We start from the raw sequence: 115343 nt of genomic DNA on the forward strand, positions 1-115343 counted from the left end.
CAGTGCGAAAAAGAATCATGGGGATTTGTGGAAAACAATAGAATCGTTTATGGATGAAAGCGTGTTCAACACAAAGGAAAATTTTCTGCAGTTGGTGAAAAACATCATAGACAGTGTACAGATGTTTGGCGTGACCAATCACCTGTGTCAAAAAATTTCACCCGGACAGTTCTCTATGCTTAGAGTCATGTATCAATCCATTGATAAATCGGATTTTAAGGATCAGAGCATAGAAACCTTTGGAATGCTGGTGTCCATGATGTTTTATGAGATGGCAAAGGGGCTGGAGTGGTATTATGCCCATCCGGAGGATAAGGAAAAAATTAAGAAAATTTTTTCCCAAAAATTAGAAATTTTTCAATATGGAATTCGTAAACAAGATGTAAAATCATAAAGAGGCAAAAGGAGTGCATCATGACAAAGAAAAAAATCATAAAGATTGCAGGTTCCGTCATAGTAATCGCTGTAGTGGCAGGACTTGTCGTTCCCAGGATACTTGGAGGGAATAAGGAAGAGATCGTGGCGGAAGTTCCGCCAGCAGTAACCGTTGTAAAACCGGAGAACCGGACCATCGAGTTGAGCAGCGAGCTGATCGGTACCATTGAACCGGACAGTATCGTGTATGTGACCCCGTTGGGATCCGGAGAGATTACAAGTGTTAATGTTCAGACCGGTGATATGGTAACTGCCGGACAGCTGCTTTGCGTCATTGATACCAAACAGGTGGAAAGTTCCAGGATAACAGCGGAAACTGCAAGAATCAGCTACGAGGAGGCGAAAAAGAATTTAGACCGTTATACGGTTCTTTATCAGGCCGGAGATGTTGCTGAGGCGGATTACCAGTCTCTTGTTGACAAAGTACAGCTTGCAAAGCTTCAGTATGATAATGCAAAGATCGCGTACAACATCCAGCTGGAAAGCAGCCAGGTGACAGCACCCATTGCCGGACGGGTGGAAAGCTTTAATGTAAAGGTTCACGATATGGTTTCCCCGCAGACCAACCTTTGTGTTATTTCCGGTGAAGGAGGAAAGGCAGTTACTTTTTATGTTCCGGAACGAATTGTGAACGGCTTAAAGACAGGAGACAGCATCAGAGTCGAGAAAAACGGAACCGACCGTTCAGCAACCATTACAGAAGTCAGTTCCATGATCGATCAGGCAAGCGGTTTATTTAAAGTCAAAGCATCCGTACCTGATGGAAATACACTAGCTACCGGAACCTCCGTAAAACTTTATGTCATCTCCCAGAGGGCAGAGAATGTATTATCTGTGCCGGTTGACAGTGTTTACTACGAAGGCGGTAATCCATTTGTCTATACATATGTTGATGGAAAATTAAAAAAGAATGCAGTCACTGTAGGTCTGGCAGACAATAACTATACAGAAATCAAGGAGGGGATTGGTGCCGATGACCAGGTAGTTGCCACATGGACCAGTGAACTTTACGATGGGTCTGTAGTAACATTAACAGACGAAACAACAGATGAAAAACAGGCGGCAGAAGGAACGACATCAGATGCCGCGGCTGAAACGGAAGGAACCCTTACGGAGACTTCCGGATCAGCCCAGTAAGGGGGCATAGACAGATATGGGAATAACAAAATTTGCCTTAAAGCGCCCGGTTACCACGGTCCTTGTAGTACTTTGCCTGATCGTTTTTGGTTTATCCTCGGTACTTTCTTCAAAGCTGGAATTGATTCCGGAGATGAACTATCCGATTTTGACTATCAGCAGCGTTTATGCAGGCGCCAGCCCGGAAGATATTAACGATCTGGTCAGTAAGCCGATTGAAGATGCGGTCGGAACTCTTTCCGGCATTAAAACCGTTCAGTCTACTTCCAAAGAGAATGTTTCCATTATCATGCTGCAGTATGAATACGGCACGGATATGGATAAGGCTTACAATGATTTAAAGAAGAAGATGGATAACATTGAATTACCGGATGATGTGGAGACACCAAGTATTATGGAGCTTGATATCAGTGCAATGCCGGTAGTCACTCTGGCAGTGAACGATCCGTCTCAGGAAAACCTCTATAATTATGTGCAGGCTGAAATTATACCGGAATTTGAGAAAATCAGTTCCATTGCAAGCGTTGATTCCAGCGGCGGCCGGGAAGGTTATATCAGGGTCCGCATCAATCCTGAAAAACTGAACCAGTACCATTTGAGCATGAACTCCATTACCCAGGCCATTAAATCCTCTGATTTCACATATCCGGCCGGCAGTACGGGAGTGGGCAGCAGGAAACTGGCAGTCAGCACTTCCGTGGAAGTGAATACTATTGACAGCTTAAAGAAGGTTCCTATCGTAGCAGGAAGCGGCAAGACGATCTATCTTGAAGACGTTGCAGATATCGAAAATACGGTGAAAAAGCAGGAAGCCATCGGCCGCTATGATGGGAAAGATACCATTACATTATCTGTGAATAAACAGCAGAAAAGCAGTGCTATTGAAGTGTCAAAGGCAGTAAACAAGACCATTGAAACTTTAAAGCAGGAGCATAAGAACCTTGATGTAGTTGTTATCGAGGATACCAGTGATAATATTAAAGCCTCCTTATACAGCGTAATGGAGACCATGATCCTTGCAGTTGTCATTTCCATGATTATTATTTACCTGTTCTTTGGAGATATCAAAGCCTCCCTGATCGTAGGAAGTTCCATTCCCGTATCGATCCTGGTTGCTCTTATACTGATGTCAGTCATGGGATTTTCCATGAACATGATTACCATGAGTGCGATTGTACTTGGTGTCGGTATGATGGTTGATGACTCGATTGTAGTACTGGAGAGCTGTTTCAGGGCCCAAAAGGGAACCGATTATGAGGCCTCGGCAATTGAAGGGACGAAAACCGTGCTGCAGTCCATCTTTGGCGGAACCATCACCAAGTGTGTTGTTTTCATTCCGCTGGCATTTCTTGCCGGTATGACCGGACAGATCTTTAAACCTCTGGGATACACCATCGTATTCTGTATGATGGCTTCTTTGATCTCGGCAATGACCATTGTTCCGCTCTGCTATACCAAGTACCGTCCGGTAGAGAAGCACAATTCGCCGTTAGGTAAGATTGTAATGGCTCTCCAGCATGGTTACAGAAATATAATCGGCAGACTTTTAAATAAAAAAGCTACGGTCATGATTGTAGCCGTATTGCTTTTGGTAGGTTCCTTTATGCTGGCTGGAAAGCTGGGCTTTGAACTCATGCCGGAAACTGATCAGGGTACCATTACAGTAACAGCCAAGGTGAAGCCAGGACTTAAAATCGAAGAAGTAGATAAGATTTTACAAAAGCTGGAATCCATTATTACAAGTGAAGAAGATTTAAAATCTTATACAGTGACCTACGGCGGCAGCGGAGTGAGTCTTGATAGTTCCTCAGATGCCAAACTGACTGCGTATTTAAAAGATGATAGAAAGCTAAGTACCAGACAGGTCATGAATAAGTGGAAGAAGGAGATGAACCAGCTTCCGGATACGAATATAAGTATAGACTTAGCATCAAGCATGAGCATGTCAAGCGGCGGCAGCAGTGATGTGGAAGTAATTCTAAAGGGACCTCAGCTGGAAAGCCTGAAAACTACGGCGGATCAGATGGTTTCAGAGTTGACTGCCCGTCCGGAGCTGATCAAGGTTCATTCAGACCTTGAGAATGCTGCTCCTGTTGTTAAAATCAAGGTAGATCCGATTAAGGCAGCTGCAGAGGGAATTGCACCGGCAACGGTTGGCGGGCTGTTAAACAGCATGTTAAGCGGTGTGGAAGCAACGACATTTGATAGCGAGGGGCAGGAAATTTCCGTTCATGTGGAATATCCTGATGATTCTTATGATACTCTGGATAAGGTTGAAGGAATCATGATCCCAAATTCGGCCGGCGGCTCTGTAGCACTTACAGATATTGCAGACATTGGCTATGAGGACAGCCCGTCCACAATTACCAGAAAAAACAAGCAGTTCCAGGTTACTATAACCGGTTCTTTTACAGATCTGGTCAAAACAGAAAAAGACAAAAAGGCTGCAATCAAAGATATCGATGAAAAGGTAGTCAATAAATATTTAAACGGTTCCATTACAAGAGGAACCAACAGCGAAGATGAATCCATGAACGAAGAATTTGGTAACTTGTTCCTTGCAATCGCAACAGCGATTTTCCTGGTATTTGTAGTTTTGGCGGCACAGTTTGAGTCTCCCATCTTCTCCTTCATGGTTATGGCAACCATCCCGTTTAGTTTTATTGGTGCCTTTGGGCTGATGCTGATTACCAATGTCAGCATCAGTATGACCTCATTGCTGGGATTCTTGGTATTGATTGGAACGGTTCTTAACTCCGGTATCCTTTACGTAGACTGTGCAAACCAGTACCATGAGACCATGGATACCAGAAATGCAGTCATTGAAGCCGGATTTACCCGTCTTCGTCCTATTCTGATGACTGCACTTACCGCCATTCTTTCCTTGATTCCTCTTGCCAGAGGCGGCGGAGAAAACGGAGAGATGATGCAGGGACTTGCGCTGGTAAATATCGGAGGACTCGCCTCATCTACCGTATTGTCTCTGCTGGTATTGCCTGTACTTTATTCAATTATGAGCCGTAAGAAAAAAGAAAAGGTAACTGCCGGATAATACAAATGTGATTTGCTGTATATGGAAGAAAGTGGCTCGTTGGCGGCGTGTGATTTATGGTATGATAGATATTACCAGAAAAGGAGGATTAAGGATGAAGAAATGGAAACAGATCGGTGCATGTTGTCTGACAGCAGTACTCGCTGTTTCCGGTCCTGCGGCCACTGTGTGGGCCGGCAGTCCGGAATTTGCGAGAACCCCGGAAGAATGGGCAAAGCTTAGAGACAATGTGATGGAATATGATGAACTGGCAGACCTGATTCATGAATACAATGTAACGGTCCAGAAAAACCAGCTTGATATTAATGATAAGAAAAAAGATGGCCGGATCACCAGAGATGATTATGCCCAGTATTACCGGGATGCAGCCAGTGATGCGCGGAGTGCGATTACCGGAGAAAATGCGATTGCCGATGCCAATAGTGCTGTTGCAGCGGCACAGGCAGATGAAAGTGCCGATAAGAATGTGGAAGATTTAATGGTATACCAGCTCACTTACGATCAACAGGAGGCGAATCTGGTGGCAACCGCCCAGTCTTCCATGATATCTTATTTTCAGCAGTTACTGGAATTGCAGTCAGCAAAGGACAGTCTGGAATTTTTAGAAGCCCAGTACCAGTCTGCCCTTGTGAAGCTGAATGCCGGTATGGCTACCCAGTCAGATGTACTGGCAGCAAAAGAAAGCATTCAGACCACTCAGGCCACGATTGAGAAGTTAAATGGTTCTATTGAAGAAACGAGACAGAAGCTATGCATTATGCTTGGCTGGAAGTACAATGACGCTCCGGAGATCCGTGATATCCCGGAGGTGGATATGGAGCGGATCGCAGCCATGAATCCGGAAACAGACAAGGAAGCTGCGCTGTCCAATAATTACACCTTAAAGATCAATAAACGGAAGCTTGAGAATGCAATGGCAGAGATTACGAAAAGTACTCTGACCCGTACGATTAAAAGCAATGAACAGAACATTAATTCAGACCTTGTAAAGAGTTATCAGGCAGTTTTACAAGCGAAGGCTTCGTATGAGCAGGCAGTGGCAGAGTTTGAGCTGGAAAGCAAAAACATGGATACAGCGGAACGGAAACAGTCGGTTGGATCTTTAAGCAGACTGGATTACTTAAAGCAGAAGAATGCTTATAATACAAAGAACATTAATGTAAAAAAAGCACAGCTTACGCTGTTCCAGGCAATCCAGACCTATGACAACGCAGTAAACGGGCTTGCATCGGCAGGAGGCTGATCATATGAGGAATAAAAAAATTTGGCCGGTCTGTCTGGCCGCAGTGCTTACCGCCTCGTCCGTTCTTCCGGTTTATGGAGCCGTTGGACCGGGACAGGCAGAAAAGCCCATACCGGAAGGGATAACAGAGGAGCAATGGAGCAGATTGAAGGATCAGACCATTGAATTTGATGAGCTTTCTGATCTGGTAAGGTATTTTAACCCGGATTTGCAGAATAAGGTGGCTGCTGTCAATGCAAATGTTGAAAATGCAGAGTATATATATAATGAAATGCGGGGCATTGAGACAAAAAATGACATCGAAGCGCTTGAGGAACAGGCAAAGGCGCTTAAGGAGTCCGGTGAGACAAACAAGGACGGAGTTCCTATGTATCTGGTTCTGGAGGGAAGGATTAAGAGTTTAAAGACCAATGCGGATGCCATGCAAAGAACGTTAAAGAAGCTTAAGCAGCCTAATTCAAAGATTAACTTCACCATCACACAGGTCTCAAGGCAGTATGAATATTATGCCAATCAGGTGATGATCGGATATAACAATGCGGTTGCAAACAGGGCGCTGCTTCAAAAGGCAGCGGAACTAAGCAACGCTGCTTATGAGGCCCAGCAATTAGGCCAGAGGATTGGAACAGCAACAGAAAATGATGTGTTGTCTGCCCGGAAGGAAGTTCTTTCCGCACAAGCCTCCCTGATCAGCCTGGATAATACCATTGATAATCTGCGCCGTTCTCTTGGCCTTATGACCGGTTATTCCGCAGATGCGGTGCCTGAGATCGGAAGCCTTCCGCAGCTGGATATGCAGGAGATTGCTTCTCTCAATCTGGAAGCCGATACCGCAAAAGCAATTGCAAACAATTACAATCTGATTAATCTGCGGCGGGCTTCTTCCGACAAGACCACTACCGGTATGAATGCAAAACAGGATAGTGTTTCAGAAGGAGAGCAGAACGTGGCGGTTACCATGCAGGCCTATTATCAGAATGTGAAACAGGCAAAAACAGCTTATGATGCAGCCTGTACGACCTATGACAAGGCGGTTCTTGATCATGGAAAAGCAGAACGCTCCTTCCAGATGGGCATGCTAAGCAAAATCGCATACCTTCAGTCCCAAATGGCATTCTTACAGGCAGAAGGAGGCAAGCAAAGTGCTTACTCAGACCTGTATCAGTCCTATACGACCTATCAGTGGGCCGTAAAAGGCATTATCGTGGATTCTGAGCAATAGGCTTTTTATCCTTTTTATCTTTTTTCAGCAAATCAACTACTTTCAAACGAATATGGATTTTCGGACTTTCTTTATTCAGTTTTTTATAGTCGGAAGCGTCTATGGATTCCCGCAGTATTTCTTTGGAGGTATCGGGAACCACAGCATAAGAGGAATCCACAAAACAGAGCGGAGGATAAAGAACGCACCACCAGTTGCGTCCTTTGCCTTCGCCTATTTTTACCCTGACTGCTTCATAATTGCCGCAGGGGAAGACCATATCGCCATAGGTTTTGGTAGGAAAGTAGGTATTGGTCAGTTCCATATGTGCAGGATAATCATATCCCAGAGTTCTCATGTACATTTCTGCTTTTTCTTCCAGTCTGGCCTTATGGGACCTGACATAAGTTTTTGTTTCTTCTAATGATGCATTTTCTCCCATTTCCTCATATATTGTGTTTAAGAGCATGGTGCGTACTTTTAATTTTAAATTCTGATCGTCTGTGCTGTCACTGTTTGCCAGGACATGGAAGCGCAGGATTTCAGGTGCAATGCGGGCGGCCAGTGCTTCATCAGTACTTCTTCCTTCTGCCATGGAAAATAAAAGTGCAAGCAATAAGCATGTAATACATAAGAATAAATCACGTTTCTGTTTCATAGAGGGGTCTCCTTTTTTCTGGAATCTATTTGTAATTGTAACCATATGTGCTATAATATAAACGCTGTTAAATCAAGAAATTGATAAGGAGAAAGAAATGAGCAAAAAAAATGCGGTTGTACTATTTGGCGGCCAGTCATCAGAGCATGTAGTTTCCTGCATGTCGGTCATCAATGTCATTAACCATATCAATAGAGATAAATATGATTTGCTTATCATTGGAATCACAGAAGAAGGTCATTGGATCAAAACCGATTCCATCAAAGAAATTCAGGACGGAACATGGAAAAACGGCAAAATATCAGCAGTATTATCTCCGGATGCGACCATGAAAAGTGTGATTTTATTAGATGGAGAAAAAGCAGAGTATGTAAAAGCAGATGTGGTATTTCCTGTACTTCACGGATTGTTTGGAGAAGACGGAACCATTCAGGGACTTCTGGAGCTTGCAGGAATTCCTTATGTGGGCTGCGGAGTGCTGGCATCGGCAGTATCCATGGATAAATTATATACAAAGATCATTGTGGATGATTTGGGAGTCAGACAGGCAGATTACATAGCCGTGATGCGTCATCAGCTGAAGGATTTGGAACCAATTGTTAAAAAGGTGGAGGAAAAGTTTTCTTACCCGGTATTTGTAAAGCCCTCCAATGCAGGCTCTTCCAAAGGTGTCAGCCGTGCAGATGATCGGGAAAAGTTAAAGGAAGCTTTGATTTTGGCAGGTCAGCATGACCGTAAGATTCTGGTGGAAGAGATGATCGCAGGCAGGGAGATCGAATGTGCCGTATTGGGCGGAGGGAATACCCCTTTAGAGGCCTCGGGAGTTGGAGAGATTCTTGCGGCAGCAGAATTTTATGATTTTGATGCCAAGTATTATAATTCTGATTCCAAAACAGTGGTAAATCCTGAACTCCCTGACGGGGCAGCAGAAACAGTGAGAAATGCTGCAAAATTAGTATTTCAGGCGGTTGACGGCTTTGGGCTGGCAAGAGTGGACTTTTTTGTAAAAGAAGACGGAAGTGTCATATTCAACGAGATCAATACCATGCCTGGCTTTACCGCCATCAGCATGTATCCCCTGCTTTGGGAAGCAGCGGGAGTGACAAAAGAAGAGCTGGTTGACCGGTTGATGGAGTATGCGATGGACCGGGGCCGGATATAAAGGAGAATTAAAATGGCAGACAGAAATTCACCCATCGGAGTATTTGATTCCGGCGTAGGCGGTCTTACCGTTGCCCGGGAGATCATGAGACAGATTCCGGATGAAAGAATCATTTATTTCGGTGATACAGCCAGACTTCCATACGGCACCAAATCCAGCGATACAATCCTCCGTTATACCAGGCAGAATATCCGTTTTTTAATGGCTCAGGATGTAAAAGCCATTGTAATCGCCTGCAATACGGCCACGGCCTTTGCTCTTGAGACTGTAGAGAAGGAATTGGATATTCCTGTAATCGGCGTAATCCACGCAGGTGCAAAAACTGCAATCGATTCCACCCGGAATGGGAAAATTGGAATCATCGGAACCGAAGGCACCATACGGAGCGGTGTTTATACCAGAGTGATGAAGGCGATGAAAGAAGACATTGAAGTGATTGGAAAAGCTTGCCCCCTCTTGGTTCCGCTGGTAGAAGAAGGTCTGCTCCATGATTCTGTTACGGATGAGATCGCTTCCAGGTATTTAAGCGAATTAAAAGGGAAATTTATAGACACACTGGTACTGGGCTGTACCCATTATCCGCTTTTGCGTTCTACGGTGGGACGCCTTATGGGACCTGAAGTAAATCTGGTCAATCCGGCATATGAAACTGCACTGGAATTAAAGCAGATTCTGGGTGATAACCAGCTTCTGTGTGAAATAAAAGATCCTTCTCAGGAGAAATACAGCTTTTACGTCAGCGATCTGGCAGAGAAATTTACGAACTTTGCAGCTTCCATCCTTCCAGGACAGGTAAAAGAGACAAAACAGATAAATATCGAACAGTTCTAAAGGAGTTTACTATGACAAGAGATGTTCTGATCAGCATCAGTGGGATGCAGATAGCAGAAGAAGATAATCACGGCGTTAAGATGATTACTACCGGAGATTATTTTTTGAAAAACGGCAGCCACTACATTCTGTATGATGAGATCCAGGAAGGGCTTGATGGTGTCATAAAGAATACCGTTAAAATCAGTCCCTCCGGTCTTGACATTATAAAGCGCGGAAGTTCCAGCGTCCATATGACATTTGAAAAAGACAAAAAGAATATTGCCTGCTATGCAACTCCCTACGGTGAACTGATGATAGGGATAAGTACCAATGCCATAGAGGTGATTGAAGAAGAAGACCGCTTAAAAGTTCACGTGTCGTATTCCCTGGATATTAATTACCAGCATGTGTCTGAATGCGATATCGATCTTGATATCCATTCCAAGGCAACTGCGGATATTGATTTGTTAAATTAATGAAAAAACGCATACAGCTATGATCTCCTTTACCGGGAAGTCCATAGCTGTATGCGTTTTTTTTATAAGAGCGAGTCGAAGTATTTCCCCCGTTTCCTCCATTCACTGGGAGTAAAACTGGTTACTTTTTTAAATACACGCCCAAAATGACTTGTGCTGGAAAATCCGGTGCTGATACAGATATCTGTGATGCTGATATCGGTAGAATACAACAGCCTTTGTGCATGGATAATTCTTGTTTTATTAATGTACTGAACAATGGTTGAGTTGGTGTACTGTTTAAATTCACGGCATAAGTGGAAAGGGCTGATATAAAAGTGGCTGGCAATATTTTCTATGGTCAGATTGTTCATATAATTGGCATTAATATAGGAAATAATATCTGTAATCTTGTTTCGCTGTGCCTGCTTTACCTTTTCCCGTTTATTTCTGAATAGTATAATCAGCATGGTATTTAAAAGGCTCTGGCAATATTCCGAGCTGTATTGCTGCGGGTCCTGCTTTTCTACGTTAATCATATTTGCTAATTGGTAAAACTGTTTTGATTCATTCTGCTGGAGCTTATAAGCTCCGGTTGAGCCGAGCAGGGTTTGCCTTAATTCATTGGAAATGATCTCATTTTCCCGAAAGTATATAAGAAGCCGACAAAAGGGAACATTGTCTTCTCCAAAGGAATGGTGAAGTACGTATGGCTCAAAAAGGAGAAACTGGCCGGCATCTATCAGATACAGATTGTCGTTGATCAGATGATAGCGCTGTCCTGATTCCAGATAATATATTTCATAAAATTCATGATAATGGGAGGAATGCATATTATCATTCACTCCGCTGATTCTTTCTGCCGCACACGTGGCTCCGCGGTTCATACATATCTCTGCATGGTCAATCATATAGGTCTCCATTTCTCTGCAAATACAATAAAAGAGTTATAATCCGGTGAAAAATAGTTGTTGAGGTTCTTTACCCATTAATTATAATACATAAAAATAAAATAGCAAGATATGTCGAAAAAAAGCAAAAAAATGTCATTTTTTGAATAGATTCTACAGGAATTGCAGAATATAATAGATTTCAGTAAAGAATTAAGGAGGTGCAAGTTTGAAGATTTGCAACAGAGTGCTGAATATGACTCCGAAAAATAACGGATACTCGATTATAACGGACGGAGTTGAAATAAGAGTCTTATTTATGACGGATGACATTATAAGAATCCGTGCGGGATTTGACGGAACGTTTGCGGAAGAGTCTTACAGTCTGGTTATGACGGCCTGGGAAGACCGTATGGACCCTTTTCTGGGTGAAGATAGAAAACGCATTGAACCGGTCCGTGTAGAGGCAGAGGAAACAAAAGAAAAGTTTATTCTGACGGGCAGCCATTTGATTCTTGAGGTGGAGAAGGAGCCCTTTAAAATCTCTATTTACAATAAAGAAGGTGTGCGCCTTCATGCGGATATTGAGGACCTTGCGTATCTGGAGGATTCCAATCACAGGCGCATTCATACCAGCGAGATCATGGAAGGCGATTGCTTTTACGGATTTGGAGAAAAGACAGGAAAGATTAATAAGCATAAGAAAAGCATGAGTATGAGTCCCAAGGATTCCATGGGCTATGACCCGATTGAAACGGATTCCCTGTATAAGCACATTCCGTTTTATATCAAATGCAACAAAGATACAAAAATTGCTTCGGGATACTTTTACCATACCACCTATGAATGTGATTTTGACATGGGAAAAGAACATAGCAACTACTGGAAAAAGCACAGCCGTTTCCGGGCTGACGGCGGAGATGTGGATTTGTTCTTCATTGCAGGCCCCTCCATTCACAGTGTAATAGAAAGGTACACAGACCTTACAGGGAAATCCTGCATACTTCCCAGATATGCCATGGGATATTTAGGATCCTCCATGTATTACTCTGAACTGGATCACGACTGTGATGATGCGATCCTGCAATTTATTGATACGGTAAAGGAAGAACAGATCCCCATTGATGGATTCCAGCTTTCTTCCGGCTACACCGTGCTTAATGGAAAACGTTATGTATTTACCTGGAACAACAAAAGGTTTAAAGACCCCAAAGATTTCTTCCATAAGATGGAGGAGGCCGGGGTATGCGTCTCTCCCAATGTAAAGCCTGGACTGCTTTTGACCCATCCCTATCTGGAAGAGTTAAAGAAGGAAAAAATATTTGTTACAGACGGAGACGGTAAATCAGAAACCGTTGGAACCTGGTGGGGAGGAAAAGGATTATTTGCTGACTTTACATCAGAGCACACGAGGGAAATCTGGAAGAAGTACTTAAAGAAGCATGTTCTGGATTATGGGGTGACAAGTATCTGGAATGATAACTGCGAATACGACAGCATTATAGACAAGGATGCAGCCTGCAGCTTTGAAGGAGCAGGAGGTACCATCGGACAGTTAAAATCCGTTATGTCCAATATCATGTGTCACATTTCCAGGGAAGCGATCGAGGAAAGTTCTTCTGAGGTAAGGCCGTTTATTGTATGCAGATCAGGACATGCCGGAATTCAGCGGTATGCACAGTCCTGGGCAGGAGATAACTATACCAGTTGGGATTCCCTGAAATATAACATTTCTACAATACTTGGAATGAGCCTTTGCGGTGTGACCAATTATGGCTGTGATATCGGAGGCTTTTACGGTCCGTCTCCTGACGCGGAATTATTTGTCCGGTGGGTTCAAAATGGAATTTTTCAGCCCCGGTTCTCCATTCATTCAACGAATACGGATAATACGGTTACAGAGCCATGGATGTACTCCGATTGTAAACAGTATATCAGAGATGCGATCCAGTTCCGTTATCGTCTGGTACCCTATCTTTATTCTTTGATGGAACGAGCACACGTAAACGGCCTGCCCATACTCCAGCCCATGTTTGCGGCCTTTCAGCATGACGAAGCATGCTATGAAAATGGCGTGGATTTTATGGTAGGAGAGCACCTGCTGGTTGCAAATGTAGTAGAACAGGGACAAAAGCAGCGTGATGTTTACCTGCCGAAAGATGAAGTATTCTACGATTATTATACCAGAGAGAAATATACAGGCGGTCAAACGATACAGCTGCCGGTGACGATGTCCAGCATTCCAATGTTTATCAGGGGCGGAGCGATCATTCCCATTGCAGAAAATCAGATGTTCAACCTGCATAAAGACCAGGTGACCAGCCTGCATTTGATTATGGCTCCTGACAAAGATGGAGAATTTGACTTTTATGAGGATGACGGTATTACCATGAATTATAAGAACGGAGAATTCTTAAAGAGCCATATCACCATGAAGGCCGGAGAGCGGGTCAAAGTTACGGTAAAAAAAGAAGGAACCTACCTTTCTCCAATAAAGAGCATCATCGCAGATATGATCCAAACGGAAAAGGCACCGTTCTGGATCAGACTGAATGGAGAGATGCTGGAGCATTATCAGCATCGTGCAAAATTTGAAGCTGCACCGTCCGGTTGGTATTACAGCCGGAGGCTGCGTTCCGTACTGATGAAATACGATAATCCGCAAGGAGATTATGAGCTGGAAGTTTCGTTTGAACAACTTGATTTTCTTGGAATGTAAGGAGATACAATGCTTGAAAATGTCACTTTGGAAACAACCATCGGTGAATTGACAAAGAATGAAAAGCTGGAGCAGATTTCTGATTATTTGTTTACCCATATGACCGATGATGTGTTGGGGAATACCATTGCACATTATAATAATGAGATGTGTGGGATCATACCTTCGCTGGAGCGGGTCTGTGAAGTTACCGGATCAGGAAGGAACATCGTATATAACGTATATTCCAAAGAGCAGATTGCCGGTTTACCGGAATTAAACGAGGCTAAACTTATTCACCTTCCCGGAGACCCGGATAAGCCGTTTGTACTAGTGTGTCCGGGCGGCGGTTATGCAAGGGAATGGGTTTTGGTGGAAGGTTATCCGGTTGCGGAACAGTTAAACCGTATGGGATATACTGCATTTATCCTGATCTACCGGACCGGTCAGACCGGACTGCTTCCAAAGCCCATGGATGACATGGCGCAGGCACTTAGATTTATTCGGAACAGGAGTTTTGAATTCCAGGTAAAGGCCGATGATTATGCTGTCCTTGGGTTTTCGGCCGGAGGCCATCTGGTCACTCAGTGGGGAACCAGGGAAAACGGATACCGGAAATACGGCCTGAAAAAGCCGGGTGCATTGTTATTAGGTTATCCTGCAATTTCCACCGATGTTTTATATGACAGTCTGCAGGGGAATAGGAATGCGGTATATACAGAAAGTATGAGGAAGTTCCTGGAGCGGACCGGAGGGGCAGGCTTTACGAAAGAATCCCTAAGAATCTACAGTGCAGAGCATTCCATGGATCAGGAGTACCCTGGGGTCTATCTTGTCCATTGCCAGGATGATCCCGTTGTTCCTGTTAAATCCAGTTATGTGATGAAAGAATGCCTGAATAAGTACCAGATACAAAATATTACAAGATTCCCGGAACATGGAGGTCACAGCTTCGGAATCGGCAATGGAACCGGTGCCTCCGGATGGCTTAAGGAAGCAATAGATTTTTGGGAACAGATAAGACAAATGGAAATAAAAAGACAGAAGTAATACATACCAGTCTTATGCGGTGGTATGTATGCAAAATGTACAGAATGGGGAGATATTATTGTGACTAATCAAAATAAAGCGGTAAAAAAGTTTGGTATTACAGATAAGCTGGGTTATATGTTTGGGGATTTGGGAAATGATTTGACATTTGTTTTGGCCGGATTGTTTCTGTTGAAGTTTTATACGGACGTTGTGGGGGTTTCCGCAGTACTGGTCGGTTCCATGATGATGATTGTCAGAATTGTTGATGCATTTGTAGATGTAACGGTTGGGCAGATTATAGACAGAAGTAAGCCGACCGCAAAGGGAAAGTTTACCCCGTGGCTGCGCCGGGTGTGCGGACCGGTAGCTGTTTCTTCCGTACTTATTTACGCAACCTGGTTGGATGGATTTTCCATGAGCTTTAAAGTGTTCTGGATGTTCTTTTCTTATACTTTGTGGAGCATCTGCTATTCCGGAATCAACATTCCGTATGGTTCCATGGCTTCTGCGATCTCCGCGGAGCCAAAGGAACGGGCCTCTCTTTCCAACTGGAGAACCATTGGGTCCACGTTGGGAGTAACCATCATTGGCGCAGTTTTTCCTTTGTTTGTATATTACGCAAATGAAAGCGGGAAATCGGTGCTTTCCGGTAATAAGTTGTTTATTGCTTCCATTGCATGTTCTGTGATTGCCGTATTCTGCTATCTTATTTGCTATGCAATGACAACGGAGCGGGTAAAACTGGAACAGGTAACAGAGAAGTTTTCATTGACTGGTCTGATCTCAGGCCTTGTGCACAACCGTTCACTGATCGGAATCGTAGTAGGTGCACTGTTTTTATTATTAACACAGCTTTCCCTTGGAAATATGGGAGCCTATATCTATCCGAATTATTTTGGCAATGCTGCAGCTCTGTCTGTATCAACCCTGTTGGGAACGATTATTACCTTTGCTCTTTCACCGTTTATTGTAAAGCTTAGTGAAGCAGTCGGTAAAAAAGAAATGGTGGTTATCTCGTCTCTTTTCAGTGCTTGCGCATTAATACTGGCATTCATTTTACACACACGTAATCTTTATGTATGGTTTGTGCTTTATGCATGTTCTTATGTGGGGATTGCCGTATTTGCTCTGGTTTGCTGGGCAATGATTACTGATGTTATTGATGATACGGAGATAAAGACCAGGGAACGGTCTGATGGTACGATTTACTCTATTTATTCCTTTTCAAGAAAATTGGGACAGGCTTGTTCGGCAGGACTGACCGGAGGACTTCTTTCAATTATTGGATATAATGCAGCTACGGCATTTGATCCGGAGATTACAGACGGAATTTATAATATTACCTGTTTGGTTCCGGCAGGCGGCTTTATTCTAATGGCTCTTTCCATAAGCTTTTTATATCCGTTAAATAAAAAAAGAGTACATGAAAATGCAGCTCAAATTAAACTGCTTCACGAAACAAAGTAGACTGAATCAGAGAGGAAGAAAAATGTATGGCAGTAATGACATGTAATTATTTTAGTTTTGTTTTAAAACGAAATACGACAATTAATGTATTTATTCCTACTCCGGAAGGAAACGAACAGATTACAAATGAGAATGTAAAAAATCATTACCGTTACAAAGAAGGCTTACCGGTAGTTTATCTCCTGCATGGCGCCTATGGAAACTACAGCTCCTGGTCCCGTTTCAGCAATATCGAGCGGTATGCCCAAAAGCACTGCTGTGCGCTTGTAATGGCCTCTGCAGACAATAATTTTTATCAGGATATGTATCTCGGTGATGCCTATCATACCTTTTTTACAAAAGAGCTTCCTGAAATGGTGACCAATCTTTTCCCCATTTCCAAAAAACGGGAGGACACCTATGTTGCCGGCTTTTCTATGGGCGGCTATGGTGCATGGTATCTGGCTCTTTCCAATCCCGATAAATACTGTAAGGCTGCAAGTATGTCCGGAGCACTGGATATTGCCACGCTGTATGAGCAAAGTATGGCAAATATGATTCCCGGCCCATTTTCCTGGAACCAGATATTTGAACATCCGGAGAAACTTAAAGGCAGTAAGGCTGACCTGTTTCGTCTCTATGATGACTGCGTAGCGTCAGGAACAGTTCCTGAATTATACCAGGCATGCGGAACCAGTGATTTTCTGTATGAATCCAACTGTTCTGTAAAAGAAAGAATGGAACAACGGAACGCAAACCTGGTGTACCGGGAGGGAGAAGGCGGTCATACATGGGATTTTTGGGATGAGCATATTCAGTATATCCTGGAATGGATGTTTCCGTTAGAGAAGAAGTAAGCATGAGATTGGTAACATAGAAAGAAGGCATGTGCTTTGCACATGCCTTCTTTCTATTATCCATTTATTACCTTATCATAATTCTCAGCCACTGCCTTCCAGTCAATAACACTAAAGAATGCTTTGATATAGTCGGCTCTTAAGTTCTTATATTTAAGATAGTAAGCGTGCTCCCAAACATCGATTCCAAGAATCGGAATAAAGCCGTTGCCCTCCATAAGAGGGTTGTCCTGGTTTGCACTGGAGGAAAGGATTAATTTGCCGTCCCGGTTGGCGGATAACCAGCCCCAGCCGGATCCGAACTGTCCTGCAGCCAAATTGCTTAACCCGGTCTGAAATTCTGAAAAGCTTCCAAACGCTTTTTCTAACTCACTGCCAAAGGCTCCTTGAGGTTGTCCTCCTCCGTTCGGGCTCATGGTGGAGAAATAAAGGTTGTGGTTATAAAATCCTCCGCCATTGTTACGAATGGCTTTCCGCAGGGTTTCATCAGAGATGCTGTCCAGGGAGGAGAGAAGAGAAGTGATTTCCTTATCTTCCATGCCGGCCTTCTGAACCGCGTCGTTTAAATTCTTTGTATAAGCTGCATGGTGCTTGGTGTAGTGAGTCTCCATTGTGAGAGCATCGATATGTGGTTCCAGAGCATCATAGGCATATGGAAGTTTTATTTGATTATACATAATAAGTTCTCCTTTCAATTTATCTATAATAAGAAAATGCTTGTATTTGGAAATAGTTAGTTAAAACTAACTTGTCTGTAGCTTGATTATATCATGTACAACCGAAATGTCAAGTGTATTTTTATATATTATAATAAAAATCTGAATTAATAAATTATTTAATGATATTTTTTGTATATTATTGGATAAAGTAAATATAAGCAGGTAACTATAATCGAGAACCAGGTTCTTTTATTCCAGGTTGATGATTGACAGAAACCGCATCATTATCAGAATTTCGTTTGTAAAATAATCTGGATTGCCGGCGATTATGATCGAATAAGATACTGTTTTATTAATATAGAAGAAACAGCCCGGTTCCATCAAATATGATTCTTTCATTCCATAATTATTTTATGAATGTCAGTGTGATATATAAAAGCAGCCATTCCATTGAAATTTGCCAATCAAAAACAAAAGCGTCTGAAGCCATGAACTTTACAAAATAATTAACGATCAACTTCCCGGAACCAGAAAAGCTGATTTTTATGAACAGATTTTAAGTAAATCATAACAAGAAAGAATCCAGCTTATGGGATTCTCCGCCTGCGCGGGTCGCCTCAGCGACATGAAACCCTACCGCCGCAGTGCGGTCCTCCCGGAGGGCTTTATGGTAAAGGACAAACTTCCTAACCATAAAAAAACACCGGAAGCGCTATGCATATGCAGCATGGCATTCCGGCGTCCACTAAGGAACCTCTTAGCAATATCCTATTTTTCGTTCTTCTTAAACCTGTCCAAAAATTTCTTCTTTTTCGGTGCTGCAGGAACCGCTTTTCCCCGAAGACTCTTTATTTCGGTTATGTAGATTCCGCTAATCACAACCTTAGCCTCTGTTTTAACCGGAAGCACTTCAAATACTTTGGCGTCAGCAATCAGAGTCATAACCTTTGGACCAACCTTGGCCTTTACGATTGGCAGCTTCGTTCTGCGCATGTACTTGGGTGTCTGCTCATACACGATCTTAGGAAGCCCTGCGTCTTTTAGCTTCATCTTCTTCTTATCAATGACCAGCATAGAAACGGTTTGTGCTGCAGCTTCCAATGCCTGCTGCTGTTCCACCTGACGCTTTTCCAGCTTCTTACCGAGAAAATAAAGGACTGCCAGAGCCACAACTACGATAAAAAGAATCACGATTAATACGTTTAAAAATGTGCTCACCGGGAATACCTCCAATAGTTCATTTTGTAAATTGGGCCTATCTGCGATAGTATACCACATTTTGTTGGAAAATACAAGTAAAAAATGCTTGACACCTTGACAACACTATGATATTATGGAATGTGCACTATTGTGGCTATGTGTGCCTTGTAGGGACATTTATGCCCAAAACAGAAACGATTAGAAAGAAAACAGGGGTGAAACGTCAATGGAGAAAAGCAGAATGCGTCCGGTCCCAGCCGGTAAGAGCCTGAGAATGAGTTTCTCAAGACAGAAAGAAGTGCTTGAGATGCCAAACCTGATTGAGATTCAAAAGAACTCCTATCAGTGGTTCCTTGATGAAGGATTGAAGGAAGTCTTTGAAGACATCTCTCCGATTGCAGACTTTGCAGGACACTTAAGTCTTGAGTTTGTTGATTTTACGTTATGTAAAGATGACATCAAGTACACAATAGAAGAATGCAAGGAAAGAGATGCAACCTATGCGGCTCCTTTAAAGGTAAAGGTAAGGCTTTGCAATAAAGATAAAGATGAAATTAATGAACATGAGATCTTCATGGGTGATCTTCCGCTTATGACAGATACCGGTTCCTTCGTGATTAACGGTGCCGAACGAGTTATTGTAAGCCAGTTGGTACGTTCCCCAGGTATATATTATGGTATCGAACACGATAAGGTGGGCAAGGAGCTTTATGCCTGTACGGTAATCCCGAACCGTGGTGCGTGGCTGGAGTATGAAACTGACTCCAATGACATCTTCTACGTACGTGTAGACAGAACCAGAAAGGTTCCTGTAACCGTTCTGATCCGTGCGCTTGGTTATGGTACCAATGCAGAGATCATTGAACTGTTTGGTGAAGAGCCGAAATTATTAGCCAGCTTTGGTAAGGACACTTCAGATAATTACCAGGATGGCTTATTGGAGTTGTATAAAAAGATCCGCCCAGGTGAACCTTTATCTGTTGATAGTGCTGAAAGTTTGTTAAATAGTATGTTCTTCGACCCAAGGAGATATGATCTTGCGAAGGTGGGAAGATATAAATTCAATAAAAAGCTTCATTTTAAAAACCGTATCACAGGCCATGTTCTGGCTGAAGATGTTGTAGATACCACAACCGGCGAAATTATCGCTCAGGCTGGAACTACAGTAGACAAGCAGCTTGCGGTGGATATCCAGAATGCGGCAGTTCCTTTCGTATGGCTGGAAGGTGTAGAGCGCAAACAGAAGGTTCTTTCGAACTTAATGGTTGATTTATCGGCTCATGTAAGTTTTGATCCGAAAGAAGCAGGTATTACAGAATTAGTATTCTATCCTGCCCTTGAAAAAATTCTGGCAGAAGTTGGCAGTGAAGATGAAGAGACCATTAAAAAGGCGATTCACAGAAATATCAACGAGCTGATTCCAAAGCATGTGACGAAGGAAGATATTCTTGCTTCCATCAACTATAACATGCATCTGGAGGAGCAGGTCGGTACGGCTGACGATATTGACCATTTGGGAAACCGTAGAATTCGTGCCGTAGGAGAACTTTTGCAGAACCAGTATCGCATCGGTCTTTCCAGAATGGAGAGAGTGGTCCGGGAAAGAATGACAACACAGGATATGGATGGCATTACTCCCCAGTCCTTGATTAATATTAAGCCGGTAACTGCAGCGGTTAAGGAATTCTTTGGCAGTTCCCAGCTTTCCCAGTTCATGGATCAGAATAACCCTCTTGCAGAGCTGACTCATAAGAGACGTTTATCTGCTCTGGGTCCTGGCGGTCTTTCCAGAGACCGTGCCGGATTCGAGGTCCGTGACGTTCATTATACTCATTATGGCCGTATGTGTCCGATCGAGACTCCAGAAGGTCCTAACATCGGTCTTATCAACTCCCTTGCTACCTATGCAAGAGTGAACCAGTATGGCTTTGTAGAAGCGCCTTACCGTGTTGTGGATAAGACAGATGCCCAGAACCCGGTTGTTACCGATGAAGTTGTTTATCTGACTGCTGACGAAGAAGATAATTTCGTAGTTGCTCAGGCGAACGAACCTCTTGATGAAGAAGGACATTTCATTCATAAGAATATTTCCGGCCGTTTCCGTGAGGAGACTTCTGAGTTCCAGAGAAAGAACATTGATCTGATGGACGTTTCTCCGAAGATGGTGTTCTCTGTTGCTACCGCTATGATTCCTTTCCTTGAGAATGATGATGCAAACCGTGCGCTTATGGGATCTAACATGCAGCGTCAGGCCGTACCGCTTTTAACCACCGATGCGCCTGTTGTAGGAACCGGTATGGAAGCAAAAGCAGCGGTAGACTCCGGTGTCTGCGTGGTTGCAAGAAACTCAGGTGTGGTAGAGCGCTCTGCTTCCAATGAGATCATTATTAAGAGAGACTCTGACGGAGGAAAAGATGTTTACCGTCTCACCAAGTTTAAGAGAAGCAACCAGTCCAACTGCTACAACCAGAAACCAATCGTATATAAGAATGACCACGTAATAAAAGGCGAAGTAATTGCTGACGGACCTTCCACACAGAATGGTGAAATCGCTCTCGGTAAGAATCCGCTGATCGGCTTCATGACCTGGGAAGGCTATAACTACGAGGATGCGGTTCTTTTGAGCGAAAGACTGGTGCAGGAGGATGTTTATACTTCTGTTCATATTGAAGAATACGAGGCGGAAGCCCGTGATACAAAATTAGGACCGGAAGAAATTACCCGTGATGTGCCTGGTGTCGGTGAAGATGCATTAAAGGATCTTGATGAAAGAGGAATCATTCGTATCGGTGCAGAGGTCCGTGCCGGGGATATCCTTGTTGGAAAGGTAACTCCAAAGGGAGAGACGGAGCTGACTGCAGAAGAGAGACTGCTTCGTGCCATCTTCGGTGAGAAGGCGAGAGAAGTCCGTGATACCTCCTTAAAAGTGCCTCATGGTGCGTATGGTATCATTGTTGATGCAAAAGTATTTACAAGAGAAAACGGTGATGAGCTTTCTCCGGGTGTTAATGAGACCGTCCGCATTTACATTGCACAGAAGAGAAAAATCTCTGTCGGCGATAAGATGGCAGGACGTCATGGTAACAAGGGTGTTGTTTCCCGCGTGCTTCCGGTAGAAGATATGCCGTTCCTTCCCAATGGCCGTCCTCTTGACATCGTTTTGAATCCTCTGGGCGTTCCTTCCCGTATGAACATCGGGCAGGTCCTTGAAATCCATTTAAGCCTTGCTGCAAGAGCGTTGGGATTCAATATATCGACTCCGGTATTTGACGGTGCAAACGAGATTGATATTATGGATACCCTGGATGTGGCTAATGATTATGTAAATATGAGCTGGTCTGATTTCCAGGATAAATATAAAGATACATTAAAGCCAGAGGTCATTGAATACCTTGGCGACCACTTAGACCATAGGGAATTATGGAAAGGTGTTCCGATCAACCGTGACGGAAAGGTCCGCCTTCGTGACGGACGTACGGGTGAGTATTTTGACAGTGCAGTTACCATTGGTCACATGCATTATCTGAAGCTCCACCATCTGGTTGACGATAAAATTCATGCCCGTTCCACAGGACCATACTCTCTGGTTACCCAGCAGCCTCTGGGAGGTAAAGCTCAGTTCGGCGGACAGCGTTTTGGAGAGATGGAGGTTTGGGCTCTTGAGGCTTATGGAGCTTCCTATACACTGCAGGAGATCATGACTGTGAAATCCGATGATGTGGTAGGCCGTGTGAAGACATATGAGGCGATTATCAAGGGTGAGAATATTCCTGAGCCGGGAATTCCGGAATCCTTTAAAGTATTGTTAAAGGAACTTCAGTCACTGGCACTGGATGTAAGAGTGCTGCGTGATGATAATACGGAGGTTCAGATTGCGGAAAGTCTGGACTACGAAGAAACAGATTTAAGAGCCATCATTGAAGGCGAAAGACGTTACCGTGATGAAGAATCCTTTAGTGAATTCGGTTATCAAAAGCAGGAATTCAAGGATCAGGAACTGGTAACTGTCAGTGAAGATGAGGCTGAAGACATTATCGACGATTCTTTTGAGGATTTCGATGAGCCGGATATTGACGATTCAGACGAATTGGACGAAGAATAATAGAAGGGAGAACCGCTCATGCCTGAGAATAATGAAACTTACCACCCAATGACGTTCGATGCCATAAAGATTGGTCTGGCATCCCCGGAGAAAATTCTGGATTGGTCTCATGGTGAAGTAAAAAAGCCTGAGACGATTAACTATAGAACTTTAAAGCCGGAAAAAGACGGTCTGTTCTGTGAACGTATTTTTGGACCGAGCAAGGACTGGGAATGTCATTGTGGAAAATATAAGAAGATCCGTTATAAAGGCGTTATCTGTGACCGCTGCGGCGTTGAAGTAACAAAAGCAAGTGTCCGCAGAGAACGTATGGGACATATCCAGCTTGCTGCCCCTGTTTCCCATATATGGTACTTTAAGGGAATTCCAAGCCGTATGGGTCTGATTCTCGACATTTCTCCCAGAACCTTAGAGAAGGTGTTGTATTTTGCGTCTTATGTTGTGCTTGATGCCGGGAATACCGGACTCCAGTATAAGCAGGTTTTATCAGAAAAGGAGTATCGGGAAGAGACAGAGAAGTACGGCCACGGCGCTTTCCGGGTAGGAATGGGTGCAGAAGCTGTTCTGGAGCTTTTACGGGCCATTGACCTTGAAAAGGACTCTGAGGAGTTAAAGAAAGGCTTAAAGGATGCGACCGGACAGAAGCGTGCAAGAATCATCAAGCGGCTGGAAGTGGTAGAAGCATTCCGTAATTCCGGTAACTTACCGGAGTGGATGATCATGACCGTTGTTCCGGTGATTCCTCCGGATATCCGTCCTATGGTACAGTTGGATGGCGGCCGTTTCGCTACTTCTGACTTAAATGATTTATACAGAAGAATCATCAACCGTAACAACCGTCTTGCCCGTCTGTTAGAGCTTGGTGCTCCGGACATCATCGTGCGTAACGAAAAGCGTATGCTTCAGGAAGCCGTTGATGCCTTAATCGACAACGGCAGACGTGGAAGACCTGTAACCGGACCGGGAAACCGTGCGCTGAAATCCCTTTCTGATATGTTAAAGGGTAAACAGGGACGTTTCCGTCAGAACCTTTTAGGAAAGCGTGTAGACTATTCCGGACGTTCTGTTATCGTCGTTGGACCGGAACTTAAGATTTACCAGTGCGGTCTTCCAAAAGAGATGGCTATTGAGCTATTCAAGCCTTTCGTTATGAAGGAGCTGGTTTCTAACGGAACCGCTCATAATATAAAGAATGCCAAAAAGATGGTAGAGCGTCTTCAGACAGAAGTCTGGGATGTACTGGAAGATGTTATTAAAGAGCATCCGGTTATGTTAAACCGTGCGCCTACCCTTCATAGACTGGGAATCCAGGCTTTTGAACCGATTCTTGTAGAAGGTAAGGCGATTAAGCTTCATCCGCTGGTATGTACTGCATTTAATGCCGATTTCGATGGAGATCAGATGGCTGTTCATCTTCCTCTCTCTGTAGAAGCACAGGCAGAATGCCGCTTCCTGCTGTTGTCGCCCAACAACCTTTTGAAACCTTCTGACGGTGGCCCTGTGGCTGTTCCTTCCCAGGATATGGTCCTTGGTATTTACTACCTGACCCAGGAGCGCCCCGGTGCAAAGGGAGAGGGAATGGTATTTAAGAGCGTGAACGAAGCAATTCTCGCTTATGAGAACCAGGCAGTTACCCTTCATTCCAGAATTAAAGCCAGAGTAACCAAGAAAATGGCTGATGGTACTATGAAGAGCGGCGTTGTAGAATCTACAGTAGGACGTTTCATCTTCAATGAGATCGTTCCTCAGGATCTTGGCTTTGTAGACCGTTCCATCGAAGGAAATGAACTTTTGATGGAAGTGGATTTCCATGTAGGCAAAAAGCAGTTGAAGCAGATTCTTGAGAAAGTTATTAATGTTCATGGTGCGGTTCAGACAGCGGAGACTCTGGATGACATTAAAGCCATTGGTTATAAGTATTCTACCAAAGCGGCTATGACTGTTTCCATTTCCGATATGACCGTTCCGGAGAGCAAACCGAAGCTGATTGCAGATGCACAGGCAACGGTTGACCAGATTGCAAAGAACTTCCGCCGTGGTCTTATCACAGAGGAGGAGCGTTATAAAGAAGTTATTGACACATGGAAAGTCACTGATGATCAGCTGACCCACGACCTGTTGACCGGACTTGATAAGTATAACAACATCTATATGATGGCGGATTCCGGAGCCCGTGGTTCTGATAAGCAGATCAAACAGCTTGCTGGTATGCGTGGACTTATGGCCGATACAACCGGTCATACCATCGAACTGCCCATCAAGTCCAACTTCCGTGAAGGGCTCGACGTATTGGAGTACTTTATCTCTGCTCATGGTGCCCGTAAAGGACTTTCCGATACAGCTCTTCGTACTGCTGACTCCGGTTATCTGACCAGACGTCTTGTTGACGTTTCCCAGGATATGATCATTCGTGAGATCGACTGTTGTGAAGGCAAGGATATTCCGTTTATGGAGATCAAGGCATTTACCGACGGACAGGAAACCATTGAAGGCCTTGAGGAGCGTATTACGGGTAGATTTATAGCGGAAACCATTACGGATCCAGACACTGGTGAAGTGATTGTGAAAGCAAATCACATGTGTACCCCGAAGCGTGCGGCTATGGTCATGAAGGTGCTTGAGAAGACCGGCCGTGATTCCATTAAGATCCGTAACGTATTGACCTGCAAATCCCATATGGGTGTTTGTGCAAAATGTTATGGTGCCAACATGGCAACCGGCCAGCCCGTTCAGGTAGGCGAAGCGGTTGGTATTATCGCTGCTCAGTCCATTGGTGAGCCTGGAACCCAGCTGACCATGCGTACCTTCCATACCGGCGGTGTTGCCGGTGGCGATATCACACAGGGTCTTCCCCGTGTCGAGGAGCTTTTTGAGGCACGTAAGCCAAAGGGTCTTGCCATCATCGCTGAATTCGGCGGAGTGGTAACCATCAAAGATACAAAGAAAAAACGTGAAATCATTGTTACCGAGAATGAGACCGGCAATTCCAAGACCTATCTGATTCCTTACGGATCCAGAATCAAGGTTCAGGATGGCCAGGTGCTTGAGGCGGGTGATGAACTGACAGAAGGTAGTGTGAACCCACACGACATCTTAAAGATCAAAGGCGTTCGTGCTGTTCAGGATTATATGATCCAGGAAGTACAGCGTGTATACCGCTTACAGGGTGTAGAAATTAATGATAAGCACGTTGAGATGATTGTAAGACAGATGCTTAAAAAGATTAAAATCGAAGAAAGCGGAGACAGCGAAGTCCTTCCTGGAACCTCCATGGATGTGCTGGATTACAATGATTTAAATGAGGCACTTCTTGCAGAAGGCAAAGAACCGGCAGTAGGAAATCAGGTTATGCTTGGTATTACAAAGGCATCTCTGGCTACTGACTCCTTCTTGTCTGCAGCATCCTTCCAGGAGACCACAAAGGTACTGACCGAAGCCGCTATTAACGGTAAGGTTGACCACTTAATCGGCCTTAAGGAAAATGTTATCATCGGTAAGCCGATTCCGGCTGGTACTGGTATGAAGCGTTATCGTACCATTAACTTGAGCACAGATGCTGCTTGCGAAGAAGATGATGAGATCCTGTTATCTGAAGATGATGAGATTTTATTATCCGATGACCAGTTTGAAGAAGCGGAAGAGATTTTAAGCATTGAAGAAGATATAATAGAAGAATAAGATTAAAAAAGCCCTGACAGGTATTACCTGTCGGGGCTTTTGAGAATGGATATTATTTCCTCATATCCACTGTTGAATATTTTCAATAGAGTATAAATATTTATTTGGTGATATCGTGTTGATCTGTAATATCTTTGCCTTTCTGACCGATTAGGTTCAGATGGTTTAGATTGGTTCTCAATGAATTGATACCATTATAACCTTGCACCGAAAACTATCGATAATATTTTATAATAATTATTTTCTTTAGAGCATTTTATCTTATTATTGAATATAGTCTGAATCAGACCAACTTCACTCTTAAATACATATAGCTTAAAAGAATACTATTTTAGCCTACATAGACCCCAACAATATTAAGCATTCTGCCTTAATATCTCCTAGCCGTAAACCTGTTCTATAACACGTGATAATTGTCCTTTAAATTTATTAAAAACGACTACTTCTCCATTAGTAATATTTAATACTACATTTTCATCGTCAATAACTGACTCGTATCCTAACCTTATACTTTTTATTTCATATTCGTGCTGAATTTCAATAAGTCTATTAACTAGACTTATAACTTTAAATTTTAGAATATTGGTATCTTTAGTGATAAAGTCATGCTCACAAAAGTTAAGTATAATATCGCCTAAATCAGCATCGAAAGACATAACTACCATAACATTAGTTATATTTTCGCCTAGTGTCAGCTTTTTTACAAAAATGTTTGCAGTATTAGGAGTGGAAAAATAGCTTGCTAAGTTAGAAACATCGCCATACTCCTTATCTGTATTTTCAAGTTTATCAAAAAAATGAGAAGAAATAACTGAATCAGTGGTAATTTTTAATTCCTGCCTTAATATTGAATCAATATATTGTTTATTAATATCAGCTAGAACGATTTCTAAATACTCCATTCTTAGTCCCCTACTTAATTTGGTCAATGAACCCTTTAAATTTACTATCTAAATTTAGTCGTAAGCCTCTTCCGTCTGGTAAAAGCTTTTCCCAAAATTGAATGCCTCGGTCGGTAGTAAATATCTTAAATTCTCCAAGACCATTTAATATATCATTAATGTGTTCCACTGCCTGCTGGTTTATTTGTTCAGATCCACCTTTAACGCTCCCCCAAATGTTGGGGTTACGACCTGCGTGCTTTTGTAAGGCATGACCTGCTATAGTTTCGCCACCCTTATGAGCTTGCTGTGCAGTTTCAAGCGCTTTATTAACATTAATACTAATCGCGCCTGCACCAACTGCCGAGCCTGCGCAAAACCAGTTGCTCCGGCTGGCCCCACTGTTGCTGCACCATATCCAAGACCTGACGCAACTGCACCAGTTGATGCAAAAACACTGCCGGTAACACCGTATGCAAGAACTGCTCCTCCTGTTAGACCGATTATTCCACCTACTACCGCGCCTTGGGCAACTGCATTCCATGAAAATTTACCTTCAAGGGCTGACGATATTCCACCTGCAATAGCTCCCGCTATAAGTCCAATGACTCCTGTAATGGCCAAAAATGGAACATGTCCGGTTGGATCATTATATAAGGTCGGATTATTATGACAATAGGTATACTTATTCAGGCTGAGCGGGTCGGTGATCTCAAGCTCATTTGGCATTTTTCGGATTGTATTCTCAACGCTGTCCTCCGATAAAAATCGACCGGTCGCAGCTCTATAATTCCTTGCTCGTAAGTAATAGGTTTCCGTCTCTAAGTCTACATACTCCCCACAGTATCGAAAAGAATTCTCATCGTTCCTATCCCGATTTCTCTCAATTCCAAAAGCATCATATTCATACGAAGATTTGCAAATTCCGCTTTGGCTCCATAGACCAGTTACATCCCCATGTTCATTAAATATATAATAGTATATCATACCATTATTTTCTGTGGCAATTAAATTGATTCCCCTTAAATAGGTTTTAATCTTACTGCCGTCAGTTTGTTCCACTACAATATCATTTCCATCCCAGTAATAAAAAGTTTTTCTACCCTGGCTTTCGGTCAGTTCCCTTACCGTTTTACAGTGGCGGAGGCCATCTCCCCGGTACTGATATGTAATCTCTTTGTCATCTTGATTGATTCGTCTCAGTTGATTGAATCCATTATAATGTCTCCACTCATAAACCGTTGGATATTCCTTCTTATAGGTTCCTGATAATTTAACATTTCCTGGGTAGTCCGGCGTAGGAGAAGTTTTTTCCCAAATCCGGAAGGTTTCATTCCCATTATCATCATAACGGTACCGGTACGTTTCCGTTATTTTTCCCTGCTTTTTTGTCTCTTTTTCCAGCCGGTTCTTTAAACCATATTCATAGCTGGTAACACTGACCAGTTCTTCCTTTGTTCTTCCTTCTACCATCATCTTTATACGATTGGAATAGGCGTCATAGGTATAAAGCGTTCGCTTCCAGCCGGAATAATCTTCTTCTGTCAGACGCCCCAGCCGATCATAACAATAGGAAATTGTAGCTGGGGCAGATTCTGCTTTGTTAATCTTACTTAGAATATTTCCATCTACATCATAGCTGTATTCCCATGAAGAAATTACAGTTCCCTGCCGTTTATTCTCTAAAGAAATTATTTTGTTGCCATCATTATACTTATAGCGGGTTTCCATACCAGACTGTGGATAGAAGAGTGCTTTTCGGTTGCCTTTTTCGTCATATTCGTACTCTGCCAGTATAACTCCTGAAGCGCTGTTTTTTCTTATCTGCTTTAAACGGTATAAATCATCATACGAATAATGCAGACTGACATCCGAGCTTGCATTTCCTTCGCGGGTCAGTTGAAAGGACTGGCGGTTTCCATATATATCATAAGTATAGTCCTTCCACGTATTTCCTGGATCTTCCTGATGGGTCAGCTGTCCTTTATTGTTGTAACGGAATGTCATCTCCAGGAGGACGTTTTGTTTTTCTCCTATAGATTCCTTGCTGGCTACTCGAATCTGCTTACCGTTCTTACTATAGAAATACTCCCGCTCGCTAATCACCAGTCCATCAGGAGTTCTCTTTTGAACAGTTTCTTTTATCAGACGTTCCAGGGCATCATGCTGGTAAACGGTCTGGTCCTTGTTCCTGTCCGTTTTTTTCTGAAGTATTCCGGTTTTATCATATTCATAGAATTCTGTACAACCGCGGGCATCCGTAATTTCCGTTACGTTTCCAAACCGATCATAGGCGTATTTTGTTACCTCCCGTCCTTCGCCGGACGGAGTGTCCCCGGTCCTCCTTAAAATGATTTGATTTATCGCATCATACTGGCAGGTGGTCTTGATCCAGCTGCCTGGACTTAGGTACTGGTAGGTGTCGGTCAATCGGTTCCTTGCGTCATAAACATACTGGATTTCCTGCCAGCCATCTTTTTGTGCCTTCTTTTCCCAAATTATGTTTCCGGCTCCATCGTAGAAATATTTTACGATCTGGCGGCGGTGGTCAAATGGTGCGGTGATTTGGGTCAAGCGACTTGCCTTATCGTATTGAAATTCAGTTCTCTTTCCCGCTTCATCCCAATGAAAGCGTTTATTGCCTAGCGCATCGTATTGAATGCTTGTAAATCGTTCCTGACCGGAGACTGTCTGAACAGATTTTACTACACGGCCTGCATAATCGTACTCCCAGCGTTCTGCGTGGTTTCTGGCATCAACTTTTCGAATATTGTTTCCTGCATTATCATACTCGTAGGTGAACAACCGCTCTCCAGCTAAAATCTCCTTCCGAACCTGCCCTTTTTGATCTTTATAACATTCCGTCACAATATCCGGAGCAGAAGCATCTCCTGTGATTTTTTTCAGCTCTCGACAGTATTTCCTTCCATCAGACGGATCGGTAAATACCTCATTGTATTCATAATTCTCCTCATAGCCTACTTGGGGAATCGTATGAGAAATTACTCTGCCAAAGGAATCGTAAGTATAACGTTCGGTCTTTCTTACATGGTCCGCTGCTGTGCCGTTCCCATTATATGAAATCACTTCGGTCAACTCTCCCCATGAATTATATCGAAAATCTTTTAGTACGATATCACTGGAGTCCGGTTCATTGGATACAGCAAGACAAACCTGTTGAACCTGCCCAAACGGTGTGTAATAAATTCGTCTTTTATGGTGGTTCGCATCAGTTTCCGTAATATAGTTCCGACTATCATGATAATAGGTTTCATTTGCGGCCTGTTGGCCGTCTGCCGGCGGAAACGTCTCTGCTTCAACTCTTCCCAGTTTATCATAACGTATGGTACTGATCTGATTCCTCGAATCCTTTTTGTAAATGAGCCGTCCCCAATTGTCATATTGATATTCTTCCTTTATTGGTTCGCAGGGCCGGCCGTCTGCATCTATGATGCCGGTTTGTTCTTTTGATATAAAGTTATGTGTGTATCTGCTGCCAGTACTGGAAGATGAACTGTATTTATAAATTGTTTCGGCATAATCACCTGACTGTTCCAGATCTCCGCTGTCTGCCAGAAAATACCTTCTTTCGTTGGTCACACAATAGGGATTTTTCGAATCTTTATAATCATATCCTGTTTTTTCCTTTAAGACTCCATTTTGATATATTCGATGATATTTTATTACTCGATTTCCCAACTCCATATGAAGCTCATAGGTTTCTTTGATCTGGTCAGAACCTTTTTTTCTTACTGTTTCAAGAATGGTGCTGTAGTCTCCATAACTTGTACTCACCTCCTGATTGCAGGAAGGATCCTCCGGATACTCTTCAATAAGCTGAATTATGTTTGCTTTTCGATCTGTGGAATATTTCCAGAACGTTTTCTTTTCTATAAATTTTAATTCGTTATTCTTATCAAAACACTGGTCAACGGCTGACACGATTAATTTATTGCTGTATTTATAGATGCTTCTTGAAATAAGCGCCTCTTGTTGTCTGACTTCCTTTTTTAATAGCTGGTCTTCTCGATCAAACTCGTGAATCTCTACAATATCCTGATGTTTTTTTACTTTTGCATATTCAATATATTGACCGTTACTGTATTCATAAGTAGCTCTGGAATCAAGCCTGTAGTTGTATTCAACCAGGTTGTATTCGATTCCATCAGCAATATCCTTTTTTAGCGTCAATGCAAAATGAGTAACCTTTCCACCAGCATCATTTTCAATACTAATTTCCTTTCCGTATGTAAACTGGGTGGAAGCATGATTTGGATATGTTACACTTTTTAGAAGAAGATATTTGCGTGCCATATTACCAGTAGCATTTCCTGCTGCTTTCCTGGAGGCATAAGTCATAATACCCCTGTAATCTTCAGGATTGTAGTAGTCATACTGAGTCCTACGCCCTGCGGGGTCTGTAACTGCGGTGAGCTTAAGAGGGTTTGCCTGATTGATATGGTAGGAAAGTTCACATGCTTTTCCAGCCATGCTTTCCGGTAATCTCCAGACAAGTCCATAATCTGTCTTCTCTAAGTTGATTTTACGCCCCCAGGTATCCACAATCGCCATACCGCCATGATCCTTCAGATCATAACAAATTACATTTCCATACTTATCCTGTCTGGCAACCAGTGTAAAGCGTTGCGGAATCATCTTATCCCGTTCGCCAATATTTCCATATAAATCTTTAAAATAGTTTTTGTTTCCATTTTTGTATTCAATTATGATATCATAATTTTTTTCAACACCAACCGCATAAGGGTGCCCAATCGTTCCGGCTCTGGTAACAATGGTTGCATCTTTCAGGCTATAATTTTCAAATCGGTCTGAGGAACGGCTTATCTTTAAACTTCTACCGTCTTCAAGATGCAAAATATAATCATAACCGGGAGTTCCCATGAGGATTGACTGTTTAGGTGCAATTGGTATGTTTATGTAAGTGCAATTAAGATATGGTATAGTCTCAATGGACGGCAGTACAAAGGACCAGCCATATCCCAATCCATAAGTGGCAGTATTAAAACTGTTATTTTTTGAACCTGTTTTTAACTTATTGTTTTTCACATATGGAGCCATATCCGTTAAATTGGCACAGCCTGAATCATAGCGTCTGGCGATAGTGACGTCAAAACCATTCCTGCCGGGCAGTACGAAATCTGTTACGTCATATTGGAGACTTCCCGTACTTAACTGAACATTCACCTGATTGGTGTCAAAATAGGTAAATGGGGATTCCGGATACTGTTTGATATCTGAAAATTCTTCCGCTTCCGCGGGCACTGCTGCTTTGCTAAACAGTGCTTTTGGTCTGTTTACTTTGTTTTCTTCTTTATTTAATACATCCTCCGTCGTTATTGTATCGGGAGATTCCCCTTCCTTTATATAAACATCATTTTCATTATTCTTTTTATCGTCCATCAAATTCCTTCTTCATCTTAATATAATAATACTTTTGCACATCCGGTACCCTTGGCAATAAATTCTATCAATGCAAGGCATCCACTAAAGCATTCCTCCTTATTTAATTGCTTCGTGGATTGAAACCATAGGTTTCCTGGAACATTGGAATATACTCTTATATGTGCTTCCGGATAATTTCCTGGTTTTGTTATGCTTCTTAAACTGCCGGCTGAGAGATTGGTCAATTCCAGTAAGTACGGATCATACCGAAGATTCATGCGGATCTTGTCCAGACCGATGACTTCCTGTGCCTTCAAAAGAACTACATAACGTTCGCCGTTCTTTACCGGATATTCCATTGCGCTGCTGCGGTAAAATACAGGAATAACCGGCAATTGTGTTGTTGTTAAATAATCAGACTCATTTCTATTAGACCCATATGCTTTAATACGGTACATGGTATTGGCCGTCCCAAGTGGTATGTTATCTGTCATTTCCCGGTGAACTTCAATATTTCTCCGTGTGTCCAATTCATAAAAAGACAATTCCTTTTTATCCCACTCGTTAAATGTCAGCCATCTGGAATCAATATCCTCCCATGAGATGCCAGGAAGTGTCATCTTTTCCCTTTCAGCCCATGAATGTTCGGTCCTTTCCAGGCTGTTCCAGGTCTGATTAAGCCCGTCCAGTTCCAGCCAGGTGCGTCCCTGCTCAATGCCGAACCGTTCAACGCCAGGGCCGTTAAATATTTCAAAACTGATTTCCCGTCTTTCAAAATCTTCCCAGGTATATGAATGGTTCTCAAGCTGTAACCAGCTTAACTGTTCATAATCCAGACGTTCCCAGTGCTGGCCTTTGCCTGTTCTGGTCTCGATTTGATGCCAGTTTAATGTTGCTTGATCATGGATGCACCATGGTTCGTTGGTACTGTCAAAGTTATCCCAGGTGTATCCTGACAGGGATTGTAAAAAGGATTCATTAAATACTCGTTCTACAATATAATTATTATCTGCCTCCGCCGTTCCCCAGGTGATTCGTGCTGGTTCTCCTTCGTGGAGAGCGGGGATATGTAAACATTCCGGTCGGTTCATAAATTACAGGTTTCTCCTTTCGTGTTTCTATTGGTAACTTTAGTTTTTATTTCAGTGTTATATGGTTTATTTCTGCATTTCGTTTTTCCAACGATAGATTTTATGATAGAAAAAGTTATTTATTATGTTGTTATTACTCCTGCTTTCCTATTGAAATGAAAGGAGGAGTATAAGCAGTTCCGGTTGACTTTGTAAATAGCAATTTAAATACTAATGCGATAACCAGAAAAAGTATATTATCTGCATCAAACAATTTAAACTCCGCTATAGCAGCCGGATATTACAAATTTATTGGGGGTCCCGTCAATGCTCCTGGCAGTGCTGGTTACGGCATGCTTATTGTATACACATATGATAATTACGTTACGCAAGTTGGTTACACTGGAGGTAAAACATATGTGCCACAAAGTTTTGACACAGGTGGTAGTTGGAGCGGTTGGAGTACTTGGGCTTAACATAATGATCATTAAGGAATATAAAACAGAACTTCTATATCGACTGCCTTGTTTGCATAAAGAACAGAAGTCCCTGAAATACTTACAATTCTAATCGTATTGCTTTGATAGGAAGCCAGCATACTATAATTTAAAACCGATAATATATAGGCATTACCCATTGCGCAGCTAATATGTCCATATTGATCAGTGGTACCGACCACATGCTTAATTACAAACTTGCTGTTCCACGAAGCTAAATTGATATTTAGGATACTAAAATATAAGCAATTGGGCTACGAACCAAGCGTTAAATACACTATAGGGCTTGTAAAATTTACCATTTACATCTATAATTTAGTATACGTAAAGTATAATATTAATTTTTAATATGGAGGAAGGTTAATGAAAAAAGTAACTTTATTAATTGTAGCTACTGCTTTATCTATGGTCATGAACATGACGGTTTTTGCTGGCGAATGGAAACAAGATGGGAATCGCTGGTGGTACCAATCAGATAATAATGAGTATCTTAAGAACTCTTGGCTGCAAGACAATGGGAAATGGTATCATTTTGATAATAACGGGTACATGCAGACTGGTTGGCTTGAATTATCATCAAAATGGTATTATTTAAATTCAAATGGAGAAATGCAAACAACGCCTATAACTTTAGAAGATGGAGTTAAATACATTTTTAATGAGGACGGTTCTTGCATTAACCCTTGGCAAGGTTTTGAAGATGAGTATCGTTATGATATAACAACAGGAACATGGAAAAACGTTGCAGTAGAAATGGCTGAAAGAGATATAATTAATGAGATAACTAGTCAACCACTTTTTTAACTTAATAAAATTTACCGAAATTATTTAGGCTGTAGACAAATGCATTTGTCTTTAGCCTTTATTTTTAAGCAAATTGCTATTTAACTTAGATATCTTCTCATTAACAATATCATTATAATTATGATTTAACTCAGATATCTTCTCATCAATAATTACATTATCATTAACAAAATCCTGTCTTACCGGCTTATCCGATGCTTCCCATATATTTAATCCTAATGATGTTTTATTTGTACTTGACATATTATTTTTCCTCATTTCATTTATTTTTTTTTACATTTTGGTGCAGTATGTTTACCGCTTATTAATTCTCTAATTGTACAAACACATTGAAACAAAAAAATTATTCATTACTTTACTTCTTTTTACAGAAACGAACATATGTTCTATTTGCCGACGAGTAGATTATAATACTCGTAAATCCAATTGTCAACATTTTTACGAACATACGTTCTGCTTTCCCGAAATATTAAACTCATATAACTATCTTTTAGAAATAATTATCTATCTCCAATAATGCTGCTCACATAAGTTTCCCCAACTATTTTTTCCCTTTATATAAGCCGAAATATACAGAAAAAGAAATCCTTGACAAAAAAAAACAATATGTATATAATAATTAGGCGTGCATAAACGCGTCATGTTTTTGTGCGTAAATTAAGCTGAAGATGACAGCAACCACAGACAATATCACAGGAGGTGAATGGAATGCCAACATTTAACCAGTTAGTAAGAAAGGGAAGACAGACAAGCGTAAAGAAATCTACAGCACCTGCTCTTCAGAAGGGTTACAACTCTTTACAGAAGAGAGCTACTGATATTTCCGCTCCACAGAAGAGAGGCGTTTGTACTGCAGTTAAGACTGCTACACCTAAGAAACCTAACTCAGCTCTTAGAAAGATTGCCAGAGTTCGTCTTTCTAACGGGATCGAAGTAACAAGCTATATTCCAGGTGAGGGTCATAACTTACAGGAGCATAGTGTTGTTTTGATTCGTGGCGGTAGAGTAAAAGATTTACCAGGTACCAGATATCATATCGTCAGAGGTACTTTGGATACCGCAGGCGTAGCTAACAGAAAACAGGCTCGTTCCAAGTACGGTGCTAAGAAACCAAAAGACAAAAAATAATTAGAACCACACATTTGAATTTTCAGTGCCGGACTTTAGATATTGAACCTGTAGGTTGCAGGATTATATATAGAAACCGAGCGCGAACGCAAATTGAATGTTTGTGAGTACCTGGGATCTAATGAATGGCTGGGCAAACCGGTCAGGAATGCCAGCGATATTAAGGAGGGAAGTAACGTGCCACGTAAAGGACATACTCAAAAAAGAGACGTATTAGCAGATCCGCTTTACAACAATAAGGTTGTTACAAAATTAATCAACAACATTATGTATGATGGTAAAAAGGGTGTTGCTCAAAAGATTGTTTACGGCGCATTTGGCCGCATTGAAGAAAAGACAGGCAAACCGGCTGTTGAAGTATTTGAAGAAGCAATGAATAACATCATGCCTGTACTTGAAGTAAAGGCAAAACGTATCGGTGGAGCTACCTATCAGGTGCCGATCGAGGTTAGACCAGACAGAAGACAGGCGTTAGCCCTGAGATGGCTTACTCTGTACTCTCGTAAGAGAGGCGAGAAGACTCAGGAGGAAAGACTTGCGAATGAGCTTTTAGATGCTGCTAATAATACTGGCGCAGCTGTTAAGAAGAAAGAAGATATGCACAAGATGGCTGACGCAAACAAGGCATTTGCTCATTACAGATTCTAATAGGAGGAAAAAGCTTTGGCTGGAAGAGAATATCCATTGGAAACAACCAGAAATATTGGTATCATGGCCCACATCGATGCTGGTAAGACAACATTGACTGAGCGTATCCTCTATTATACTGGCGTAAATTACAAAATTGGTGACACTCATGAAGGTACTGCTACCATGGACTGGATGGAGCAGGAGCAGGAAAGAGGTATTACAATTACTTCCGCTGCTACTACCTGTCACTGGACGCTGCATGAGAACAACAAAGTAAAGCCAGGCGCTCCTGAACATCGTATCAACATTATTGATACTCCAGGACACGTTGACTTTACAGTAGAAGTAGAACGTTCCTTACGTGTACTGGATGGCGCTGTTGGCGTATTCTGTGCAAAGGGCGGTGTTGAGCCACAGTCCGAGAACGTATGGCGTCAGGCTGACACCTATAATGTACCCCGTATGGCATTCATCAATAAGATGGATATTATGGGTGCAAACTTCTACGGTGCGGTAGATCAGATCAAGAACCGTCTTGGTAAGAATACTATCTGCATCCAGCTTCCTATCGGCGCAGAAGATGAATTCAAAGGAATCATTGACCTGTTCGAGATGAAAGCATATATCTACAATGATGACAAAGGCGATGACATCGATATCGTTGATATCCCAGAGGATATGAAGGATGATGCAGAGCTTTACCGTGCAGAGTTAGTAGAAAAAATCTGTGAGTTAGATGATGACTTAATGATGGCATACCTGGAAGGGGAAGAGCCATCCACAGAAGAGTTAAAGAAAGCATTAAGAAAAGCAACCTGTGAGTGCTTGGCGATTCCTGTTTGCTGTGGCAGTGCCTACAGAAACAAGGGCGTACAGAAGCTCCTGGATGCGATTCTTGAATATATGCCAGCTCCAACAGACATCCCATCAATTAAGGGTGTGGATCTGGACGGCAATGAAATCGAAAGACATTCTTCCGATGATGAGCCATTTTCAGCTCTTGCATTTAAGATCATGACAGACCCGTTCGTTGGTAAGCTGGCGTTCTTCCGTGTTTATTCCGGTATCATGAACTCCGGTTCTTACGTGCTGAATGCAACAAAAGGCAAAAAAGAACGTGTAGGCCGTATCCTTCAGATGCATGCAAACAAGAGATCAGAACTTGATAAGGTATATTCCGGTGATATCGCTGCAGCTGTTGGTTTTAAAGTGACAACAACAGGTGATACTATCTGTGATGAGCAGCATCCGGTAATTCTGGAATCCATGGAATTCCCAGAGCCGGTTATCGATATCGCCATCGAGCCAAAGACCAAAGCTGGTCAGGGCAAGATGGGCGAAGCGTTAGCAAAGCTTGCAGAAGAAGATCCTACCTTCCGTGCAAAGACCAACCAGGAGACTGGTCAGGTTATTATTTCCGGTATGGGAGAGCTTCATCTGGAAATCATCGTAGACCGTCTGCTTCGTGAATTTAATGTAGAAGCAAACGTAGGTGCTCCTCAGGTTGCTTACAAGGAAAGCTTTACAAAGACGGTAGAAGTTGACAGCAAGTATGCAAAGCAGTCTGGTGGACGTGGACAGTACGGACACTGTAAGGTTCGCTTTGAGCCTATGGATGCCAACGGCGAAGAGCTCTTCAAGTTTGAGTCTACCGTTGTCGGCGGTGCAATTCCAAAAGAATACATTCCTGCAATTGGGGAAGGTATTGAGGAAGCAACAAAATCCGGTGTACTTGGCGGATTCCCTGTAGTTGGTGTTAAGGCTACTGTATACGATGGTTCTTACCATGAAGTCGATTCCAGTGAAATGGCATTCCACATCGCCGGTTCTATGGCATTTAAGGATGCGATGAACAAGGCTGGCGCCATTCTTCTCGAACCGATCATGAAGGTAGAGGTAACTATGCCAGAGGAGTACATGGGTGATGTTATCGGTGATATCAACTCCCGCCGTGGCCGCATTGAAGGCATGGAAGATATTGGAGGCGGTAAGATGGTGAAAGCCTATGTACCTCTTTCCGAGATGTTCGGTTACTCCACAGACTTACGTTCCAGAACTCAGGGACGCGGAAACTTCTCTATGTTCTTTGAAAAATATGAGCAGGTTCCAAAGAGTGTACAGGAGAAAGTTCTTGCTGATAAAAAGGATAAATAATTCCTAACAGGTTCCACTGGATTTCAGGCATTACAGCCTGCCTGAAATCCGTCAAATAGGCTTGAAAATAGTGCACAAATAGCATATAATAAAAAACAGCCTAACATATAAAATGAAAGCTCAGGAAGAGCATAAATTAAGGAGGACGTTATAAAATGGCTAAAGCTAAGTTTGAAAGAAACAAAACCCATTGTAACATCGGTACCATCGGACACGTTGACCATGGTAAAACAACTTTAACAGCTGCTATCACAAAGACACTTCACGAAAGATTAGGTACTGGTGAATCAGTAGCTTTCGAGAACATTGATAAGGCTCCAGAAGAGAGAGAGCGTGGTATCACAATTTCTACATCTCACGTTGAGTATGAGACAGAGAAAAGACACTATGCACACGTTGACTGCCCAGGACATGCTGACTACGTTAAGAACATGATCACTGGAGCTGCTCAGATGGACGGCGCTATCTTAGTTGTAGCTGCTACCGATGGTGTTATGGCTCAGACAAGAGAGCACATCCTTCTTTCCCGTCAGGTAGGCGTTCCTTACATCGTTGTATTCATGAATAAATGTGATATGGTTGACGATGCTGAGTTACTTGAATTAGTAGATATGGAAATCCGTGAGCTGTTAAACGAGTATGAATTCCCAGGCGATGATACACCAATCATCCAGGGTTCTGCTTTAAAAGCTCTTGAAGATCCAAGCGGTGCTTGGGGCGATAAGATCCTTGAATTAATGAAAGCAGTTGACGAGTGGGTTCCAGATCCTGTTCGTGAAACAGATAAGCCATTCTTAATGCCAATCGAGGATGTTTTCTCTATCACAGGCCGTGGTACTGTTGCTACAGGTAGAGTAGAGCGTGGTACCTTACACGTATCTGATGAAGTTGAAATCGTTGGTATCCATGAAGAAACACGTAAAGTTGTTGTAACTGGTATCGAGATGTTCCGTAAGTTACTTGACGAAGCACAGGCTGGTGATAACATCGGTGCATTACTTCGTGGTGTTCAGAGAACTGAAATCGAAAGAGGACAGTGTCTTGTTAAACCAGGTTCTGTAAAGTGCCACAAGAAATTTACAGCTCAGGTTTACGTTTTAACAAAAGATGAAGGTGGACGTCATACTCCTTTCTTCAACAACTACAGACCTCAGTTCTACTTCAGAACAACTGATGTTACTGGTGTTTGCGAATTACCAGCTGGCACAGAGATGTGTATGCCTGGCGATAACGTAGAGATGACTGTTGAACTGATTCACCCGGTAGCTATGGAGCAGGGTCTTCGTTTCGCTATCCGTGAAGGTGGACGTACAGTAGGTTCAGGAAGAGTTGCTACTATCGTTCAGTAATTAAAAATAAAGCCGAGCCCCTTGGTTATAAGGGGTTCGGCTTTTTTGCGTTACTGCATGACAGGGAGCAGCAGGCATCTGCTCCTATCTCTTCGTTGAGCCATAAAAGCCCATTTCTCAACCGCTGGTCTGCAAAGGTGTGGTGTCCGCCGTTATCCGTAGTAATCGTAAGTTTCCCGGGAAACTTTTCTGCCAGCAGCCGGCCTGTTTTTGCCGCATATTCCGCAGCTTTTTCCATAGGGCCGGATTTTCCTTTTCCTTCTTCTGTGCCATAGTGCAAATAAATAGAACGAGTCCTTTCGCTTATAGAATTATTCTCTAAATAGCTGATCCAGCCGTTATACCAAAAGGAACTGCATATTCCGGCCATATGACGCCAGCAGTTCTGAACTGTCAGAGCATAGACTCCTATAAGACCTCCCAGGGAATAGCCGAGCATGGAAACGTTTTGCATATCCGTTTGGCAGGTTTTTAAAAGCCAGGGAAGAAGACCGGTATAAAGAGAGTCCAGATACTGGTTCCCATATCCCTTAAAGTCAGGGAACCGGGGAGACATAGCCGGGGAAGGCCATGGAGTATATTCTGAGAGCCGGTCCAAAGGGCATATCATGGCCAATATAAATTCTCTTCCCTGTCCGTTTGACCAGCGATCTTCCAGTTCAGCCACCATCGGGGCCAGTGCTTTGAGCGCCTGATCTCCATCCTGAACCAGAACGGTCGGATACGTTCTGGTTCCGTTCTTTTCCCATGAGGGGGGCAGGTATAAATAAATTGTATGATTGTTCCATTGTGTTTCTATGATGGGAGATTTTCCTTCTGTTTTTTCCAAATTCATGATCCGTTCCTTTCTGCTATGCTTCCGCTTTTAATTCTGCTTGGAGCAAATCCCATATGCTTTTTAAATAATCTGCTGAAATAAAATTCATCTTTGTAACCGACAGAGAGGGCGGCCTGTCTGACACTGTATCCATTTTCACTTAAAAGCCCTGCAGCAGTTTCCAGCCGGTATTGGATCAGATAGTCGATGGGACGGATTCCCATCACCTTATAAAACAGGTAAGAAAATTGCTCCGGCTTTTTTTTGAAATGACGTGCGATGTCTGAAAGACTTAGAGGTTCCGCATAATGTCTCCGGATAAACAGTGCCGCATCGTTAATAAAGTTTAATTCCTCTGCTTCCTGTTTGCTGATTTCAGAACAAAACAGTGCATCAAAGAGCTGTTGTGTCATAAAATTCATACGAAACCGGGAGCGTATATCGTGGCAATGGGAAAGCTTTAGAAACTCTTCCAGGCAGGCATTTACTGCATCCTTGTCCCGTATGTCAAGCTCGTAAGCAGAATGTATAAAGTCAGTGCCCCTGCTGAGGTGATCATAAGGGTCATAGTAGAGATTGATATGGCAGAAAGGTTCCGTTCCTTCCACATAGAAAGTAAGCTTTTTACCTGGACAGCCATGGATCACCTTGCCCGGCACTGCGGTAAAACCTTTGGTATCAAAGGAAATACGGGCTCTTCCGCTGATGGGAAATATGAAAGCAGCGCGTGTAGTTTCATACGAGGCTGGTGTTTGTCCAGGCAGTTTTGTGAAAGAGACTGCCTTTAGAATTGTCAATGGAAATCGGGCATATTCTTCTGCCAGCTGGCTGCGAAAATTAGGCATAAAAACCCTCCTTTCTTTCATCTGTCCGCATTTCAATTATTATAGCGGCGGGATTTATGGAAGTCAATGTAACGGCACTATTTGATACTTTTTATCATTATAGATTTAATAATTGTCCATGTATTTAAAGAATTCTCTATTCCTATTCTGTACCGGACTCCGTATAATAATTTACGGTTAGCTATGACTAATAAAACAAAAAGGAGGATTCTTTGTTTGAATCAACATATTTCAGAGGCGTACCTGGAAAATCAAAAGAGCAGAAAATCCTTTGGGCTGATGCTGGCAGGAATGATATTTGTGCTCCTTTTATCCGTAGTATTGTCCATGTCTTTTGGTTCCATGAAGATCGCACCATCTCATACATATGCCATACTCCTTGAAAAACTGTTCGGGATACAGGTGGACGGATCCCTGACCGGGCGTCTTTCGGAAGTAAATATTATATGGGAAATCCGTTTTCCCAGAGTGCTTCTTGGGGCGGCCGCAGGAGCAGGGCTGTCACTTTGCGGCATGGCCATGCAGGCAGCGGTTCAAAATCCACTGGCAGAGCCATATATTCTGGGAATTTCTTCTGGTGCCTCCCTGGGGGCGACCTTTTCGATTATGCTTGGCATAGGTTCCTTAAGCTGGTTTTCCGTGAACGCAAGTTCCTTCTGGGGCTTTGCAGGTGCGCTTGGTGCGGCTTTTTGTGTCCTGATGCTTGCTTCTATGGGAAGCAGGATGACAAGCTCCAAGCTGGTGCTTTCCGGTACGGTCATCAATGCCCTTTGCAATGCCCTCAGTAATTTCATTATTTTTATGGCAGGAGATGCTCAGGGAATGCAGAGCGTGAAATTCTGGACCATGGGATCTCTTGCGGGAGCAAAATGGCAGAACATTTCTTTTCCGGTAATTGTAACGGCTGTATGCTTTATCGGTTTTCTCTTTCAGTACAGAGTTTTAAATACCCTGCTTCTTGGTGATGAAGCTGCAGTGACGCTTGGAATCCCTGTGGCCCGGTACCGGAGAATCTATATGGTGGCCTCCTCACTCTTAACAGGAGTTTTGGTGGCTTACTGCGGGATTATCGGGTTTGTAGGGCTGATTATCCCACATATTACAAGAGCCGTTGCAGGAGCAGACCATCGGAGACTGACTCCCTTATGTACCATCAGCGGAGCGGTTTTTATGATCTGGGCCGATACATTTGCAAGAATTGCCATTCCGAATTCGGAACTGCCCATTGGAATTGTGACTGCGCTTATCGGAGCACCGTTTTTCGTGTATATCCTGATCCGCAAAAGCTATTCCTTCCGGGAAGGTTGAGGAGGATAAGACAATGGAACTGAAAATAGATAATTTAAGAGTCAGCATTGGAGCTTCTGAGATTGTAAAGGGCATATCCATGCAGGTAAGAGAAGGGCAGTTTGTAGGGCTTTTAGGACCTAACGGCAGCGGAAAATCCACACTTTTAAAAGCGGTCTACCGGGTATTAAAGCCAAGCGGGGGAGTGGTCTTGATGAACGGAAAGGACGTCTCACGAATCCCGGAAAAGGACCGGGCAAAGGATATGGCCGTGGTTTCCCAGTTTAATCAGGTTAGCTTTGAATTTACCGTTCAGGACATTGTAATGATGGGGAGAACGCCTCATAAGAAACGGTTGGAAAAGGAGTCGGCTGAGGACTATAAGATTGTTTCGGAAGCTCTGAAGCAAGTGGGAATGGAAGAATATTCAAAACGAAAGTTCTCCACGTTGTCCGGCGGAGAAAAACAAAGAATCATTCTGGCGCGGGCGCTTGCCCAGGACCCCAGGATTTTGATTCTTGATGAACCCACCAATCACCTGGATATAAAGTATCAGCTTCAGGTTCTGTCCATTGTTAAGAATTTAGATATCTGTGTACTGGCAGCTCTTCATGACCTTTCCCTGGCCTCCATGTTCTGTGATGAGATCTATATGTTAAAGAGCGGAAGGATTATGGGAAATGGAAAACCGGAAGAGGTGATTACATCAGAAATGATACAGGATATCTATGGCGTCACCGCATCTGTTTTGACGGAGCCGGAAACCGGACAACTTTCTATTCACTACCGGATTTAATTATTTGTTATGTAAAAAGGAGAAAAAGATGAAGAAATCACCAACCATTTATCAGACAATGGCTGCCGTTTGTGCGGCGGCAGTTTTGACAGCCGGCTGTTCTGCACAGCAGCCAAAAACAGAGAAAGTACAGCAGACTCAGGAAACAGCCACACAGGCTGCAGAATCAGAAGCTGTTTCCGAAAACCGGTCCACCGGTTTCCCTTTCACCTTCGCTGCTTATGATCTGGATGGAACCGAGCATATACAGACCATTGATAAGGTGCCCCAAAAGGTGATTACCAATAACCAGTCTAGTACAGAACTGCTGTTAAAGCTGGGACTGGGAGACAAGATCATTGCCACTGTATTAAAAGATAATCCAACCACAGATGACCTGGCCGCTGCTTATGATGCCATTCCTGTGCTGGCGGACAAACGGGATATTTCAAAAGAAAAAGTGGTAGGCATGGAACCGGATATTGTGGTGGGAAGAGTGAAATCCTTTACCCCGGAGACTCTGGGCTCTGTCAGCGATCTAAATGCCATGGGAATAGCAGCCTATACTCAGGAAGCTACCCGAATGGATCAGGACGTAACCATGGATTCAATTATTGAAGATATCCGAAACATTGGAAGGATTTTTAAGAAAAAGGAACAGGCGGATAAAATGGCAGAGGAGCTGACGGCACGCCTTACAGCAACAGAAGAACGTTTAAAGAACGTGGAGGGGGAACCGTTAAAAGTACTTTTTATGGTAAATTATCAGGACGGAACCTTTGGCGGCTATGGCAATAATGCATCTCTCCAGAAGGATCTGCTGACCCGCCTTCATGCGGTCAATGTGCTGGATAAGGGCGGCAGCGCTCTTTCTGCGGAAAATTTAATTTCCATGGATCCGGATGTGATCGTTTACGTTAAGGGAACTCATAATGAAGGAGCAGACCAGAACGCGGTGGAGTCCATGCTCTCAAATGACGTGATAAAAAGTGTAAAAGCCATACAGAACAAAAAAATCCTAGCCGTTGAATATAACGACTTGATGGGAGGCGGGTACCGGACCTTTGACTGTATGGAAGCATTGGCAGATTTTCTGTATCCGGAAACAGCAAACAAATGATTGATGGTTACATGCGAAAGCCTTAAGGTTTTATTACAAATTAGTAATAAAAACGTTATTGTAAATATCAGGGAAATTGGTTATCATTGTAAAGGACCTGATTATTACAAAATGGAGGAATGCGAACATGAAGAAAATAAAGATAGGCAGGGTGATGACCGGACTTCTTTCCGCTGCGTTTTTATGCTGTGCCACTGCCTTTGTTTCACTTGCAGATGTGGGTGCGGCAGGAGTGCAGGCAGTGATTCAGTCCTGTCTGATAGATTCTGATAAGAACAATGTAACAGTAAAGATTTCAAACAGTGCCAATATGGAAGGGACTGACGGTGTTCTTTATCTGGTAGAGTTACAGCCTTATCAGACCAATCTGGATGGAAGAACGGACTATGCGGCAAAAGCAGCGCCAGGCGATAACGTATCGTTTACATTTTCTTTGAACCGCAATACCCCCGAGGACAGACTGTACAGCAAATTTGTTGTAGCCGTATGGGATGGTACAAAATACATAGAAATCAGCAAACCTCATTATATAACAAACCCTGAGATGGTTGCAGCAAATACAGCGGAATTTAATGATCCCCTTACTAAGAAAGGGCTGAACATCCAGCTGAATATGCTTGGTGATGCTTTTGAATTAGGAGTTAAGCATGTAGCTACCAATATATCCTTCCACCAGATTCTTGGGGAAGGCATTGATTATCAGTATGACGGAAAGACCTATCATTTTGATAAGAATGTTATTGCCGGTTACGATGAGACCATCAGCGCCTTGTCCGGAAAAGGTATGACGGTAACAGCCATTATCTTAAACGGCTGGAACGATGCCACACCTCACCTTCTCTATCCTGGAACAAAGAAAAGTTCCACCGCCTTTTACTATATGTTCAATGCAGCCACACCGGAAGGCGTTGACCAGACAAGAGCCATTGCATCATTCCTGGCTGACCGCTACAGCGGCTCCAATCCGAACCACGGCAAGATTTCCAACTGGATCGTGGGCAATGAGATCAATAATCAGCAATGGAACTATATAGGGAACAGAGACATTACCAGCTACGTTCAGGCTTACCAGAATGCATTCCGCATTTTCTATACAGCCATTAAAAGCACCAGTGCCAATGACCGGGTATACTTTTCCCTGGATTATAACTGGAACAATGAGATCAATAATAAGACAAAATATGGCGGTAAAGCCATTGTAGATACCTTTAACTCCATCGCCAATGAACAGGGACAGATGGATTGGGGACTGTCTTATCACCCCTACCCCTGTCCGATGACAGAACCGGAATTCTGGGATGACGATAAAACAGGGCTTATTACCAACGATTTTAACTCTCCGGTCATTAATTTTAAAAATCTGACCACTCTGACCGATTATATGGCCCAGGAGGCATTAAAGTCTCCGACTGGTCATGTGCGCCATATTATTTTGACAGAGCAGGGCTTTACAGCAACAAGTCAGTCAAGAGGATACGTTCCTCAGATTCAGGCAGCCGCTTATGCTTATTCCTATTATCTGGTTGACAGCAATCCTTACATTGACGCTTATATCTTAAGCCGTCAGGTAGATGCGCCTTCAGAAGTAAGAAGCGGATTATCCTTTGGCCTTTGGGAATGTTATATGGACCGGGGCGATGATATTGTTGCAACCAGGCGCCGGAAGATCTGGCAGGTATTCCGGGATATTGATAAAAAGAAATACACTCTGGAATCAACAGAATTTGCTAAATCCATTATTGGAATTGAGAAATGGTCTGATGTGGTTCCAAACTTCCGTTGGAGAGCACTTGAAAAATAATCAGAATAAAAAGATACGGCAGCACACATGTGCTGCCGTATCTTTTTAGTGTTACTGCCAGGTCAATGCGCCATAGGCGTCTAAAAGACCGCCGCTTAAGACCTTTCCATTCAAAGTGTCCAGCTTTCTGCTGGAGTTTAACAGAATCTGCTTTACATCGGATAAGGGGATATCCGTGCGGTAGGAGTAAAGCATGGCTGCTACTCCGGTTACCATAGGTGCAGCCATTGAAGTACCGCTCATAAATCCATAACCATTGTTCGGTATGGTGCTTAAGATATAGGAGCCTGGTGCTGCGATATCCACGCTGGCTGCCCCATAATTGGAATCCTTGCTTAAACTGCCGTCGAATAAAATATTTGCAACAGCAATTACATTATCATAAGGAAGGGAAGCGGGATATACCGGATTGACATCCGTATCATAACCAAGTCCGGATATGCCGCCGTTACCGCAGGAGACCACAAACAGCATCGGAGAGTTCTTTATGGTCTGTGCCAGTTCTTCACTGTAGGAAGAGGTTCCCATACTCAGGTTGCAGATGGAAGCGCCATTGGCCTCTGCATAACGGATGGCCTGAATGACAGCCTGGGGAGTACCGATTCCTTCTTTTCCTCCAAGTGCCTTAAGGGGCATGATCTTAACATAATTATTATCTGTGATTCCTGCAATTCCAAAAGCCCCTCTGGCAGCTCCTATGGTTCCTGCTGCGTGGGTTCCGTGGCTGTCCTCATTTCCGGTAAATACTTTGTTATTGCCGGAAAAGAAATTCCAGCCGTGAATGTCATCCACAAAGCCGTTTCCATCGTTATCAATTCCGTCCCCATTGATTTCCCCAGGGTTTGTCCAGATAGAATTCTTAAGTTCCTGATGATTGATGTCAATACCTGTATCTATGATGGCCACGACGACAGAGCGCTTGTTCTCAGCTTTGTCGTAAAGCTCCCAGGCCGGCTGTATGTCAATGTCGATTCCTGCAACGGCTTTTGTCACCTTAGATTCATAATCGCCAGGGCCGGGTTTAGGTATTCCGATTCCAGTACCGGACCTTAATCCGTTATAAACACCGTCAACGGACTGAAACTTTGACTGTAATTCAACGAGACGGAATTCCCCGTCGTTCTTTAATCCCCATTGATAGGTGGAAAATTCATCCGCCGGGGAAAGATTGATCAGCCCTGGGCCAATGGCAAAGGGCTTAAGTACTTGTCCGCTGTCGGTTGAAAAAGAGTGGAGTGCATCTGCCGGAGTTTCCTGCTTGATGGACGGTGCTTCAGCCACAGTAGAGAACGGCAGGCTGGTAAGCAGCAAAGCAAGGGACAGGCCTGCAGCTCGAATTAATTTTTTCATGGTTTCTTTCTCCTCACTATGAAGCAATCATTGAAACTACTGGTATTATACCATAAACCCTACGCACTGGGTTTTAAATTTATGTGAAAAAATGGAAATTTTTAATAAACTTGCAGCACGGAGAAAACCTGGAGTTTCCTTACCATGTATATGAAATATAAAAAGGAGATCACCAACAGGAAATCAACTTTAAGTTTGCAAAAGAAGCCATAGATTCAGGAAATCATGTTGAAATATATTTTTTAGTTATGTTATGATGGTTCTGAATCTATGGGAAGGGGAAACCGCTATGTGTGAAAAAATCTACAGTAAGCTGAAAGGCGGCTTGATCGTGTCCTGTCAGGCTCTTTGTGAGGAACCTCTTTACAGTTCCTATATCATGTCGCGTATGGCCTGTGCGGCTAAAGAGGGAGGGGCGGTTGGAATCCGGGCCAATTCGGTAGAAGATATTACAGAAATAAAAAAGGTTGTGGATCTTCCCGTTATTGGAATTATAAAACAGGTATATCCGGAAAGTGAAGTATACATTACTCCAACCATGAAAGAAGTGGATGCGCTGGTGGAATGCGGGGTGGAGATCATTGCAGTTGATGCCACAAAACGGATGCGTCCGGGAGGAAAAGTCCTTGTTGATTTCTGGAGTGAGATACGGAAAAAGCATCCCAGGCAGCTGTTTATGGCAGATTGCTCGGATTATGAGGAAGGTATGTATGCCGCTGATTTAGGCTTTGATTTTATAGGAACTACCATGAGCGGGTATACGGCCGGCACCAGAGGGCGAAGTCTTCCTGACTTTGAATTGATGAAAAGGCTTTCCAAGGACTGCAAAAAGCCTGTGATCGCAGAAGGGGGGATCTGGACGCCGGAGCAGTTAAAGGAATGCTTCCTGGCCGGTGTATTTGCCTCTGTGGTAGGAAGTGCAATAACAAGACCCCGGGAAATCACAAAGTATTTTATCTCCGGTTCCGGTTGCGTCACAAATAATATAGAAGAAAAAAGATAAAAAGGAGCGTATAGCTATGCAGGGGGATTTTTTGACCAGGATCCGACTGGAATACAATCAGTTTACGAAGGCTGAAAAAAAGGTTGCAGATTATATTCTGCAAAATTCCAGAGAAGTTCTTTTTATGTCCATAACCGGGCTCGCAGAGGCCTGTGAAGTAGGTGATACCAGTGTTTTCCGTTTCTGCAAGACATTAAAATTAAAGGGCTATCAGGAATTTAAGATGATGCTGTCTCTAAGTCTTCATGATGAAGCCACCGGCCAGGGACGTCTGGAGGGAGATATAAACTTGACCGATTCCTTTGCAGAGGTATCCCAAAAGGTATTAAATACTAATATGAGCGCCTTGGAAGAAACATATTCCCTTTTAAATGAAGAACAGTTCGGCCAGGTGATGGATTGCCTTTATCAGGCAAAACGGATCTGTTTTTTCGGTGTAGGGGCCAGTATGATATCTGCTTTGAAGGCAGCGAATAAATTCATGAGGATAGAACCTAAAGTTTTCTGTATCCAGGATGCCCATATGCAGGCCATGGCAGCCTCTATGATGGAGGAGGGGGAAGCGGCAGTCCTGTTTTCTTATTCCGGGGCTACGAAGGATACCATCCATGCGGCAAGGCTTGCAAAAAAGGCGGGAGCAAAGACCATCTGCATTACCAGGTTTTTAAGATCCCCTCTTACTTCATTTTCTGACATAACCCTGCTGTGCGGTGCCAATGAAGGGCCTTTGCAGGGAGGATCAACATCTTCAGAAATCAGTCAGTTGTTTTTGATCGATTTGATGTACACGGAATATTACCGCAGGTATTTTGAACGGTGCAACAGGAATAATGAAAAGGCATCCGTTTCAGTGCTTGATAAAATGTGTTAAGAATATAAGGAATAAAAGTAAAGTTAAAAAACCATTTGATAAAATCAGATTCTCTATGATAGAATGAAAAATGTTGAAAGGAGGGACCTATGGAAGAACATAAATTTCGCAACAAAATCACATGGTTTACATTCTTCTTCAGTATTCTGGTTATATGGGTCCACTCTTATAATGCGGTGCTGTTTTTGGGAGGTACGAAAACCGGTTACAGGACCGATTATCTGGAACGCTTTTTAGGAAATACAGTGGCGCAGATTGCTGTTCCCGGATTTTTTCTGATATCCTCCTATCTGTTCTTTCGTACCTTTACCATGGAACGGATCTGGTTAAAATGGAATTCCAGAATCCGCAGTATACTGGTTCCGTATATTGTCTGGAACTTTCTTTATTATCTGGGATATGTCATCGGAAGCCGGATTCCGGTTCTTTCTGATATCATTGGAAAAGGAAAGATACCTTTTACAATTTTGCTGGCTTCAGAAGCCGTCCTGGATTATTCGTATAATTACGTATTCTGGTATTTGAACCAGTTGATCCTTCTTGTTCTTCTGGCACCCCTTATCTATCTTGCCGTGAAACGTAAAACCATTGGTATCCTATTGATATCAGCCATATTTGCAGCCGTTTATCTCGGAAAAACCCTTTTACTAGTTAATCTGGATGCATTGCTGTATTATTCTTTTGGAGCATTTATGGCAGTGCATGGAAAAGGAGTGGCAGAGAGGTCCTGGAATAAAAAGAGATTAGTCATTGGTATGATTTTGCTTTTTGTGGGATATTTCCTGTACGGATATGACTTTCCGGGAGCGGCCAAAGGCGAAGTGGCTGCGTCTGCAGTGATTTTCCGGCTCTTTGTCCCGGTATCGTTGTGGCTTATGGTGCCGGAAGGATATCTCTTTGAAGCGAAAGAATGGATGAAGCAGAATTTCTTTCTCTATGCCACTCATTTTGCAATGGTTCGTCTGATCAACAAAACAGGAGCATTTCTGCTCCCGCCTGTTCCGGCCGTTCCTATTGGAATCTTTCTTATCATGCCGGGGATATGTGTTTTTTTCAGTTATCAGATCAGCCGCCTCTTAAAGAAGTTTCTGCCAAAAATCTGGTGCCTTTTAAACGGAGGTCGATGACCAGCGCCCGGAGGCACCGCAGGGAAGAACAAGCCCTGTTTTTGTAACCGGAAGGCCAACTTCCTCAGCCTGTACTTCTCCGCCGAATTTCTGTCCGATTTCCGTGGAAATCATATAAGTTAATACGGAAGGAGCCAGTCCCGTTGTATAAGAATTAATAAGGAAAAACAGCGGCTTGTCCGAGAGAAGTTCCCTGCATAGCTTTACCAGGGGATAGATTGCGTCTTCGATTTTCCAGATTTCTCCTTTGGGTCCTCTTCCGTAAGACGGCGGGTCCATGATGATAGCATCATACCGGCTGCCTCTTCGAATCTCCCGTTCCACGAATTTCACACAGTCATCCACGATCCAGCGGATAGGGGCGGATTCCAAATTGGAAGAGCGGGCATTTTCCTTTGCCCAGCCTACCATGCCTTTCGAAGCATCCACATGGGTCACGGCTGCTCCGGCATTTGCCGCCGCCAAGGTAGCTCCTCCGGTGTAAGCAAATAAATTAAGCACTTTTACAGGCCTTCCGGCCTTTTTTATTTTATCACTGAACCAGTCCCAGTTTGCAGCCTGTTCCGGGAAAAGCCCGGTATGCTTAAAGCTGAATGGTTTCAGCTGAAAGGTCAGTTCCTTATAGCTGATGGTCCATTGCTCGGGAAGGTCAAAAAATTCCCATTCACCGCCGCCCTTTGCACTGCGGTGGTAATGTCCGTTCATTTTTTTCCAGCCTTTTTCTGTTTTGGGAGTCGACCAGATTACCTGGGGGTCGGGACGCACAAGGAGATACTTTCCCCAGCGCTCCAGTTTTTCTCCTTCTGAACAATCTATTACTTCGTAATCTTTCCAGCCATCTGCAATCCACATAATTGGTGCCGCCCTTTCTTTCTATCGATCCTATGTTTTCTATGATTATACTGGAAAGAGTCAGGAGCGTCAAGTACAGGCCGTCAACCGGTTCTGGACAACAATTAATCACGCCTCGTACCTATGTCCTATATACTATAGTATAATATAAAATGAGAGGTGAAAATAATGAGTTGTTTGCGTATGGGTATTTCCGTAGGAAACTGTGGGTGCAACTGCTGGGGCAATTACAGATTCTGCAATGGATGCGGCAATTGGGGTAATATCTGCTTTAACAATTGCTCCAACAGGAGAAACTGCGGCTGCAGCCGCTGCTGCAGATGCAATCGCTGCTGTAACTGCAGGTGCAGAAATAATCGTTGTTATTAATGGAATGGGAACAACATTCTTTCATACTTTATAGATTTCGGGTGGGATTTCGGCATTGCCGGACCCACCTTTTCATTGGAAATAATTTCGTAATATAATTGAAAGATTAAAACAGTTGAATTATCTGAGATTAATTGTTAGAATAAATATTAGTAAAAAAAGGAAATCCCTGTAAGGAGTGAAGATATGAAAAGAAAAGGTCTCATTGCGCTGGCTGTAACTGCCGTGCTGACCATGGGTACTGTCTCCATGAATGCCTGGGCAGCAGAAGGCTGGGCCCAATCTGGAAATACCTGGGTATATTACGATTCAAGCGGGAGTAAGATGACGAATGTCTGGAAGAAAGGTGCGGACAACTTCTGGAGATATTTAAACAGCAACGGTGAGATGGCAGTGAATTCCTGGGTGGAGAACACTTATTATGTGGATTCCAATGGAATTTTAGTGACGGATAAGTGGATGAAGTTCCAGGATAATGGTTCTTCCGATTATAAGTGGTATTATTTTGGAAGCAGCGGGAAAGCCATTATGGACAACTGGTCCAAGATCAATAATAAATGGTATTACTTTGATTCCAACGGAGAGATGCAGACCGGCTGGATTCTTGATGACATGTATTACAGTGGAACAGATGGTGCCATGCGCACTGGCTGGCAGAAGCTTTACCCCCCGGACAGTGACTATGACTCTGACAGAATAAGCCCAGGTGACAGCGATGACGGAAAGAACTGGTATTATTTTAATGAGAATGGTAAAAAGTATGTGCCAAAGGATATTTCCGGAGATTATGCTTCCTATAAGATCGATGGAGTTGCCTACTGCTTCGATTCAGACGGAGCCCTTCAGACCGGCTGGAAGAACGTAGGAGTGGATAATGCAGAGTATGATATCCAGAATTACAAATATTATGACAGCAACGGAAGAATGAGAGTCGGCTGGTATTCGGTAGAACCACCTCAGGATATATCCGGTTATGAAGAGAATGTGGAGTGGTTTTATTTCTCCTCAGCAGGAGTTCCGAAGGCCGGTCCCAGGGAAGGAGAAGCCAGCACAAAAGATCTGGTGAAGATCAACGGCAAGACCTACCTGTTTAATAGTATCGGCAATCCGGTGTACGGACTTCAAAAGGTTTCCATCGGCGGCTCATCCGATTATACTGCTTTCTATTTTGGAGATAAAAAGACCAGTACCATGCAGAAAGGCCGGATTAAGGTCGTAGAAGGCGACGGCAGTGATGCTACCTACTATTTCAGCGACAGCGGACGCGGTTATACCGGTGTCAAGGACAGCTACTTATACTATATGGGGAAACTTCAATGTGCGGATGAGGGAAGCAAGTATGAACCGATTGCAATTCCTACCGGAAGCACCACGACCACATATGTTGTGAACAGTTCTGGCAGAGTTGCAAAGGGAACTACCGTCAAAAGTGCTGACGGTGTAAAATATAAAACCGGAAGCAATGGCAATTTACTAAGGGTTGATGATGAAAGCCCTTCGGGCAATGAAGGCAGAGCCCCTATAGAACCAGCCTGGCAATAAGAAAAATGGTGCAAAAAGCGTGAAATTTGAGAAAATCAGATTTTACGCTTTTTTTTGTAAAAAAATGCTTGCAATGAAAAAAAAAGTATGTTACTATATTAAGGCTGTGGCATGATAGCTGTGAAGCGTGAGGTTGCTGCTTGTATAAGCAGGTTTTCCGCGGAGCGAATGTCAAGTTAGGAAACTGGCGACAAGTCACTGTACAATTTAAAATTCTGCATTTATGAGCAGATTGTCTGTGTGAGGTCTTGAAGGACACACACGGGAACGTGTACAGTCACCGCTTGTCGTACTTCTACTAAGTGCGAAAAGGAGGCGACTTTTTTTATGGCAAGTCAAGTAATGCGAATCACATTAAAAGCGTATGATCATCAGCTGATCGATCAGTCTGCAGGTAAGATCATCGACACTGTAAAAAAGACAGGATCTAAAGTGAGCGGACCGGTGCCGTTACCAACCAAGAAGGAAGTGGTAACCATCTTAAGAGCGGTTCACAAGTACAAAGATTCCAGAGAGCAGTTCGAGCAGAGAACGCATAAGAGACTTATTGATATCATTACACCAAGCCAGAAAACTGTTGATGCATTATCCAGACTGGAAATGCCTGCAGGTGTGTATATCGATATCAAGATGAAGAACAAATAATCTTCATCAAAAACATTTTAGGTAATGTCCTGAAGGGTTTTAATATAGAAGTAACACTTTTTCCTGTAAGGAATCAACATCTCTGCCGGGCAGAGTCATAGTGTTCCACGTATATTGGACTGTTCTAGGATGATTGCGAAAGCAATCCGCTGTAGAATTAACAAACAGGAGGTAAAAACATGAAGAAGGCTATTTTAGCTACCAAAGTCGGAATGACACAGATCTTCAATGAAAATGGAGTATTGACTCCGGTAACAGTTCTTCAGGCTGGTCCTTGTTCTGTAACTCAGATCAAGACTGTTGAGAATGATGGTTACAGTGCAGTACAGGTAGGTTATGTTGATAAGAGAGAAAAACTTGTCAGCAAGCCATTAAAAGGCCATTTTGATAAGGCTGGTGTATCTTATAAAAGATACGTAAGAGAGTTTAAATTAGAGAATGCTGATCAGTATTCTGTAAAAGATGAAATCAAAGCCGATGTTTTCGCAGCTGGCGATAAGATCGACGTAACCGCAATCTCCAAAGGTAAAGGTTTCCAGGGTGCTATTAAGAGACACGGACAGTCCAGAGGACCTATGGCTCACGGTTCCAAGTTCCACCGTCATGCAGGTTCCAACGGTGCAGCTTCTGACCCAAGCAAGGTATTCAAGGGCAAGAAGATGCCAGGCCACATGGGTAACAAGAAGGTAACGATCCAGAACCTCGAAATCGTCAGAGTTGATGCAGAAAACAACCTGATTCTGGTTAAGGGTGCAGTACCAGGACCTAAGAAGTCTTTAGTAACAATCAAGGAAACAGTAAAAGCAGCTAACTAATGCTTTTATAAGAAAGGAGGATCATACAGATGGCAAACGTATCTGTTTACAATATCGAAGGTAAAGAAGTTGGTACATTAGAGTTAAACGATGCAGTGTTCGGTGTGGAAGTTAATGAGCATCTTGTACACATGGCAGTCGTAAGCCAGCTTGCAAATAAGCGCCAGGGAACACAGAAAGCAAAAACACGTTCTGAAGTATCTGGCGGCGGAAGAAAACCATGGAAGCAGAAGGGAACCGGTCATGCCAGACAGGGTTCAACAAGATCTCCTCAATGGACAGGCGGTGGAGTAGTATTCGCTCCGGCTCCAAGAGATTACACGATCAGACTGAACAAGAAAGAAAGAAGACTTGCTCTTAAATCCGCTTTAACAAGCAGAGTAAACGAGAATAAGTTCATCGTTGTTGACGAGTTAAAGTTTGATGAAATCAAGACAAAGAAATTCCAGACTGTATTAAATAACTTAAAGGTATCCAAAGCTCTGGTTGTTGTCGGCGACGACAGTACAAACGCAGTACTGAGCGCAAGAAATATTGCTGCTGTTAAGACTGCATTTGTTAATACAATCAACGTATACGATATCTTAAAGTACAACACAGTTGTTGCTACCAAGACTGCTGTTGCAGCAATCGAGGAGGTGTACGCATAATGGCAGATATTAAGTATTACGACGTGATCCAGAAGCCTGTAGTAACTGAGAAGAGCATGAACGCTATGGCGTCCAAGAAGTATACATTTATTGTACACACAGATGCTAACAAGGCTATGATTAAGGAAGCTGTTGAGAAGATGTTCCCGGGTACAAAGGTTGCCAGAGTGAACACTATGAACTTAGAAGGAAAGACCAAAAGAAGAGGTACTACTTTCGGCAAGACTTCTAAGACGAAGAAAGCGATCGTTCAGTTGACTGCTGACAGCAAAGATATCGAAATCTTCGAAGGACTGTAAGATCGGAATGCTTCATTCGATGGTGCGCCCGGTTTTGCCGGGTAAAGTGGATACTCTGAACTCCGTGAGGGGTATCTTCCGGACCCTTGAATGGCAGGAAGATAAGAACAGCTCATCTATGTGATGAACATTATATCACGATAAACAAGATACGCCAGGCGGCGTTGAAAGGAGAATTAATCATGGGAATCAAAAAGTATAACCCATATACCCCTTCCAGAAGACATATGACCGGCTCCGATTTCAGCGAGATCACAAAATCAGAACCTGAAAAGTCCTTGATCAGCAAGACCATCAAGAAGACAGCTGGCCGTAATAATCAGGGTAAAATCACAGTTAGACATCGCGGAGGCGGCGTTAAACGTAAATATAGAATCATCGACTTCAAGAGAAACAGCAAAGATGGTATTGCAGCTACCGTAATCGGTATCGAATACGATCCTAACAGAACGGCTAACATCGCTTTAATCAGCTATGTAGACGGTACAAAAGCATATATCCTCGCTCCTGCTGGTTTAACAGACGGAATGAAGGTTATGAGCGGTGAGAATGCAGAAGCTAAAGTAGGTAACTGCTTACCATTAAGCAAGATCCCGGTTGGTGCTCAGGTTCACAATATTGAGCTTTATCCAGGAAAAGGCGGACAGTTGGTTCGTTCTGCAGGTAACGGCGCACAGTTAATGGCAAAAGAGGGCAAGTATGCAACACTTCGTTTACCTTCCGGTGAGATGAGAATGGTTCCAATCAACTGCAGAGCGACTATCGGAGTTGTAGGCAATGGCGATCATAACCTGATCAACATTGGTAAAGCCGGCAGAAAGCGTCACATGGGATTCCGTCCGACTGTCCGCGGTTCTGTTATGAACCCCAATGACCATCCACACGGTGGTGGTGAAGGCAAGACCGGTATCGGACGTCCAGGTCCAAGTACTCCATGGGGTAAACCGGCACTCGGCTTAAAGACAAGAAAGAAAAACAAGCAGTCTAACAAGTTGATCGTTAGAAGAAGAGATGGAAAGACCGTTAAATAATTGAAGGAGGTTAGAATCTATGGCTCGCTCACTTAAAAAAGGACCATTTGCAGATGCTCATTTACTCAAAAAAGTAGATGCGATGAACGCAGCAGGACAGAAGCAGGTAATTAAGACCTGGTCTCGCCGTTCTACTATCTTCCCACAGATGGTTGGACATACAATTGCAGTTCATGATGGCAGAAAGCACGTTCCGGTATATGTTACAGAAGATATGGTTGGACATAAACTGGGTGAATTTGTTGCTACAAGAACTTATAGAGGACATGGCAAAGACGAGAAAAAGTCTGGCCGTAAGTAATGAAAGAAACAAACTCCCGCAGGGCAATCGAAAGGTTACCCAAGGGCGTTATAGTTGAAAGGAGGATTCACCATGGCTAAAGGACATAGAAGCCAGATTAAGAGAGAAAGAAATGCTCAAAAGGACACCAGACCGTCAGCAAAGTTATCCTATGCTAGGGTTTCTGTTCAAAAAGCATGCTTCGTATTAGATGCCATCAGAGGCAAAGACGTTCAGACAGCACTTGGTATTGTACTTTACAATCCCAGATACGCTTCTACTTTAATAGAAAAGTTATTAAAATCAGCAGTAGCAAACGCTGAGAATAACAACGGTATGGACCCTGCAAAACTTTATGTAGAAGAATGCTACGCAAACAAGGGACCAACAATGAAAAGAGTAAAACCGAGAGCACAGGGCCGCGCTTATAGAATCGAAAAGAGAATGAGCCACATCACAATCGTGCTTAATGAAAGATAAGGAGGCAAAGAATGGGACAGAAAGTTAATCCACACGGCTTAAGAGTCGGTGTTATTAAAGACTGGGACTCAAAATGGTATGCTGAAGCTGATTTCGCAGACAACTTGGTAGAAGACTATGCGATCAGAAAATTCCTGAAAAAGAGATTATACAGCGCTGGCATTTCTAATATTGAAATTGAAAGAGCATCAGACCGCGTGAAAGTTATTATCCACACAGCAAAACCTGGTGTGGTAATCGGTAAGGGCGGTTCTGAGATCGAGAAATTAAAGGTTGAAGTTCAGAAGCTTACAGATAAAAAGTTATTCGTAGATATCAAAGAGATCAAAAGACCGGATAAAGACGCTCAGTTAGTAGCTGAATCAATTGCACAGCAGTTAGAGAACCGTGTTTCCTTCCGCCGTGCCATGAAGTCAACCATGGGCCGTTCCATGAAGTCTGGCATTAAAGGTATTAAGACTGCAGTTGCGGGCCGTCTTGGCGGCGCTGATATGGCTCGTACAGAGTTCTACAGTGAGGGAACCATTCCGTTGCAGACATTGAGAGCAGACATTGACTATGGTTTTGCTGAGGCTAATACAACCTTTGGTAAGATCGGCGTTAAGGTTTGGATCTACAATGGTGAAGTACTTCCAACTAAAGGAAACAAGGAAGGGAGAGATAAATAATGTTAATGCCTAAAAGAGTTAAGCGCCGTAAACAGTTCCGTGGAAACATGGCTGGTAAAGCTTTAAGAGGCAATAAGATCAGCAATGGTGAGTTCGGTTTGGTTTCTATGGAACCATGCTGGATCAGATCCAACCAGATCGAGGCAGCCCGTGTTGCCATGACCCGTTATATCAAGCGTGGCGGTAAAGTCTGGATTAAGATCTTCCCGGATAAACCTGTAACAGCAAAGCCAGCAGAAACCCGAATGGGTTCCGGTAAGGGCAGTCTGGAATACTGGGTAGCAGTAGTAAAACCAGGCCGTGTATTATTCGAAATCGCTGGAGTACCTGAAGAAACAGCACGTGAAGCTTTACGTCTTGCTATGCATAAGTTACCCTGCAAGTGCAAGATTGCTGCTAAAGCAGATTTAGAAGGCGGTGAATGACAGTGAAAACTAATAAGTATGTTGAAGAATTAAAGGGAAAATCAGTTGCTGAACTCAATACAGAGTTAGTAGCTGCAAAGAAAGAACTTTTCAACTTAAGATTCCAGAATGCGACCAATCAGCTTGACAATACAAGCAGAATCAAAGAAGTTCGCAAAAACATTGCCAGAATTCAGACTGTTATAACTGAGAAGGCTAAATTAGCTTAAGTTGTGACTTTGTAAAAGCATGACACACACGAGTGCGTGTAAACTTATAGATAGGGCCGAAGAGGCCATAAACTCGAAAGGAGAATACCTAACGTGGAAAGAAATCTTAGAAAAACCCGTACTGGTAAGGTTGTAAGCGATAAGATGGATAAAACCATCGTAGTTGCTATTGAAGACCATGTAGAACATCCTTTATACGGCAAGATCGTAAAAAGAACGTATAAATTAAAAGCTCATGATGAGAACAATGATTGCAACATGGGCGATACCGTAAAAGTTATGGAAACAAGACCCCTGTCCAAAGACAAGAGATGGAGACTTGTGGAGATTATCGAGAAAGCGAAATAATTTATTTCTAGGAAGGAGTAACAGGCATGATTCAGCAGGAAACCAGATTAAGGGTTGCTGATAATACTGGTGCAAAAGAACTGCTTTGCATCCGTGTTATGGGTGGATCTACAAGAAGATATGCTAGTATTGGTGATGTTATCGTTGCCAGCGTTAAAGATGCAACACCTGGCGGTGTTGTTAAGAAAGGCGACGTTGTTAAGGCCGTTGTTGTACGTACTGTAAAGGGCGCACGCCGTAAAGACGGTTCCTATATCAAGTTCGATGAGAATGCTGCCGTAATTATCAAAGATGACAGAACTCCAAAAGGAACTCGTATCTTTGGACCGGTTGCCAGAGAGTTAAGAGAGAAACAGTTCATGAAAATTGTTTCCTTAGCTCCGGAAGTATTATAAGGAGGTGTCGGACGGTGCATAAAATTAAAAGAGATGACCTGGTAAAGGTTATTGCAGGAAAAGATAGAGATAAACAGGGTAAAGTTCTTCATGTTGACACGAAGAACAACAAAGTGGTAGTAGAAGGCGTAAACATGATCACAAAGCATGTAAAGCCAGGCCCAGCCAGCCCACAGGGTGGTATCGTACAGAAAGAAGCTGCACTCGATATCTCCAATGTCATGCTGGTGGTTGACGGAAAAGCTACCAGAGTTGGCTTTGATGTAAAAGACGGTAAAAAAGTCCGTGTTGCAAAAGCAACCGGAAAAGTAATTGACTAATTCGGAGAGGAGGAATAAAAATTGGCTAGATTAAAAGAGACTTACAAAACAGAGATCGTAGAAGCTATGATCAAGAAGTTTGGTTATAAAAACATCATGGAAGTACCTAAATTAGATAAGATCGTTATCAATATGGGTATTGGTGAAGCAAAAGATAATGCCAAGGTTTTAGACTCTGCAGTCAGAGATTTAGAGATTATCTCCGGTCAGAAGGCAGTCTTAACAAAGGCTAAAAAATCAATTGCTAACTTCAAACTTAGAGAAGGTATGCCAATCGGATGTAAAGTAACACTGCGCGGCGAGAGAATGTACGAATTTGCTGATCGTCTGATCAACCTTGCACTTCCTCGTGTACGTGACTTTAGAGGCGTAAATGCCAATGCGTTTGATGGCAGAGGTAACTATGCACTTGGTATCAAGGAACAGCTTATTTTCCCTGAGATTGAGTACGATAAAGTTGACAAGGTAAGAGGTATGGACATTATTTTTGTTACTACCGCTAAGACAGACGAAGAAGCCCGTGAACTTTTGACATTATTCAATATGCCATTTGCAAAATAGTAGGAGGAACAATCCATGGCTAAGACTTCAATGAAGATCAAACAGCAGAAACCTGCAAAATTCTCCTCAAGAGAATATAATCGCTGCAGAATCTGCGGTCGTCCACATGCTTATTTAAGAAAATACGGAATCTGCAGAATCTGCTTCCGTGAATTAGCATACAAAGGTCAGATTCCAGGCGTTAAAAAGGCAAGCTGGTAAAATAAGGAAGGAGGCAATTTCAAAATGACAATGAGCGATCCAATCGCAGATATGCTTACGAGAATCCGTAATGCAAATACTGCAAAACATGATACGGTAGATGTACCTTCATCCAAGATGAAATTAGCTATTGCTGATATCCTTGTGAAAGAGGGATACGTTAAAAAATATGATATCGTAGAAGACGGTGCATTCCAGTCAATCAGAATCACCTTAAAGTACGGTAAAGATAAAAATGAAAAAATCATCACAGGTATTAAGAGAATCTCCAAACCAGGTTTACGTGTATATGCAAACAAAGAGGAGTTACCGAAAGTACTTGGCGGTTTAGGAACTGCAATCATCTCTACAAACCAGGGCGTGATTACGGATAAGGAAGCACGCAACCAGGGCGTAGGCGGAGAAGTATTAGCATTTATCTGGTAATTACTGCAGCATCTGAAAACAGAAGAAGCGCATATGCTTTTTCCGAGAATTTAAGGAGGTAGACGGCATGTCACGTATAGGAAGAATGCCTATCGCGATTCCAGCAGGCGTAACTGTTGCAATTGCAGAAAATAATAAAGTGACTGTAAAAGGTCCTAAGGGAACTCTTGAGAGAGTATTACCTGAAGAAATGACAATCAAAGAAGAAGATGGTCATATCGTTGTTTCAAGACCAAATGATTTAAAGAAAATGAAATCTTTACATGGTCTGACAAGAACTTTAGTAAACAACATGATCGTTGGTGTTACCAGCGGTTATGAGAAGAAACTGGAAATCAACGGTGTTGGTTACAGAGCTCAGAAGCAGGGCAATAAACTGATCCTGTCTCTTGGATATTCTCACCCGGTTGAAATGATCGATCCAGAAGGCATTGAGTCTACAATGGAAGGTCAGAACATCATCTTCATTAAAGGTATTGATAAAGAAAAAGTTGGCCAGTACGCTGCTGAAATCAGAGATAAGAGAAGACCTGAACCTTATAAGGGCAAGGGAATCAAGTATGCTGACGAAGTGATCAGACGTAAAGTTGGTAAGACTGGTAAGAAATAATTAAGGAGAGTGTAAAGATGGTTAGCAAACAGTCAAGAAGCGAAATTCGCGTTAAAAAGCACAACAGATTACGTAACCGTTTTGCAGGCACTGCAGAAAGACCGCGTTTAGCTGTGTTTAGAAGCAATAATCATATGTATGCTCAAATTATTGACGATACAGTTGGTAAAACTTTAGTGGCTGCTTCTACAGTGGAAAAAGATGTAAAGGCAGAATTAAAGAAAACTAACGACGTTGATGCTGCAGCATATGTAGGTTCCGTAGTTGCAAAAAGAGCCATTGAAAAAGGGATCAAGGAAGTTGTCTTTGACAGAGGCGGATTTATATATCAGGGTAAGATTCAGGCATTAGCAGACGCAGCAAGAGAAGCTGGTCTGGAATTCTAAGTAGAGAGGAGAATGACAGCGTGAAACGTACAATAGTTGATGCAAATCAGGTAGAGTTAAACGATAGAGTAGTTGCTATCAAACGTGTATCTAAAACCGTTAAAGGTGGACGTACCATGAGATTCTCTGCTTTAGTAGTCGTAGGCGATGGCAACGGCCGCGTAGGTGCAGGTCTTGGCAAAGCTGGTGAAGTTCCAGAAGCAATCCGCAAAGGGAAAGAGGCGGCTGTTAAGAATATGGTGAATGTTGCCATTGACGAGAACAAGAGTATTCCTCATGACCTTATTGGAAAGTTCGGAAGTGCATCTGTACTTCTTAAGAGAGCTTCCGAAGGTACCGGAGTTATCGCAGGAGGCCCTGCACGTGCAGTTGTAGAGCTTGCAGGTATTAAGAATATCCGTACAAAATCCATGGGCTCTAACAATAAGACCAATGTTGTTTTAGCTACAATCAAAGGTTTAACTGAGTTAAAGACTCCTGAGGAAGTTGCAAGACTTCGCGGTAAATCTGTTGAAGAGATTTTAGGCTAAGGAGGATAAGAAGATGGCAGATAAATTAAAAATCACATTGGTGAAATCCCCGATCGGTGCTATTCCCAAGCACAAAGCAACTGTTTTGGCATTAGGCTTAAAGAAGCTTCATAAAACAGTTGAGATGCCGGATAATGGTGCAGTCAGAGGAATGATTGCCAGCGTGCGTCATTTAGTAAAAGTAGAAGAGATCTAAGTAAAATACAGTAAGGAGGTGCAAGCGATGGATTTATCAAATTTACAGCCTGCGTTAGGTTCCAAACACAGCGATAACTTCAGAAGAGGCCGTGGCCATGGTTCAGGAAACGGTAAGACAGCAGGTAAAGGTCACAAAGGACAGAAAGCCCGTTCTGGTGCTACCAGACCAGGATTTGAAGGCGGACAGATGCCTTTATACAGACGTATTCCTAAAAGAGGCTTTACAAACAGAAATTCTAAAACAATTATCGGCATTAATGTAAGCGCTTTGGAAGGCTTTGAAAATGGTACAGTTGTTACTGTTGAAACTTTATTAGAAAGCGGTATCGTTAAGAATCCGCGTGATGGTGTTAAGATCCTTGGAAATGGAGAATTAACCAAAAAGCTTACAGTAAAGGTGGATGCTTTCAGCGAAGGCGCAAAAACCAAAATCGAGGCTTTAGGTGGAACCTGCGAGGTGATCTAATATGTTAAAAACACTCCGTAATGCATTCAAGGTCAAAGACGTAAGGAAGAAACTTATCTTTACGTTTATGATGCTGGTGGTTACTAGGATTGGTTCTCAATTACCGATTCCAGGAGTTGAAACAAGCTTTTTTAAAGATTTTTTTGCTCAGCAGAACAACGATGCGTTCGGATTTTTTAACTCAATGACAGGTAGTTCTTTTACGAACATGTCTGTTTTTGCTCTGAGCATTACCCCCTACATCACATCTTCCATTATCATGCAGCTTTTGACCATCGCAATCCCCAAGCTGGAGGAGATGCAAAAAGATGGTGAAGACGGAAGAAAGAAGATAGCAGAATACACCCGTTACGTAACAGTTGGTCTGGCTTTGATTGAGTCCATTGCTATGGCAATTGGATTCGGCGGCCAGGGACTGTTAAGAGATTTCAATGTTTTAAGTGTTGTCATTGCAGTTGCGACCATGACAGCAGGTAGTGCGCTCCTTATGTGGATCGGTGAGCGGATCACAGAGAATGGTGTTGGAAATGGTATTTCTATTGTCCTGTTATTTAATATCATATCCAGTTTTCCTTCCGATGTGTCAACCTTATATACCAGATTTATTAATGGAAAATCGGTTGCCGTAGCAGCAATCGCAGCCATTGTTATTTTCGCAATAATTGTAGCAATTGTAGTGTTTGTCGTTGTCCTTCAGGGCGGCGAGAGAAGAATTCCAGTGCAGTATTCAAAGAAGATGCAGGGACGGAAGATGGTAGGCGGTCAGGCAACCAACATTCCGTTAAAGGTGAATACAGCCGGTGTTATCCCGGTTATCTTTGCTTCCTCCATTATGTCGTTCCCGGTCGTGATCGCTCAGTTTATGGGTGACCGGATTGATTACAACAGTGTGGGCGGCCACATCTTATCAGCACTTAACTCTTCCAGCTGGTTTAAAGTAGACAGACCGGTTTATTCTTTAGGTATGATCGTTTACGTGGCTCTCATTATCGTTTTTGCATATTTTTACACTTCCATCACATTCAATCCGCTGGAAGTAGCGAACAACATGAAAAAGTCAGGCGGCTTTATTCCGGGAATCCGTCCGGGAAAGCCTACCAGCGATTATCTGAATTCTATTTTAAACTATATTGTATTTTTAGGTGCATGCGGTTTGACGATTATTTGTATTATCCCGATTATGGTCTCAGGTTTATTTAATGTAAGCCATTTATCTTTCGGAGGTACATCACTTATCATTATTGTCAGTGTTGTGCTTGAGACGTTGAAGGCGATCGAATCCCAGATGCTTGTACGTAATTATAAAGGATTTTTGAATGATTAAAGGGCAAACCAAGGGAAATGCGCCATGCGTGTTTCCCTTGGGATTTGTGCTATTTAACCTTATGTTTCCAAGGAGGGACTGTTGATGAAGATCATCATGTTAGGTGCCCCTGGTGCCGGAAAGGGCACCCAGGCAAAAAAGATTTCTGAGAAATATCAGATTCCCCATATTTCTACCGGAGATATTTTCCGTTTCAATATTAAGGAAGGGACAGAACTGGGAAGAAAAGCAAAGGGATATATGGATCAAGGGGCACTTGTTCCGGATGAACTTACTATAGGGATGCTTATAGATCGTATTCAGAAGGAAGATTGCAGCGGCGGATATGTGCTGGACGGATTTCCAAGAACCATTCCGCAGGCAGAAAGCCTGAAAAAGGCCATCTCTGAGATGGGTCAAAAGATAGATTTTGCAATAAATGTAGATGTGCCAGATGAAAACATCATTCAAAGGATGTCAGGTCGGCGTGCATGCATTTCCTGTGGCGCTACATATCACATTGTGTACAATCCAAGCAAGGTTGCAGGCGTATGTGATGTGTGTGGTGCAGAGCTTGTGTTAAGAGATGATGACAAGCCGGAGACAGTAAAGAAACGTCTGTCCGTATACCATGAGCAGACACAGCCGCTCATTGATTATTATGAAAAAGACGGCGCACTGGTAAATGTTGACGGAACACAGGAATTAAGCAAGGTGTTCTCAGATATCGTTTCCATTTTAGGAGCATAGTTTATGTCAGTGACGATTAAATCTGCAAGAGAAATAGAACTTATGAGAGAGGCAGGAAGAATTCTTTGTATCACCCATGAAGAACTAGCCAAAGCCTTGAAACCCGGAATGACAACCTGGGAGATCGACCATCTGGGAGAAGAGATCATAAGGAGTTACGGCTGCACGCCCTCCTTTTTAAACTACAACGGATATCCTGCTTCCATCTGTGTTTCCGTCAATGATGAAGTGGTACATGGGATTCCAAGCAAAAAGCGTATTTTAATGGAAGGCGATATTGTAAGCCTGGATGCCGGCGTCATTTACAAAGGATATCATTCAGATGCGGCAAGAACTTATGGTATCGGAGAAATTACTCCTATGGCAGGTCAACTGATAGAAGTGACAAGACAAAGTTTCTTTGAAGGGATTAAATTTGCAAAATCTGGCAATCATCTAGGTGATATATCTGCTGCGATCCAGAAATATGCGGAAAGCTTTGGCTACGGAGTTGTCCGTGACCTTGTGGGACATGGAATCGGTTCTCACCTCCATGAGGAGCCTGAGGTGCCGAATTTTGCACAGAAAAGGCGTGGAATCAAGCTGAGGCCGGGAATGACGCTTGCCATTGAGCCGATGATTAACGAAGGAACTCCGGATGTGGTATGGCTTGATGACGACTGGACGGTGGTAACTGAAGACGAAAAGCTGTCTGCTCATTACGAAAATACCATTCTGATTACAGAAGGCGAACCGGAGATATTAAGTCTGGTTTCCAGAGATATTTAAGGAAGTCCCATGGAATTAGATGTTGGAGCGTTAGTAGAATCAACGGCAGGACATGACAACGGCAGTTATTTCTTCATATTACGTGAAGAAGGCGAATATATATATCTGGTGGACGGAAAATACCGTCGCATGGAATGTCCGAAGAAGAAAAAGAAAAAGCATGTAAAGCCCCTTGTATGGGAGAAGCATTCCCTGGAATTAATAAAACAGGGAATTAATAAAGTCACCGATGAAAAGATCAAATTTTTTATCCGATGTTTCAAAAGAGAAGAACAGGTTGTTAGGAGGTAAGCTTTATGTCAAAAGCAGATGTTATTGAAATTGAAGGAACCGTTGTGGAGAAGCTTCCCAATGCCATGTTCCAGGTCCAACTGGAGAATGGTCATCAGGTATTGGCACACATCAGCGGTAAGCTCCGCATGCACTACATTCGTATTTTACCGGGAGATAAGGTAACGCTTGAGATGTCCCCTTATGATTTGAGCAAGGGAAGAATTATCTGGAGAGATAAATAGGAAAAAAATGCTTGCAATTTAAGGTGTTTAGTGGTATAATGCTGTAGCGACTTTGTTGAAATACTGGGTGTATTATGCCTATGAGGGCAGCACTGGTTTTAAGATAAAACACACTGCAGGTATACTCAGAAAGCTCTTTGCAAAAGGAGACTCCGTCGTTACCAGGCTTAAAAGCGGCTTTGCCAGGTGCCGGGGAGTGCTTCGCACGCAGGCGTCTGAAAGCGGACGCCAGGTGCTCATTGTGTAAGGGCGCATAACGGAAAGGAGAATTGCTGTGAAGGTTAGATCATCAGTCAAACCGATTTGCGAAAAATGCAAAATCATTAAGAGAAAAGGCAGTATCAGAGTAATCTGTGAAAATCCTAAGCATAAGCAGAGACAAGGTTAAAAATAATTAATGGAGGTGTACTACACACATGGCTCGTATTTCAGGTGTTGATTTACCAAGAGAAAAGCGTGTTGAGATCGGCTTAACTTATATCTACGGTATCGGTAGAACAAGTGCCAGCCGCATTCTTACAGAAGCTGGCGTTAATCCTGACACTCGTGTTAAGGACTTAACCGATGATGAAGTTAAAAGACTTGCAGAAGTAATTACTGAGTCTCAGACTGTTGAAGGTGATTTACGTAGAGAAATCGCTATGAACATCAAGAGACTTCAGGAGATTGGATGCTATCGTGGAATCCGTCACAGAAAGAGCCTTCCGGTTCGTGGTCAGAAGACAAAGACCAATGCCAGAACTCGTAAGGGTCCAAGAAAAACAGTAGCAAACAAGAAGAAATAGGCATTCGCAACAACAATACAGAATCACGTTACATGTTTTAAAAACAGGAATAACAGGATTCAGATATTCGTACCCTGCGCCGGCTCACAGGATCCTTAAAGCAGGGCGGAGCAAGTAAAAAGAAAGTAGGTTAGTTTAAAATGGCTAAAAAAGTGTCCACTACTAAAAAAGTGACAAAAAAGCGTGTAAAGAAAAACGTTGAACGCGGACAAGCACATATCCAGTCATCTTTTAATAACACAATCGTGACATTAACAGATACTCAGGGTAATGCCTTATCTTGGGCAAGTGCTGGTGGTCTGGGATTTAGAGGTTCAAGAAAATCTACTCCATATGCAGCTCAGATGGCGGCAGAAACTGCTACTAAAGCAGCTCTTGTACATGGTTTAAAATCAGTAGACGTTATGGTAAAGGGTCCTGGTTCAGGCCGTGAAGCAGCTATTCGTGCACTTCAGGCATGCGGTTTAGAAGTAACCAGCATTAAGGATGTAACACCGGTTCCACATAACGGTTGTCGTCCACCAAAACGCAGAAGAGTTTAATTAGGAGGTAATTACAGTGGCAGTTGACAGAGTTCCTGTTCTTAAAAGATGTAGATCCCTTGGTCTTGATCCGATCTATTTAGGAATAGATAAAAAATCAAAAAGAGAATTAAAAAGAGCAAACAGAAAGATGAGCGAATACGGCATTCAGCTGAGAGAAAAGCAGAAAGCTAAATTCATCTACGGTGTTCTTGAAAAACCTTTCCGTAACTACTATGCTAAGGCTGAAAGAATGAATGGTATGGTCGGTGAAAACCTGATGACCCTTCTGGAAAGAAGACTTGACAATGTAGTATTCCGTATGGGATTCGGAAGAACCAGAAGAGAGACCAGACAGATGGTTGACCATAAGAGCATCCTTGTAAACGGTAAATGCGTTAACATTCCTTCCTTCTTAGTAAAGGCTGGCGATGTGATCGAAGTAAAAGAAAAATGCAAAACCAATGCAAGATTCAAAAGTGTTCAGGAAACCACTGCAGGACGTATGGTTCCTGCATGGCTTGATGTTGACCATGAGAATTTACGTGGTACTGTTAAAGAGTTACCAACAAGAGACGAGATTGATGTTCCAGTGAATGAAATGCTTATCGTCGAGTTGTACTCCAAATAATTGAAAGTCTGTTGATTGAAGCCGGCTTTCGCCCGGGAGTTTCATACTTCCGGGCAAGGTTTGAGTATAAGACCCTCGATACAAAATACCCAAAAGGAGGGGCTATTAGTGTTCGATTTTGAAAAACCAAACATTGAGATTGCTGAAATCTCAGAAGATAAAAAATATGGCAAGTTTGTAGTTGAACCGCTTGAAAGAGGTTATGGCACGACTTTAGGTAATTCCTTAAGAAGAATCATGCTTTCTTCCCTACCGGGCGCTGCAGTTAGTCAGGTAAAAATCGACGGCGTTTTGCATGAGTTCAGTTCCATCCCAGGCGTTAAAGAAGATGTGACTGAGATCATTATGAACATCAAGAGCTTATCTATTAAGAATAATAGCGATACCAACGAAGCAAAGGTTGCTTACATCGAGTTTGAAGGCGAAGGTGTTGTAACTGCTGCCGATATCCAGGCGGATCCTGATATTGAGATCATGAACCCGGAGCAGGTGATCGCTACCCTTAGTGGCGGTACAGACAGCAAGTTCTATATGGAGCTTACGATTACCAAGGGCCGCGGCTATGTGAGTGCAGACAAGAATAAAAGTGAAGATTTACCAATCGGAGTTATTGCCGTTGATTCCATCTATACACCAGTAGAACGCGTCAACATGACGGTACAGAACACACGAGTAGGTCAGGTCACTGATTATGATAAGTTGACATTAGATGTATTCACAAATGGTACTCTGGCACCTGATGAGGCAGTCAGCCTTGCCGCTAAAGTGCTGAGTGAGCATTTAAACCTGTTCATTGATCTATCTGAGAACGCTAAGACTGCGGAAGTCATGGTGGAAAAGGAAGACAATGAAAAGGAAAAAGTACTTGAGATGAACATTGATGAACTGGAGCTTTCTGTCCGTTCATACAATTGTCTTAAGAGAGCCGGAATCAATACCGTTGAGGAATTGTGCAACCGCACTTCCGAGGATATGATGAAGGTTCGTAACCTTGGCCGTAAGTCTTTAGAAGAAGTTTTGGCTAAGTTAAAGGAGCTGGGTTTACAGCTTAATCCAAGCGACGATACCAACGCATAACCGGTTCGCTTGATGCAGCTGATTTATGGAGAATAAGCACTGGTACAGTAAGACCGAAGAAGCATGTATCCGTGTTCCACAAATGGAGGAATATTAAGATGGCAGGATATAGAAAGCTGGGAAGAACTTCCAGCCAGAGAAAAGCATTAATCAGAAGCCAGGTAACTGCATTATTAAACAATGGCAAAATCGTGACAACAGAAGCAAGAGCGAAAGAAATCCGCAAAGTTGCTGAAGGTCTGATCGCTTTAGCAGTAAAAGAAAAGGATAACTTTGAAACTGTTAAGGTTACAGCAAAGGTTGCACGCAAAGATAAAGAAGGCAAGAGAGTCAAAGAAGTTGTAAACGGCAAGAAAGTTACCGTATACGATGAAGTGGAGAAAGAAATCAAAAAAGATCTTCCATCAAGACTCCATGCAAGAAGACAGATGTTAAAGGTTCTTTATGATGTAACGGAAGTTCCGGCTGAAGCTGCAGGCAGAAAGAAAAACACAAAATCTGTTGATTTACCAAAAAAGCTGTTTGAAGAGGTTGCACCTAAGTATGTTTCCCGCAACGGTGGTTATACACGTATCGTTAAGATCGGCCAGCGTAAGGGTGACGGAGCTATGGCAGTTCTTCTTGAACTCGTATAAAAAAATTTAATTCCCGACGGTGGAGATAATTCCCTGTCGGGAATTTTTTTCTTTCAGGCCTTCGATCCTATCGGGAACCGCAAGAATAAAGAAAGAATATCGTAAGTTGACGGACAATTGCTTTCCGGGCTATAATGTTAAATATAGAATAATATGGCTGTTTTGCCAGATTCGTTAAATATATGAGCGGGAGGAATTTATATGAAACATATTACAAGACTGATGGCTTGGGCATCTCTGATTGCCTTGTTAGGAGTCAGTGTACCATTGGAAGCATCAGCCGCCGCAGCGAAAACCATATCTTCGGTAACTATCTATGCGGGCCTGGAAGAGATTGAATCGGGGGAAACCCTGCCGTCTGAAACTTCTTTTAAAACAACAGAAGGAACAGGGAATTACGTTTATACCAATAATGATAGATATGAGGTATCAGATCTGGAATGGATAACTTCTGACAGCAAAGAGATGAAGATTGGTTCTGAGCCTAAGATGAAGGTGACTTTAAGAGCTGTGGACTCTGATACTTATGCATTTAAAGGAGGATACAAGTCCAGCAATGTCACTATCAAGGGAGGAACTTATGTGTCTTCCAACCGGTCTGGTACTGATACCTTATATGTAACATTTACATTTAAGCCAATTAAGGGAACTTATGAATCACCGGAAAATGCTGAATGGAGAGATTCTGGTTTTGGCAATGCCAGGTGGAGTTCTGTAGACGACAGTTCCGGTGCCTATGATGTGTACTTATACAGGGGCAGCAGCGTTGTAAAGAAAGTAGAGAAATTAAAGGCTACTTCCTACAATTTCTACCCATACATGACAAAGGCCGGAACCTACAGTTTTAAGGTCCGTACCGTTCCTTATACAGATACGGAAGAGAAATACGGCAAGAAGAGTGAGTGGACGGAATCTGATGAAGTTTATCTGCCGGAGGAAAAGGTATCCGACGGACGGGGGCAGGATTCAGGGAATGACTCGATTGTATCAAGCCAGGATGTGGGCTGGATCAAATCAGGGAATACCTGGTATTACCGTTATCCGGATGGTTCTTATCAGAAGAATACCTGGTCCAATATTAATGGCAAATGGTATTTATTTGATTCCAGCGGCGCCATGCTGACTGGATGGCAGCAGAAGAATGGCTTGTGGTATTATTTAAATAATGACGGAGCCATGCTGACCGGCTGGATCAAATCCAATAATGTCTGGTATTACTTAAATCCCTCTGCCTCCAATGGAGTGGAAGGTGCTATGGTATGCGGCTGGATCAACTACAACAACAAATGGTACTACACGAACTCCAATGGAGAGATGCAGGAAGGCTGGAAAGAAATAGACGGGAACTGGTATTATTTCTATCCTGGGGACGGATCCAAGGCGGTAAGTACCACGATTGGAGGATTTCAGGTAGATGCAAACGGTGTCTGGCATAAGTAATAACAGGAGGATGCAGATGCAGATAACATGGATACGGGGGAAAGCATTTTGGCTGATGCTTTTATGCACAGTCATGATTATGGGAACAGGACTGACGGCCAGCGCAGCCGCAGGCTTGAGAATCCGTCTGGATCATGGAAATAAAAGCAGCTGGACAGAAGGAATTCAGATTCCGACTGTAACAGTCAATGATTCAGAGAAAACTCCGGAATGGAGTAAGGATCCCGATGACTGGGAGCCTGGTAAGAAAGTAACAGCTACCCTGAGAGTACCGGGAACATTTACAAACTCTGACTGTGCGGTGTATGGCGGGACCCTGATCTCTGCAAAGGCGGAAGATGGGGAGTCGGTCATCAAGGTTTCCTATATCCCGGTAGCGAAGCTGGAAGCCCCGGAAAAGGCGGGGTGGAGTGATGCATCAAAAACAAAGGCTTCCTGGAAAAAGGTGCCCTATGCGCACAGATATCAGATTGTGCTTTATAAAGAAGGCGGTATATGGGTAAAAAGCCTGACGACTTCTTCCAATCATGTAGATCTTCTGCAATATATGGAAGATGGACAAAAGTATTATTATACGGTAAAGGCGATTTTAAAGGATTCTTCGGAAGAGGATTATTTAAAAGAGGGTGAAATGGTTACTTCTGATGATTCCGTTATTCAGGTTCTGGGAGAAACAGAAGGGGCATGGGCCGAATATAAGAATGGGAAAAAGTACCGGGCAGAAGATGGCAGCTATGCCACCAGCTGCTGGAAGATGATCAGCGGGAAATGGTATTATTTTAACAATGAAGGGTATGCAGCGACCGGTTGGCAGTATTTGGGAGAAAGATGGTATTACCTAGGCTCAGATGGGGCTATGATGACCGGCTGGCAGCAGATCAATGGAAAATGGTACTACTTAAATCCCGATGGAGATATGGCCACAGGATGGATTCAGCCCCAGCCTGGCAAATGGTATTATCTTTACCCGGACGGCAGTATGGCTTCCAATGCCACAATCGACGGGATCTATCCGGTCGACAGTTCCGGACTGTGGGCAGAGAAATAAAATTTATTACTTTTTTACCGGAAGCTGTAGTATGATATAAAAGAATGCATGGACGAGGATGTTCTTTCTTAGTTAGAAGGAACATCCTTTTTCTATTGAGAGAACTGCGGAGGTTTACTGATTCGGAAAATAAAGAATTAGAAAAGGAGATATTATGGATTTTAGTTTTTTATCAGTGTTACTGCCCATGTTATTCAGAGGATTAAAATTTACGCTGCTCATTGCCACAGCAGGCATTACAATGGGATTTGTTCTGGGGAGTCTGACGGGCTTTGCACTCCAATGCCAAAATAAGGCTGCAAAGGGAATTGCCAATGTATACATATGGTTGATTAGGGGGACTCCTCTCATCGTTCAGGCCCTGTATGTGTATTTTGTTATTCCAAAGCTGATCGGTATGGATTTCAGCAGCAATACGGCAGGTGTGATCGTTATTACTTTAAATTCCGGTGCCTTTATTGCGGAGATCGTCCGGGGAGCACTGGAAGGGATTGATCCGGGTCAAAAAGAGGCAGGTCTTTCCCTGGGGCTTACACCGACCCAGACACTGTTTCATTTAATCGTTCCCCCTGCCTTTCATTCCATGCTTCCGGCATTATTTAACCAGTTCATTATTTCTGTAAAGGATACGGCTCTGCTTTCTGTTATCGTGGTAAATGAGATTACCAAGCAGATTCAGAATTATACGGCACTCAGCTTTAAGGTTATTGAAGGGTATACCACAGGTGCTGTTTTTTACCTGATTATTATTTCCATACTTATGCTGCTGCAAAAACAGGTTGAGAGAAAGATTAAGAGGTGAAATTATGGGCGTAATGATTAAAGTGGAGCATCTGTCAAAAAACTTTGGAGATTTGACCGTATTAAAGGATATTAATATGGAAGTGACGGATGGAGAAGTCATCTGCATCATAGGACCTTCCGGTTCAGGAAAAAGTACATTTTTACGCTGTGTCAATCTTTTAGAGACTCCTACCAGCGGTGAAATCTTATATAATGGAAAAAGTATTCTGGGACAGAAGCAGATTTCCTTAAGAGATTACCGGGAAGAAGTGGGGATGGTATTCCAGCGTTTTCATCTGTTCCCAATGAAGAATGTATTAAATAATATTACCCTTGCACCTACTCTTACGAAAAAGCGAACAAAAGAAGAAGCAGAAGAACTGGCCATGAATCTTTTGAAAAAGGTGGGGCTGGCAGAAAAGGCCCATGCGATGCCCTCCACGTTATCCGGCGGCCAGCAGCAGCGTGTGGCGATTACACGTGCCCTTGCAATGGATCCCAAGGTGCTTCTCTTTGATGAACCTACTTCTGCACTGGACCCTGAGCTTGTCGGGGATGTTCTGGAGGTCATGAAGACACTTGCCAGAGAGGGAATGACCATGATCGTGGTGACTCATGAAATGGAATTTGCACGGGAGGTTGCGGATCGTGTCATTTTCATGGCGGATGGCTACATTGTGGAGGAAGGAAAACCGGAGGAGATTTTTACCAATCCGAAACATGAGCGAACAAAGTCTTTTCTTGCAAGGATTCTGTAACAGGTAGGTACCGTAAGCTTCGGTTAATTATTGGAGGGTATGCGATGAAAAAATATTATGTGACCATATCACGTCAGTTCGGCAGTCTGGGAAGGTCCATCGCCAACGAATTGTCTGAAGTGCTTGGAATCGAGTATTATGACAGAGATATTGTGGAGGAGACATCAAGAAAGATGTCTCTGCCGGTATCTTCAATCAGTAAGGATGAGGAAAAAAGCATTAAGTCCAATTTGTTTAATATGCTGTTTCCTTTGGGAACAGATTCCATTGAAAAGCAGGACAAAATCTTTAAGGCACAGCAGCAGATCATTCTTGATATGGCAGATAAGCATTCAGCTATTTTCGTAGGAAGATGTGCGGATCATATTTTAAGGGATCATGAGAATTGTCTGAATGTGTTTATTTATGCACCCAGACAGGCCCGTCTTCATAACTGCGTCAATAGTCTGGGCATGAATCAGGAAGAAGCAAAAAGAATGATTCGGGATGTGGATAAGGCCCGTGATCTCTACTGGAAACGTTATGCAGGCTATTTGCCGGCGGATTATAATCACAGGCATCTAATGATTGACAGCAGTATCTTTGGAGTTAAGGGTACGGTGGGGATTTTGGCAGATGTAGTGAAGGAAATGTTTATGATAAAGCAATAAAGAGAAAAAAAGCATTGCTTTGTGAAGGCGGTGAGACGTCCCCTGTGGAGGCCGGTTCTCTGGCCGGTCACATTGCAATGCTTTTTTATCAGGAATTCATTTTATAACAGCTATTATTCACACCATTTCACCCTTAGTTTCTCCATGGTGCCGTTGGCGGTCAATTCTGCGATACCCTTGTTTATGATCTCTATAAACTCTGGATTCTTCTTTGAATAGTCAAAGGATACAGCAACGGCATAGGGAGCCTGCCCCTGGTTGAACTCATCACCAATCATGGAGAGTTTTGTGTTGTCAGATGTTTTAATGTAATAAGCCAGGCCTGGTGTATCCTGAATCAGGCAGTCAACCTTTCCCTGCTCCAGGGATTCGTATGCAGTGGTGATGGTATCATGGACCTGAATTGCGGAATCCGGAATGCCGTTGTTGACACAGTAAAGGTGAGATGCAGTGCCTTTTTCCACCGCAACAACATATTTGCCGCTTTTTAAGTCTTCGACACTTTTTAACTCTGTGGGGCTGGTTTCTTTGTTAATGCTGAGAATCTGTCCGGAATCATAGTAGGTATCAGAAAAATTCATAACCTTCTTTCGCTCATCGGTGGCACAGAGGGCAGCCATGCCCATATCCAGTTTGCCTTCTGCAAGGGAAGCAGTAAGGGCGGAGTAATCCATAGCTTCGACCGAATGATCAATGGTAAATCCAAGCAGATCCTGAAGGGCATATAAAAAATCAAGATCATAGCCGGTCAATGTCTTTCCATCAGCATCGTAATAGGAAAAGGGTGCAAATAAACCGGAAGTACCGACTTTTAATGTGACTCCTGACAACGCCCCGGCAATCCCGTTTTCTGCTGTGCCGGAACTGCCCGTATCTGTGCTCTCAGCCGCCTTTGGTTCGGCTGGCTCCGCTTTACCGGAATTGCAGCCTGCCAATGAAACTACCATTGCTGTTCCTGCTAAAATTGCTGCTAACGTCCTTGTTGAATTTTTCATTATGCTTAGTTCCTCCTCATGGATTGTTGGGTGTGGTTCACAAAGAATGTGCAACGAAAATGTTTCTCTGCTTTTTAAGGTTACATAGAGATTTATGCGAAAGTAAAAAAGGACGTTAAAAGTAGAATATACTTTTAACATCCTCGTCATTAATAATCATTTATAATGTTATGGAACAATTCGTTTTGGGAATTTGTCTGCTGTGCGCATAAGCAGTGCGCTTATTTTTGTAAAACTAATTCAGAATAGTGATGCAAATATATTTTATCATAACATGAGCACATATATCTGTCAATTATTTCTGAAACTATGGACAAATATATTTTTTTATTCACAGAATCTATATGCTGCATCATTTGAAATTATAAAAGATTTATGACGATGCTTGACTGATTGGCATAATTCATCTAAAATTATGTGGCATACGAGTGTATAATTTACAACAGAAAGGCCTGCCATGGGAATAATAAAAGCGTCAAAGCTGATATTTGATTATATCAGAAGAGATGAAGAAGAGAATATAGAAGAAATTAAACGTGCCATTGATGATGTCAGTCTGGATATTGAAGCCGGGCAGTTTGTTGCCATACTGGGGCATAACGGTTCCGGAAAGTCTACCTTTGCAAAACAGCTGAATGCTATTTTGCTGCCCACCGAAGGAACTGTATGGATTCAGGGGCTTGATACTGCTCAGGAAGAGAATCTGTGGGAAGTCCGTAAAAGGACCGGAATGGTATTCCAGAATCCGGACAACCAGATCATCGGCAATATTGTAGAAGAAGATGTAGGCTTTGGTCCTGAAAATCTTGGGGTCCCCACCGAGGAGATATGGAAAAGGGTAGAGGAGAGCTTAGAGGCAGTGGGAATGGCGCCTTACCGGTTAAAATCACCGAACCGGCTATCCGGCGGACAAAAGCAGAGAGTGGCCATTGCCGGAGTTATGGCCATGCGCCCACAGTGCATCGTGTTGGATGAACCGACTGCCATGCTGGACCCCAATGGGCGCAGGGAAGTGGTAAGAACTGTCCGGGAATTAAATAAGAAAGAAGGCATTACCGTACTTTTGATCACTCACTATATGGAAGAGGTGACGGAGGCGGACAGGGTAATCGTCATGGACCAAGGAAAGGTAGTCATGGACGGAACACCAAAGGAGATATTCTCCAGGGTAGAGGAGCTAAAAACCTACCGCCTTGATGTTCCCCAGGTGACGGAGCTGGCCTATGAGCTTCAAAAAGGCGGTGTGGACCTGCCGGACGGAATATTGACACTGGAGGAATTGATGGATAACCTTCTTCCAAAGTTTGCCGGGCGTTATCCGGTCAAAACAAATCCGGAGAATGGAGAAAGCCATGGGAATTAGAACAGAGCATTTGAATTATATATACGGGCAGGGCACAGCCTTTGAACAGCCTGCCCTAAAGGACATAAATCTGGAAATAAAAGACGGAGAGTTTATAGGACTCATCGGACATACCGGTTCGGGTAAATCCACGCTGATCCAGCATTTGAACGGCTTGATCCGGGCAACTGATGGCGCTATCTATTATAATGGAAAGAATATTTATGAAAATGGATATGACATGCGGTCTTTGAGAAATCACGTTGGCCTTGTGTTTCAGTATCCGGAGCATCAGCTTTTTGAAATCGATGTATTTACCGATGTCTGTTTCGGACCGAAGAACCAGAAGCTTACAAAGGAAGAAATTGAGAGCCGTGCGAAAGACGCATTAACCATGGTAGGACTTGATGAAAGCTATTACAAACGGTCGCCCTTTGAACTTTCCGGAGGGCAAAAGCGCAGAGTTGCCATCGCCGGAGTTCTGGCAATGAGACCGGAGGTACTTATTCTTGATGAACCGACAGCCGGTCTGGACCCCAAAGGCAGAGATGAGATTCTGGATCAGATAAAAAGGCTTCATAAGGAGCAGCATATGACCATCATTCTTGTATCTCACAGCATGGAGGACATTGCCCGGTATGTGGACCGCATCCTGGTCATGAACCACGGGGAAAAAGTGTTTGATGATACGCCAAAGGAAGTATTCAAGCATTATAAGGAATTGGAAGCCATTGGCCTTGCAGCCCCTCAGATCACTTATGTGGTCCACACTCTGAAAGAACAGGGCGTTCCTATTGACAGCAATATTACAACCGTTGAAGAAGCCAGAGACGAGATTTTAAGGCTTCTTGAAAAATAGATCAGGAGATACTATGTTAAAAGACATTACATTGGGACAGTATTATCCAGTGGATTCCATTCTTCACAGGCTGGATCCAAGGACAAAGCTGTTTGGGACTATGGTTTTTATCATATCCCTTTTTATTGTAAATAACATCTGGGCGTATTTGCTCGCAACCCTGTTTCTGGCAGCAGCAATCCGGTTAAGCCATGTGCCTTTTTCTTTTATGGTCCGTGGTTTAAAGGCAATCGTATTTCTTTTGCTGATCAGCGTCAGCTTTAACCTGTTTCTGACGCCGGGAGAAGAAATCTTTCGCATAGGGTTCCTTAAGGTAACAAAAGAAGGAATCCGGATCGCAGCTTTTATGGGGGTCCGTCTTGTCTATCTGGTGGTAGGGTCCTCCATCATGACCTTGACCACCACCCCCAACCAGCTGACAGATGGATTGGAGAAAAGCCTGAAGTTCTTAAACCATATCGGTGTTCCGGTCCATGAGGTATCCATGATGATGTCCATTGCACTCCGTTTCATTCCCATTCTTGTAGAAGAAACGGATAAGATCATGAAGGCACAGATGGCACGAGGCGCGGATTTTGAAACGGGAAATCTGATTCAAAAAGCAAAAAACATGATTCCTCTTCTGGTTCCCCTTTTTATTTCTGCTTTCCGGCGGGCCACGGATCTTGCCATGGCAATGGAAGCCAGATGTTACCGGGGCGGAGAAGGAAGGACAAAAATGAAACCTCTCCGCTATGGAAGAAGAGACGGGATCACCTATCTGGTTTATTTTCTGTATATTGCGGTTATCGCAGGACTTCGGGTGATGGGATAAATTTCCGCAAAAAGGAGAAGATATGAAACGGGTAAAGATGATCGTGGCCTATGACGGCACCAATTACTGCGGATGGCAGATCCAGAATAATGGAATTACCATTGAAGAAGTACTTAATAAGACCCTTACGGATTTATTGAAGGAGCCGGTAACTGTTATCGGTGCCAGCAGGACTGATTCCGGTGTTCATTCGGAGGGCAATGTAGCGGTCTTTGATACAGAAAACAGAATGCCGGCCGATAAAATCTGTTTTGCCTTGAATCAGAGACTGCCGGAGGATATCCGGGTGCTCCATTCAGAAGAAGTGGCCCCGGATTATCATCCCAGAAAACAAAACTGTGTAAAAACATACGAATATAAAATCATGAACCGGAAAATTGAAGTTCCCACCATGCGTCTTTACAGCCATTTCTGTTATTATCCTCTGGATGTGGATAAGATGCGGGAGGGCGGTGCCTATCTGGTGGGAGAACATGATTTTAAAAGCTTCTGTACTGCCAGAGGCCAGGCGGAAGATACCGTCAGGACAATTTACAGCCTGGACATTGAAAAGACCGGGGATCTGATTATTATACGTGTCAGGGGAAGCGGCTTTTTATACAACATGGTGCGGATCATAGCCGGCACACTTATGAAGGTTGGTATGGGCGTTTATCCGCCTTCCCATGTGGAAGAAATCCTTGATGCGAGGGAGAGGAATGCAGCAGGGCCAAAAGCTGCTGCCAAAGGTCTTACCTTAATCCGTCTGGATTATGAAAAAGAGCTTGAAAAAGAGATCCATGGGGAGAATAAGAAATGGAGTTACACTCTTTGTCAGGACCGTATTATTTCTGAAGGAAATGCCTGGCTTACCATTCACCGGTGCGACGAAGAGGATTTTGAGCGGCTCTTGATCCGCGTGGTCCATCAGGCAGTGAGAAATGGAGCCCGGAAGGTTTTTGTCAGGGATGAAGAAAAGGCCGGAAGGATTGTTTTGGGAAAGCCTTATGGATTTTATGTTTTCAGAATCGATGATGAAAATGAGTTATGGTATGTTACGCAAAAATGAGCAGGAAAACCTTGATTTTATCGGGAAAAAAGGTTGACACATCCGGCTCAATGTAATATAATGTATAACTGTGACGTTAGACGAAAATGTTCAACCAAGCCCCGGAATGAGCATTTTGCAATACAACTTATTTTAGAAGTTGTATTTTAACTTCTAATTGAAAGGTGCTCAGTTTCGGCACTGTTCATCTGATTATGAAAACATGTTTTTATAATCAAGTTATGATTTATAACACCAGAATAAACAGGAGGTTGTCCAATGAAGACTTTTATGGCTAGTCCAGCAACAATTGAGAGAAAATGGTACGTCGTTGACGCTACAGGATATACATTAGGACGTTTGGCATCAGAAGTAGCAAAAGTAATTAGAGGTAAGAATAAGCCGATCTACACACCACATATGGATTGTGGTGATTATGTAATCGTTGTAAATGCAGATAAGATTTCTGTAACAGGTAAGAAGTTAGATCAGAAGATCTACTACAATCACTCCGAATATGTTGGTGGTATGAAAGAAACAACATTAAGAGAAATGATGGCTAAGAAACCTGAGAGAGTTATTGAATTAGCAGTTAAGGGTATGCTTCCTAAGGGACCTTTAGGCAGAAGCATGATTACAAAACTTCATGTATTTGCAGGTGCAGAGCATGATCATGCTGCTCAGAAACCAGAAGTTTTAGAGTTTAAATTTTAATCAGAGGTGCTGAAAGGAGGAAGTTATCATGGCTAATTCAAAATTTTATGGAACAGGCAGAAGAAAAAAATCTATCGCTAGAGTATATTTAGTACCAGGTACAGGTAAGATTACAATCAATAAGAGAGATATCGACCAGTACTTAGGTCTTGAAGTATTAAAGGTTGTTGTTCGTCAGCCGCTGGTTGCTACAGAGACAGCTGATAAGTTCGATGTTTTGGTAAACGTTCACGGTGGTGGATTTACCGGACAGGCTGGTGCAATCAGACACGGTATCTCAAGAGCTTTGCTTCAGGCAGATGCAGACTATCGTCCAATTCTTAAGAAAGCAGGTTTCTTAACAAGAGATCCAAGAATGAAAGAAAGAAAGAAATACGGCTTAAAGGCTGCTCGTCGTGCACCACAGTTCTCAAAGAGATAATCATTCTCTTACGAGAACATTACCAACAAAATATACGCCTTATGGCGATCAGAACCTCCCAAGACGATGCGAATACAATTCGTGTTCGTCTGGGAGGTTTTTGTATTACAAAATAAAGAAATGGCAGATGAGGGAAAATGGAACCATATTATTATAGTCAGATGAATAAACAGCAGCAAAGGATTTATCAGGTGGTCAAGAGCGGTCTGGAGTCGCTTTCACAAAGCTTTGATGTTCCGAGAATCGATGGAACAGAGCTGAGTGATATTTTTCACAGATTGAGATTGGATTGTCCGGAGATATTTTATGCTCCCACGTTTCGTTATTCTTTTTATGAAGATTCTACGCTATTAAAGATAAAGCCGGTATATTTATTTGAAAAGAATAAGATCAGAGAGCATCAGCTGGCAATGAAAGCCAGGGTAGAAAAACTTGTCAGGGTGGTGATGGATAAAAATGACTGGGAGAAGGAACAATATATTCATGATTTCATCTGTGAAAATGTGACTTACGATAAGCTGAAAAAGCAATATTCCCATGAAATTATAGGTCCATTGGGGCAGGGAGTGGGAGTGTGCGAAGGAATTGCAAAGTCTGTAAAGGTGCTTTGTGATCAATTGTCGATTCCCTGTATCGTTGTTATTTCCGAAAATAATCCGGAGAAGAACATCAAATACCGTCATGCATGGAATGTGATTCAAATTGAGGGGGTATGGTATCACCTGGATGCTACGTTTGATAATTCATTAGGAAAAAAAGAAGTGAGATATGATTATTTTAATCTGGGTGATAAAAGTATTTTTAAGGATCACGAGCCTTTGATATACAGCGCTCCTGGGTGCGGTGAGGATCAGCGTTTTTATTATAAAGAGAAAAAGCTTTCTTTCACCAAGAAGGAAGACGTGGAAAAGCGCTGCAAACAGGCAGTGAAAAAAGGAAAGGTTCTGACCTTCCACTGGAGAGGAGGTTTTCTTACAAAAGCGGTCATAGAGGAATTGCTTCAAATCATAGCCGGGGTTTCCAGGGAAAAAGATATGCGCAGTCAGGTTTCTATCAACTGGCAGCAGGCAGTCATTCGTGTGAAATTCATTCCAAAACAGATGGAAAGTTCCGTCAAGATGGAAGATGCGTATGAAGAGGAAAATGATGCTGTACCAGTATCATAGATATATTTAATCGTTTTTTTAAATTTAGTTTATAAAAATATAATTGGACAAAATGAAAATGGAGTAATATACTTATACGAGTAAATGAATCATAAATACTGTTTTAGTAGAAAATAATTGGATAGATTTATGAAAAAGAGTATTTGCAGGTTTAAAAACAATAAAAAAAAGAATGATCGTTGATAAGGAGAAAATGAATGAACGAAGTGATTCAGAATATTTTGACAAGAAGAAGTGTAAGAACCTATCAGGAAAAACAGATCTCTGATGATGATTTAAATGCAATATTAGAAGCTGCAAAATTTGCTCCCAGCGGTATGGGCAAGCAGAGCTGGCATTTTACAGCGGTGCAGAATAAAGAGATCATGGATAAGCTTGTTTCCGCTGTGAAGGAAGCACTTCAGAGTTCAGAGGTTGAGCAATTAAAAAAGATGGGCAATAATCCTGCATTTAATCCTTTTTATCATGCTCCTACTATAATTCTTACGGCTTATGACCGAAATGCTCAGACAGGGGTGTCAGATTGTGCCGTTGCGCTTCAGAATATGTTCCTGGCGGCTCATTCCCTGAATATTGGTTCCTGCTGGATTCATATATTAGCCATCACCGGTAATGATCCTAAGGTAAGAAGTATTCTTACTGAGTTAGGGATTCCGGAAGATTATGACTTATCTGGCACTGCAGCATTGGGCTATAACAGCAAGGAGGCTCCGAAAGCGGCTCCCAGAAAAGAAGGCACTGTTACCATTATAAAATAATGCTTGATGGAAACTAAAAATTTCATATTGACGTTCATACCATAATGTGATAACATACCACTTAATTAAATATTTGCACTGCAAAGGATTGCCATGCAATCCGGAGTATAAGAAAAGGCTATGAAAAGAAAGAGTAGCATTTTCAATTCCAAACAGAAAGATGCCGGTTGATGAGAGGCTCGTGGATAGGAAATGTGAATACGTCTTGGAGCTGCGCACCAAAACTTTATAAGGAGTAGGCTGCGACGGAAAGCACACCGTGATCAAGTGCAGGGGTATCGCAAAAGCCGTACCCAATGAGGTAGACAGTGTGAACTGTCTATGAACTTAAGGTGGTAACACGAGACCAACTCTCGTCCTTTTGGAAACATCAGGGCGGGAGTTTTTTTATTATGCAGGCTTATTGTTAAAAATATCTCGACTCTTTGTTTTTTATTTCTTATAGACTCTGCAAATATTTATAAATATACGAACAGGAGATGTTGAGGATGGTTACACCAAAGGAGCAAATAAAAATTATATGCAAGGGAGTTCACCAGTGTATCAGTGAAGAAGAACTGCTTGCAAAACTGGAACGGTCTTACAGCCAGAACAAACCTCTTACCATTAAGCTGGGGCTGGACCCATCTGCACCGGATATTCACCTTGGGCATGGTGTTGTTTTGAGAAAGATCAGGCAAATGCAGGAGCTTGGACATGAGGCGGTCATTGTGATCGGAGATTTTACGGGAAGGATCGGAGACCCTACCGGAAGGTCAAAAGGAAGAAGACCGTTGACGGAGGAACAGGTGAAACAAAATGCACTTACCTATAGAAAACAGATTTTTAAAATTCTGGATCCGGAGAAAACTGTTGTGAGATTTAACAGTGAATGGCTTTCAACGCTTCATTTTGAAGAGGTGATCAGGCTGGCGGCTTCTGCCACGGTTGCAAGAATGCTGGAGCGGGACGAATTTAAAAAGCGGTTTCATCAAGGGATATCCATTGGAATTCATGAGTTTTTTTATCCTCTGATGCAGGCATATGATTCGGTGGAATTACATGCGGATCTGGAGCTTGGCGGAACGGATCAGATTTTTAATATCCTTATGGGAAGAACCCTCCAGAAATCCAGAGGGCAGGAGCCCCAGGCGGCTTTATTTATGCCCATTCTTGAAGGCCTTGACGGTGTGGAGAAAATGAGCAAAAGCCTTCAAAATCACATCGGGATCGATGAGCCGGCAGAATTAATGTTTAAAAAGGTTATGGAAGTGCCGGATCATTTGATCATCAGATACTATGAACTGGCAACGGATGTTCATCCGGATGAGATCAGGACGATCAAATCGGAGCTTATGGCAGGAAAAAATCCCAGAGATATAAAATTCGGGCTGGCAAAGATCATTACAGGACTGTACCATCCGGAGTCTGAGGTTCAAAAGGCAGTTTCTTACTATGAAGCGGCTTTCAGCAGAAAGACGGTTCCCGATGAGGTTCCCATACTCCTTTTGGCAATCGGAAAAGAAACGGTGAATGATACCATTCCTCAGTTGGCTGCAATGGGATTGGTAAAAAGCAGAAGTGAGTTTTTGCGTCTTATGAAGCAGGGCGGGATTAGGCTCAATGGGGAAACGATTAAAGAAGAGGATCTAGATACCGTATTGTTTCATTCAGATGTTTTGAAGATTGGGAAAAAGGTGTTTGTGAGAATCAATAAATAGGAGCGCGTGAGACTGGAAGGTCTTAAGGAAGGAGACGGTCATGTTTACAGAAGTCAGATTTTAGGAGGAAGCTGCAGATGATAAACTTCACTTTGCAGTAATCATAAGCCGGTTTCAAGGCAAGTGGGTTTTGTGTAAGCATAAAGAACGAAATACTTTAGAAGTACCGGGGGGACATCGGGAGCCCGGGGAGGAGATATCTTATACGGCAAAACGGGAATTGCAGGAAGAAACAGGCGCCATAGATTTTAAACTGCAGCCTGTTTGTGCTTATTCTGTAACGGAAAAAGCCATTTCAGGAGAGGAAGATGGGGAGGAAAGATTTGGAATGCTCTATTATGCAGAGATTTGGTCATTTGAAAAGGAACTCCATCGTGAAATAGAGAGAATATATATTATGGAGGATTTGCCTGAGAACTGGACGTATCCGTCCGTTCAGCAGGAGCTTATGAAAAAGGCGGAAGCATTGGGATATATCTGATGATGGAGAGCATGGGGGCGGACAGCAAGCGATTGTAACGATTGGGTCAGGTCCGCCAGACATATGTGACATTTACGGAAAATGCCGGCGGGTCCTGACGCTTTTCTCAATCATAATTTACGCGAAACTTTATGTATAGCCGCAAATCCGGGACGATATTCGGTTATTAGGATTATCCCATGGCTCTGTACCACACAACTTATAAAATGATAGTATTGGAAAAATCACGAATTACGCTTTAATTTTCTCACTTCGACTACACAAAATAGAATTGATAATAAAAATGCTGCACCGTCAGCAATTGGCTGGCCATACCATATTCCCTTATTACCAAGCAGCTTTGCCATAATATAAATCAAGGGGATACCAAATAAGATATAGCGGCACACTCCAAGAATGGTAGAAAGCCCTACCTTTTCAACCGCCTGGAAATAGCCTGACATAACATTAGCGGTTAGACCAAGTCCGCTTCCAATCAGTATGATCTTCGCATACTTTGCGGAGATATCCAAAAGTTCAGAGGAATCGCCAAGGAATAAAAAGCATATCTGTTTTGAAAATACAAAGAAGATGATAGCTATTGCATATATAACAATCAGGTTTGCTGTAACAGAAACCTTAATCAGTTTTGCAACTCTATGAAACAGTTTTGCGCCGATATTATAGCTGGCAATTGGCTGCATTCCTCCTATAGTCGCCTGTGTTATCATTACTAGAATATAAATAATATACCCATTGATTACTGCAAAAGCTGCAATATCTGTACTGCTTCCATATTTTCTAAAGAAGTTATTTAGTACAATTGAGAATACTGTACTGGAGGACTGAATCAAAAGATAAGGGAATCCTACTTTGCATATTGCTCCAATTATTTTCATATCTAGTTTCCAGTCTTCTTTTTTTACCTTGAAAATCGTCTTCTTACTAAAGAAAAAGTATAAGATGGAGACGCCCCATAGACCAATGGAAGAAGCATAGTACCCAGCGCTGCCTATAATACCCAGTTCAAGTATGTGAATACTCGAATATAGCCAAAGGATTGCAGCGATTGCAGAGCCAGCAAGGGCATAGGCAGCAATATGCGGTTTTTCATCGACTCTTGCCATATAAACAGCAATATGTCCGATGATACAGAAGGGATACCCGAACATAAAGATTCGAATAAATAGTATGATGGTATCCATTAGTTCTGGCGGAGTGCCTAAAAGTGTAGCAATATAGGGAGCAAAAATATAGATGCCCAACGCAATGATTATCATTGTAAAAGAGCTGAAAATCAATCCCTGTCCGTATATCCGTCTTGCGCCCTCCTTGTCTCCGCTTCCCAGCTTCATAGCAGCAAGCGAACTAATGCCAATTGCAAAAAAGCCACCCAGAGCGAGCATAAAATATTCCAGGGGAAATATAAGTCCTATACATGCAAGCCCCCTTTCTCCAAGTCCGCGGCCGATAATGACACCCTCAAGCAAAACCATAATAACTTGAGCTAATACACCAACTAAAGTCAATAAACTGAATTTGGTAAATAGGCTGACAATTGGCTTCACCCCCAACTCCCGTTCTTCTTCTACCATTATTTCTTTTGATTTCTCACTTTTTTCCTTCATAAGTTTCCTCCAGCATTTGACTATGATTATTTTCCGTGTGTAATGATTGTCTGATACATTTCTGGTCTTCGGTCTCTAAAGATTCCCCATTCTCTGCGTTCCGTTGCATTTTGATCCAAATCCACTTCCTGCACCAATACCATTTGAGTGGATCTGTCTGCCTGTTTCAATATAGTTCCATGATGATCTGAGATAAAGGAGGAACCGTAAAATGTCATTTCTGTCCCATCGATCTCAGTTCCGATCCGGTTGGAGGCAACCACAGGAACCATGTTTGCAGCTGCGTGTCCCTGCATACAATGCTGCCAGTGAGGTTTGGAATCTATGTTTAGATTTGGTTCACTTCCAATTGCAGTTGGATACAATAAAATCTCTGCCCCCTGCAAAACCATACATCTTGCGGCTTCTGGAAACCACTGATCCCAACAGATTCCTACGCCGATTTTACCATAGGCGGTGTTCCATACTTGAAAGCCTGTATCACCTGGTGAAAAATAGAATTTTTCAGCGTAAGGCAGACCATCCGGAATATGGGTTTTCCTGTATATTCCTAAATTCGTGCCATCCGCATCAAGAATAGCAACGGAATTAAATGCAGTATTTGCTGTTCGTTCAAAAAAACTTACCGGAATCACCACCTGCAATTCCTTTGCCAGCTTCTGCATATGAAGGATTGCTTTGTTGTTTTCAACAGGAGTCGCAAGCTTCATATATTCAAATTTTTGCTGTTGGCAAAAATATGGTGTTTCAAAGAGCTCCTGCAATAGGATTATATTTGCTCCTTCCCCTGTGGCCTGTCTTATTAATTCTTCTGCCTTTTGGATGTTTTCATCGGTATTCCAGGTACACTCCATTTGTGTTGCTGCAATTTTTATTTTTCTCATGATATTCATTCCTGTCTGTTAATCGTATTTATGTTCAAAAACAACCTTTCCTTCAACGACCGTCATCATTACCTTTAGATTCTGGATTCTATCTGCATTCTCATAAGGGTCTGCGTCTAATACAACAAAATCTGCTAATTTGCCTGCTTCAATGGTTCCTTTTTTATCTTCCTGCCTGTTTGCAATGGCACCATTCACGGTAAAAAGCCTGATTGCTTCATGGACAGAGAGCCGTTTCCATTCCTTCTCCAGATTAACGGCTGCATGAATTCCTTTTAATGGACTTGGAGCGGTAACTGGACTATCTGAGCCACCCGCAATAATTCCACCATTAATTACAATTTCTGCAAATGGTTCCATTCGGTCTGCCCGCTTTTTATCCATTAACGCTTCATATACATTATCCTTTTTTTTATCCCAGGTATATGTAAAAATTGGCTGCATAGATAAAATAAGTCCCATGCTGATGGCCTTTTTGATCTGGTCGGGCCACACAAGAGAGAAGTGCTCAATGCGATTTCTGTTTGGATTGCCTTCTAAGCCCAGTTCGTTATAGACCTTTTCATAGACTCGAAGATACTGGTCGATGGCCGCATCTCCGATTGCATGCATAGCGGTCTGCAATCCTTCCTCATTTGCCCGCTTTAAGAAACGGTATAATCGTTCGTCGCTCCAGTATAGGATTCCTTTTGGATACAGCTTCTCATTATAGGGTTCTCTTGCAGCCATGGTACCTTCAAAGGTAGCTCCGTCCAGACAAAGACAGCCGCCAATCTGCTTTAAGCCCAAGGCCTTTACTTTATGTACATCTTCTGTCTGATAAAAATGTGTAATGTGGAGTGGAAGCTGCTCCGCCATATACATCCACATATAAAAATCGCGATCCGATTTATCAAACATGTTACCGTCTAAACAGCAGATTGTGGTACAGCCCTGGGAGACACAGTACTTTGCGGTAGCATGGATGTATTTTTTGATTTCTTCATCACTCGTAAGCTTGTTGATTTTTCCAGCTGCGTACAAGGTGCTGTCATCAGAACTTAGTTCTCCCGTTTTTTCTCCTTCTTCATTAATTACAATTCCCTGCAAATCCTCTGGTATCTGTAAAAGATCCATTGCCTTTGAGTTTAAAAGGCAGCCATGCATGGTCCTGTTTTTAATATAAACCGGATGATTTTTTGATACCTTATCCAGTTCAAACCTACTTGGCGGACGTTTATCTTCTAAATTTCGAATATCCAGACCGGAGCCCTTAATCCAGCCATCCCCATCAACCTGGCAATGGTTTTTTACGATTTCCAGAATCTCATTTATGTTTTTTGCATCTTTTAAATTAAATTCCTGCAAATATTCGCCTGTTGCCGTACCATGAAGATGGCTGTCGATAAAACCTGGAAACATAATCTGGCCTTTTAGATCAATTACTTGTTCTGCGTTTGTTTCATTTGGTTCTTCTAAGCCTGCTGCAATAATTTTTCCTGCCTGAATGCCAACCCAGGATGCCTTTGGATTGTTATCATTCATTGTATAAATGGTTCCATTTTTAAATAAAATATCCCATTTCATATGCAGCCTCCCATTAGACACGTAATAGTGGCTGAGTACTGCATCGAAAGGATCCGCCCAGAGATCTGGAAATGGAGAAATCAATATATTCTGTTTGTATTCCTCTGTCTTCTAATTGTTTTCCGATTTTCTCAAAAAACGGATCTAAAATATATACCTGCTCATTAACCGGCAGTCCGTTTGCTGCCAGGTGGGCAATCTCTTCTTTCTGAATCTGGATTTTATCCCAGTGGGAAAGTTCCTTTGGAATTCCTTCTAAAAGTGCCTCTTCACAGACAATCATAAGTCCATCTCTTACCAGACTGAGTGCACAATCTAAATGCAGCACATCCTTTGCCAAGGGCACGGAGACTACGTTAATTCCAAAATGCTTCAACAGATTTCTAAGCCACTGGTGTCCGTTTTCGTTTGAAGCCAGTCCGGAGTTTCCTACAAAAACAGTTTTTCCATAAACCAGAACATCGCCACCTTCTATAAATGGTCCCTTTGGTGAATCTATGGACATGGATATATCAGGCTTTGGAATCGCCACATAGTACATATCATTTCTGGATGCTTCTTCTTCTAATATATTTCGTATTGGAAGGATTTCATTTCTTCTATGGGGAAAGCGAAGGGATCCTTCAATGACCAATTCACTTATTGTAAAAAACGGGTCTCTTGAGAAAAAGTTACTGCATCCATCATCTCCGCCCAACTCAATTTCAAAATCCGTCAGCGTTCGAGGTAAGATGACCTCCACTTCATACTTCTCCAAAACCGTTTTAAGATTTTCTCTTTCCGTTAGCCATTGTTCATATTCTTTTGGGAATACATCCTTAAAATTCTTTCCGCGTACTTCTGAAAAATGCTGTATTGCTTCTTCTGCAAGAAACTCGGTATCTTTTAAGGTCTTTGGAAAAATAAATTCAGACTGCGATAATATCACTCTCTTTAATGGTGCAAATTCACTTTCGACATAAACTTTTTTACTCATTTTTGTTATACCTCTACCTTATATTTTTTGACTCTTCATGTTCAACTCCATTCTTATGTTCCGGACTTTCCAAGTAAGAGTGTGCCTATAATGCACAAATGCGAAGAGGCACTTATCAATTAAGTGCCTCTTCGCATTTGGTAAGAAGATTATATTATTATTTCTTTTATAAATCTATGCTCCCTGGGGAGTAGCTTTTTTAATTTAAGTCACCATTTGTATCAAAAGGAGTATAAAGAAGCGGGTATTTGCTCTTATTTCTTAATCTTATGGAGAAGCATGACCTGACCGCTGCATCCTGTTTTTTGATAGATATTAAATAAATGCTTTTTAACTGTGGTCTTTGCGATTCCAAGATAAATTGATATTTCCTCCATATTTTTCCCGTTTACTAAAGATTCTAATACAAGGGATTCTTTGGATGTGAGGTGATACATGTTTATCATATTTTCTACCGTATATTTCCCCTGGCTTTCCATGCTTAAATCCATAAAGGTCTTATAATTTAAATGCTCTTGCAGCACCTCCAGATAAAGAATATCTTTTCTCGTGAAGTTTTCTTTTTCCTTTTTCCTAAAAAAGGATAGTACACCAAGAAATTTGTTCTTATATGACAATAGCAAATGTATGGAATGATGGTAGCCATTGATTCGATACACCATGTTATAATACTCGGTCTTGGTGCGCTGATCGTCTGACATAATGTCACTTTCCCGAAAAACCATACTTTTTCCAGTCATAAATAAACCTGCTGCATAATCCAAATCATGATAGTTATCTAAATACTCATGTATCATTTCTTCTTTACAATTTATGAACAACGATCTGCCAAGCTTATTGCCAGATAACTGATCCAAAATAAAAAAGGTAGCCGAGTCACCTTTTAAAAGGGTGTTTAGGGCTTCCAACACATACTGTCTCATCTCATCAAAGCTTTGTTTTGTATGTATTTTATATATTATATCATTTAATAACAACAATTCATTCAATTCAATCATAAACGAAACACCTCCAAATTTATTATCTAGTTTATATCTGTTTACGGCACAAGTCAATTCGTCCGGTGATTTTAAACGGTTTTGTGAAAAATACACTGCATTTGAAAAAATGAAATATGGGAATGGCTGAAAGGAACTAATTTGATTATAAATGGGATTGAGGTAGATTTTATCACTTTTTTATGTAATATTATATATAATCGATGTAACCAGCATCATTTACCAACTGAATACTTTACGCATGAAAGAAAAACAGCTTAGAAATGGAGAAGGCGGCATGGAGAAAAACTATAAATTTGTAAAAGCATATCAGGAGATGGAAGAAATCAGAAAAAGTTTCAATCGTCTGGCGCAGTCCACCTTCCATCTGGATTTTGAGGACTGGTATCAGAATGGATATTGGAAGGACAAATACATCCCTTATTCCTTCTTAGACGGGGATCAGGTGATTGCAAATGTTTCTGTAAGTCCCATGAAATTCCTGCACAATGGGGAAGTCAGGAATTATATTCAGCTTGGAACCGTAATGACCAGTAAATCCTATAGAAATCAGGGATTGATCCGTAAGCTGATTCATGAAATCGAGTCGGATTATAGGGGAAAAGCTGATGGCTATTTTCTGTTTGCCAATGACCAGGTACTTGATTTTTATACAAAATTCGGTTATGTGAGAGCAAAAGAATTCGTCGGTTCTAAAGAAATGAAAATTCATACGGAGATGACTGCTGAGAAGTTTTCCATGAAAAATAGGGAAGACTGGAAACATTTTGAGAAACTCATCGAATCCAGCAGTATGCAGGGCAGCTTATGGATGCAGGAAAATATGGAACTGATCATGTTTTACGCAACCGGTTTCTTAAGCGGGAATGTGTATGCAGTTAAAAGTCAAAATGCATTTGTGATTGCAGAACTTCACAAGGGCGTGCTGCTGCTGCACCAAATATTCTCGGCTCAGAAGGTTGATATAGATAAAATCGCTGCTGCATTTGGAAAAGACGTGAAAAAGGTTGTTCTGGGATTTTCGCCTTTTGATACGGATGGTTTTGCGTTTAAGGAACTTGCGGAGAAAGATACCACTTTGTTTGTAAAGGGGGATTTAAACGATACCATTGAAAAGTTTCATCAAAGAATACCAACGTTGTCCCACACATAATACGGAACAGACAGTTTATTTATGAAAGGAGAATAGAATTGTGCATAAAACTTTATTAAATGAATCTGTAGTTCTTGAGAATATGAGTGATTTTTTTGCAGCCCGGGTGGATGTGTATGATGAGCATATGCAAACTAATGTGAGAGGCTGTAAAGAAGCATACAGGAAAATGGCAGCACTGATTCCCTATCCCTGTGAACAATTGTTGGATTTAGGCTGCGGAACCGGTTTGGAATTAGAATTAATTTTTGAATTATTTCCAAATATCCATGTAACTGGAATCGACCTTACTCAGGCAATGTTGCTTAAATTAAAAGAAAAATATCCTGGAAAATCCCTTCGCTTGATTTGCGGTGATTACTTTGCAGTTGATTTCGGTGGGCTATCATATGACTGTGCAGTCTCCTTTCAGACTCTGCACCATTTTTCCCATAAAGAAAAGATTGGATTGTATAAAAAAATATATAATTCTTTGGCCTGTGGCGGGACATATATTGAGTGCGATTATATGGTAGAAACGCAGGAAGAAGAGGATTTTCATTTTGCAGAATATGATCGCTTAAGAGAAAAAAATGGCATATCTAAGGAGAAATATTATCATTATGACACTCCTTGTACCGTTGACAATCAAATGAAGATGTTAAAGTGCGCAGGATTTAAAGATATTCAAAAGGTATTTAGAATGGGAAATACAACAATTATAACTGCAAAGAATTGAAAATGCTTGGCAATAGCCAGTTGATACAAAACTCCAATATGGATCAGAAAATGAAAGTTGTGTTCAGGGGAGATATGTATTATATTATTAAAAGGAAAACTTTAACTCTTTTGTAATTTAATTGGGGGGAATATGAAAAAGATTACGATTGATGAAGTGGAATTTGAACTAAAGGAATATCATGATTTTCAATGGATCCATACGTATGGGAACGTTTTCTGCGTTTTTGACCAGACTGGATCAGGCTGCATTGGTTTCGGAGTTGAGAATAGAGATAAACGGTATTTTATAAAGGTTGCGGGTGTCAATACATTAGAAGCAGAGATTGATCCTGAAGAATCGGTGAAGATTTTAAAAGAAGCGGTAAAGAGGTATGAAATATTAAAGCACCCCAATTTGGTTACAATCTTGGAACATTTTCCCGTGGGAAGATTGTATGCAGCAGTTTTTGATTGGGTGGAGGGGGAGTGCTTGTATGATCATTGGAACTTTGATTATTATAAGAAAAATCCTCTGATAAAATCTCCAGCCAGAAGATTTAAAGAACTGCCCGTTTGGAAAAAAATCCGTACGGTTGACGTATTATTTTCTTTTTTGGAATTAACGGCAGAAAAGAATTATGTTGCGGTTGACTTTTATGATGGCAGCATCATCTATGACTTTGATTTGGACGCTGCCATGATTTGTGATATTGATTTTTTTAGAGAAAAACCGGCTTTTAATGATATAGGAAAAGACTTTTGGGGAAGCAAACGGTTAAAGGCACCGGAGGAATACATTCTTCATGAGTCAATTGATGAGAGAACCAATGTATATACCTTCGGGGCGTTGCTTTTTCATTTTTTTGGAAATTTTACGGAGCAGGAAATTAAAATGATATATAAGAATAATTGCTTTTCCCCCTGTTCTCTCAATCAGTGGGAGCTGAATCAAAAGGCATATAAAGTATTGTTAAAAGCAGTTGCCTGCAATCGGACGGAACGGTATCAGACTTTGAAAGAGTTTAGAAGTGATTGGAATATGGCAATTTCTGAAATATAATAATCTGCAATAACCCGGCCGCTGCAATTTTTTGGATAGCATGCTGCCGGAGCAGAATCAAAGGGAGATGGGAGTATGAATCATCAGGGAACTGTCGTACTGGAAACCGGGCGTTTGATTTTGCGGCCCTTCCAGGCAAAGGACGCCAAAGATATGTACAACAACTGGGCCGGAAGTAAGCGGGTTACCAGATATCTGACATGGCCGGCTCATGCATCGGTGGAAGAATCAAGAATGCTTCTTGATACCTGGGTAAAAAATTATTCTGACCCCAAATATTATGAGTGGTGTATGGAATACAAAGATAATCGTCAGGCAATCGGCAGTATAGGAGTTGCTAAAATGGATGAGTCCATAGATGCTGTTGAGATCGGTTACTGCATCGGAGCTTCCTATTGGCATCAGGGGATTACGGCGGAAGCCCTTCAGGAAGTGGTTTCATTCCTGTTTGAAAGGGTAGGGTGTAACAGGATTGCAGCCAGGCATGATATCAATAACCCTAATTCAGGAAAAGTCATGAAAAAGGCCGGATTAAGATATGAAGGAACACTTCTTCAGGCGGGAAAAAACAATGAAGGGATTGTTGATCTGGCGGTATATGGCATTACAAAAGCCATGTATTTCGAGAAAACCCATTGACAACAGAATCTTAAAATGTTACAAGTAATGGTTATAAGAAACCAGAAGAAATACATAAAGACAAGGAAGTGAAAGCGATATGAAAAACCCTCTGAACTATCAGGTAACGGAATATGACTGCGGCCCGACTACATTGCAGAATGCCATGAGTTTCCTTTTTAAGAGGGAAGAAGTGCCGCCGGATATCATAAAACATATCATGCTTTTTTGTCTTGATTCCTATAATACAAAGGGTGAGTTCGGTAAAAACGGTACGTCCAAAATGGCAATGATGTTTTTGAGTAACTGGCTCAATCAGTTTGGCAAGATGAAGAAGTTTCCCATACACAGTGAATACTTGACGGGGGAAGAGGTATTTATGGGAGAGAACAGCCGGATCATGTATGCCCTGCAGCAGGGCGGGGCAGTAGTAGCCCGGGTGATGTATGGCTGCTGGCATTATGTGCTGCTGACCGGTGCGGATGCCAAACAGGTTTATCTTTTTGATCCCTATTACAGGAAAAAGCCCTTTCCCCAGCCGGAGCTGAAACTGATTGCCGATATGCCTTACAGCCGGAACCGGAGCGTTCCCTGGGAGATGATAAACAGCACAGGGAAAGGGGCTTATGCCCTTGGGCCAATTGATACAAGAGAGGCTACCATCATATTTAACCGGGATACGCAGAAGAAACCGGCAGATACCATTGAATATTTTATATGATTTTATAGCGAAGCGGTTTTGAACTGCTTCGCTGTTTTTTATCGTATAGGAACGTTCGTCCTATACGATAAGAAACCCTCCGGGAGGACCGCACTGGGGCGTTGTGGGATCCTGTCCCTGAACCTGTTTGAATATCAACGCTTCGTGTATAATAAAAGAAAAAATAAAACAGTCTGTAACGAATGAGTCAATTTGTGCACTTATTTACAGAAAGGATGAGTGACATGGAATCAATGGATGAGATATATCGCAGGCATTCGAAAATGATATACTACGTTCTTTTGTCGAAAGTAAATAACCCCGATCTTGCGGAAGAACTGACTCAGGAGACATTTTACCAGGCATTAAAAAGCTTTCATACCTTTGCGGGCAGAAGCAGTGTGTCTACCTGGCTGTGCGGGATTTCCAATCATGTATATCAGACCTGGTGCAGAAAGCAGAAGTATTCCATGGACATAGAACAGGCAGAGTATGAGATAATGGAAGAGCCTTTGGAAAAGGCCGTATTTCTGGAATGGGAAAGCAAGGAGATATTAAGGCATCTGCATTCTCTAAAAGACCCCATGAGAGAAGTCATGTATTTAAGGCTGATCGGGAATCTGTCATTTCAGGATATCGGGGAAATTATGGAGAAAAGCGAGAACTGGGCAAGAGTCAATTTTTATCGCGGAAAAGAAAAAATCGTTGAGGAGGTAAGGAAACATGAAAGAAAAAATACCCTGTGAAGTCATAGAAGATCTGCTTCCTTTGTATGCGGAGGAGTTGACCCAGGCGGTGACCGGTGAAGTGATAAAAGAGCATATTGACCAGTGTGAAACCTGCAAAAGGAAATATGAAAATATGATGAATCAACTGGGAAGAGAGCATTTGGAAGCGGAAACAGCCAGAGAGGAAATCAATTATCTAAAAAAGATCAAACGCAGCAACCAGAAAAAAATTGTTCTTGCTGCTTTCCTTACGATTCTGATTGCCGCGGCTGGGATCTCGCTAAAGTTGTATGTAATCGGTTATCCCCTGGAGAATTATGAAACTGAAACCGCAGTTACGGGAGGGCAGTTGGAGGTCAAAGGAGAAATCAGTGATATGGATCATGTATACAGCAGCTATAAGATCAAAGACGGGGAAATCGTCGTCTATGGAAGTCTTCCATCTTTCTTTAATCGGCGGCGGCAGTTTGCCATCACTTATGATTTGTCAAAAGGGGACATTGCTGTCAATGGAGACACCATTAAGTCAGATGGGACAATCATTACAAAGAAAGCCAATGACCTGTTTCAGAACAGAAATCCCTATATCGGCGATATGCCGGCCAATGGGAAGATCGCTCAGACACTGGAAATCTACCGCAGTTTGGGAGAATATAAAAATGAATTGCAGACCACCAGAGAACCTTATGGCTGGACGCTGCTGTTTCAAAAGGAGGTACTTCCTGCAAATCAGATAAAATTTGACTCCATGATGGAATCCTATGCGGCAGCTATACTGGCGTTGATTGATAACTGCGGGGAAGTGACCTGGACGTATTCCAGCGGTCAGCAGACGGTAAAGAAAACCTATACACTGGAGGAGGCAAATAAAAGGTTTGGAAATGATATAAAATCATACGCTGCAAGCCCTCAAAAGGTGCAGGAACTCCTTGATTTGCTGAATATAAAATAGATAAGGAAAAACCACGGGGAAATGGTAGAAAATTACGGGAATTTATCAAAGAAAGACTATATATGGTATAGCATGGATGGAAAAAAGGTATTATAATGATGTTGTACTATCAATGTCTGAGTTCACACGAAGTACAGCGTTACAGAGAAAAATAGTATACATGCGGGAGGTATTTTATGCAGACATTTAAAGAATTGTATGAAAGCACGGTCAAAAGGGCACTGGATAAGGATTCGGATCTGACGGCACCGGAGGCCGGTAATTATGATCCCTATCAACTGGATTGCCTTTTGAATCCGAAGAAGCACCCTGTGGTTATCCGCACGGGCAAATGCACCTGTTCCAAAGAGCAAAAGAGTGAGTGTCTGGACCGCTGTCCCTTTGGAGCACTCAGTATGGGAGAAGATGGAATTCTAGTGGACCCGGACCTGTGTTTTGGATGTGAAAAGTGTATTGAGGGCTGTGCCAAGGAGAAGCTGACTGCAAGTACAGACATCATTCCGGCTTTGAAGGCGGTCCGAAGCTCCAAGGGATTGGTATATGCCATGATCGCACCTGCCTTTCTGGGACAGTTTTCCGAAGATGTGACACCTGGAAAGTTAAGGTCTGCACTGAAAGAAGTAGGGTTTGACGGAATGCTTGAAGTGGCTTTATTTGCAGATATTCTTACCCTGAAAGAGGCACTGGAATTTGACAAGAACATTAACGATGCCGGTGACTATCAGCTGACCAGCTGCTGCTGTCCCATGTGGATCGGCATGATCCGCAAGGTCTATCATCAGCTCCTTCCCCATGTGCCGGGATCGGTTTCTCCGATGGTAGCCTGCGGCAGAGTCATAAAGGCCCTGCATCCCGATGCACTGACCGTATTTATCGGGCCATGTCTGGCGAAGAAGGCGGAAGCAAGAGAAAAGGACCTGGCCGGAGCGGTTGACTATGTACTTACCTTCCAGGAGGTGCAGAATATTTTTGACGCTTTAGGAATCGACCCGGCTTCCATGGAAGAAAGTGAGAAGGATCATTCCTCCAAGGCGGGCAGAATCTATGCCAGAAAAGGCGGAGTCAGTGAAGCCGTAGAGCTTACTTTAAATGCCATCAATCCAGAAAGAAAGACAGAAATCATTACGAAAAAGGCCGATGGAGTACCAGCCTGCAAAAAGATGATACAGGATATTATGAATGGAAATATTGAAGCCAACTTTTATGAAGGAATGGGCTGTGTGGGCGGCTGCGTAGGCGGTCCAAGAGCTATATTGGGAAAAGAGCAGGGGACGGAATTAGTCAATAAATACGGGGATAATGCCACGTATCAGCATCCTGCAGAAAATCCATATGTCATTGAACTTTTGCACCGTTTGAATCTGGATACCATTGAAAGTCTTTTAGAGGAAACCGATTTATTCAGCCGGGATATTACTTAATAATTATAAGACCATTTCAATCAGCACACAGAAAAATGGAATGGATAGAAGAGACAGAACCGTAGATAAAAATACACAGGAAGCAGCAAACTTCTCATCTCCGCTGTACTTGGCAGCAAGTATGGCCGTGGTAGTTCCGGCAGGCATTCCGGATAATACCACGGCAACGGAGGTCACCAGCTGATCCAGCTTTAAGACCCAGCATAAAAGAAGAACGACGGCAGGGATTGCGATCAGTCTGATGAAGCTGTAGAAAAGAGTGAGCTTGCTGCATACTGTTTTTAAGTCCACTTCCGCCAGGATCCCTCCTATGATGAGCATGGACAGGGCGGTGGTACAGTTGCTTAAGGATAATATGGTCTTTTTGGCAAAGGCCGGAACTGAAAGCTGCAGTGCCATGATAAAAAAACCGATGATTACCGCGATGATACATGGATGAGTGAGGACTTTTTTAATCACTTCCCTTCCTTTTGCGGGTGTGAAGCAGGAGATACCTGCGGACCACATGAAGATCCGCTGGGGAATTAAATAGATGGAAGCATAGAGTAATCCCTGGCTTCCATAGATTTCTTCCACCAGAGGATTGCCGATAAAACCGGCATTGGAACAGATGGTGGCATACTTTAGCACCTTTTGCTTGGAGGAAGCGCTGTTCCGGTATAGAAAATTGCTTCCAAACAGGCAGGTGATCTGGATTCCAAGTGAGATGACCAGGATGGAAAAGCAGGATTTCAGGATATCCAGATTCATTTCAATAAAAAACGAATATATGATGTTACAGGGCAGGACCACATTGACGACAAGTGCGGTCAGGCCCTTTCTTATATTGGAATCTATGATACCAAGCTTAAAAAGTAAATATCCTGTGGCAATGAGCAAAAAAATCATGATCTGCATATCCAGTAAATTCCGAAACATTGATTCAGTCCTCCTGTTATTTATCTATAAGTGATAATAAAATAAAATATTTATCGTTAAATGATAACTCGCAAAAGAAAAAATAGCTATAAGCAAAAATAAACAATATTTTTATCAATAATAAGTAAAAAAAGAAATGTTTTAGCTAATAATGATAAAATATGCCATTTATGTATTGACAATGAGAGCCTGGTAACGTATTATGGTGCAAAGTAAAACAAGCAAACAGAAGACATCACTCAGAACGAAGACGTTCCTTTAAAAAGGGGCGTTTTTTTTATGTTCTGATAACAAAAGGAGGAAAGAAGAAGCGTGGATTCAGATAAAATCAGGAAAAACTTTTTTAGCATTGCAGATATTGGAAGGAATGAAGACGGATCAATCACAAGGCTTCTTTTCTCAAAGGAATATGAAGAAGCAAAAATACGAACCAGAACCTATATGGAGGAAGCAGGACTTGCGACAGCCATTGATCCGGTTGGCAATATACACGGATTTCTTCAATCAGAAGATCCGGATGCCAAAACCATTCTGATTGGATCTCATCTGGATACGGTGATTCAGGGGGGAGCCTATGACGGATTGTTAGGAATCATTGCAGGGGTGGAAACGGCAAGGGAACTGGAAGAAACGGGCCACAAGCTGACCCATCATCTGGAGATCATTGCTTTTAACGGGGAAGAGGGAAATGACCTTGGAGGAACCTTTGGGAGCCGGTGTGCCATGGGGCTGGTTCCGGCAGAGGATAACGCATACTTAAAAAAAGCAAAGGCATTTGGTCTTACAAAAGAAGACTTGTTAAAATCCAGAATGAATACAAAAAATAAAAGCTGTTTTTTAGAGCTGCATATTGAACAGGGGAATACTCTTTGGCAGGCCGGAGAGGAAATTGGAATTGTAAACGGGATCGTCGGACTTGTACGGTATAAGATCACTGCATGGGGACAGAGCAATCACGCAGGAACCACCATGATGGAACACAGAAAGGATGCCTTGACCGGTATGGCAAAGCTTATGGCGGAGGCAGACCGGCTGGCAAGAGATTACGGAAATCATATGGTAGCGACGTTTGGAAAGGTTGAGGTAACACCCAATGCGGTAGCGGTGATACCGGGAAAGGTAGAAGCAGTTCTTGAGATCAGGAATCTGGATGAGCAGCTTTTGGAACGCTTTTATGAGGAATTAACATGTTTTTCACAGGAGCTGATGCCCATTACCTTTACCTTTGAAAAGCTGGTGGAAAAGACGCCCCAGACCTGTGATGAGAGAATCATAGAAGTGATAGAAAGACTTTGCAGTAAGAAAGATATCGCCTATCGGGTGATGCCAAGCGGAGCCACACACGATTCTGTGGCCATGGCAGATCAGATGCCCATTGGTATGATCTTTGTACCAAGCAAAGACGGCATAAGCCATAACGGGGCAGAGTATACAACATGGAGTCAGGTCATGACCGGAATCCGGCTTTTATATGAAACGGTAAAAGCGGTGGACAAGCTTCACATTTAATATAGGAAAGGACGGGCAATATGGGAGAGAAACGAATGGGAATCATGGAGGCAGATAAAAACTTTGATCCGGAGAAGGATTTCATTCTTCGTGCGGACCGGATACATAAACGATTCAAGCAGCTGGAGGTATTAAAGGGAGTGGATTTAGATGTAAAGAAAGGGGAGGTCGTGGTTATCATCGGACCTTCCGGATCAGGAAAAAGCACGCTTCTCCGCTGCTTCAATAAACTGGAGAAAATCGATGACGGTGAGATTTTTTATAAGGGAGTTCCAACCTCTGATGCATCGGTAAAGACCAGTCATCTAAGAGCCAGAGTGGGAATGGTCTTTCAGCATTTTAATTTGTTCCCCAATATGAACACCATCGAAAATATTACGCTGGCTACCAGACGGGTCAAGCAGTTATCTGATGCAGAAGCCAATGCACAGGCGGAAGGGCTTCTTATGAAGGTCGGTCTTTTGGATAAAAAGGAGGTATATCCCCAGAAGCTATCCGGAGGCCAAAAGCAGAGAATCGCAATTGCAAGGGCTCTTGCCATGAATCCGGATGTGATGCTGTTTGATGAACCAACCTCAGCCCTTGACCCGGAGATGGTGGGAGAAGTGCTGAATGTGATGAAGGAGATGGCACAGTCCGGCATGACCATGGTTATCGTGACCCATGAGATGGGATTTGCAAAAGAGGTGGCATCAAGAATCGTTTTCATGGACGAAGGGCTGATCCAGTTCAACGGAACGCCGGAGCAGATGTTTGGAAGCTGCAGCAATGAACGCGTCAACAGTTTTTTATCAAAGGTATTATAGGAGAAAATGTATGGAAAGTTTAGCGAATTTGGCTTATCAATATAAGAATATGATCTGGATCGGAGTCCGTGTGACCATTGTTGTCTCCGTGCTGTCCGTACTTCTTGGTTTTGTTTTCGGAACCCTGATCTGCTTTATGAAGATCAGCAAGAATAAAATACTCAATACCATCGGAACCGTTTACGTGGAAATCATACGGGGGACTCCGGTTCTTTTGCAGATATCCATGGTCTATTATGGGCTTCCTCTTATGGGACTTCATATGCCTAGCATTACCTTTATGGGGTTCAGTGTGGACAAGCTGGTCTGCGGAATCCTGGCGCTGACCATCAACAGCTCTGCCTACGTCAGCGAAATCGTGCGAAGCGGAATCCAGTCCATTGACAAAGGGCAAAGAGAAGCAGCCTTATCTCTGGGACTGGAAAAACCGGATGTCATGAGATTTATTATCATGCCTCAGGCCATAAAAAACATACTTCCGGCTTTGGGAAATGAATTTGTAAATTTGATTAAAACCTCTTCCCAGGTCTCCATCATCGGCCTTGCCGATTTGATGTACACGGCAAATGTAATCAGGGGAAACAGCTTCCGTCCCTTTGCGCCGCTGGTGATCGTTGCAGTGTTATATCTGGTACTTACCTTCTCCACCTCATCCCTGGTGAGAAATGTTGAAAAAAGGTTTAACCGAAGTTCCGCCAATTAGAAGACGGGATTTTGTAAAATATAAAATTCAAGGAGGATATGAATCATGAAAAAAAGAATGTTTGCGGCCCTGTTAGCCGGTGTGACCCTAATGACATCTTTGGCAGGGTGTTCCGGAGGGAAGACAGAGGAGACAAGTAAAGCGGCTGAAACCACAGAAGCAGCTGTTACAGAAGAAGAAACCAAGGCCCTGGCTCTGGAAGGGGTGGACTTAAACAATCTTGGACCGGTTTTAAAAAAGATCAATGACAGCGGAACTCTGATTGTAGGAAATGACTCCAGCTACCCGCCCTTTGGGTTTAAGGATCCTGAGACCAATGAGGCCATTGGTGTAGAAAAGGAAATGGCAGGCGCCATTGCAGCCAAGCTCTCAGAAGTTCTTGGAAAGGAGATAAAGCTGCAGTTTGAAAGCATGGATTTCAGTGCGGTGCTTTCCTCTCTGGCTTCCGGGACCATTGACCTGGTTTGTTCCGCCTGTACCGTTACGGAAGAACGAAAACAGATTATGGATTTCTCCGATACTTATTTAAATACCAAGGACTGTCTGCTGGTTTTAGATGAAAAAAAGGCTGGATTTTCTACTCTTGCCGATTTTAAAGATAAATCCCTGGCTGCCAATACCGGTTCTTCCCAGGAAAAGAGAGCCAATGATTTAAGCACCAGTGTGGTATCTCTTCCAACGACCTCCGATGCCATTTTACAGTTAAAGGCAGGCAAGGTAGAGGCCATCGTCATTGATAATATCGTTGCTAAACGTTATATATTTAACGATCCTTCCCTTTTTGCTTTTGAGATTTCCGACGAGGAACTTGCACCGGTAGACAAAGCAGTTGCCATGCAGAAAGAGAATGAAGACTTAAAAGCAATTGTAAATGCAGCCATTGCCGAACAAAAGGAAGCAGGCAATATCGATAAGTGGATTGATGAATATACAGAAATTGCAGCAGAGATGCAGGTGGGCAACTAACCATTGAACACGTTATGCATGTCCTTATATCAGCATATCATTCCCAAAGAGTGGCATGCTGATATGCTTTTTATAGAAGAAAATGACATTGATACGCTTCCTGCTTCTATGAAAGGCATTGAAATCTTTATCGGACAGCCTTATCTGGTAAGAAGGAATCTGCTCGATAAGCTGCCGGATCTAAAGTGGGTCCAGATCACAGGGGCCGGATATGACCGTGTGGACGTGGACTGCTTAAAAGAAAGAAACCTTATACTCACCAATACCAGAGACGTCATGAGCATCTCCATCGCAGAAGACGTATTTAGTAAAATGCTGTTTTTTACAAGAAGAATGAGGGAATTTGAATCGGCCAGAAAGGATCACAGATGGGAATCCTTTGGAAGTGACCAGTGGATGAGCACCATTTATTCCGATCTCTATGGCAAGACCCTTGGAATCGTGGGGGACGGCTCCATTGCCGGAGAGATCGGAAGCCGGGCCAAAGCGTTTGGAATGAAAGTGCTTGCCTATGGAAGGACGGATAAAAAGAATCCGCATTTTCATGAATTTCTTACGGGAAAAAAGGGACTTACAGAGCTGGCAAGAAACAGCCATGTGATCGTTATAGCAATTCCTCATAATCCCCAGACAGACGGTCTTATTGGCAGTGAGTTTTTCCGGTCAGTGAAAAACGGCTGTATCTTCATCAATGTGGCCAGGGGCGCCATTGTTAAGGAACAGGCTCTGATTCAGGCCATTAAGGAGAAAAAGCTATACGCTGCCCTTGATGTATTTGAAAAGGAACCTCTCTCCGCAGAATCGGAACTTTGGGAGTTAGACGGAGTTTATCTTACCTCTCACAAAAGCGGAGCCGGTGACAGCTGGGTGGTATTTTTAAAAGAGCTTATAACAGAAAATCTGGCGGCTTATCAGAGGGGCCTTCCCCTAAAGAATCAGATTGTCCTGTAACATATAGAAAGAAGGTGTGCTGTGAAAATACTTATTATCAATCCAAACAGCGATGAAAAAACCAATGAAACTATCCGAAAAAAGGCGGATGTCTTTGTAAATGGTGCCTATGAGGTGGAGGTGAAATGTCTGACAAAGACGCCGAAACTGGTTTCTTCCTATAAAGATATTGCATTGGGGGGCGGTGAGATGATGGACCTGGTGCGGGAGGGGGAAGAATATGACGCATTTATTGTGGCCTGTCACTCGGACCCCAACTTAGACTTATTAAAGGAAATCACCTCAAAGCCGGTGGTAGGAATAGCAGAAGCGTCCATGAAGCTGGCTTCCATGGCAGGGAATTCCTTTGCAGTCATTTCCCCTTCCCTGAAATCTGTCTCAAAAAAATTGGCTCTGGCCCGGAAATATCATTGTGAAAATCTGTTTCAGACCACCCGGGTATCTGCTTCCAATGAAACGGAAGATATCTATCAGGCTGCAAAGGCAGCAGTGGAGGAAGCCCATGTGGATTGTATCGTACTGGGCTGTGCCAATTATGCCAATGCAGATAAGTATTGCGAAGAAAAGCTTCATGTGCCGGTATTTGACGGTGTAGCCTGTGCCCTGATGATGGCCCATGGACTGGTCATGTATCAGCGGTATAAAACGAGTAAATAAGGAGGAATTCATATGTTGGATCTGGTATTGAAAAATGGAAACGTTTACGTGGAAGGAAGTTTTAAGGAGACAGCCGTAGGCGTAAAAGATGGAAAAATTGTGATTATTTCTGATGAGGCTTATATGCCGGAGGCAGAAAAGGTAATTGATATCAAGGGACAGTATGTGATTCCGGGTACCATTGATACCCATGTTCATTTCAGGGATCCGGGAAGATCGGAGCGGGAGACCTTCTATACCGGTTCTCTGGCTGCGGCAGCCGGCGGCGTAACGACTGTCATGGAACACCCGATCTCCATGCCGCCCCAGTATAATAAGGAGATACTGGATAACCGGATCAAGGTGGCAGACTGCCAGTGTATTGTGGATTACTGCTTTTACGGGGCAGCAGGAGCCCAGTTCCCGGAAGAGATCACCAAGCTTGCAAAAGAAGGGATTGTGGCTTATAAAACCTTTCTCCATGCAGCTCCGGAAGGCAGAGACAAGGAGTTTATCGGGCTTACCATGGCAAATGATGCGGAGCTGATCACCGGCCTGACAGAAGTGGCGAAAACCGGCCTGATCTGTGCCACTCATGCAGAAAACAATGACATGATTTCTGCCAACATAAAAAGGCTTCGGAAGGAAGGCAAAGTCAGCGGCCGGGACCATGCCTTAAGCAGACCGCCCATCAGTGAGATCGAAAGCGTAGAAAAGATGATCCGCCTGGCAAGAGAGACCGGAGCCATCATTGAATTTGCCCATATCTCCACCCCGGAGGCCATGGAACTGATTAAGAAAGCAAAGTATGACGGTCAGGAAGTCTATCTGGAGACATGTCCTCATTACCTGTTCCTTGATGAAGATGATCTGGAGAAATACGGGACCTTTGCAAAATGCAATCCTCCTTTGAGAAAAAGAGAACTGGTGGATGGCCTGTGGAAATACATTCAGGATGGAAGTGTGGACTTTATCGGAAGCGACCACAGTCCGTTTTTGTTATCCGAAAAGGAAACCGGGTATGAGGATATCTTTAAGGCCCCCGCAGGTTTCCCAGGCATTGATTTACGGCTTCCCCTAATGCTCGATGCGGCAGCAGAAGGCAAAGTAACCATCGAACGGGTGGTAGAACTTCTTGTGACCAACCCGGCAAAGATCTTTAAGCTGTTCCCCCAAAAAGGAGCCATCCGGGTAGGATCAGATGCAGATTTTGTGGTATTTAACATGGACGAAACTACTGTAGTGGATAAAAACAAGTGCTACTCCAAAGCAAAGGACATTGCCATTCCTTATGATGGAAGAGAGTTAAAATGCAGATTGGCTTATACCATTGTACGCGGACGTGTATTGATGGAGCATGGGATTGTAGATGAAAGCGCAAAGGCATACGGCCAGCTGGTGAAGCCGGCACAGGCGTAAAAGCGGAACGCAGGAAAAGGAGTTCGTGGAATGGATTACAAAATTTCAAGGAAGCTGAGTCTGCTTCCTCCTTCCGGAATCAGAAAGATCAATGAAAAAGCCCTGAAGCTGGAACGGGAAGGAAAGAATATCATACATCTGGAAATAGGCAGGCCGGATTTTGACACGCCTGAATACATAAAAAAAGCCTGTATCAAAAGCATTGAAGAAGGAAATGTCTTCTACACCTCCAACTTCGGGACCATGGAGCTTCGGAAAGCCATTGGAGAAAAGCTTGAGAAACAGAACCATATCAAATATGACCCGGAAGAAGAGATTCTGGTATCCGTTGGCTTATCGGAAGCGGTTTATGATGTGCTGTCCGTTCTTTTGGAGGAAGGAGATGAGATCCTGGTTCCGGACCCGGTCTGGATGAATTACTTGAATCTTCCAAAAGTCCTGGGAGCCGTACCTGTGACTTATCAGCTGCTTGAGGAAAATGAATACCAGCTTGATATGGAAGAAATTGAAAGAAAGATCACGGACAAAACAAAAGCAATGGTCATTGTTTCCCCCAATAATCCTACGGGCGGAGTCCTTCAAAGGCAGACCCTGGAGCAGCTGGCAAAGCTGGCCGTCAAGTACGATATTATGATGATATCCGATGAAGTTTATGAAAGAATCATTTTTGACGGGGAAGAGCACATCAGTATTGCATCCATGGAAGGCATGAAGGAGCGGACGGTCACGTTAAATGGATTTTCAAAAGCCTACTCCATGACCGGCTGGAGACTTGGCTATGTGGCAGCTCCGGCCCCTGTCATTGCAGCAGTCAATAAGATGCACCAGCATCTGACCACCTGTGCTTCTTCCTTTGTCCAGGCGGCAGGAGTTGCCGCCTTGCGGGAAGAAAAGGATGAGATAGGGCTTTTGGTGGAGGAATACAAACGGCGGCGGGATTATCTGGTTTCACAGCTTAATCAGATTCCGGGATTTCACTGTCTGATGCCCAGGGGATCCTTTTATGTTTACGTTAATGTTAAGGCTTTTCCCATGTCCAGTGCAGAACTGTGTGAGTATTTTTTAATGGAAGGCCATGTAGCCATGGTACCCGGAAGTGTCTTTGGAGAAAACGGGGAAGGCTATATAAGGCTATCCTTTGCCAACAGCTATGAGAACATCATAGAGGCGGTAGAGCGGCTGAAAAGGTGTGTGTCAGAATTGAAAAAGGCAGGTAAGGTGAAATGAGTTATCAGGTACTATTGCTGAAAAAACTTGCAGATACAGGAATCCGCTATTTAATGGACCATGGCTGTGACGTAATAATCAGCAGCGGCAAAACAGAAGAAGATTTTATCCGGGATATGAAAAATTGTGACGGCCTGTTTGTAAGGAACGAAAAAATCACCGGGCACATGATGGATATGGCCCCTAAATTAAAGGTCATAGCAAAACATGGCATCGGCTATGACAACATTGATATTGAAGCGGCAACGGAGCGGAATATCCAGGTGGTCTATGCGCCCATGGGAAATGTAAATTCCGTAGCAGAGCACGCCATGATGCTGATTTTGGCCAGTGCAAAACGGTATGGTGTGGTGAATCAGGAGATGAAACGGGGAAACTATGAGATCCGGTATACGCTTCCGGACGGCTACGAGGTAAAGAATAAAACCCTGGGACTGATCGGCTGCGGCAATATTGCAAAGGCTCTGGCAAAAAAGGCATACTTTGGCCTGGATATGAAGGTCATCGGTTATGATCCCTATCAGAAGCCGGGCTTTAACGAAGCCGGAATTGAAATTTTGGAGAGCCGGGAAGAGGTGCTCCGCCGCTCCGATTTCATCAGCATTCATCTGCCCTCCACCAATGCCACGAAAAACAGCTTTGGTATGGCAGAATTTAAAATGATGAAGCCGACCGCATATCTGATCAATACATCAAGAGGTGATATTGTAATAGAAGAGGATTTAGCGGAAGCCCTGAAAACGAAGATCATCAAAGGGGCCGGGCTTGATGTATACAATACAGAGCCGGTAAGCATGGACAATCCTCTGCTATCCATGCCAAACGTCATTGCGACCCCCCACTCGGCAGGAATGACGGTAGAGGCCTCTGACGCTTTGAGCCTGACGGGAGCACAGGGCATTGTGGAAGTGTTATATGGGAAAAGGATCACTTGGCCGGTGAACCGGATATTGGTTGACAAGGCTTAAGTTATTCAATACAATGAGTATGAAAAAAACAAACAGAGAAGGTGATGATTGTGTCACATTTACAAACCGTGTCCAATGCGTTAGACATATTGACTGCACTTGGAAAAAGCGATGATTATTTATCCGTAGAAAAGATTGCAGAATACTTAAATGTTCCGGAAAGCACAACCTACCGCCTGTTGCAGACCCTTGAAGCCAAAGGCTTTGTGGAGCGGCATTCCAGGAATAATATAGGTCTTGGCTCCAGCCTTTTGAGCCTGTCCAGGAACATACATGATAAGCTGGACAAGGAGCTGGCTCTCATTGCCAACCCATGGCTGGAAAAGATAACGGAGGAAAGCCGGGAGACGTCGATTCTATCCATAAGGACGGATATTTACAGTAAATGCATCAAAAGTGTATCATCCAAATACATCATCCGTTTTGTAGCAGAAAACGACCGTTTGTTAAAGCTGAATGTAGGGGCATCCAGCAAAGCCATACTGGCCTTTGAAAATGAGCGTGTCATAAAAACCGTTTTGGATACGCTTTCAGGGGAAGAGGAAAAAGAGGCTTTGTTAAGGGAAATTCAGGAAATCAGAGAAAACCGGTATGCGGTCTCTTCCAGTGAATACGACCTGGGAGCGGTTGGCTTTGGAGTTCCCGTATTTAATTCCTTAGGTCAGATTTATGCAAGTCTTGCGATCGTAGGTCCTGATACAAGGCTAAGGATTGAAGACCGTGACCGCTTTGTAGAGCTGCTGCATGAGGCGAGCCAGGATATAACAAGTAAATTAAGCTGAATTTTCATATATGACACCAGACTTTGTTCTGGTGTCGTTTTTTTCGTCGCTATTGATTTTTTTTGAATTTTCATGAAGTTGATCAACGATGTCGGTCAGGAGACAGCTTTTAGCTGCAAGCATACCATATGTAATATCGGCAGTAAATTTTCTAATAGATTTGGAAAGGCCGCGAGAAATTTTATTTAAAAAGTTTAAAATTTCACGTTTCAAAGTGTAAGTATTTGATGTAAAATGAACCATAGAGAATTCTCCTATTTTTTGTTTAGTAGATTATTTTGTGGTGGTTTAATTCTACATCAAAAAGGAGGGAGATTCCTTAGATTTTAGGTGTTTTTTGAAAGTTGTTTATTGCGATGTATGAAATACAAGATGTGGATAATTCTGCGGGAACTGAAGAAAAAGGAAGATGATAAATAATGATTAGAAAGAAATTTACTGCAATCCATGATGTACCTTTGAATTCATAATCAATTATATTAGAAGGTAATTTATATGAGAAAGAAATATTTAATATTTATAGTTTGCATTTGTCTTATAATGACTGGATGTGGGAAAACAAACGGCGGCAGTTTGGAGAAGGAAGAAACTACTCAAACAGAAGAAATAGATTCAGACACTCAAGGACAAGTGGTAAATGAGAACAGTACCACGGAAAATACAAATACTGAAAATGAAAGTTATGAGATATATTCAGGCCTTTGGACAGAGGGGGATATCAGCCATGACATGGTCATATCTGATGGCGGATCTGAATTTACTGTAAGCATTACAAACAAAACTGAGTTGAATGGATATTTATTTTCTCAGCAGGGTACCAGTGAACGTATAGCAGAAATTGATAACATTAATGGAAAAATTAAAGATAATGAGTGTTACTACGAATTTACGGATGATGGGTGGGGAGGTAAAGGGACTCTGCACATACAGTTTCTGGATGATACAATTCGTATAGAAGTAAAGAACTATAAAATGGATGATAATAACCTGTCAGGTTTTGGCATTTCAGGAGTATATCAGTTGGAAAAAGCAGATAAAGACGTGAAAAAGGAAGAACCGGCGTCTGAGATGTCAGAACAGGATTTACATAATGCGGTATATAACAGATATTATTCTCAGTGGCCTGAAGATAAAATGCTTGCAGCTATAGAAGAAAGAAGACCGTATCGCGAGAGGTGTTCATTTTATGAGGAAGTATTGGAATATATGGAAAATGTCCGTGAAGTAGGGGATGTTGCTAATGTTGTAGAACCTTTATATTATTCAGATATGAAATATTATAAGAAACAGGATTTTGAAAACGTTCCTTTATTGATTATACATTTGGCAAAAAATGAAATTTATGCAAAACATGGGTATATATTTAAGAATGAAGATTTAAATAACTATTTTAAAGGACAATTATGGTATGAACCTTCTATTACGCCGGAAGATTTTGACGATAGTGTTTTTAATGATTATGAAAAATTAAATTTAAAGCTATTTAATGATCTTGATAAGAATTATAAGTAGGTAAGAATACAGATAGAGGGTGTCGCAAAATCACCAAAATAAGGTGATGGAGTGACACCCTCACTGATTGTCGACAAACAGATTCCCGGATTGTGACTTGCATTTCCCCCTTTAAAAATGATAATATAATAAGGTATGCATGGACGAGGTCCGAAATCAAAGAAAGGGAATGGTTATGACAACAGACAGAATGAATCAGCTGGTGATAATGGTGAACTTATGCAGCAGCGTGGTGGAAGGTATGGAACACCTTATGTCCAATCGGAAAAACGAACGTCTGAAGGAAGATACTGTCTTAGGGCTTATGTCTCTGGCAGGGAATCTTAAGGAGATGCAGGCGGACAAAACCGTGATCCATGAGACAAGGTGGATGGCAGAAGTCATAAAGAACTGGCTGTTTGTCTATGACCGGGAATTTAAAGACAGACTGTACCGATGGTACTTTTCCACCCTAAAGGAGATCCGCAATTTAATGACAGAAGAATTGGAGACATGTCCTGTCTGTGGCGGAAAAGGGGGGCCTCATTACGGTGCCGCGGTCTATGTGGAAGGAGGAACAAAGGAAGAAAGTGTACTGAAACCGGTCCGTGTTTATATGAAATGCAAAGATTGCGGAAATTACTATCTTGCAAAGGAAGAAGGCAGATTTTTTAAAGATAAAAAGGGTCACCGCCGGACAAAGGCAGGCTGCGAACGTCTTTTGGCTGATATTGGAAAATTTCGTACAGAAGGAGCCATGCTGTTTATCGGCGGGGAAAGAAGTCAATTATATAAAGAGGCAGAAAAGGCAGGATACCCCTTAAGCGCGATCTCTTTGGAGGAATTCAGGGAACGGAAGGAAATAGAGAAGTATTCCGTGGTGATCCTGGAGGAATTTCCAAAATCCAGAGATGTCAAAGCTGTTCTGGCCGGAGCGGCAGAATATCTGGCAGAAGACGGAGTCCTGTGGTTTGACGGTATGGATCTGGATAAATCCCTTAAGATTCTTGAAAAAAAGGGGACGCCGATCTGGAGACGGGAGACACAGGAGGTCTGTTTTACAGAGGAAGGTATAAATACGCTGGCACAGTCGTGCGGACTTTGTGTAAAATCATACCGCCGCGTGGGGACAGCCAACGGGCGTATTGAAGTCATTGCTGAAAAATTAGTCTGAAAGAAGGAATGAAATATGGGGCATCTGACAACCCGCGATGCTTACTTGAATCTAAGTGACCGCATCAACTGGTTTACACAAGGGGCGCCTCCGTCAGAGACGCTTTATAAGATTCTTCAGGTTTTATATTCGGAAAAAGAGGCCAAATGGGTGGCACTTCTTCCGGTACGTCCATTTACGGCAAAGAAGGCCGCTAAGATCTGGGGAACAACGGAATACCGTGCGGAAAGGCTGTTGGAGCATCTGTGCGAAAAAGCCCTTTTGGTGGATTCCTGGCACAATGGAGTGCGTAAATTCGTTATGCCGCCGCCTATGGCAGGCTTTATTGAATTTGCGCTGATGAGGACAAGAGGAGACATTGACCAGAAATACTTAGGCGAGCTTTATTATCAGTACATGAATGTGGAAGAGGACTTTATTAAAGACCTGTTCTTTGCAACAGAGACAAAACTGGGACGGGTCTATGTCCAGGAACCGGTACTGACCAATGATAAGACCAACCATATCCTGGATTATGAAAGGGCCACACATATCGTTGAAGAGGCAGAGTATATCGGACTTGGTTTATGCTACTGCCGGCATAAGATGTCTCATGCGGGACATCCCTGTGAGATCGATGCACCCTGGGATGTTTGCCTGACCTTTGACAATGTTGCCCGTTCTCTTTCCGAGCATGGAGACTATACCAGGCTGATTTCCAAAGCGGAGGCCCTCGATGCTCTGGAGCGGTCTTATGCCAGCAATCTGGTCCAGATCGGAGAAAATGTCCGGGAGCACCCGGCTTTTATCTGCAACTGCTGCGGATGCTGCTGCGAGGCATTGCAGGCGGCCAGAAAGTTCAGCCCCATGCAGCCCGTTGCAACCACCAATTATCTCCCCCATGTTTCAGAAGAAACCTGTGTGGGGTGCGGGAAATGTGCCAAGGTCTGTCCCGTTCTCGCAATCTCCATGGAAGAAGGGGATGGCGGAAAGAAAAAGGCTGTTGTGGATGAAGAAATCTGTTTGGGATGCGGAGTCTGTGCCAGAAACTGCGGGGTGAAAGCCATTGAACTGAAGCGGAGACCAAAGCAGATCATCACACCGGTCAACAGCACCCACCGGTTCGTGCTGCAGGCCATTGAAAAGGGGACTTTGCAGAATCTGATTTTTGACAATCAGGCATTTGCAAATCACCGGGCAATGGCAGCGCTGTTCGCAGCGATCTTAAAGCTTCCGCCTCTAAAGCAGGCACTGGCAAGCGAGCAGTTAAAATCCATTTATTTAGACCGGCTTTTGTCCCGTTATGAGAAGAAGCCGTCAGGTAAAACGCCGGAAGGAAAAGGGAAGAGGGAACGTGTTTGATAAGCTAACGGAAAATGATATCAAAAAGATGAAGGAAGAGATCGAATACCGCAAACTGGTGGTTCGTAAGGAAGCACTGGAAGCCGTCAAAGAGGCGAGAGCTCATGGCGACCTAAGTGAAAACTTTGAATATCATGCGGCAAAAAAGGATAAGAACCAGAATGAAAGCAGGATCCGCTATCTGGAGCGTATGATAAAGACAGCCCAGGTCATCTCCGATGAATCCGGAGATGACGAGGTAGGGCTTTACAATACGGTAGATCTGTACTTTGAGGATGATGACGAAGTGGAAACCTATAAACTGGTCACTACGGTCCGGGGCAATTCCATGAAAGGGCTCATAAGCTCAGAGTCTCCTCTGGGAAGCGCTATTCTGGGACATAAGGCAGGGGACCGGGTATATGTAAAGGTCGATGAAACCACCGGGTATTATGTGGTGATAAAGCGACTGGAAAACACAAAGGATGATGGCAGTGACAGATTAAGAAGCTACTAACTGCCAAAAGGAATGAATGACTACAGGAGAAAGCCAATGATTAAAAATATTGTATTTGATATGGGAAGAGTGCTTGTTGACTATGAGGGAGACAGAGTCTGCCGGATTTTTATCGAAGATGAGGCGGAGCGAAAGGCAGTGACAGCCACTGTCTTTGAGTCTCAGGAGTGGTTGTTCCTGGACATGGGGCTGCTGACGGAAGAAGAGGCTTTAAAGAGAATGCAGGCCCGCCTGGAAACAGACCATGCAAAGGAAATGGCAGCTCTTTGCTTTAACCATTGGCATGAATATAACATGCAGCCGAGGGAGGACATGGG

The 115343-nt window shown here is 42.8% G+C and carries 120 protein-coding genes and 1 other annotated feature (2 of these 121 running past the window's edge); of the genes, 100 read left to right on the forward strand and 20 right to left on the reverse strand.

Annotated elements, in window-relative coordinates; all coding sequences use genetic code 11:
• From ACLTWA_RS14775 to ACLTWA_RS14795, 5 genes are all read left to right on the forward strand, one after another.
• On the forward strand, window positions 1-394 hold the 3' portion of the coding sequence (locus tag ACLTWA_RS14775; protein ID WP_412328668.1) for a TetR family transcriptional regulator. Its footprint begins 230 nt before the window's first position; 394 of the gene's 624 nt are visible here — the last part of the coding sequence; its start codon lies off the left edge, out of view; it ends in the stop codon at window positions 392-394.
• Window positions 395-414: 20 nt separating this feature from the next.
• Entirely contained in the window at window positions 415-1572 is a 1158-nt protein-coding gene (locus ACLTWA_RS14780; protein ID WP_412328669.1) for an efflux RND transporter periplasmic adaptor subunit, read from the forward strand.
• A 16-nt stretch (window positions 1573-1588) separates the two neighbouring features.
• Window positions 1589-4624, forward strand: a complete 3036-nt coding sequence (locus ACLTWA_RS14785; protein WP_412328670.1) for an efflux RND transporter permease subunit — start codon at window positions 1589-1591, stop codon at window positions 4622-4624.
• A 94-nt stretch (window positions 4625-4718) separates the two neighbouring features.
• Window positions 4719-5867, forward strand: coding sequence for a TolC family protein (locus ACLTWA_RS14790; protein ID WP_412328671.1), 1149 nt, complete (start codon window positions 4719-4721; stop codon window positions 5865-5867).
• A 4-nt stretch (window positions 5868-5871) separates the two neighbouring features.
• Window positions 5872-7089, forward strand: coding sequence for a hypothetical protein (locus ACLTWA_RS14795; RefSeq protein ID WP_412328672.1), 1218 nt, complete (start codon window positions 5872-5874; stop codon window positions 7087-7089).
• Here the strand turns inward: ACLTWA_RS14795 and spoIIR are convergent.
• Window positions 7067-7726, reverse strand: a complete 660-nt coding sequence (gene spoIIR / locus ACLTWA_RS14800) for a stage II sporulation protein R (RefSeq protein ID WP_412328673.1) — start codon at window positions 7724-7726, stop codon at window positions 7067-7069. The genes ACLTWA_RS14795 and spoIIR overlap by 23 nt on opposite strands.
• A 97-nt stretch (window positions 7727-7823) precedes the next feature.
• On the opposite strand from spoIIR, the gene ACLTWA_RS14805 reads away from it, so the two are divergent.
• From ACLTWA_RS14805 to ACLTWA_RS14815, 3 genes are read left to right on the forward strand one after another with little or no spacing between them, the layout of a single operon-like run.
• The gene (locus ACLTWA_RS14805; RefSeq protein ID WP_412328674.1) at window positions 7824-8888 is read left to right on the forward strand and encodes a D-alanine--D-alanine ligase family protein; all 1065 of its coding nucleotides are present in this window, start codon (window positions 7824-7826) and stop codon (window positions 8886-8888) included.
• Window positions 8889-8900: 12 nt separating this feature from the next.
• Entirely contained in the window at window positions 8901-9719 is an 819-nt protein-coding gene (gene murI / locus ACLTWA_RS14810) for a glutamate racemase (protein ID WP_412328675.1), read from the forward strand.
• Between the two features lie 11 nt (window positions 9720-9730).
• Window positions 9731-10177 carry a DUF1934 domain-containing protein gene (locus ACLTWA_RS14815; protein ID WP_412328676.1) on the forward strand — a complete coding sequence of 149 codons (447 nt, stop codon included), beginning with the start codon at window positions 9731-9733 and terminating at the stop codon, window positions 10175-10177.
• A gap of 62 nt (window positions 10178-10239) precedes the next feature.
• On the opposite strand, the gene ACLTWA_RS14820 is transcribed toward ACLTWA_RS14815, so the two are convergent.
• The gene (locus ACLTWA_RS14820) at window positions 10240-11067 is read right to left on the reverse strand and encodes an AraC family transcriptional regulator (RefSeq protein WP_412328677.1); all 828 of its coding nucleotides are present in this window, start codon (window positions 11065-11067) and stop codon (window positions 10240-10242) included.
• A gap of 208 nt (window positions 11068-11275) precedes the next feature.
• Between ACLTWA_RS14820 and ACLTWA_RS14825 the strand changes: the two genes are divergently transcribed.
• From ACLTWA_RS14825 to ACLTWA_RS14840, 4 genes are read left to right on the forward strand one after another with little or no spacing between them, the layout of a single operon-like run.
• Window positions 11276-13765, forward strand: coding sequence for a TIM-barrel domain-containing protein (locus tag ACLTWA_RS14825; protein WP_412328678.1), 2490 nt, complete (start codon window positions 11276-11278; stop codon window positions 13763-13765).
• A gap of 9 nt (window positions 13766-13774) precedes the next feature.
• A complete protein-coding gene (locus tag ACLTWA_RS14830) occupies window positions 13775-14794 on the forward strand; it encodes an alpha/beta hydrolase (protein WP_412328679.1) in 1020 nt (339 codons plus the stop codon).
• 60 nt (window positions 14795-14854) lie between these two features.
• Window positions 14855-16243: an MFS transporter gene (locus tag ACLTWA_RS14835; RefSeq protein WP_412328680.1), complete on the forward strand. Its 1389-nt coding sequence runs from the start codon at window positions 14855-14857 to the stop codon at window positions 16241-16243.
• Window positions 16244-16269: 26 nt separating this feature from the next.
• The gene (locus ACLTWA_RS14840) at window positions 16270-17079 is read left to right on the forward strand and encodes an alpha/beta hydrolase (RefSeq protein WP_412328681.1); all 810 of its coding nucleotides are present in this window, start codon (window positions 16270-16272) and stop codon (window positions 17077-17079) included.
• Window positions 17080-17135: 56 nt separating this feature from the next.
• Here ACLTWA_RS14840 and ACLTWA_RS14845 read toward each other — a convergent pair whose 3' ends face one another.
• Both ACLTWA_RS14845 and ACLTWA_RS14850 read right to left on the reverse strand, forming a co-directional pair.
• On the reverse strand, window positions 17136-17756 hold the full coding sequence (locus ACLTWA_RS14845) for a superoxide dismutase (RefSeq protein WP_412328682.1): 621 nt from the start codon (window positions 17754-17756) through the stop codon (window positions 17136-17138).
• 750 nt (window positions 17757-18506) lie between these two features.
• The gene (locus tag ACLTWA_RS14850) at window positions 18507-18956 is read right to left on the reverse strand and encodes a hypothetical protein (RefSeq protein WP_412328683.1); all 450 of its coding nucleotides are present in this window, start codon (window positions 18954-18956) and stop codon (window positions 18507-18509) included.
• A gap of 208 nt (window positions 18957-19164) precedes the next feature.
• Between ACLTWA_RS14850 and ACLTWA_RS14855 the strand changes: the two genes are divergently transcribed.
• Both ACLTWA_RS14855 and rpoC read left to right on the forward strand, forming a co-directional pair.
• Complete coding sequence (locus ACLTWA_RS14855; RefSeq protein WP_412328684.1) at window positions 19165-23040, forward strand: DNA-directed RNA polymerase subunit beta; 3876 nt, start codon at window positions 19165-19167, stop codon at window positions 23038-23040.
• Window positions 23041-23058: 18 nt separating this feature from the next.
• On the forward strand, window positions 23059-26718 hold the full coding sequence (gene rpoC, locus ACLTWA_RS14860) for a DNA-directed RNA polymerase subunit beta' (protein WP_412328685.1): 3660 nt from the start codon (window positions 23059-23061) through the stop codon (window positions 26716-26718).
• A gap of 380 nt (window positions 26719-27098) precedes the next feature.
• Here the strand turns inward: rpoC and ACLTWA_RS14865 are convergent, their stop codons facing one another.
• The 3 genes from ACLTWA_RS14865 to ACLTWA_RS14875 form a co-directional block, all read right to left on the reverse strand.
• The gene (locus tag ACLTWA_RS14865) at window positions 27099-27620 is read right to left on the reverse strand and encodes a hypothetical protein (protein ID WP_412328686.1); all 522 of its coding nucleotides are present in this window, start codon (window positions 27618-27620) and stop codon (window positions 27099-27101) included.
• 258 nt (window positions 27621-27878) lie between these two features.
• Complete coding sequence (locus tag ACLTWA_RS14870; RefSeq protein ID WP_412328687.1) at window positions 27879-33020, reverse strand: RHS repeat-associated core domain-containing protein; 5142 nt, start codon at window positions 33018-33020, stop codon at window positions 27879-27881.
• 17 nt (window positions 33021-33037) lie between these two features.
• Complete coding sequence (locus ACLTWA_RS14875) at window positions 33038-34093, reverse strand: hypothetical protein (protein WP_412328688.1); 1056 nt, start codon at window positions 34091-34093, stop codon at window positions 33038-33040.
• Window positions 34094-34489: 396 nt separating this feature from the next.
• Between ACLTWA_RS14875 and ACLTWA_RS14880 the strand changes: the two genes are divergently transcribed.
• Window positions 34490-34642 carry a hypothetical protein gene (locus tag ACLTWA_RS14880; RefSeq protein ID WP_412328689.1) on the forward strand — a complete coding sequence of 51 codons (153 nt, stop codon included), beginning with the start codon at window positions 34490-34492 and terminating at the stop codon, window positions 34640-34642.
• A 290-nt stretch (window positions 34643-34932) separates the two neighbouring features.
• On the forward strand, window positions 34933-35373 hold the full coding sequence (locus tag ACLTWA_RS14885) for a hypothetical protein (protein WP_412328690.1): 441 nt from the start codon (window positions 34933-34935) through the stop codon (window positions 35371-35373).
• 51 nt (window positions 35374-35424) lie between these two features.
• On the opposite strand, the gene ACLTWA_RS14890 is transcribed toward ACLTWA_RS14885, so the two are convergent.
• Window positions 35425-35616, reverse strand: a complete 192-nt coding sequence (locus ACLTWA_RS14890) for a hypothetical protein (protein ID WP_412328691.1) — start codon at window positions 35614-35616, stop codon at window positions 35425-35427.
• A gap of 465 nt (window positions 35617-36081) precedes the next feature.
• Here ACLTWA_RS14890 and rpsL point away from each other — a divergent pair, with 465 nt between their 5' ends.
• The 4 genes from rpsL to tuf all read left to right on the forward strand — a co-directional run bounded on the left by rpsL (window position 36082) and on the right by tuf (window position 40634).
• Window positions 36082-36501 carry a 30S ribosomal protein S12 gene (gene rpsL / locus ACLTWA_RS14895; protein WP_412328692.1) on the forward strand — a complete coding sequence of 140 codons (420 nt, stop codon included), beginning with the start codon at window positions 36082-36084 and terminating at the stop codon, window positions 36499-36501.
• 177 nt (window positions 36502-36678) lie between these two features.
• Complete coding sequence (gene rpsG / locus ACLTWA_RS14900) at window positions 36679-37149, forward strand: 30S ribosomal protein S7 (protein ID WP_412328693.1); 471 nt, start codon at window positions 36679-36681, stop codon at window positions 37147-37149.
• A gap of 15 nt (window positions 37150-37164) precedes the next feature.
• The gene (gene fusA, locus ACLTWA_RS14905; protein WP_412328694.1) at window positions 37165-39285 is read left to right on the forward strand and encodes an elongation factor G; all 2121 of its coding nucleotides are present in this window, start codon (window positions 37165-37167) and stop codon (window positions 39283-39285) included.
• A 155-nt stretch (window positions 39286-39440) separates the two neighbouring features.
• On the forward strand, window positions 39441-40634 hold the full coding sequence (tuf, locus tag ACLTWA_RS14910; protein ID WP_412328695.1) for an elongation factor Tu: 1194 nt from the start codon (window positions 39441-39443) through the stop codon (window positions 40632-40634).
• A gap of 25 nt (window positions 40635-40659) precedes the next feature.
• Here tuf and ACLTWA_RS14915 read toward each other — a convergent pair whose 3' ends face one another.
• Window positions 40660-41469 carry an alpha/beta hydrolase gene (locus ACLTWA_RS14915; protein ID WP_412328696.1) on the reverse strand — a complete coding sequence of 270 codons (810 nt, stop codon included), beginning with the start codon at window positions 41467-41469 and terminating at the stop codon, window positions 40660-40662.
• The gene (locus ACLTWA_RS14920; protein WP_412328697.1) at window positions 41466-42296 is read right to left on the reverse strand and encodes a helix-turn-helix transcriptional regulator; all 831 of its coding nucleotides are present in this window, start codon (window positions 42294-42296) and stop codon (window positions 41466-41468) included. Before ACLTWA_RS14920 ends, ACLTWA_RS14915 begins: the two co-directional genes overlap by 4 nt.
• A gap of 216 nt (window positions 42297-42512) precedes the next feature.
• Between ACLTWA_RS14920 and ACLTWA_RS14925 the strand changes: the two genes are divergently transcribed.
• The 4 genes from ACLTWA_RS14925 to ACLTWA_RS14940 all read left to right on the forward strand — a co-directional run bounded on the left by ACLTWA_RS14925 (window position 42513) and on the right by ACLTWA_RS14940 (window position 47279).
• Complete coding sequence (locus ACLTWA_RS14925; RefSeq protein ID WP_412328698.1) at window positions 42513-43604, forward strand: FecCD family ABC transporter permease; 1092 nt, start codon at window positions 42513-42515, stop codon at window positions 43602-43604.
• Between the two features lie 13 nt (window positions 43605-43617).
• Window positions 43618-44379 (forward strand): ABC transporter ATP-binding protein, encoded by a 762-nt coding sequence (locus ACLTWA_RS14930; RefSeq protein WP_412328699.1) that lies wholly within the window; start codon window positions 43618-43620, stop codon window positions 44377-44379.
• Between the two features lie 28 nt (window positions 44380-44407).
• On the forward strand, window positions 44408-45478 hold the full coding sequence (locus tag ACLTWA_RS14935; protein ID WP_412328700.1) for an ABC transporter substrate-binding protein: 1071 nt from the start codon (window positions 44408-44410) through the stop codon (window positions 45476-45478).
• Window positions 45479-45605: 127 nt separating this feature from the next.
• On the forward strand, window positions 45606-47279 hold the full coding sequence (locus ACLTWA_RS14940) for a DUF5722 domain-containing protein (RefSeq protein ID WP_412328701.1): 1674 nt from the start codon (window positions 45606-45608) through the stop codon (window positions 47277-47279).
• A gap of 51 nt (window positions 47280-47330) precedes the next feature.
• On the opposite strand, the gene ACLTWA_RS14945 is transcribed toward ACLTWA_RS14940, so the two are convergent.
• A complete protein-coding gene (locus tag ACLTWA_RS14945; protein WP_412328702.1) occupies window positions 47331-48629 on the reverse strand; it encodes a S8 family peptidase in 1299 nt (432 codons plus the stop codon).
• 289 nt (window positions 48630-48918) lie between these two features.
• Between ACLTWA_RS14945 and ACLTWA_RS14950 the strand changes: the two genes are divergently transcribed.
• The 3 genes from ACLTWA_RS14950 (at window position 48919) to ACLTWA_RS14960 (ending at window position 51630) form a co-directional block, all read left to right on the forward strand.
• Window positions 48919-49632 (forward strand): N-acetylmannosamine-6-phosphate 2-epimerase, encoded by a 714-nt coding sequence (locus ACLTWA_RS14950; protein WP_412328703.1) that lies wholly within the window; start codon window positions 48919-48921, stop codon window positions 49630-49632.
• Between the two features lie 16 nt (window positions 49633-49648).
• Window positions 49649-50503 carry a MurR/RpiR family transcriptional regulator gene (locus tag ACLTWA_RS14955; RefSeq protein ID WP_412328704.1) on the forward strand — a complete coding sequence of 285 codons (855 nt, stop codon included), beginning with the start codon at window positions 49649-49651 and terminating at the stop codon, window positions 50501-50503.
• An 89-nt stretch (window positions 50504-50592) separates the two neighbouring features.
• The gene (locus ACLTWA_RS14960; protein ID WP_412328705.1) at window positions 50593-51630 is read left to right on the forward strand and encodes an acyltransferase family protein; all 1038 of its coding nucleotides are present in this window, start codon (window positions 50593-50595) and stop codon (window positions 51628-51630) included.
• Here the strand turns inward: ACLTWA_RS14960 and ACLTWA_RS14965 are convergent.
• On the reverse strand, window positions 51613-52482 hold the full coding sequence (locus ACLTWA_RS14965; RefSeq protein ID WP_412328706.1) for a class I SAM-dependent methyltransferase: 870 nt from the start codon (window positions 52480-52482) through the stop codon (window positions 51613-51615). The genes ACLTWA_RS14960 and ACLTWA_RS14965 overlap by 18 nt on opposite strands.
• Window positions 52483-52687: 205 nt before the next feature.
• Between ACLTWA_RS14965 and ACLTWA_RS14970 the strand changes: the two genes are divergently transcribed.
• From ACLTWA_RS14970 to ACLTWA_RS15165, 40 genes are all read left to right on the forward strand, one after another.
• Window positions 52688-52885 (forward strand): hypothetical protein, encoded by a 198-nt coding sequence (locus ACLTWA_RS14970; RefSeq protein WP_412328707.1) that lies wholly within the window; start codon window positions 52688-52690, stop codon window positions 52883-52885.
• A 152-nt stretch (window positions 52886-53037) separates the two neighbouring features.
• On the forward strand, window positions 53038-54393 hold the full coding sequence (locus ACLTWA_RS14975) for a cell wall-binding protein (RefSeq protein ID WP_412328708.1): 1356 nt from the start codon (window positions 53038-53040) through the stop codon (window positions 54391-54393).
• A gap of 327 nt (window positions 54394-54720) precedes the next feature.
• On the forward strand, window positions 54721-55038 hold the full coding sequence (gene rpsJ / locus ACLTWA_RS14980) for a 30S ribosomal protein S10 (RefSeq protein WP_158377617.1): 318 nt from the start codon (window positions 54721-54723) through the stop codon (window positions 55036-55038).
• Between the two features lie 179 nt (window positions 55039-55217).
• Window positions 55218-55853 carry a 50S ribosomal protein L3 gene (gene rplC / locus ACLTWA_RS14985; RefSeq protein WP_412328709.1) on the forward strand — a complete coding sequence of 212 codons (636 nt, stop codon included), beginning with the start codon at window positions 55218-55220 and terminating at the stop codon, window positions 55851-55853.
• 29 nt (window positions 55854-55882) lie between these two features.
• Entirely contained in the window at window positions 55883-56503 is a 621-nt protein-coding gene (gene rplD / locus ACLTWA_RS14990) for a 50S ribosomal protein L4 (protein ID WP_412328710.1), read from the forward strand.
• On the forward strand, window positions 56503-56802 hold the full coding sequence (gene rplW, locus ACLTWA_RS14995) for a 50S ribosomal protein L23 (RefSeq protein WP_412328711.1): 300 nt from the start codon (window positions 56503-56505) through the stop codon (window positions 56800-56802). Before rplD ends, rplW begins: the two co-directional genes overlap by 1 nt.
• 182 nt (window positions 56803-56984) lie before the next feature.
• Window positions 56985-57833, forward strand: a complete 849-nt coding sequence (gene rplB / locus ACLTWA_RS15000; RefSeq protein ID WP_412328712.1) for a 50S ribosomal protein L2 — start codon at window positions 56985-56987, stop codon at window positions 57831-57833.
• Window positions 57834-57852: 19 nt separating this feature from the next.
• The gene (gene rpsS / locus ACLTWA_RS15005; protein WP_024834874.1) at window positions 57853-58134 is read left to right on the forward strand and encodes a 30S ribosomal protein S19; all 282 of its coding nucleotides are present in this window, start codon (window positions 57853-57855) and stop codon (window positions 58132-58134) included.
• A gap of 72 nt (window positions 58135-58206) precedes the next feature.
• Window positions 58207-58593 (forward strand): 50S ribosomal protein L22, encoded by a 387-nt coding sequence (gene rplV / locus ACLTWA_RS15010; protein WP_412328713.1) that lies wholly within the window; start codon window positions 58207-58209, stop codon window positions 58591-58593.
• Between the two features lie 11 nt (window positions 58594-58604).
• Complete coding sequence (gene rpsC, locus ACLTWA_RS15015) at window positions 58605-59261, forward strand: 30S ribosomal protein S3 (RefSeq protein WP_412328714.1); 657 nt, start codon at window positions 58605-58607, stop codon at window positions 59259-59261.
• Window positions 59261-59686 (forward strand): 50S ribosomal protein L16, encoded by a 426-nt coding sequence (rplP, locus tag ACLTWA_RS15020; protein WP_394524954.1) that lies wholly within the window; start codon window positions 59261-59263, stop codon window positions 59684-59686. Before rpsC ends, rplP begins: the two co-directional genes overlap by 1 nt.
• Window positions 59687-59688: 2 nt before the next feature.
• Complete coding sequence (rpmC, locus tag ACLTWA_RS15025; RefSeq protein WP_412328823.1) at window positions 59689-59895, forward strand: 50S ribosomal protein L29; 207 nt, start codon at window positions 59689-59691, stop codon at window positions 59893-59895.
• A gap of 93 nt (window positions 59896-59988) precedes the next feature.
• Window positions 59989-60243, forward strand: a complete 255-nt coding sequence (gene rpsQ / locus ACLTWA_RS15030) for a 30S ribosomal protein S17 (RefSeq protein ID WP_412328715.1) — start codon at window positions 59989-59991, stop codon at window positions 60241-60243.
• 26 nt (window positions 60244-60269) lie between these two features.
• Complete coding sequence (gene rplN, locus ACLTWA_RS15035; RefSeq protein ID WP_394524956.1) at window positions 60270-60638, forward strand: 50S ribosomal protein L14; 369 nt, start codon at window positions 60270-60272, stop codon at window positions 60636-60638.
• Window positions 60639-60652: 14 nt separating this feature from the next.
• The gene (gene rplX / locus ACLTWA_RS15040; protein ID WP_412328716.1) at window positions 60653-60958 is read left to right on the forward strand and encodes a 50S ribosomal protein L24; all 306 of its coding nucleotides are present in this window, start codon (window positions 60653-60655) and stop codon (window positions 60956-60958) included.
• Window positions 60959-60979: 21 nt separating this feature from the next.
• On the forward strand, window positions 60980-61519 hold the full coding sequence (gene rplE / locus ACLTWA_RS15045; protein ID WP_412328717.1) for a 50S ribosomal protein L5: 540 nt from the start codon (window positions 60980-60982) through the stop codon (window positions 61517-61519).
• Window positions 61520-61534: 15 nt separating this feature from the next.
• Window positions 61535-61720 carry a type Z 30S ribosomal protein S14 gene (locus ACLTWA_RS15050; protein ID WP_077609795.1) on the forward strand — a complete coding sequence of 62 codons (186 nt, stop codon included), beginning with the start codon at window positions 61535-61537 and terminating at the stop codon, window positions 61718-61720.
• A 24-nt stretch (window positions 61721-61744) separates the two neighbouring features.
• Window positions 61745-62146, forward strand: coding sequence for a 30S ribosomal protein S8 (gene rpsH, locus ACLTWA_RS15055; RefSeq protein WP_412328718.1), 402 nt, complete (start codon window positions 61745-61747; stop codon window positions 62144-62146).
• A gap of 67 nt (window positions 62147-62213) precedes the next feature.
• Window positions 62214-62756, forward strand: a complete 543-nt coding sequence (rplF, locus tag ACLTWA_RS15060) for a 50S ribosomal protein L6 (RefSeq protein WP_412328719.1) — start codon at window positions 62214-62216, stop codon at window positions 62754-62756.
• Between the two features lie 17 nt (window positions 62757-62773).
• Window positions 62774-63142 (forward strand): 50S ribosomal protein L18, encoded by a 369-nt coding sequence (gene rplR, locus ACLTWA_RS15065; RefSeq protein ID WP_394524963.1) that lies wholly within the window; start codon window positions 62774-62776, stop codon window positions 63140-63142.
• A 20-nt stretch (window positions 63143-63162) separates the two neighbouring features.
• Entirely contained in the window at window positions 63163-63672 is a 510-nt protein-coding gene (rpsE, locus tag ACLTWA_RS15070) for a 30S ribosomal protein S5 (RefSeq protein ID WP_412328720.1), read from the forward strand.
• 13 nt (window positions 63673-63685) lie between these two features.
• On the forward strand, window positions 63686-63868 hold the full coding sequence (gene rpmD / locus ACLTWA_RS15075) for a 50S ribosomal protein L30 (protein ID WP_104439444.1): 183 nt from the start codon (window positions 63686-63688) through the stop codon (window positions 63866-63868).
• Between the two features lie 27 nt (window positions 63869-63895).
• Window positions 63896-64336, forward strand: a complete 441-nt coding sequence (gene rplO, locus ACLTWA_RS15080) for a 50S ribosomal protein L15 (RefSeq protein WP_412328721.1) — start codon at window positions 63896-63898, stop codon at window positions 64334-64336.
• Between the two features lies 1 nt (window position 64337).
• Entirely contained in the window at window positions 64338-65660 is a 1323-nt protein-coding gene (gene secY / locus ACLTWA_RS15085) for a preprotein translocase subunit SecY (RefSeq protein ID WP_412328722.1), read from the forward strand.
• 84 nt (window positions 65661-65744) lie between these two features.
• Window positions 65745-66389: an adenylate kinase gene (locus tag ACLTWA_RS15090; protein ID WP_412328723.1), complete on the forward strand. Its 645-nt coding sequence runs from the start codon at window positions 65745-65747 to the stop codon at window positions 66387-66389.
• Window positions 66390-66392: 3 nt separating this feature from the next.
• On the forward strand, window positions 66393-67157 hold the full coding sequence (gene map, locus ACLTWA_RS15095) for a type I methionyl aminopeptidase (protein ID WP_412328724.1): 765 nt from the start codon (window positions 66393-66395) through the stop codon (window positions 67155-67157).
• 9 nt (window positions 67158-67166) lie between these two features.
• Window positions 67167-67448 carry a hypothetical protein gene (locus tag ACLTWA_RS15100; RefSeq protein ID WP_412328725.1) on the forward strand — a complete coding sequence of 94 codons (282 nt, stop codon included), beginning with the start codon at window positions 67167-67169 and terminating at the stop codon, window positions 67446-67448.
• A gap of 5 nt (window positions 67449-67453) precedes the next feature.
• Window positions 67454-67672 (forward strand): translation initiation factor IF-1, encoded by a 219-nt coding sequence (gene infA, locus ACLTWA_RS15105; RefSeq protein WP_412328726.1) that lies wholly within the window; start codon window positions 67454-67456, stop codon window positions 67670-67672.
• A gap of 55 nt (window positions 67673-67727) precedes the next feature.
• Window positions 67728-67919 (forward strand): hypothetical protein, encoded by a 192-nt coding sequence (locus ACLTWA_RS15110; RefSeq protein WP_412328727.1) that lies wholly within the window; start codon window positions 67728-67730, stop codon window positions 67917-67919.
• A 27-nt stretch (window positions 67920-67946) separates the two neighbouring features.
• The gene (gene rpmJ, locus ACLTWA_RS15115) at window positions 67947-68060 is read left to right on the forward strand and encodes a 50S ribosomal protein L36 (RefSeq protein ID WP_003497809.1); all 114 of its coding nucleotides are present in this window, start codon (window positions 67947-67949) and stop codon (window positions 68058-68060) included.
• A gap of 28 nt (window positions 68061-68088) precedes the next feature.
• Window positions 68089-68457: a 30S ribosomal protein S13 gene (rpsM, locus tag ACLTWA_RS15120; RefSeq protein ID WP_412328728.1), complete on the forward strand. Its 369-nt coding sequence runs from the start codon at window positions 68089-68091 to the stop codon at window positions 68455-68457.
• Between the two features lie 140 nt (window positions 68458-68597).
• Entirely contained in the window at window positions 68598-68999 is a 402-nt protein-coding gene (rpsK, locus tag ACLTWA_RS15125) for a 30S ribosomal protein S11 (RefSeq protein ID WP_006771855.1), read from the forward strand.
• Between the two features lie 16 nt (window positions 69000-69015).
• Window positions 69016-69609 carry a 30S ribosomal protein S4 gene (gene rpsD / locus ACLTWA_RS15130; RefSeq protein ID WP_412328729.1) on the forward strand — a complete coding sequence of 198 codons (594 nt, stop codon included), beginning with the start codon at window positions 69016-69018 and terminating at the stop codon, window positions 69607-69609.
• A gap of 108 nt (window positions 69610-69717) precedes the next feature.
• On the forward strand, window positions 69718-70686 hold the full coding sequence (locus tag ACLTWA_RS15135) for a DNA-directed RNA polymerase subunit alpha (protein WP_412328730.1): 969 nt from the start codon (window positions 69718-69720) through the stop codon (window positions 70684-70686).
• Between the two features lie 98 nt (window positions 70687-70784).
• A complete protein-coding gene (locus tag ACLTWA_RS15140) occupies window positions 70785-71321 on the forward strand; it encodes a bL17 family ribosomal protein (protein ID WP_412328731.1) in 537 nt (178 codons plus the stop codon).
• A gap of 201 nt (window positions 71322-71522) precedes the next feature.
• On the forward strand, window positions 71523-72761 hold the full coding sequence (locus tag ACLTWA_RS15145) for an N-acetylmuramoyl-L-alanine amidase family protein (RefSeq protein ID WP_412328732.1): 1239 nt from the start codon (window positions 71523-71525) through the stop codon (window positions 72759-72761).
• 16 nt (window positions 72762-72777) lie between these two features.
• A complete protein-coding gene (locus ACLTWA_RS15150; RefSeq protein ID WP_412328733.1) occupies window positions 72778-73809 on the forward strand; it encodes an N-acetylmuramoyl-L-alanine amidase family protein in 1032 nt (343 codons plus the stop codon).
• A 154-nt stretch (window positions 73810-73963) separates the two neighbouring features.
• Window positions 73964-74611: an amino acid ABC transporter permease gene (locus tag ACLTWA_RS15155; protein ID WP_412328734.1), complete on the forward strand. Its 648-nt coding sequence runs from the start codon at window positions 73964-73966 to the stop codon at window positions 74609-74611.
• A 4-nt stretch (window positions 74612-74615) separates the two neighbouring features.
• Window positions 74616-75350, forward strand: a complete 735-nt coding sequence (locus ACLTWA_RS15160) for an amino acid ABC transporter ATP-binding protein (protein ID WP_412328735.1) — start codon at window positions 74616-74618, stop codon at window positions 75348-75350.
• Between the two features lie 44 nt (window positions 75351-75394).
• On the forward strand, window positions 75395-76000 hold the full coding sequence (locus ACLTWA_RS15165) for an AAA family ATPase (RefSeq protein ID WP_412328736.1): 606 nt from the start codon (window positions 75395-75397) through the stop codon (window positions 75998-76000).
• A gap of 113 nt (window positions 76001-76113) precedes the next feature.
• On the opposite strand, the gene ACLTWA_RS15170 is transcribed toward ACLTWA_RS15165, so the two are convergent.
• Entirely contained in the window at window positions 76114-76995 is an 882-nt protein-coding gene (locus ACLTWA_RS15170; RefSeq protein ID WP_412328737.1) for a transporter substrate-binding domain-containing protein, read from the reverse strand.
• 457 nt (window positions 76996-77452) lie between these two features.
• Here ACLTWA_RS15170 and ACLTWA_RS15175 point away from each other — a divergent pair, with 457 nt between their 5' ends.
• From ACLTWA_RS15175 to ACLTWA_RS15220, 10 genes are all read left to right on the forward strand, one after another.
• Window positions 77453-78358 carry an energy-coupling factor transporter ATPase gene (locus tag ACLTWA_RS15175; protein ID WP_412328738.1) on the forward strand — a complete coding sequence of 302 codons (906 nt, stop codon included), beginning with the start codon at window positions 77453-77455 and terminating at the stop codon, window positions 78356-78358.
• Window positions 78348-79196 (forward strand): energy-coupling factor transporter ATPase, encoded by an 849-nt coding sequence (locus ACLTWA_RS15180; protein WP_412328739.1) that lies wholly within the window; start codon window positions 78348-78350, stop codon window positions 79194-79196. Before ACLTWA_RS15175 ends, ACLTWA_RS15180 begins: the two co-directional genes overlap by 11 nt.
• Window positions 79197-79209: 13 nt before the next feature.
• A complete protein-coding gene (locus ACLTWA_RS15185; protein WP_412328740.1) occupies window positions 79210-80010 on the forward strand; it encodes an energy-coupling factor transporter transmembrane component T family protein in 801 nt (266 codons plus the stop codon).
• 22 nt (window positions 80011-80032) lie between these two features.
• Entirely contained in the window at window positions 80033-81058 is a 1026-nt protein-coding gene (gene truA / locus ACLTWA_RS15190; RefSeq protein ID WP_412328741.1) for a tRNA pseudouridine(38-40) synthase TruA, read from the forward strand.
• Between the two features lie 258 nt (window positions 81059-81316).
• Window positions 81317-81751 (forward strand): 50S ribosomal protein L13, encoded by a 435-nt coding sequence (gene rplM / locus ACLTWA_RS15195; protein WP_394524990.1) that lies wholly within the window; start codon window positions 81317-81319, stop codon window positions 81749-81751.
• 28 nt (window positions 81752-81779) lie between these two features.
• The gene (gene rpsI, locus ACLTWA_RS15200; protein WP_412328742.1) at window positions 81780-82172 is read left to right on the forward strand and encodes a 30S ribosomal protein S9; all 393 of its coding nucleotides are present in this window, start codon (window positions 81780-81782) and stop codon (window positions 82170-82172) included.
• A gap of 137 nt (window positions 82173-82309) precedes the next feature.
• On the forward strand, window positions 82310-83338 hold the full coding sequence (locus ACLTWA_RS15205) for a transglutaminase domain-containing protein (RefSeq protein WP_412328743.1): 1029 nt from the start codon (window positions 82310-82312) through the stop codon (window positions 83336-83338).
• 197 nt (window positions 83339-83535) lie between these two features.
• On the forward strand, window positions 83536-84096 hold the full coding sequence (locus tag ACLTWA_RS15210; protein WP_412328744.1) for a nitroreductase family protein: 561 nt from the start codon (window positions 83536-83538) through the stop codon (window positions 84094-84096).
• Window positions 84097-84207: 111 nt separating this feature from the next.
• Window positions 84208-84460: a binding site (T-box leader), on the forward strand.
• Window positions 84461-84584: 124 nt separating this feature from the next.
• A complete protein-coding gene (gene tyrS / locus ACLTWA_RS15215; protein WP_412328745.1) occupies window positions 84585-85796 on the forward strand; it encodes a tyrosine--tRNA ligase in 1212 nt (403 codons plus the stop codon).
• 100 nt (window positions 85797-85896) lie between these two features.
• The gene (locus tag ACLTWA_RS15220) at window positions 85897-86277 is read left to right on the forward strand and encodes an NUDIX hydrolase (RefSeq protein ID WP_412328824.1); all 381 of its coding nucleotides are present in this window, start codon (window positions 85897-85899) and stop codon (window positions 86275-86277) included.
• Between the two features lie 224 nt (window positions 86278-86501).
• On the opposite strand, the gene ACLTWA_RS15225 is transcribed toward ACLTWA_RS15220, so the two are convergent.
• The 5 genes from ACLTWA_RS15225 to ACLTWA_RS15245 all read right to left on the reverse strand — a co-directional run bounded on the left by ACLTWA_RS15225 (window position 86502) and on the right by ACLTWA_RS15245 (window position 92308).
• Window positions 86502-87884: an MATE family efflux transporter gene (locus ACLTWA_RS15225; RefSeq protein ID WP_412328746.1), complete on the reverse strand. Its 1383-nt coding sequence runs from the start codon at window positions 87882-87884 to the stop codon at window positions 86502-86504.
• A 26-nt stretch (window positions 87885-87910) separates the two neighbouring features.
• Entirely contained in the window at window positions 87911-88771 is an 861-nt protein-coding gene (aguB, locus tag ACLTWA_RS15230) for an N-carbamoylputrescine amidase (protein WP_412328825.1), read from the reverse strand.
• Window positions 88772-88786: 15 nt separating this feature from the next.
• Window positions 88787-90334, reverse strand: coding sequence for an amidohydrolase (locus ACLTWA_RS15235; RefSeq protein WP_412328747.1), 1548 nt, complete (start codon window positions 90332-90334; stop codon window positions 88787-88789).
• Window positions 90335-90347: 13 nt separating this feature from the next.
• Entirely contained in the window at window positions 90348-91310 is a 963-nt protein-coding gene (locus ACLTWA_RS15240; protein WP_412328748.1) for a dimethylarginine dimethylaminohydrolase family protein, read from the reverse strand.
• Between the two features lie 254 nt (window positions 91311-91564).
• The gene (locus tag ACLTWA_RS15245; RefSeq protein ID WP_412328749.1) at window positions 91565-92308 is read right to left on the reverse strand and encodes a LuxR C-terminal-related transcriptional regulator; all 744 of its coding nucleotides are present in this window, start codon (window positions 92306-92308) and stop codon (window positions 91565-91567) included.
• A gap of 277 nt (window positions 92309-92585) precedes the next feature.
• On the opposite strand from ACLTWA_RS15245, the gene ACLTWA_RS15250 reads away from it, so the two are divergent.
• The 8 genes from ACLTWA_RS15250 to ACLTWA_RS15285 all read left to right on the forward strand — a co-directional run bounded on the left by ACLTWA_RS15250 (window position 92586) and on the right by ACLTWA_RS15285 (window position 99639).
• On the forward strand, window positions 92586-93461 hold the full coding sequence (locus ACLTWA_RS15250) for a GNAT family N-acetyltransferase (protein WP_412328750.1): 876 nt from the start codon (window positions 92586-92588) through the stop codon (window positions 93459-93461).
• A 40-nt stretch (window positions 93462-93501) separates the two neighbouring features.
• Window positions 93502-94179, forward strand: coding sequence for a class I SAM-dependent methyltransferase (locus ACLTWA_RS15255; RefSeq protein WP_412328751.1), 678 nt, complete (start codon window positions 93502-93504; stop codon window positions 94177-94179).
• Window positions 94180-94311: 132 nt separating this feature from the next.
• The gene (locus tag ACLTWA_RS15260; RefSeq protein ID WP_412328752.1) at window positions 94312-95220 is read left to right on the forward strand and encodes a hypothetical protein; all 909 of its coding nucleotides are present in this window, start codon (window positions 94312-94314) and stop codon (window positions 95218-95220) included.
• A 75-nt stretch (window positions 95221-95295) separates the two neighbouring features.
• Entirely contained in the window at window positions 95296-95859 is a 564-nt protein-coding gene (locus ACLTWA_RS15265; RefSeq protein ID WP_412328753.1) for a GNAT family N-acetyltransferase, read from the forward strand.
• Between the two features lie 79 nt (window positions 95860-95938).
• Window positions 95939-96559 (forward strand): peptidase C39, encoded by a 621-nt coding sequence (locus ACLTWA_RS15270; RefSeq protein WP_412328754.1) that lies wholly within the window; start codon window positions 95939-95941, stop codon window positions 96557-96559.
• A 224-nt stretch (window positions 96560-96783) separates the two neighbouring features.
• Window positions 96784-97284, forward strand: a complete 501-nt coding sequence (locus tag ACLTWA_RS15275; protein ID WP_412328755.1) for an RNA polymerase sigma factor — start codon at window positions 96784-96786, stop codon at window positions 97282-97284.
• Complete coding sequence (locus ACLTWA_RS15280) at window positions 97262-98218, forward strand: DUF4825 domain-containing protein (protein ID WP_412328756.1); 957 nt, start codon at window positions 97262-97264, stop codon at window positions 98216-98218. The genes ACLTWA_RS15275 and ACLTWA_RS15280 overlap by 23 nt, the downstream gene beginning before the upstream one ends.
• 176 nt (window positions 98219-98394) lie before the next feature.
• Window positions 98395-99639, forward strand: a complete 1245-nt coding sequence (locus ACLTWA_RS15285) for a [Fe-Fe] hydrogenase large subunit C-terminal domain-containing protein (protein WP_412328757.1) — start codon at window positions 98395-98397, stop codon at window positions 99637-99639.
• 3 nt (window positions 99640-99642) lie between these two features.
• On the opposite strand, the gene ACLTWA_RS15290 is transcribed toward ACLTWA_RS15285, so the two are convergent.
• Complete coding sequence (locus tag ACLTWA_RS15290) at window positions 99643-100557, reverse strand: AEC family transporter (protein WP_412328758.1); 915 nt, start codon at window positions 100555-100557, stop codon at window positions 99643-99645.
• Window positions 100558-100869: 312 nt separating this feature from the next.
• Between ACLTWA_RS15290 and ACLTWA_RS15295 the strand changes: the two genes are divergently transcribed.
• From ACLTWA_RS15295 to ACLTWA_RS15340, 10 genes are all read left to right on the forward strand, one after another.
• Window positions 100870-102066: a Zn-dependent hydrolase gene (locus tag ACLTWA_RS15295; protein WP_412328759.1), complete on the forward strand. Its 1197-nt coding sequence runs from the start codon at window positions 100870-100872 to the stop codon at window positions 102064-102066.
• A 44-nt stretch (window positions 102067-102110) separates the two neighbouring features.
• Window positions 102111-102872: an amino acid ABC transporter ATP-binding protein gene (locus ACLTWA_RS15300; protein ID WP_412328826.1), complete on the forward strand. Its 762-nt coding sequence runs from the start codon at window positions 102111-102113 to the stop codon at window positions 102870-102872.
• Between the two features lie 10 nt (window positions 102873-102882).
• A complete protein-coding gene (locus ACLTWA_RS15305; protein ID WP_412328760.1) occupies window positions 102883-103575 on the forward strand; it encodes an amino acid ABC transporter permease in 693 nt (230 codons plus the stop codon).
• A gap of 45 nt (window positions 103576-103620) precedes the next feature.
• Window positions 103621-104541 (forward strand): transporter substrate-binding domain-containing protein, encoded by a 921-nt coding sequence (locus tag ACLTWA_RS15310; RefSeq protein WP_412328761.1) that lies wholly within the window; start codon window positions 103621-103623, stop codon window positions 104539-104541.
• A gap of 63 nt (window positions 104542-104604) precedes the next feature.
• A complete protein-coding gene (locus ACLTWA_RS15315; protein ID WP_412328762.1) occupies window positions 104605-105492 on the forward strand; it encodes a D-2-hydroxyacid dehydrogenase in 888 nt (295 codons plus the stop codon).
• Between the two features lie 21 nt (window positions 105493-105513).
• Entirely contained in the window at window positions 105514-106149 is a 636-nt protein-coding gene (locus ACLTWA_RS15320) for an aspartate/glutamate racemase family protein (RefSeq protein WP_412328763.1), read from the forward strand.
• Window positions 106150-106161: 12 nt separating this feature from the next.
• A complete protein-coding gene (gene allB, locus ACLTWA_RS15325; RefSeq protein WP_412328764.1) occupies window positions 106162-107547 on the forward strand; it encodes an allantoinase AllB in 1386 nt (461 codons plus the stop codon).
• Window positions 107548-107577: 30 nt separating this feature from the next.
• Complete coding sequence (locus ACLTWA_RS15330; RefSeq protein ID WP_412328765.1) at window positions 107578-108774, forward strand: pyridoxal phosphate-dependent aminotransferase; 1197 nt, start codon at window positions 107578-107580, stop codon at window positions 108772-108774.
• Window positions 108771-109742: a hydroxyacid dehydrogenase gene (locus ACLTWA_RS15335; RefSeq protein ID WP_412328766.1), complete on the forward strand. Its 972-nt coding sequence runs from the start codon at window positions 108771-108773 to the stop codon at window positions 109740-109742. The genes ACLTWA_RS15330 and ACLTWA_RS15335 overlap by 4 nt, the downstream gene beginning before the upstream one ends.
• Window positions 109743-109792: 50 nt before the next feature.
• Window positions 109793-110524, forward strand: coding sequence for an IclR family transcriptional regulator (locus ACLTWA_RS15340; RefSeq protein WP_412328767.1), 732 nt, complete (start codon window positions 109793-109795; stop codon window positions 110522-110524).
• On the opposite strand, the gene ACLTWA_RS15345 is transcribed toward ACLTWA_RS15340, so the two are convergent.
• Complete coding sequence (locus ACLTWA_RS15345; RefSeq protein ID WP_412328768.1) at window positions 110516-110767, reverse strand: hypothetical protein; 252 nt, start codon at window positions 110765-110767, stop codon at window positions 110516-110518. The genes ACLTWA_RS15340 and ACLTWA_RS15345 overlap by 9 nt on opposite strands.
• Window positions 110768-111019: 252 nt before the next feature.
• Between ACLTWA_RS15345 and ACLTWA_RS15350 the strand changes: the two genes are divergently transcribed.
• The 5 genes from ACLTWA_RS15350 to ACLTWA_RS15370 form a co-directional block, all read left to right on the forward strand.
• Complete coding sequence (locus tag ACLTWA_RS15350) at window positions 111020-112036, forward strand: YARHG domain-containing protein (RefSeq protein ID WP_412328769.1); 1017 nt, start codon at window positions 111020-111022, stop codon at window positions 112034-112036.
• A gap of 175 nt (window positions 112037-112211) precedes the next feature.
• On the forward strand, window positions 112212-113189 hold the full coding sequence (locus tag ACLTWA_RS15355; protein WP_412328770.1) for a hypothetical protein: 978 nt from the start codon (window positions 112212-112214) through the stop codon (window positions 113187-113189).
• Between the two features lie 15 nt (window positions 113190-113204).
• Window positions 113205-114530 carry a 4Fe-4S dicluster domain-containing protein gene (locus tag ACLTWA_RS15360; RefSeq protein WP_412328771.1) on the forward strand — a complete coding sequence of 442 codons (1326 nt, stop codon included), beginning with the start codon at window positions 113205-113207 and terminating at the stop codon, window positions 114528-114530.
• The gene (gene greA / locus ACLTWA_RS15365; RefSeq protein WP_412328772.1) at window positions 114523-115026 is read left to right on the forward strand and encodes a transcription elongation factor GreA; all 504 of its coding nucleotides are present in this window, start codon (window positions 114523-114525) and stop codon (window positions 115024-115026) included. The genes ACLTWA_RS15360 and greA overlap by 8 nt, the downstream gene beginning before the upstream one ends.
• A gap of 36 nt (window positions 115027-115062) precedes the next feature.
• Window positions 115063-115343, forward strand: partial view of an HAD family hydrolase gene (locus ACLTWA_RS15370; RefSeq protein WP_412328773.1) — the 5' portion only. The gene runs 346 nt beyond the window's last position; 281 of the gene's 627 nt are visible here — the first part of the coding sequence; it begins with the start codon at window positions 115063-115065; its stop codon lies beyond the right edge, outside the window.

It is taken from the genome of Lacrimispora sp. (genome assembly GCF_046972725.1).
Taxonomy (GTDB): Bacteria; Bacillota; Clostridia; order Lachnospirales; family Lachnospiraceae; genus Lacrimispora.

Bases quoted from the DNA above. Each gene is read 5' to 3' on its own strand.
- rpsC (WP_412328714.1), top strand. From the start codon at position 58,605: ATGGGACAGAAAGTTAATCCACACGGCTTAAGAGTCGGTGTTATTAAA.
- ACLTWA_RS15315 (WP_412328762.1), top strand. From the start codon at position 104,605: ATGCTTTTTATAGAAGAAAATGACATTGATACGCTTCCTGCTTCTATG.
- ACLTWA_RS14805 (WP_412328674.1), top strand. From the start codon at position 7,824: ATGAGCAAAAAAAATGCGGTTGTACTATTTGGCGGCCAGTCATCAGAG.
- ACLTWA_RS15185 (WP_412328740.1), top strand. From the start codon at position 79,210: ATGTTAAAAGACATTACATTGGGACAGTATTATCCAGTGGATTCCATT.
- ACLTWA_RS14940 (WP_412328701.1), top strand. From the start codon at position 45,606: ATGAAGAAAATAAAGATAGGCAGGGTGATGACCGGACTTCTTTCCGCT.
- spoIIR (WP_412328673.1), bottom strand. From the start codon at position 7,726: ATGAAACAGAAACGTGATTTATTCTTATGTATTACATGCTTATTGCTT.
- allB (WP_412328764.1), top strand. From the start codon at position 106,162: ATGTTGGATCTGGTATTGAAAAATGGAAACGTTTACGTGGAAGGAAGT.
- rpsL (WP_412328692.1), top strand. From the start codon at position 36,082: ATGCCAACATTTAACCAGTTAGTAAGAAAGGGAAGACAGACAAGCGTA.
- rplD (WP_412328710.1), top strand. From the start codon at position 55,883: ATGGCAAACGTATCTGTTTACAATATCGAAGGTAAAGAAGTTGGTACA.
- ACLTWA_RS14855 (WP_412328684.1), top strand. From the start codon at position 19,165: ATGGAGAAAAGCAGAATGCGTCCGGTCCCAGCCGGTAAGAGCCTGAGA.
- ACLTWA_RS14890 (WP_412328691.1), bottom strand. From the start codon at position 35,616: ATGTCAAGTACAAATAAAACATCATTAGGATTAAATATATGGGAAGCA.
- ACLTWA_RS15140 (WP_412328731.1), top strand. From the start codon at position 70,785: ATGGCAGGATATAGAAAGCTGGGAAGAACTTCCAGCCAGAGAAAAGCA.
- ACLTWA_RS14960 (WP_412328705.1), top strand. From the start codon at position 50,593: ATGGAAGAACATAAATTTCGCAACAAAATCACATGGTTTACATTCTTC.
- ACLTWA_RS14845 (WP_412328682.1), bottom strand. From the start codon at position 17,756: ATGTATAATCAAATAAAACTTCCATATGCCTATGATGCTCTGGAACCA.
- ACLTWA_RS15245 (WP_412328749.1), bottom strand. From the start codon at position 92,308: ATGATTGAATTGAATGAATTGTTGTTATTAAATGATATAATATATAAA.
- ACLTWA_RS15175 (WP_412328738.1), top strand. From the start codon at position 77,453: ATGGGAATAATAAAAGCGTCAAAGCTGATATTTGATTATATCAGAAGA.
- ACLTWA_RS15305 (WP_412328760.1), top strand. From the start codon at position 102,883: ATGGAAAGTTTAGCGAATTTGGCTTATCAATATAAGAATATGATCTGG.
- ACLTWA_RS15330 (WP_412328765.1), top strand. From the start codon at position 107,578: ATGGATTACAAAATTTCAAGGAAGCTGAGTCTGCTTCCTCCTTCCGGA.
- rplW (WP_412328711.1), top strand. From the start codon at position 56,503: ATGGCAGATATTAAGTATTACGACGTGATCCAGAAGCCTGTAGTAACT.
- rplB (WP_412328712.1), top strand. From the start codon at position 56,985: ATGGGAATCAAAAAGTATAACCCATATACCCCTTCCAGAAGACATATG.
- ACLTWA_RS14830 (WP_412328679.1), top strand. From the start codon at position 13,775: ATGCTTGAAAATGTCACTTTGGAAACAACCATCGGTGAATTGACAAAG.
- ACLTWA_RS15270 (WP_412328754.1), top strand. From the start codon at position 95,939: ATGAAAAACCCTCTGAACTATCAGGTAACGGAATATGACTGCGGCCCG.
- tyrS (WP_412328745.1), top strand. From the start codon at position 84,585: ATGGTTACACCAAAGGAGCAAATAAAAATTATATGCAAGGGAGTTCAC.
- ACLTWA_RS15225 (WP_412328746.1), bottom strand. From the start codon at position 87,884: ATGAAGGAAAAAAGTGAGAAATCAAAAGAAATAATGGTAGAAGAAGAA.
- ACLTWA_RS14975 (WP_412328708.1), top strand. From the start codon at position 53,038: ATGAAAAGAAAAGGTCTCATTGCGCTGGCTGTAACTGCCGTGCTGACC.
- tuf (WP_412328695.1), top strand. From the start codon at position 39,441: ATGGCTAAAGCTAAGTTTGAAAGAAACAAAACCCATTGTAACATCGGT.
- ACLTWA_RS15250 (WP_412328750.1), top strand. From the start codon at position 92,586: ATGGAGAAAAACTATAAATTTGTAAAAGCATATCAGGAGATGGAAGAA.
- ACLTWA_RS14935 (WP_412328700.1), top strand. From the start codon at position 44,408: ATGAAGAAATCACCAACCATTTATCAGACAATGGCTGCCGTTTGTGCG.
- ACLTWA_RS14915 (WP_412328696.1), bottom strand. From the start codon at position 41,469: ATGAATTTGGAAAAAACAGAAGGAAAATCTCCCATCATAGAAACACAA.
- ACLTWA_RS15290 (WP_412328758.1), bottom strand. From the start codon at position 100,557: ATGTTTCGGAATTTACTGGATATGCAGATCATGATTTTTTTGCTCATT.
- rplF (WP_412328719.1), top strand. From the start codon at position 62,214: ATGTCACGTATAGGAAGAATGCCTATCGCGATTCCAGCAGGCGTAACT.
- ACLTWA_RS14865 (WP_412328686.1), bottom strand. From the start codon at position 27,620: ATGGAGTATTTAGAAATCGTTCTAGCTGATATTAATAAACAATATATT.
- ACLTWA_RS15300 (WP_412328826.1), top strand. From the start codon at position 102,111: ATGGAGGCAGATAAAAACTTTGATCCGGAGAAGGATTTCATTCTTCGT.
- ACLTWA_RS14920 (WP_412328697.1), bottom strand. From the start codon at position 42,296: ATGCCTAATTTTCGCAGCCAGCTGGCAGAAGAATATGCCCGATTTCCA.
- rpsK (WP_006771855.1), top strand. From the start codon at position 68,598: ATGGCTAAAAAAGTGTCCACTACTAAAAAAGTGACAAAAAAGCGTGTA.
- ACLTWA_RS15205 (WP_412328743.1), top strand. From the start codon at position 82,310: ATGGAACCATATTATTATAGTCAGATGAATAAACAGCAGCAAAGGATT.
- truA (WP_412328741.1), top strand. From the start codon at position 80,033: ATGAAACGGGTAAAGATGATCGTGGCCTATGACGGCACCAATTACTGC.
- ACLTWA_RS15360 (WP_412328771.1), top strand. From the start codon at position 113,205: ATGGGGCATCTGACAACCCGCGATGCTTACTTGAATCTAAGTGACCGC.
- rplO (WP_412328721.1), top strand. From the start codon at position 63,896: ATGGATTTATCAAATTTACAGCCTGCGTTAGGTTCCAAACACAGCGAT.
- ACLTWA_RS14965 (WP_412328706.1), bottom strand. From the start codon at position 52,482: ATGTGGATTGCAGATGGCTGGAAAGATTACGAAGTAATAGATTGTTCA.
- ACLTWA_RS14955 (WP_412328704.1), top strand. From the start codon at position 49,649: ATGCAGGGGGATTTTTTGACCAGGATCCGACTGGAATACAATCAGTTT.
- rplC (WP_412328709.1), top strand. From the start codon at position 55,218: ATGAAGAAGGCTATTTTAGCTACCAAAGTCGGAATGACACAGATCTTC.
- ACLTWA_RS14870 (WP_412328687.1), bottom strand. From the start codon at position 33,020: ATGGACGATAAAAAGAATAATGAAAATGATGTTTATATAAAGGAAGGG.
- ACLTWA_RS14930 (WP_412328699.1), top strand. From the start codon at position 43,618: ATGGAACTGAAAATAGATAATTTAAGAGTCAGCATTGGAGCTTCTGAG.
- ACLTWA_RS15170 (WP_412328737.1), bottom strand. From the start codon at position 76,995: ATGAAAAATTCAACAAGGACGTTAGCAGCAATTTTAGCAGGAACAGCA.
- rplM (WP_394524990.1), top strand. From the start codon at position 81,317: ATGAAGACTTTTATGGCTAGTCCAGCAACAATTGAGAGAAAATGGTAC.
- ACLTWA_RS15355 (WP_412328770.1), top strand. From the start codon at position 112,212: ATGACAACAGACAGAATGAATCAGCTGGTGATAATGGTGAACTTATGC.
- secY (WP_412328722.1), top strand. From the start codon at position 64,338: ATGTTAAAAACACTCCGTAATGCATTCAAGGTCAAAGACGTAAGGAAG.
- murI (WP_412328675.1), top strand. From the start codon at position 8,901: ATGGCAGACAGAAATTCACCCATCGGAGTATTTGATTCCGGCGTAGGC.
- ACLTWA_RS14875 (WP_412328688.1), bottom strand. From the start codon at position 34,093: ATGAACCGACCGGAATGTTTACATATCCCCGCTCTCCACGAAGGAGAA.
- rplN (WP_394524956.1), top strand. From the start codon at position 60,270: ATGATTCAGCAGGAAACCAGATTAAGGGTTGCTGATAATACTGGTGCA.
- ACLTWA_RS15285 (WP_412328757.1), top strand. From the start codon at position 98,395: ATGCAGACATTTAAAGAATTGTATGAAAGCACGGTCAAAAGGGCACTG.
- ACLTWA_RS15235 (WP_412328747.1), bottom strand. From the start codon at position 90,334: ATGAAATGGGATATTTTATTTAAAAATGGAACCATTTATACAATGAAT.
- ACLTWA_RS15165 (WP_412328736.1), top strand. From the start codon at position 75,395: ATGAAAAAATATTATGTGACCATATCACGTCAGTTCGGCAGTCTGGGA.
- ACLTWA_RS15310 (WP_412328761.1), top strand. From the start codon at position 103,621: ATGAAAAAAAGAATGTTTGCGGCCCTGTTAGCCGGTGTGACCCTAATG.
- ACLTWA_RS14820 (WP_412328677.1), bottom strand. From the start codon at position 11,067: ATGATTGACCATGCAGAGATATGTATGAACCGCGGAGCCACGTGTGCG.
- ACLTWA_RS15275 (WP_412328755.1), top strand. From the start codon at position 96,784: ATGGAATCAATGGATGAGATATATCGCAGGCATTCGAAAATGATATAC.
- ACLTWA_RS14795 (WP_412328672.1), top strand. From the start codon at position 5,872: ATGAGGAATAAAAAAATTTGGCCGGTCTGTCTGGCCGCAGTGCTTACC.
- ACLTWA_RS15145 (WP_412328732.1), top strand. From the start codon at position 71,523: ATGAAACATATTACAAGACTGATGGCTTGGGCATCTCTGATTGCCTTG.
- rpsI (WP_412328742.1), top strand. From the start codon at position 81,780: ATGGCTAATTCAAAATTTTATGGAACAGGCAGAAGAAAAAAATCTATC.
- ACLTWA_RS15210 (WP_412328744.1), top strand. From the start codon at position 83,536: ATGAACGAAGTGATTCAGAATATTTTGACAAGAAGAAGTGTAAGAACC.
- rplV (WP_412328713.1), top strand. From the start codon at position 58,207: ATGGCTAAAGGACATAGAAGCCAGATTAAGAGAGAAAGAAATGCTCAA.
- ACLTWA_RS15260 (WP_412328752.1), top strand. From the start codon at position 94,312: ATGAAAAAGATTACGATTGATGAAGTGGAATTTGAACTAAAGGAATAT.
- map (WP_412328724.1), top strand. From the start codon at position 66,393: ATGTCAGTGACGATTAAATCTGCAAGAGAAATAGAACTTATGAGAGAG.
- ACLTWA_RS15090 (WP_412328723.1), top strand. From the start codon at position 65,745: ATGAAGATCATCATGTTAGGTGCCCCTGGTGCCGGAAAGGGCACCCAG.
- ACLTWA_RS15350 (WP_412328769.1), top strand. From the start codon at position 111,020: ATGAGAAAGAAATATTTAATATTTATAGTTTGCATTTGTCTTATAATG.
- ACLTWA_RS15155 (WP_412328734.1), top strand. From the start codon at position 73,964: ATGGATTTTAGTTTTTTATCAGTGTTACTGCCCATGTTATTCAGAGGA.
- ACLTWA_RS15100 (WP_412328725.1), top strand. From the start codon at position 67,167: ATGGAATTAGATGTTGGAGCGTTAGTAGAATCAACGGCAGGACATGAC.
- rpsM (WP_412328728.1), top strand. From the start codon at position 68,089: ATGGCTCGTATTTCAGGTGTTGATTTACCAAGAGAAAAGCGTGTTGAG.
- rplR (WP_394524963.1), top strand. From the start codon at position 62,774: ATGGTTAGCAAACAGTCAAGAAGCGAAATTCGCGTTAAAAAGCACAAC.
- ACLTWA_RS15335 (WP_412328766.1), top strand. From the start codon at position 108,771: ATGAGTTATCAGGTACTATTGCTGAAAAAACTTGCAGATACAGGAATC.
- rpmD (WP_104439444.1), top strand. From the start codon at position 63,686: ATGGCAGATAAATTAAAAATCACATTGGTGAAATCCCCGATCGGTGCT.
- ACLTWA_RS15345 (WP_412328768.1), bottom strand. From the start codon at position 110,767: ATGGTTCATTTTACATCAAATACTTACACTTTGAAACGTGAAATTTTA.
- ACLTWA_RS15150 (WP_412328733.1), top strand. From the start codon at position 72,778: ATGCAGATAACATGGATACGGGGGAAAGCATTTTGGCTGATGCTTTTA.
- ACLTWA_RS15160 (WP_412328735.1), top strand. From the start codon at position 74,616: ATGGGCGTAATGATTAAAGTGGAGCATCTGTCAAAAAACTTTGGAGAT.
- ACLTWA_RS14840 (WP_412328681.1), top strand. From the start codon at position 16,270: ATGGCAGTAATGACATGTAATTATTTTAGTTTTGTTTTAAAACGAAAT.
- ACLTWA_RS14780 (WP_412328669.1), top strand. From the start codon at position 415: ATGACAAAGAAAAAAATCATAAAGATTGCAGGTTCCGTCATAGTAATC.
- rplP (WP_394524954.1), top strand. From the start codon at position 59,261: ATGTTAATGCCTAAAAGAGTTAAGCGCCGTAAACAGTTCCGTGGAAAC.
- ACLTWA_RS14880 (WP_412328689.1), top strand. From the start codon at position 34,490: ATGTGCCACAAAGTTTTGACACAGGTGGTAGTTGGAGCGGTTGGAGTA.
- ACLTWA_RS15050 (WP_077609795.1), top strand. From the start codon at position 61,535: ATGGCTAAGACTTCAATGAAGATCAAACAGCAGAAACCTGCAAAATTC.
- ACLTWA_RS15265 (WP_412328753.1), top strand. From the start codon at position 95,296: ATGAATCATCAGGGAACTGTCGTACTGGAAACCGGGCGTTTGATTTTG.
- infA (WP_412328726.1), top strand. From the start codon at position 67,454: ATGTCAAAAGCAGATGTTATTGAAATTGAAGGAACCGTTGTGGAGAAG.
- ACLTWA_RS15280 (WP_412328756.1), top strand. From the start codon at position 97,262: ATGAAAGAAAAAATACCCTGTGAAGTCATAGAAGATCTGCTTCCTTTG.
- rpsH (WP_412328718.1), top strand. From the start codon at position 61,745: ATGACAATGAGCGATCCAATCGCAGATATGCTTACGAGAATCCGTAAT.
- rpsS (WP_024834874.1), top strand. From the start codon at position 57,853: ATGGCTCGCTCACTTAAAAAAGGACCATTTGCAGATGCTCATTTACTC.
- rpoC (WP_412328685.1), top strand. From the start codon at position 23,059: ATGCCTGAGAATAATGAAACTTACCACCCAATGACGTTCGATGCCATA.
- ACLTWA_RS14950 (WP_412328703.1), top strand. From the start codon at position 48,919: ATGTGTGAAAAAATCTACAGTAAGCTGAAAGGCGGCTTGATCGTGTCC.
- ACLTWA_RS15180 (WP_412328739.1), top strand. From the start codon at position 78,348: ATGGGAATTAGAACAGAGCATTTGAATTATATATACGGGCAGGGCACA.
- ACLTWA_RS14945 (WP_412328702.1), bottom strand. From the start codon at position 48,629: ATGAAAAAATTAATTCGAGCTGCAGGCCTGTCCCTTGCTTTGCTGCTT.
- ACLTWA_RS14790 (WP_412328671.1), top strand. From the start codon at position 4,719: ATGAAGAAATGGAAACAGATCGGTGCATGTTGTCTGACAGCAGTACTC.
- ACLTWA_RS14885 (WP_412328690.1), top strand. From the start codon at position 34,933: ATGAAAAAAGTAACTTTATTAATTGTAGCTACTGCTTTATCTATGGTC.
- rpsJ (WP_158377617.1), top strand. From the start codon at position 54,721: ATGGCAAGTCAAGTAATGCGAATCACATTAAAAGCGTATGATCATCAG.
- ACLTWA_RS15240 (WP_412328748.1), bottom strand. From the start codon at position 91,310: ATGAGTAAAAAAGTTTATGTCGAAAGTGAATTTGCACCATTAAAGAGA.
- ACLTWA_RS14785 (WP_412328670.1), top strand. From the start codon at position 1,589: ATGGGAATAACAAAATTTGCCTTAAAGCGCCCGGTTACCACGGTCCTT.
- ACLTWA_RS14815 (WP_412328676.1), top strand. From the start codon at position 9,731: ATGACAAGAGATGTTCTGATCAGCATCAGTGGGATGCAGATAGCAGAA.